Source organism: Variovorax sp. dw_954, from assembly GCF_018449755.1.
In the GTDB taxonomy this organism is placed as follows: domain Bacteria; phylum Pseudomonadota; class Gammaproteobacteria; order Burkholderiales; family Burkholderiaceae_C; genus Variovorax.
Genome location: NZ_JAAVVD010000019.1, coordinates 1 through 110,918 on the forward strand (window position 1 = coordinate 1; position 110,918 = coordinate 110,918).

Consider the following 110,918-nt stretch of genomic DNA (forward strand, 5'->3'; position numbering starts at 1 on the left):
CGCGGGTGTCGAGCCGGCGTACATGGGCATCGGCCCGGTCCCGGCCACGCGCAAGGTGCTGGAGCGCACCGGCCTGAAGGTCTCGGACCTCGACGTGATCGAGTCGAATGAAGCCTTCGCGGCGCAGGCCTGCGCGGTGATCCAGGAACTGGGCTTCGATCCGGCCAAGGTCAACCCGAACGGCTCGGGCATTTCGCTGGGCCACCCGGTCGGCGCGACCGGCGCGATCATCACGGTGAAGGCGATCGCCGAGCTGCATCGCACGGGCGGGCGCTATGCGCTGGTGACGATGTGCATCGGCGGCGGCCAGGGCATCGCCGCGATCTTCGAGCGGGTCTGATCGTGAGCTTGGCCTCTGCGCAAGTCGACGAGCGCGAGGTCGAGTTCAGCGCCATCCGCGCGCAAGGCGCGGGCGGGCAGAACGTCAACAAGGTGTCGAGCGCGGTGCACCTGCGCTTCGACATCCCGGCTTCGTCGCTGCCGGAAGGCGTGAAGGAGCGGCTGCTCGCGCTGCGCGACAGCCGCATCACGCAGGAGGGGGTGCTGGTGCTCAAGGCGCAGACGCACCGCAGCCAGGACATGAACCGGGCCGATGCGCTGGCAAGACTGCAGGAACTGGTCGACAGCGTGGCCGTGGCGCCGCGTGTGCGCAGGGCCACCAAGCCGACCTATGGCTCGAAGCAGAGGCGTCTGGAGGGCAAGAGCCAGCGCTCGGCGATCAAGCAGTTGCGCGGGCCGTTGAAGGACTGATGCCGGCCTCGGCCCGCCGGGCCAGGCTGCGCACCGATGTCGGCAATGACCGGACCATCTCTGCCAGGTAGGTCGTCAGTTCGGACTCGTCGTTGCGGCGGCGGTTCATGATCACCGGCGTCGTCACCCCTTCGTCGCCCAGCGGCAGGTAGAGCACGCCCTCGCGGTGCAGGTTCTGCACCGATTGCGGTACCAGCGCGTAGCCAAGGCCCGCGACGACGAGGCCGATGGCGGTCTGCACCTCGTTCGACTCCAGCGCGATCACCGGCTTCAGCCCGCGAGACTGGAACATTTCCAGCACCTGGTCGGCATAGCTGGGCCGTGGCTTCGAGGGGTACAGCAGCAGCGGCTCGGTCGCCAGCTTGGCAAGGGTGATCTTCTTGTGCTTGACCAGGCGATGGTTGACGGACAGCGCCACCATCACGGTCTCCTCGCGCACCAGTTCGCCCACCACGTCGTCGTCGTCGAAGTTCAGCCGGCCGAAGCCCATGTCGATGCGACCGGCCTTGAGCGCCTCGACCTGCTGCACCGTCGTCATCTCGTAGAGGTTCAACTCGACCATCGGCTGCGCTTCGCGGAACTGGCGGATCACGTCCGGCAGCTTGCCGTAGAGCGTCGAGGGCGCGAAGCCGATCGCGTACCAGGTGCGCCGGCCGCCGGCGATGCGCACCGTCGCAGTCTGGATCTCGGACATGCGGTCGAGCATCTGTTGCGCCTGGATCTGGAAGAAGCGCCCGGCCGGCGTGAGGCGCAGCGGGCGCGACGTGCGGTCCAGCAACTCGGCGCCGAGTTCCTCCTCCAGCGTCCGGATCTGGCGGCTCAGGGGCGGCTGCGCGATATGCAATTGCTCGGCCGCGCGGCTGAAGCTCAGCTCGCGCGCGACCGCGCAGAAATAGCGCAGGTGGCGCAATTCGATGTGCATGGGAGGCTCCTGTTGCGGATTCGTGTGGGTCAGTGAAAACCCGATGCCTGTATACCTTAAAGGTATTTTGCCGGACTCAATCGATATTGGACCGCAGGGCGCGTGAGGAGGACCATTCAGTCCATGAACACGAGCCCCACCATCCACTCCATCGAGGCCATCCTGGTCGACCTGCCGACCATCCGCGCCCACAAGCTGGCGATGACGACAATGATGCGCCAGACGCTGGTGATCGTTCGCATCGCCTGCAGCGACGACGTCGCCGGCATCGGCGAGACCACCACCATCGGCGGCCTGGCCTACGGCGACCAAAGCCCCGAGAGCATCAAGAGCGCGATCGACAACTACATCGCGCCGCTGCTCATCGGCACCGACGCCACCCGCGTCAACGTGGCGATGCGGCGTGTGTCGGCCTCGGTGCAGGGCAATTCGTTTGCCAAGTCGGCGGTCGAGATCGCGTTGCTCGACGCGCAGGGCCAGCGCCTCGGCCTGCCGGTGCATGCGCTGCTGGGCGGTGCGATGCGCGATTCGCTGCCGGTGCTGTGGACGCTCGCCAGCGGCGACGCGACACGCGATGTCGACGAAGCCCTCGCCCTGATCGAAGCCCGCCGCCACAACGTCTTCAAGCTGAAGATCGGCAGCCATCCGCTGGCCGAAGACATAGCCCATGTGCAGGCGATCCGCCGCGGCCTTGGCGACGACGTGATGCTCACCGTCGACGTGAACCAGGCCTGGGACGAACCCACGGCGGTGCGCGGCATCGCCGCCCTCGAAGCCATCGGCGTCGCCCTCATCGAGCAACCCGTGGCCCGCCGCAACCGGCAGGCGCTGAAGCGGCTCGCGGCCCGCTTCGACGTGGCCATCATGGCGGACGAAGCGGTGCACGACGCCATCGATGCCTTCGACCTGGCCGCGGATGCCGCGGCCGATGTCTACGCGCTGAAGATCTCGCAAGCCGGCGGCCTGTGGCCCACGCTGCGCGCCGCTGCCGTCGCCGATGCGGGCGGCATGGGCATCTACGGCGGCACGCTGCTCGAAGGCAGCGTCGGCAGCATCGCCGCGGCCCATGTGTTCGCCGCCTGCCCGACGCTGGCCTGGGGCACCGAGCTGTTCGGCCCCTTGCTGCTGAAGGACGACATCGTGGTGCAGCGCCCCGAATACCGCGACTTCGAGCTGCAGCTTCCGCAAGTGCCCGGCCTGGGCGTGCAACTCGACCTCGACAAGCTCGCCTTCTACCGCCGCGACCGCGCGTCGCAGCCTGTCGCAGCCACCGCCTGAGAGGACCAAGACCATGCTTTTCCACGTCGAAATGACCGTCAATCTCCCGCACGACCTGGCGCCGGCGCAAGCCGACCAGCTCAAGGCGCGCGAGAAGGAGATTGCGCAAGGCCTGCAACGCGACGGCGTCTGGCGCCACCTCTGGCGCATCGCCGGGCGCTACGCCAACGTCAGCATCTTCGACGTCGCCGACAACGCGGCGCTGCACGACACGCTGATGACGCTGCCCCTGTTCCCGTACATGGACATCGTCGTGCGGCCGCTGTGCCGGCACGGCTCGTCCATCCGCGAAGACGACCGCTGATCCATTCCACTTTTCCCCTCCACCCCACGATCCCAAGGAAGACAACGCCATGAACGAACTCACCCAGACCCAACTGCTCGAACGCGTCACGTTCGCCAACCGCCCCGACGGCGACCCGCGCGTGCAGAAGATCACCGCGCGCATCGTCGGCGACCTGTTCCGTGCCATCGACGACCTCGACATCCAGCCCGACGAGTTCTGGGCCGGTGTCGACTGGCTCTCGCGCCTCGCCTCGAGCGGCCAGGCCGGCCTCATCACCGCGGGCCTGGGCTTCGACCGCCTGCTCGACATTCGCCTGGACGAAGCCGACGAACGCGCCGGCCGCAATGCCGGCACGCCGCGCGCCATCGAAGGACCGCTCTACATCGCCGGCGCCCCCCTCTCGAAGTACGAGACGCGCGTCGACGAAGAAGGCGACGAGCAACGCGGCGAGACCATGGTGATGGAGGGCCGCGTGCTCGACGTCAACGGCAAGCCGGTGGCCGGCGCCATCGTCGACGTGTGGCATGCCAATGAACTGGGCCGCTACTCGCACTTCGATCCGGACCAGGCCGAGTACGCGCTGCGCCGCAAGATCGAGACCGATGCCCAGGGCCGCTACCGTTTCCGCAGCTTCCTGCCGCCGGGCTACGCGATTCCGCCGAACAGCCCGACCTCCGAACTGTTCAGCGCCATCGGCCGCCACGGCAACCGTCCGGCGCACATCCACTTCCTGGTGGTCGCACCCGGCCTGCGCACGCTGACGACACAGGTCAACGTGCCGGGCGACAGCTTCATCGACGACGACTTCGCCTTTGCCACGCGCGACGGGCTGATCCTGAAGCTCGAGCGGAACACCTCGCCCAAGGGCTACGAATCGCTCGGCGTGACGACCCAGTTCACCCGCGTGCCTTTCGACTTCGTCATGCAACCTGCCGTGGACGAAAGCGAAGCCGATCCACAAGCACGGATCGCGCGCGCCCTGGCCTGACCTGAGCCACTGCTCCTGCGCCGGCATGCCCGGCCAGGAGCCTCTCTCCCCAACCCCCGATCGTCGATGGTGAAGCAGCGTGCTTCGGCTTTGCGACGACCTCCTTTCTGCAAATCGCCAAATCGCAAACCTTTTCGGAGACACGACATGATCCCCATCTACCCCGTCAAGTCCACGCCAGACCTCTCGAAGCTCGACGCCTTGCTCGAGGACGATCCGGTCGCGCACAAGTACCGCCTGGACCGCTCGGTCTTCACCGACGAGCAGTTGTTCGACCTGGAGATGAAGCACATCTTCGAAGGCAACTGGGTCTACCTCGCGCATGAAAGCCAGATCGCCAACGTCAACGACTACCTGACCGTGTACGTCGGCCGCCAGCCGGTCGTCATCACACGCAGCAAGGACGGCAAGCTGAATGCGCTGGCCAACACCTGCACCCATCGCGGCGCCATCCTGTGCAGGCATAAAAAGGGCAACAAGTCCAGCTTCACCTGCCCGTTCCATGGCTGGACCTTCAACAACGCCGGCAAGCTGCTCAAGGTCAAGGACAACAACGCCGAAGCCGGCTACCCGTCCAGCTTCAATTGCGAAGGCAGCCACGACCTGGCGAAGCTCGGCGCCTTCGAGAACTACCGCGGCTTCCTGTTCGGCAGCGTCAACCCCGATGTGGTGCCGCTGAAAGAGCACCTGGGCGAGGCCGCCAAGATCATCGACATGATCGTCGACCAGTCACCCGAAGGCCTGGAAGTGCTGCGCGGCGCGTCGACCTATACCTTCGACGGCAACTGGAAGCTCGGCGCGGAGAACGGCGCGGACGGCTACCACGTCTCGTCGGTGCACTGGAACTACGCGGCCACCACCAGCCGGCGCAGCGTCGACGGCAAGGTCGACACCGTCAAGGCCATGAATGCCGGCAAGTGGGCGCAGCAGGGCGGCGGCTCCTACACCTTCAAGCATGGCCACCTGCTTCTGTGGACCAACTGGTCGAACCCGGAAGACCGGCCGCTGTACTCGAAGCGCGACGAGTGGATCGGCAAGTTCGGCGAGGCCCGCACCGACTGGATGCTTGGCAAGTCCCGCAACCTGTGCCTGTACCCCAACGTCTACCTGATGGACCAGTTCAGCTCGCAGATCCGCATCGTGCGGCCGATCTCGGTCGACAAGACCGAAGTGACGATCTACTGCATCGCGCCGAAGGGCGAGGCGCAGGAAGCCCGCACGCGCCGGCTGCGCCAGTACGAAGACTTCTTCAACGCCACCGGCATGGCCACGCCGGACGACCTGGAGGAGTTCCGCTCCTGCCAGCACGGCTACGGCGCACGGGCCGTCAAGTGGAACGACATGAGCCGCGGTGCCACGCACTGGATCAAGGGCCCGGACGCCACGGCCGAGCTGATCGGCTTGAAGCCGGACCTGAGCTGCGTGAAGACCGAGGACGAGGGCCTCTACATCGGTCAGCACGAGTACTGGCTCGACACCATGAAGAAGGCCGTGGTTGCCGAATCGGAAGGGGCGCTGTGATGCTCGACTACCAAGCCATCCAGTCCTTCGTCTACTCGGAAGCCCGCGCCCTGGACGAGCACCGCTGGGCCGACTGGCTCGCCTGCTACGCGGACGACGCCGAGTTCTTCATGCCCTCGTGGGATGACGACGACAAGCTCACGACCGACCCGCAGAACGAGGTCTCGCTCATCTACTACCCCGACAAGCAGGGGCTGGAAGACCGCGTGTTCCGCATCCAGACCGAGCGCTCAAGCGCCACCATGCCCGACACGCGCACCGGCCACGCGATCAACAACCTGGAGGTGCTGTCGCAGGACGACCAGCAATGCGTCGTGTCCTTCAACTGGACCACGCACAGCTTCCGCTACGACATCGTCGACGTGTACTTCGGCAGCTCGCAATACACGCTCGACACGAGTGGCGACAAGCCGCTGATCAAGCGCAAGTACGTCGTCCTGAAGAACGATTACATCCACCACCTGCTCGACATCTATCACATCTGATCCACGAGACAAGGAGACAAAGCATGACCTACAACATCGCCCTGCAGTTCGAGGACGGCGTCTCGCGCATCATCCCGTGCGAGCCCAACGAACTGGTTGCAGACGCGGCCTACCGCGCCAAGATCAACATCCCGCTCGACTGCCGCGACGGCGCCTGCGGCACCTGCAAATGCCACTGCGAGAGCGGCAGCTTCACGATGGGCGACTACATCGAGGATGCGCTCGCCGACGACGAAGCCGCGAACGGCTACGTGCTGACCTGCCAGATGAAGCCCACCTCCGATTGCGTGGTGCGGGTGCCGGCTTCGTCGGCCGCGTGCAAGACGGAGGTCGGCGCGCACGGCGGCAAGCTCACGAAGATCGAGCGCGACTCGGCAACCACCGTGTCGTTCGCGCTGCAATCGGAACGGCCGCTGGCATTCCTGCCGGGGCAGTACGTCAATCTCATGGTGCCCGGCAGCAAGGAAACGCGCTCGTACTCCTTCAGCTCCGCGCCGAACACTTCCGAGCTGGCCTTCCTGATCCGCGACGTGCCCGACGGCCTCATGAGCACCTACATGCGCAAGCAGGCGCAGCCCGAGGACTTCCTGATGTTCACCGGCCCCTACGGCAGCTTCTACCTGCGGCCGGCAGTGCGACCCATCCTGATGCTCGCGGGCGGCACCGGCCTGGCGCCCTTCCTGTCGATGCTCCAGTGGCTCAAGGACAACCCGACGGACCATCCGATCCGCCTGGCCTACGGCGTCAACACCAACGACGACCTGGTCGAACTCGAGACCCTGTCGGCGCTGAAGTCCAGCCTGCCGGATTTCGAATTCTTCACCTGCGTCGTCGACGCGGAGAGCGGACATCCGAAGCAGGGCTACGTCACCAACCACCTCTCGGGCGACGACCTGCACGACGGCAATGTCGATGTGTACGTCTGCGGCCCGCCGCCGATGGTCGAGGGCGTGCGCAAGTGGATGTCGGGCGTCGGCGTCACGCCGAAGAGCTTCCACTTCGAGAAGTTCTCGTCGGCCAACGAAGCGGTGGCGGCATGAGCGCTGCTCATCAAATGACCGGCACACGCTTCACGAACAAGGTCGTCATCGTGACGGGTGCCGCCCAGGGCATCGGCCGTGGCGTTGCGCTGAAGGTCGCCGCAGAAGGCGGCACCGTGCTGGCCGTCGATCGTGCCGAGATCGTCAACGAGGTCGTCGCGGAGATCGGGGAGGCCGGCGGCATCGCCTCCGGCTTCCAGGCCGACCTCGAGACCTTCGCAGGTGCCCAAGCCATGGTCGCGGAGTGCCTCGCGAAGTTCAAGCGCGTGGACGTGCTGATCAACAACGTCGGCGGCACGATCTGGGCCAAGCCCTACGAGCACTACGAGGAGGCGCAGATCGAGGCCGAGATCCGGCGTTCGCTCTTCCCGACGCTGTGGTCCTGCCGCGCCGCGCTGCCTTTCATGGTGAAGAAGAAGCGCGGCGTCATCGTCAACGTGTCGTCCATCGCCACGCGCGGCGTGCACCGCGTGCCGTACTCGGCAGCCAAGGGCGGCGTCAATGCGCTGACCGCCTCGCTGGCGATGGAGCACACGCACAACGGCATCCGGATCAATGCCACGGCGCCCGGCGGCACCGATGCACCGCCGCGCCGCGTGCCGCGCAATCAGGCGAAGGCGAAGCCCAGCCGGCAGGAAGCAACCTGGTACCAGGGCGTGGTCGACCAGACGGTCGATTCCAGCCTCATGCACCGCTACGGAACCATCGACGAGCAGGTCGCCCCGATCCTGTTCTTCGCTTCGGACGAGTCCTCCTACATCACCGGAACCGTGCTGCCCGTCGGCGGCGGCGACCTCGGCTGACCAGCCCCTCGACATCCACAGCAAATCCAACGAGAGACAACCATGCGCCACATCGACCTCCACAAGCTGTCAGACGAAGCCCGATTCAACGGCTTCCACGGAAAGGTGCTCTTCTGGTGCGCCCTGATCATCATCTTCGACGGCTACGACCTGGCCGTCGCCGGCATCGCACTGCCGTCGATCATGAAAGAGATGGGCGTGAGCCCGACGAACGCGGGCTTCATGGTCAGCTCCGCGCTGTTCGGCATGATGTTCGGCGCCATCTTCCTGGGCACCATCGCGGACAGGATCGGCAGGCGTCGGGCGATCGCGATCTGCATCGGCCTGTTCAGCGTCTTCACGGCCGCGGCCGGCTTCACCCACGATCCGGTGACGTTCAGCGTGATGCGCTTCCTGGCCGGCCTCGGCATCGGGGGCGTCATGCCCAATGTCGTCGCCCAGATGACCGAATACTCGCCCCGCAAGATCCGCAGCACCATGGTCACGCTGATGTTCAGCGGCTATGCGGTAGGGGGCATGCTGGCCGCGTTGCTGGGCAAGGGATTGATCGAAGCCTACGGTTGGGCTTCGGTGTTCCTGGCTGCCGGCGTGCCGGTGCTGTTGATCCCGCTCATCCTGCGCTCGATGCCGGAATCCATGCCCTTCCTGATCAAGGCGAAGCGCGTCGACGAATTGAAGGCGATCGCCAGCCGCCTCGATCCGGGCTACCGTCCCGACGCGGCGGACAGTTTTGAATTGCCGCGCGAGGACAAGGCCGTGAGCGCGCCGATCGGTCGACTGTTCCAGGAAGGCCGCGGATTCAGCACCGTGATGTTCTGGATCGCCTTCTTCATGTGCCTGTTCATGGTCTACGCGCTCAGCTCGTGGCTGACCAAGCTGATGGCCGGTGCGGGCTACAGCCTGGGCTCGGCGCTGACCTTCGTGCTGGTGCTGAACTTCGGCGCCATGATCGGCGCGGTGGGCGGCGGCTGGCTCGCGGACCGCTTCCACATCAAGTACGTGCTGGTCGGCATGTATGCACTGGCGGCGGTGTCGATCACCTTGCTGGGCTATCGCGTGCCGACGGAAGTGCTGTTCCTGCTGGTCGGCCTGGCGGGCGCCTCGACCATCGGCACGCAGATCGTGACCTACGCCTACGTCGGGCAGTTCTATCCGATGGCGGTGCGCGCCACGGGCATCGGCTGGGCCTCGGGCGTGGGGCGCAGCGGCGCCATCCTGGCGCCCATCGTGATCGGCAGCCTGGTCGGCCTGGCCTTGCCGCTCCAGCAGAACTTCATGGCGATCGCGATCCCCGCGGTGATCGCGGCCATCGCGGTGGCCTTGATCAACCATGGTCGCGCGACGGGTGCCCAACACGCGAGCACAGTCGACGCAAGCCGCCAGGGGCCGACGGCTGGCGTGAAGCTTGCTGTGCCTGCGAAGTAGTGCGAGCCGCGCTGTGTCGCCTTGCCAAGAGCCATGGATCGGCTTTTTTTTGCGCCGTGGCAGGAGCTTTTTCGTCATGATCCAGCGACTGCGCAACATCGTCGCTGCCCTTCATCGACTGGTGGAGGCTTCGGGCGCACTGATCGATGATGCGACGCCCTCCGTGGGTCGCACCGCTCACATCCAACTGGAGAATTCAAGATGATTCATGCTCTCGTTCGCCGCAGCGCAGTCTTCGGCGCTGTCCTGCTCGCCGCAACGGCGGGCGCGCAGACGCCCTCGCCACTGCACACGCAGGTCGCGCCCATCGTGAGCGGCATGTACCCGTCACTGGAGACGCTCTACAGGGACCTGCATGCGAATCCGGAGATCGCGTTCCAGGAAGTGCGGACGGCCGCGAAGATGGCCGACGAAATGCGCAAGCTCGGCTTCGAAGTGACCGAGAAGGTCGGCGGCACCGGTGTGGTCGCAATCTACAAGAACGGGGCCGGGCCCACGGTGCTGGTCCGCACCGAGCTCGACGCCCTGCCGATGGAAGAGAAGACCGGCTTGCCCTACGCGAGCAAGGCCAGGACGCAGTCCAACGGCCGCGAGTCCTTTGTCGCGCACAGTTGCGGCCACGACATCCACATGGCCAGTTGGGTCGGCACCGCGCGCACGCTGCTGGCCATGAAGGACAGATGGAAGGGCACCCTGATGTTCGTCGCGCAGCCCGCCGAGGAAACCGTGTCGGGCGCCAAGGCGATGATCGCCGACGGGCTGTTCAAGCGCTTTCCAAAGCCCGACTACGCCTTCGCGCTGCACACCTCGCCATCGCCGTACGGCTTCGTGGGCTACAAGGTCGGCGCCATCAGTTCGAACTCCGATTCGCTCGAGATCACCTTCAAGGGCCGTGGCGGCCATGGATCCGCGCCCGACAAGACCATCGACCCGATCGCCATCGCGGCGCGCTTCGTCACCGACGTGCAGACCGTCGTCAGCCGCGAGAAAGACCCGGCGGAATTCGGCGTCGTCACGATCGGTGCGATCCAGGGCGGTACCGTGGGCAACATCATTCCCGACACGGTGGTGCTGAGCGGCACCGTGCGCTCCTACAGCCCGCAAGTGCGCGAGAAGTTGCTCGCCGGCATCCGTCGCACGGCCAATGCGGCGGCGATGATGGGAGGCGCGCCGGAGCCGGTGGTCGAACTCGTGCCCGGCGGCGCGGCGGTCGTCAATGACGAGGCCGTGGTCGGACGCACCGTTGCCGCGCTCAAGGCCGCGTTCGGCGACCCCAAGGTGGTGGCGGTGCCGCCGATCACCGCCAGCGAGGACTTCTCGGAGTTCGTGAACGCCGGCGTGCCGTCGATGTTCTTCTTCGTCGGCGTGCTCGCCCCCGAGGACGTGGCCGCTTCGATGAAGCCCGGCGGCAAACCCATCGCATTCAACCACTCGCCCTTCTTCGCGCCGGTGCCGGAGCCTTCGATCAAGACCAGTGTCGAGGCGATGAGCGTGGCCGTGCTGACGACGATGGCGCCGAAGTAGTCTTCGGGCTTGCGCGCCAGAGGCGCAGGCCGTAGTGTGAACGCACAAGCATTCAAAGGAGAAATCCATGGCCTATGTCGACGGATACGTCCTGCCCCTGCCCAAGGCCAATGTCGAGGCCTATCGCGCGATGGCCTTCAAGGTGGGCGCCGTCTGGCGCGAGCACGGTGCGCTCGAATACCGCGAGGCGCTGGCGGACGATGTGCAGCCGGGGGAGCACACCTCGTTTCCGCAGGCCGTGCAGTTGAAGGACGACGAGGTCGTGGTGTTGTCGTGGATCGTCTTCGAGTCTCGAGCGAAACGCGACGAAGTCAATGCCAGGGTCATGGTGGACCCGCGGCTGAAGGAGTGGATGGATGCATCGAAGCTGCCCTTCGACGGCAAGCGCATGTTCTGGGGCGGCTTCGAGATCATGATGACCTTGTAGCCAGCCTCCAGCCTACTTGGCCGCCTGCACCACGGCCGACCCCGGCGCCGTGACCTCGATGGTCAGCTTGACGAGCGCACCGTCGCGCCAGACGGCCAGCGGCGCCTTGTAGCCGGGCGCCATCAGGCCCACGATGGATTGCAGTTCGAGCGGCGTCTGCACGCGCTGGCCGGAGATCTCGACAACCACATCGCGGGCGTGCAGGCCGGTCTGCCCGACGCCGGGTTCCACCACCAGGGCGCCGTAGGCATTGCGCATGCCCAGGGTGCGCGCCATCGCCGGCGTCAGCGCTTCGAATTGCACACCCAGGTGCCCGCTCACCACCGGGTTGGCGGACGTTCCGGCCTGGACGTTGGCGCAGCCCTTTTCCTGTTGCACCTGCTGGATCGCATCGACATGCCAGCCGTAGACCTTCTGCGGAAAGCCGACGGTCACGCGGTAGCCCTGCTGCATGACGCCCAGGAAGCGGCCGAGCATGTAGCAGTCGTTGCCGCGGTAGTCGGCAGGCGTCGCGTTCATGCGCGCAGGTGTCTGGGCCGAGAGCGCGGCAGCGCTGTCTTCGTCGACGATGGGGTTGACCTGGCCCGCGCAGGCCGACAGCAGCACCGCGAGCGGGAGAAGCGCGCGCCACGGCGCACATCGCAATGAACCGTTCCTCGTCATGGTGTCCAGCCTACGCCGGTTCGCTTGCAAGTGCTGCCAGTGCGTCGGCGTCGGTGCGGTAGACGAACAGCAGCGGTCCCGGCGCCAGCAGGCCTGCGCGTTCCAGCACCTGTTGCGCGGGTAGCTTGAGACCGCTCAGGTGCAGGCGCACGCCGCCGTTCTCGAGCGTGCGGCGGATCGAGCCGAACACCTCCGCGCCGGTGATGTCGATGCGGTTGATGGGCTGTGCGAACAGGCAGACATCGGTCAGCCCCGGCCGCGCCGCCATGGCTTCCGAGACGGCGCGCTCCAGCGTGCTGGCGGAGGCGAAATCCAGTTCGGCATCCATGCGCAGCGCATAGAGGTCGGGGGCCAGCGCCGGCAGCTGCCAGAGGTGGCGATCGCGCAGGCTGCCGTCGCCGTGCAGGCCGACTTCGATGATGCGCGGATGCAGATGGCGGTACATGTAGTTGGCCAGGCTGGCCAGCAGGCCGCCCAGCACGCCCCAGTAGATCGATGGCGCCGTCGCCATGGTGAGCACGAAGGTGGCCAGCGCGATGCCAGCCTCGACGCGCGAGACCTTCCACAGCGCGGTGAAGGTGTGCGGCTTGAGCAGCCCGATGATGGCCGTCATCACCACCGCCGCCAGCACCGACTGCGGCACGTGGTACATCAGCGGCATCAGCCACACCAGCGCGATGGCGACGAAGACCACGCTGAACAAGGTGGCCCAGCCGGTCTGCGCGCCGGCGTAGAGCGTGATGGCCGAGCGCGAGAACGAAGAGCTGGTCGGGAATGCGCCGGTCAGGCCCGACGCCACCTTGGCCAGGCCCTGGCCGATCAGGTCCTGGTTCTCGTTCCAGAGCGTGCCGGCGCGGGCGTTGTCGATCTTGGCGCTCGACGCCGTTTCCAGGAAGCTCACCAGCGTGATCATGAGCGCGGGCAACAGCAGCGCGGACAGGCTGTGCAGCGACGAGAAGTCGGGCAGGTAGAGCGAGGGCAGGCCCGACGGCAACGCGCCCACCACGGCGCCGCCCAGCAGCGCGTAGCTCACCGCATAGCTGAGGGCCGCGGCGCCGCCCACCAGCGCCATCGTCGTCGGGAACCTGGGTGCCCAGCGCTTGCCCATCCACATCACGGCCATGCTGCCGAGGCCGAATGCCATGGCGGTCCAGTCCGGCGGCGTGCCGCCTTGCAGGGCCTGCAAGACGGTGCGGCCGGTGAAGCCGAGCAGCGAAGGCAATTGCGACAGCGCGATCAGGATGGCTGCGCCCTGCGTGAAGCCGCTGAGCACCGGCGAGTTGACCAGCCGCAGGATCCAGCCGAAGCCGCCCGCGCCGATCACGATCTGGATGGCGCCCGAGATCAGCGTGAGCCACACCGCCATCGCCACCCATTCGGCGCTCCCGGCCACGGCGAGCGGCGCCAGCGAGGCGCCCACCAGCAGGCTGGTGAGGGCGGTCGGACCGACCGAGAGCCGTTGCGAGGAACTGAACAGCACCGCCACCAACGCCGGCCACAGCGCCGCGTAGACGCCGGTGACGAGCGGCATGCCGGCCAGCGCGGCGTACGCCACCCCCTGGGGCAACACCATGAGCGCGACCGTGATGCCGGCCAGGGCTTCGCTCTGCAGCAGCTTGCCGCTCGGGCGGGGCCAGCCCAGGCATGGCATGAAGCGGGCGAGGCGCTGGCGCAGGGGGACGTTGGCGATCGGATTCATGGGGAGCCGGCGACCGAGGGACTGCTGCACGAGGCCGGGGAATTCATACGGACTCGGCGGTCACAAGGTGATTCGCCGCATGGTGGAGGGCAATCCGCGTAGCCCAAGGTCGCCGGAGACGAATGCATCCGCCTCCGCCAGCGTTGCGGTGGCGACGTGGATTGCGTCTGGCGTCTTGAGCGACGGCAAGTCGGCCCGCAACTGCGCGGCGAGGAGCAGGACCTCGCGGCTGACAGGCCTTGCGTCGACCAGTGTGTCGAACAGTCGCTCGTAGGTTGCGATCAATTCGGTGTCGTTCTGGCGAATCGGGCGCACGAGCACTTCAGTCAACGCGAGTTCACTTGTGATCAGATGCGCCCCCGCCGCTTCGACCGACTTGAACAGTGCGGCGATCGATTTCTTGAAGAGCGGATTCCCCTCTGTCAGGTAAATGATCGGATTAGTATCGAGGTAGAAGGTTGCACCGCGCTCGAGGGCGAGCTTCTCGCTCACCTCACTCGTCCCATGCAGCACGCTCCGCGGTGACCTGCGCATCGATGTCCACGCGAGTGCGGCCGGGGCCTCGCCGTTCATTGAGGAAGGCCACGATGCCGGCTTTGGCCTTCGCGGCCTTGCGGGCAGAGGCGGGCCTCAACAAAATGCCGTCGCCCCATTGCGATGCTTCCAGGTAGTCGCCCGTCTCCAACGCCGCCGCCTTGCGCAACGTCACCGGGATGGTGACCTGGAATTTATCCTTGACACGAACAAGTTCAGACATGATGACGGCGGTTTGAAAGTTGGAAATTCTAACTCGCCGCCACGTACCTCACACCAGCGACTTCGCATTCTTCAGTACATAGTCGCAAGCCTTCGTCTTGAGCTTGCCCGAGACGCTCTTCAAGTCGAAGGACTGGCCATCGGTGCCTTGCAGCAGGCCCTTGGCCCCGCTGGCATAGCCCTCCTGCTGCGGCTGCTGGCCAGTGACTGCGCCCAGGAGCTTGTCCTTGACGGCACTGGCGTCGCCACCGGCCAGGTAGTTGTTCTTCACGCAGTACTGCAGCACGCCGGCGGCATTGCCCATCGTGCTGGAACCCATCTCGGGCATCGAGAGATTGCCGGCCTGGGACTTGAGGCTGCCCAGCAGGTCGGCGGCCGAGGCGGTGCCGGCGACGCTGAGGGCAAGGCAGCCGGCGATGAGGGCGATGTGCGATTTCATGGAGAGACTCCTTGGGTTGGGCGGCCTTACGACTTCTTCTTGTGTTGAAAAGCGGTAGGCGACTGGCCGGTCGCGGCCTTGAACATGGCACAGAAGGCGCTGTCGGTGGCATAGCCGCTGGCGGTCGCGACCTGGCTCACCGGCATGCCGCGCGCCAGCAGCGGCAGTGCGTGCGCCATCACGGCCTGCTGGCGCCATTGCTGCCAGCTCATGCCGAGCTGGTCGCGGAACATGCGCGCCACGGTGCGCTCGCTGGCGCCGATGGCATGCGCGCGCTCGGCCAGCGTGGCGCGGCTCGCGGGAGCGCGCAGCATCGTCTCGCACAACTGGCGCAGGCGCTTGTTGGCGGGCAGCGGCACGTCGATGCGGATCTGCGTGGCGCGCTCCAGTTCGTCGACCAGCAGCGGCGCGATCCAGCGCTCGCGTTGCGCCGCGTGCGGGTCGGCCGGCGGCAGGCCATCGGGCGTGGTGTCGAGCGCGAGCATGAGCGCGCGCAACAGGCCGCTGATTTCCAGCACCTCGCAGCGCTCCCAGCTCGGGGCAATCCATCCGTGCAGGTAGACCGTGCGCAATTCGGCGTCCTCGATCAGCGTGATGCTGTGCGGCATGTTGGCCGGCACCCAGAGCGCGCGCGACGGCGGCACGATGTAGCTGCCGTCCTCGGTGCTGAGGCGGATCACGCCACGCGTCGAGAAGGTCAGTTGCGGCCAGGGGTGCTGATGCAGTTCGACCAGCGTGTCGGCCTTCAGGAAATGTTCCTTGGCGCGCAAAGGGCGCACCGCATCGGGCGCGTAGAGGTGCGGCGTCAGCGGGCCGACGCTGGTGGTCGGCGCATTCGCGCCGCCGCGCGCCAATTCACGGAGGCGGTCGGGGGTTTCAGTGCTTGGCATGATTGCGACAATTGTTGTCCCTCTATCGCCATTCTGACGCTGCTTGCCCGGCTAGCATCAGAGTCCGCTTTCGAATTTGTAGCCAGACATGACCGCCGCCTCCCACTCCGCCGCCGCCACGCCGACGACCTTGCGCTCCGACGCGAAATTGATCGGCCTGGTCGGCCTGGCTCACGCCATCAGTCACTTCAGCCAACTGACGCTGGCGCCGCTTTTCCCTTGGATCAAGGATGCCTTCAACGTCAGCTACACGGAACTGGGCGCGGTGCTGACCGTGTTCTTCGTGGTCTCGTGCGTCGTGCAGGCGGCTTCCGGTTTCGTGGTCGACAAGCTCGGGCCGCGGCCGGTGCTGTTCGTCGGACTGGGCCTGCTCGGCCTGGCTGCCATCGGCTATTCGGTCGCGCCAAACTACTGGATGCTGCTGTTATGCGCTGTCTTCGCGGGCATGGGGAATGGGGTGTTCCATCCGGTCGACTACACGCTCTTCAACCGCAAGGTGGCGCCGTCGCGCCTGGGCCATGCCTACAGCGTGCACGGCATCACCGGCAGCCTGGGCTGGGCGCTGGCGCCGGCTTTCGTGGTGCCGTTGGCCATAGCCTTTTCCTGGCGCGTGGCGCTGGCTTCCGCGGGCGTGCTCGCATTGGCCGTGCTGGTGGTGCTGTGGCTCTACCGCGAGGTGCTGGCGCTCGACGTCAAGGAGGTGCACAAGGCGACGGGGCAGGGCGCCGGTGCGCACGTGGGCGGTGAGTTCGGCTTCCTGCGCATCCCCGCCGTGTGGATGTGCTTCGGCTTCTTCCTGTTCTATGCCATGGTGATCAGCGTGGTGCAGACCTTTGCGCCGGTCGCGGCGGGGCATTTGCATGCGGTGCCGGTGGCGTTGGTGGCCGTGTGCCTCACTGTCTACATGGTGGCGAGCGCGGGCGGCATGGTGGTGGGCGGTTTCCTCGCCTCCGACCCTTCGCGTTGCGAACGCATCGTGGGCGCGGGCTTCGGCATCGCGGCGGCGCTCGCGCTGGTGCTGGCCTTTGCCAGCTTTCCGGCGGCGATGGTGCCGGTGCTGTTCGGGGCGATGGGTTTTGCCTCCGGCATTGCCGGGCCGTCGCGCGACCTGCTGGTCAAGAAGTCGACGCCGCCGAACGCCACCGGCCGGGTCTACGGCGTGGTGTATGCCGGCCTTGACATCGGGCAGGCGGTGGCGCCGCTGGTCTTTGGTCCGCTCATGGACCGCGGCCAGTATCTCAGCGTGATCCTCGGCCTGGCGCTGACGCAGGGTGTGCTGATTGCCAGCGCGTTCAATGTGCGTCGCGTGCGGCGCACGCTGCTGGTTCCTGCCTCTGCCTGAGCGCGCCCGATGCGCGCTCAGATGGCGCGCAGGTCGACGCGTTGCCGTAGCGCTTGCGCGCTTTCCTTGCGTTCGCTGTAGCGGTCGACGAGGTAGGGCGCCATGTCGCGCGTGAGCAGTGTGAACTTCACGAGTTCTTCCATTACGTCGACAACGCGGTCATAGAAGGCGGACGGACGCATGCGGCCGGCATCGTCGAATTCCTGGTAGGCCTTGGCCACGGACGACTGGTTCGGAATGGTCAGCATGCGCATCCAGCGGCCGAGCACGCGCATCTGGTTGACGGCGTTGAAGGACTGGGAACCACCGCTCACCTGCATCACCGCGAGTGTCTTGCCTTGGGTGGGGCGCACGGCGCCGAGCGCGAGTGGAATCCAGTCGATCTGCGCCTTGAGGATGCCGCTCATGGCGCCATGGCGCTCGGGCGAGGTCCAGACCATGCCTTCTGCCCAGGATGCAAGCCGCCTCAACTCATCGACCTTGGGATGGATGGCCGGCGCGTCGTCGGGCAGGGGGAGGCCGCGCGGGTCGTACACCTTGACCTCCGCGCCAAGCGCAGCCAGCAGCCGCGCCGCTTCGTGGGTCAGCAGGCGGCTGAACGAGCGCTCGCGCGCCGAGCCGTAGAGCATCAGGATGCGCGGCGCGTGCGTGGCGCGCGTGGCCGGCCAGAGCCGCGTCGCGTCGGTGGTTTGGAAGAGCGATGCGTCGAGTGCGGGCAGCGTCGGGTCGTCACTCCACACGACGGCCATCCTTGTCGACCACGCGCTCGCCGTCTTCCTTGTCGAATGCGCCGAGCTGCGCCGCGGGCAGGATGTCGAGCACCGTTTCCGACGGCCGGCAGATGCGCGTGCCGAGCGGCGTGACGACGATGGGGCGCTGCAGCAGCACCGGATGCTTCCGGATGAAGTCGAGCAGCTGCGCGTCAGTCCACTTGGTATCGCCCAGGCCGAGTTCATCGTAGGGCGTGCCCTTTTGCCGCAGCAGGCCGCGCACACCGGTGCCGATGGCGGCGGCCAGGTCGCGCAGGCGCTCGTTCGACGGTGGTGTCTTCAGGTACTGGATCACCTCGGGCTCGACGCCACTGTTGCGGATCATCGCCAGCACGTTGCGCGAGGTGCCGCAGTTGGGGTTGTGGAAGATCGTGATGGAAGGGGCTTGGGATTGCATCATTCCAATTATCCAAATATTATTGAAATATGGAAGCTCCGGATGTCGTCAAGTCGCTGGCCGCGCTCGCGCAGCCGGTTCGGCTGCAGGTTTTTCGCGCGCTTGTGGTCGCCGGGCCCTCGGGCTTGACGCCGGGCGCGCTGGTCGAGGCGATCGCCGTGCCGGGCACGAGCTTGTCGTTTCACCTGAAGGAACTTCTGCATTCGGGCATGGTCACGCAAGAACGCAATGGGCGCAACCTGATCTATCGCGCCGCCTATGGCCGGATGAATGAACTGATCGGTTACCTCACGGACAACTGCTGCGACGGCGAGGCCTGCGAGGTCGCTCCGGCCGGTGCCTGCGCCGGCGCATGCTGAAGCAGGCGCCGGTCATCGGCTTCTTCGAGCGCAACCTGACGTGGTGGGTGGCGTTGTGCATCGTCGCGGGCGTCGGCCTCGGGCAATGGCTGCCGGGCCTGTCGCACGCCGTGGGCGCCATGGAGGTGGCACGCGTCAATCTGCCGGTTGGCCTTCTGATCTGGATCATGATCATTCCGATGCTGCTGAAGATCGACTTCGGCGCGCTCGGGAAGGTGGGCACGCACTGGCGTGGCATCGGCGTGACGCTGTTCATCAACTGGGCGGTCAAGCCGTTCTCGATGGCGCTGCTGGGCTGGGTCTTCATTCGCCATGTGTTCGCGCCGCTGTTGCCGCCAGGGCAACTCGACAGCTACATCGCGGGCCTGATCCTCCTGGCGGCCGCGCCTTGCACCGCGATGGTGTTCGTCTGGAGCCAACTCTGCCGGGGCGACCCGTACTTCACCTTGTCGCAGGTCGCGCTCAACGACGCGATCATGGTCATCGCCTTCGCGCCCATCGTCGCGCTGCTGCTGGGCCTGTCTTCGATCACGGTGCCCTGGGACACGCTGCTGACCTCGGTCGGCCTCTACATCGTGGTTCCGGTGGCCATCGCGCAAGGGTGGCGGCGTGGCCTGTTGCGCCGGGGGGAAACGCACCTGCGAGCGGTGGCGGCGCGGCTTGGCCCATGGTCCATCGCGGCCTTGCTGCTCACGCTGGTGTTGCTGTTCGCCTTCCAGGGCAAGGCGATCCTGCGCCAGCCACTGGTGATCGCGCTGCTCGCGGTACCGATCCTGCTGCAGGTCGTCTTCAATTCGGGCCTGGCGTACTGGCTGAACCGCAGGTTGGGTGTCGCCCACTGCGTGGCAGGTCCGTCAGCGCTGATCGGCGCGAGCAACTTCTTCGAACTGGCCGTGGCCACCGCGATCAGCCTGTTCGGCTTCGAGTCGGGGGCGGCCCTGGCCACAGTGGTCGGTGTGTTGATCGAGGTGCCGGTGATGCTGGCGGTGGTTGCGGTGGTGAACCGTTCGCAGGCCTGGTACGAGCGCGGCACGTCCGTCCGCGCCGCGTAGCCCCGTTCAGGCCGTCGTCAGCGCCTCGACCACGCGCAGGCTCTCCAGCGTCTTGATGCACGCATCCGCCGCCTCCGTGCCCTTGATGGCGAAGTGGCGGTGGAAGTACTTGCGGTGTTCCACATGCTCGTGGAAGTGGTGCGGCGTGAGCACCGCGGAGAGCATCGGGACGTTGGTCTCCAGCTGCAGCGACATCAGCGTGCTGACGACGGTGTTGGCGACGAACTCGTGGCGGTAGATGCCGCCGTCGACCACCAGTGCGCAGCCGACGATGGCGGCGTAGCGGCCCGACAGCGCGAGCCGCTTGGCATGCAGCGGGATCTCGAACGCGCCGGGCACGTCGACGACGTCGATGCGGTCGCGGGCGAAGCCCTGGCGCTCCATCTCGTCGAGGAAGGCATCGCGTGCCTGGTGCACGATGTCCGAATGCCATTGCGCCTGCACGAAGGCGACGCGCAGTCCGCGCGATGCGTCGGACGCCGGGACGGCGGAAAGGGGAAGGTCGTTGATCTGACTCATGGTGCCTCTTTTGCAAAGCAGGTTGTATGAATCAGGGCGCACGAAACCACATGCAAGGCGGCGCGACAAACGCGCGCAGCCCGGCCTGCGGTTCGCGCTCTCTTTCATCCGGACTGTGACCGTCGGCTTCGGAATCGCACCGAAATCTGCTGACCCTGAACCTCGTGGAGGCCAGGCGCTCGCGGGCTTGTGCGACTTTCGCCGCCATCACCGCCGGTGGGGAGTTACACCCCGCCCTGAGAACGCTTCGCCCCGGCTTGCGTCGGGGCGAAGCGGATTCTATGCAGCAGCGCCAAGTTGCGCTGTCACCCAGGAGCAAAGACCCTGCGAGAACCGGATCCGGGATTTTCCAAAGGGCGCGAGCAACGCGCTACTGACCGCCAACTGACGGGCATTTCAGGTTCTGCCGGAGTTCGTACTGCTTGCAGAGGGTGCGCCGCGCGGGCGATCCGGATACCTTGTGACTCCTGCCTTGTCCGCACGACTTCAAAGGCAGGCTCTGTGCAAGTTCACACTTGAGGAGACCGAAATGTTCAACAGTACCGTCTTGGAAGTTGCCATCGGGTTGGTGTTCTGTTTTGCGTCCGTCAGCCTGATCGTCAGTCAGATCCGCGAGGCCGCGGCCTCGGTCCTGAAGCTTCGGGCCAATGGCTTGCTTCAGGGGGTCAAGGACTTGCTCAACGATCCGGGTTTTACGGGTCTGGCCCGCGCGATCTACGACCATTCGTTGGTCAATCCCTTGAACACCCCATCGGCCGGCGGCGGGTCGGCCCCCAGCGTCAAACCCTCCTATATCAAGCCCATTCACTTCGCCAGGGCGCTCCTGGACAGCGCCCAGGCCGCCGCGACGGCCGCTGGAATGGACGGTGCCAACCTTCAGATTGCGATAGGGCAAATCAGCGATCCACAGACGAGGCAGTTGTTGACGGGGATCTACCAGCGGGCGAACGGAGGCCGGGCGGAGATCGAGGCCGAGCTGGCGTCATGGTTCGACTCGGGCATGCAGCGCTTGTCGGGCGCGTACAAGAGGCGCACGCAATTCTGGACCCTCATCATCGGGTTGCTGGTGGCGGGCGCACTGAACATCGACAGCGTCAACCTTGCGGGTGCGATCTGGGCGCGTCCTGCCTATTCGGCGCTGATCACGGCCGGAAATGACATCGGGCAAACGAAGCCCGAGGCGGCCTTCAACACGATGGAAACGCTGCCGCTGGGGTGGCAACTCCGCGCGCCCGACTCGGACCCTCTTTCGCCTTGGCCCTGGCCTTTGCCTGCGGGCTGGTCATGGTCTTGGCTTTCGCATGTTCCGGGATGGTTCTTGACCGCCTTGTCCGCCCTTTTCGGCGCACCCTTCTGGTTCGACACCCTCCAGAAACTCGTGCAACTGAGAGGGACGGGCAAGAAGCCCGGGGAGGATGACAAGAAGAGTTGACGGGAGCCACCTGCGTGCCCCCCACGGCCTCGGCTCAGCGAGGCGCAAGGAACTGCGCGAGACGCTGCAACTCCTCGTCAAGCGCGGCGCCGAATGCCGCCTCCCGCGGCTTGCGCTCGACATAGCCGAAGCTCGGCTGCAAGCGGCCCTCGCTGGCTGACACGTTGGCCCAGCCGATCACCCGGTCGCGCCAGAGCAGCGGCAAGGCGTAGTAGCCGTATTGGCGTTTCGGCGCCGGCGTGTAGGCCTCGAACTTGTACCTCCAGCCCCAAAGCAGTTCGAAGCGGCGGCGGTCCCAGACGACGGGATCGAAGGGTGCGAGCAGGCGCACGGCTTCGTCCGGCGCATGGCGTCGCGAGGCCGGATTCTCATCGGCGGGCCAGTACCAGGTGGTGCCGTCGATACGGCAGGAGGCCAGTTTCTCGCGCGCATGCTGCAGGGCCGTCTGCGTCTGGGGCGAGAGGTGCGGCGCGCCGTAGCCGAGCAGGCGCACGAGGTAGGTGAGGCTCGCGGCGGGCAGTGGCGCGTATTTGCGGATGACGAGCTCGACCAGTGCGGCGGCGCGTTGCGCGCGGCCCGTGTCGCTGTCATCGGTGGGTGCATGCGTCACCGCCTCGTAGACGCGCGTGCCGCTGTCGCGCCGGGCCACGCGCAGCATGCCGCGGTAGTGCATGCCGTCGAGCAGGTGCGTGGTCGCGTTGCTCTGTCCGCCCCAGTAGTTCTTGATGCGGCCATGCGCGAAATGCAGTTCGACCTCGCGCGGATGCACCGCGCCGCGCTCGCGCACGAAGGCGAGCACCTCCTCGGCCTTGCGCCGGGTCGCTTCGTCCCAGGCTTGCCTCGATTCGCGCGGATGCATCAGCGCCAGGTGTTCGCGCGGCAGGAAGCCGTAGTTGACCAGGCAGTCCTCCTCCACCGCCAGCCGGGTGTACTTGCGCTCGAGGTCGCCGGCCCGATAGTCCTTGACGCGATGGCGCAGCGTCAGGTCCTGCGCACGCGCGGGCGCCCGGATCGGATCCGCCTGCACGAAGCCCAGGCGCTGGATCGCGCGCGGCAAGGTGGTGGGCTTGAACAGCGTTCGCGCGATGGCATAGCGCCGGAGATCGTCGAGAGTCGGCGTGGCCATGGGAAGGGGGCGGGAATGCGGGCGGCCGACTGCGTTCGACGCTCCGCCTTCGAAGGGCATCAAACGCAGCTGCGATGGCGCTCGATGCAGGTGTCCAGCGTTTCCTCCCCGCTGCGCTGCCACCAGTCCAGCGACGAGAAGATCTCGACTTCGCAGAAGCCTTCGAATCCAGCCGCTTCGACCCAGCCGCGCACCTTCCTGAGTTCGACCACGCCGTCGCCCATCATGGCCCGGTCGGTCAACAGGTCGCGCGTGGGCGTGCGCCAGTCGCAGAGGTGGTAGGCCAGCAGGCGCGGCTTGCCGGCGCGCGCGGTCTGCTGCTCCAGCTTCGGGTCCCACCAGACGTGATAGATGTCGAGTGCGACGCCGAGCATGCCGCTTTGCTGCGGATCGAGTTCGTCGCAGATGTCGAGCGCGTGTTCGAGCGTGTTGATGCAGGCGCGGTCGGCGGCCTGCATCGGGTGCAGCGGCTCGATGGCCAAGGGCATGCCGACCTCGCGCGCATATTCGAGCGAGGCCGCGATACCGTCGTGCACCTCGCTGCGCGCGCGGGCGATGTCCTTGTAGGCAACCTTGCCTTCGAGCGCGCCGGGCAGGGCGCCGACGACCAGCACCACGCAGGGCGCGTCAAGGGTCCTGGCTTCGTCGATGGCGCGGCGGTTGTCGTCGAGCGCGGCCTTCAGCCCCGCCGCGTCGGCCGCCGGAAAGAAGCCGCCGCGGCAGTAGCCGGACAGGCCGATGCCGTGCGCCTTCAATTGCTTGGCGATCTTGTCGAGCCCGACCGCCGTGACCTGGTCGCGCCAGGGAGCGATGGCGCGGATGCCGCGCTCCGCGCACTGATCGATGATGCGGTCGAGCGGTACCTCGACGCCCCGTTGCTTGCGCACGGTCGCGGTGTTGATGGAAAGCCAGTCGTGGTCGTTGGAGAAGTCGCGCATCGCATCACTCTAAGGCAACACGCGACGGACTCGCGGTCGCCGTTCTACGTTTCGAGGCCATGCATCGCCAGCAAGGTCTTCATGCGATGCACGGCCAGGCCGGGTTGCTCCAGCAGGTTGGCGGCGTCGGCCAGGCGGAACAGTTCGGCCAGGTGCAGCAGCGATCGCGTGCTCTGCTGCCCGCCCACCATGGTGAAGTGCGACTGGTGGCCATTGAGCCAGGCCATGAAGACCACGCCAGTCTTGTAGAAGCGCGTGGGCGCCGCAAAGATGTGGCGCGACAGCGGCACCGTCGGGCCGAGGATCGCGTGGAACCTGTCCAGATGGCCTTGCGCGAGCTCGCCCAGCGCGGCGCTGGCGGCGGGCGCGATCGCATCGAAGATCCCGAGCAGCGCGTCGCTTTGGCGGTGCGTCGGTTCGCTGCCCTGGCCGTCGCCGGCGATCAGCTCGGCGTAGTTGAAGTCGTCGCCGGTGTACATGCGCACGCCCGCGGGCAGGCGGCGGCGCATGGCGATCTCCTTGTCCTTGTCGAGCAGCGAGATCTTGATGCCGTCGACTTTGTCGGGGTGCGCGGCGATGATGCCGAGCGCGGTGTCCATCGCGGCATCGATATCGTGCGAGCCCCAGTAGCCGGCCAGCGCCGGGTCGAACATGTCACCGAGCCAGTGCAGCAGCACGGGTTGCCGGGCTTGCGACAGGATGCGGTCGTACACGCGTTCGTAGTCGGCCGGGCTGGTGGCGACGCGGGCCAGCGCGCGGCTGGCCATGACGATGAGCTTGCCGCCCAGCGCCTCGATCGCGGCCATCTGCTCCTCGTAGCCGCGGATCACGTCGTCGATGCTTTTCACGTCGTCGAGATTCAGGTGGTCGGTGCCGCAACCCGATGCGACGCGCGCGCCGGGCACATCCTTCGCGGCATCGAGCGAGCGGCGGATCAACGCCAGCGAGGTCGGCCAGTCCAGCCCCATGCCGCGCTGCGCGGTGTCCATCGCCTCGGCCACGCCCAGGCCGAGCGCCCACAGGTGACGGCGGTAGTCGAGCGTCGCGTCCCAGTCGACCGCGGCCTGCAGCCAGGGATCGACCGCCGCGAGCGGGTCTGCCACGACGTGCGCGGCCGAGTACGCGATCCGGTTGAACGCGATGCCCGCGCGTGGCTTGACCGGCACTGTGCCGCGCAGCGCGTAGGGAGCGAGCGCGCCGCTTGCGACGGGGAGGGTGAGCGTCAGGGTCATGTCTCTTCTCGGTGCTTCTCAGTGCTTCTCGATGCCAGGCGAAGCATGTTCGCGGCGGCCCGCGGCGGGGGTGGTCATCTAGACGTGCAGCGGGGACACGTCGACCCAGCGCCGCTCCTTCCAGCTTGCCAGCGCGGCCTCGACCAGTTGCACGCCCTTCGCGCCTTCGGGCAGCGTCCACCGGTACGGCGCGTCCTCCACGACATGGCGGATGAAGTGCTCCCACTGGATCTTGAAGCCGTTGTCGTACACCTGCGAGTCTGGAATCTCCTGCCACTGGCCGAAGAAGTCCATGCTCTGCTTCTCGTCCGGGTTCCACACCGGGCGCGGCGTGGCCACGCGCGACTGCGCACGGCAGGCCGAGAGCCCCGCGACGGCCGAGCCGTCGGTGCCGTCGACATGGAAGGTCACGAGGTCGTCGCGCCGCACGCGCGTGGCCCAGCTCATGTTGAGCTGCGCGATGACGGGTTCGCCGTTGTGGCCGATCAACTGGCAGGTCGCGTAGGCCGCATCGTCGGCGGTCGCTTCATAGGCTTGCCCGGCTTCGTCCCAGCGCTTCGGGATGTGCGTGGCGCCCAGGCAGGACACCGACTTCACTTCACCGAACAGGTTGTCCAGCACGTAGCGCCAATGGCACATCATGTCGAGGATCATGCCGCCGCCGTCTTCCTTGCGGTAGTTCCAGCTCGGCCGCTGGATCGGCTGCAGGTCGCCCTCGAACACCCAGTAGCCGAACTCCAGGCGCACGCTGAGCATGCGGCCGAAGAAGCCCGCGCGGCGCAGCATGTCGAGCTTGCGCAGGCCTGGCAGGAAGAGCTTGTCCTGCACGGCACCGTGCTTCAGGCCCGAGCCTTGGGCAAGGCGCGCGATCTCCACCGCCTCGTTGAGGTTGGTCGCGATCGGCTTCTCGCAATACACGTGTTTGCCGGCGCGAATGGCTTTGGCCAGCAGGGCGGGCCGCATCTGGGTGGTGCCAGCATCGAAGAACACCGTGTCCTCGGCGTTCGCCAGCGCATCGTCGAGGTCGGTGCCCCAGCGCGTCACGCCGTGCGCCTTTGCCAGGGCCTCGACCTTGGCGGCGTTGCGGCCGATCAGGATGGGGTCGGGCATCACCTTGTCGCCATTCGAGAGCAGGACGCCGCCCTGCGCGCGGATGGCGCAGATCGAGCGGATCAGGTGCTGGTTGGTGCCCATGCGTCCTGTCACGCCGTGCATGATGATTCCGAGTCGTTGGGTTGCCATGGGGTTCGATGTCTCCGGGGTTGGAACTAGACAAGCAGTGGCGCGTCGGCCAGGGGGCGCAGGCTGTCGAAGTCGGGAATGGCGCTGGAGGCGAAGCCCGTGCGGGCGAGCGAGCCGATCGCGATGCGGCCGTCCTGGATGGCGAGCCGCGCGCGCCCCGATGACGCTTCGTACAAGCCCATGTGCGCGACGGCGAAAGCAATCTGCTCCTGCTCCGGCGCATCGCCGAAACCGTCGACGTAGTGATGGCCATTGCGCTCGCAATGGCTCAGGCCGAGCAGCGCGGCCAGCGCCAGGTCCTGCTGCACCGCCAGGCCGGCCTGGCAGGTCAGGTCTTCGGCGGACATGAAGTAGCGGGGACCTTCGGGCGCGTGTGCGTTCCACTTGTCGCAGCGGGCGCGGTTGATGATCGCCTTGTAGAGGCCCTTGCAGCCTTTGCTCGATACGCCGCGCCATCCCGCCTTGCGGCCGGCCGGAAAGGCGTCGAGCGAGCCGTCGGCTTCGTCGAGCAACAGGGGCGCGGGGCTGTCGAGCGATGCGAGATCGGCCTCCAGGCTGGCGTCGCGGGCGAGCGGTTGCTCGATGTAGAGCAGCGTGTCGGGCCGCGCCGCGAACCGGGGCATGGCACGCAAGCCTTCGCACAGCGCGGCGAGTGCGTCGGTGCCGGGATATTGCTCGTTGCCGTCGAGCGTGAAGCAATGGCCCGGCTGCACGGCGTCCAGCGTGGCCAGCACCGCATCGAGGCGTGCCAGGTCGGTGGCCACGTCGCCACCGAGCTTGATCTTGAAATGGCGATGACCGTAGCGGCGCACGATGGCAGGCAGGCCCACGGGCAGCGCGGCCGGGTCGCCCGCGAGGCCATCGTCGTCCAGCGCATCGAGCATGCCGATGGTGTGGCGGGCGTGCAGGGTCGTCGAGGGCACGAGGGTCCCGAGCCAGTTGCTCCAGTCCCAGTCGGCCATGTCGGCGGCAATGGCCGTGTCGGTGAAGCCGACCAGGTTGCGCTGGATGGCGCCGTACACGGAGCTTCGCGTGGCGCGGCACAGCGCATCGAGTACCGCGCGGTCGAGCACGGCCTGGCCGTAGGCGGTGGAAAGCTCGGTCGAATCGCGAAAGGCGCCTTCGGCCATCAGCTCGGCGTAGTGGCGTTCGAACAGGCCGAAGGCGGGCTGCGCGGCGCTGTGGGTGTAGGCGTCGGCCGCGGCGGCCACGGCCAGTTGCAGGTCGCGCACGTTGCCGGCATGGCTCGGGCCGCTGCGCTTGTCGAACCAGCGCGGCACCATCATCTCGGCAGCCCACCCGGTCGTGGTGCCCTGCGGGCCGCAGTCCACGACCGCACGCACGAAGAGTTGCGGGCAGCGCGTGAGCGTGGCGGCGCCGAACTTGAAGGGCAGGCGCAGGTGCATCGGGCGCACGCCGCAGTCCACTGCGAGCACGCGCACCTTGGGTGCGGTAGCGATGGATGTGTCAGCCATGCGTGTTCTTCAGGATGCGGCAGGGGCCTGGGGGGCGGGCGCCGTTCAATCGAGGTGGCCCTGCGCGAAGAAATGCGCTCGCAGCGTCCTGGCATGGGCCGCGAACTTTGCGCTGCCCATCACGTCGAGCGCGCGCGGGCGCGGCAGGTCGATGTCGTACACCGCGGCGAACCGGCCGGGCCGCTCGGTCATCACGAAGACGCGGTCCGACAGGAAGATCGCCTCCGGGATGCTGTGCGTGATGAGCAGCACGGTCTTGCCCGCGGCCATCCAGATGCGTTGCAGCTCGACGTTCATCTTCTCGCGCGTCATCGCGTCGAGTGCGCCGAAGGGCTCGTCCATCAGCAACACCGGCGGGTCGTGCAGCAAGGCGCGCAGGATCGCGACGCGCTGCTGCATGCCGCCCGAAAGCTGCCAGGGGTACTTGTTCTCGAAGCCTTGCAGGCCGGCCATGGTCATCAGCTTGTCGGCCCGATCGCGCGCGGCAGCCTTGGGCAGGCCGCGGATCTCCGCCTGCAGCAGGATGTTGTCGATCACCGTGCGCCAGGGCAGCAGCAAGGCGCTCTGGAACACGATGCCGACATCGGTCTGCGGCCCGCGCACCACCTTGCCCGAGAGCTCCAACTCGCCGCCACTGATCGGCAGCAGGCCGGCCACCATCTTCATGAGCGTGCTCTTGCCGCAGCCCGAAGGTCCGATGACCGAGACGAATTCGCCGGCGCGGATCTGGAAGTCGAGCGGCTTCAGCGTCTCCACATCGCCTTCGCGCGTGCGGTAGGTCTTGCTGACGCCGCGCCCCTCGATCAGCACGGGCGCGAGCACCTGCGCCGCGCGCTCGGCGGGGTCGAGCGGGATGACGACGGCGGTCATGCCGCGCGACTCATCGCGGCAGGAAATCGTTCGTCACCCAGTCCTCCGCCTTGCCGCGCGACGCGGCCTCCAGCCCACCGTATTGCACCAGCAGGTCGAGTGACTCGTTGATGTCCTTCATCGATGCACGCAGCGGGCGCTGCGACTTCGTCTCGGCCGAGTGGTAGAGCGGCGTGGTCAGCTTGATGCCGACGATGAGCGTGTCGCGCTGGCCCGCCTTGCTGTTGGCGGCGAGCATGGCGTCGATCGCGGCTTCGGGCGCCTTCTCCGTCTCTTCGAAGGCCTTGGTCGTGGCGCGCATGAAGCGCTTCACCAGGTCGGGCTTGCTGGTCAGCGTGTCCTTGTGCGCCACGATGCCGGAGCTGACCAGCGTCACGCCGTAGTCCGCGAAGCGGATCACGGTCACCGGCTTCTTGGTCGCGTCCTGCACCTTGATGTTCTGGTCCATCACATAGCCCAGCAGCAGGTCGGCCTGGCCGTTGATGACGGCGTTGAGCTTGGTCTGCGCGTCGCCCGAGACCACCTTGTACTGCCCCTCCTGCAAGCCCGTCTTCTTCAGGAAAAGCGGCCAGATCTGGCTCATCGAATCGCCGGGCGTCATGGCCACCGTCTTGCCGACGATGTCCTGCGGCGTCTTGATGTTCTTCTCGCTGAACCCCATGGCCGCCATCGGGCTCACCTGCAAGGCGACGCCGACGGCCTTCACCGGCGCGCCCTTGGTCGCGGCCTTGATCATGGTCGGCACGTCGACATAGCCGAAGGTGGCCGAGTTCGCCGCCACCGCCTGGATCGACACGGCCGAGCCGCGGCCCTCCTGGATGTCGAGGTCGATGCCTTCCGCTTCATAGAGCCCCTTGGCCTTGCCGATGAAGAAGGGCGCATGCTCGCTGTACACATACCAGTTGAGCAGCAGGGTCACCTTGTCGCGCGGCTGCGCCATCGCACCTGGTGCCAGCCCCGCTGCCAGTGCGGCGGCGGCCACCATTCGAATCCAGTTGCGACGTTCCATGCTGTGTCTCCTGTAGGTTGAGGTTGCGAAAAGGGATACCGAATGGGGGCGGTCAGGCCGTGGCCTGCTGCACGTCATGCCGCTGCGACGCGTGCCAGGGCATCAGCCAGCGCTCGATCAGCTCGACGATGAGGAACAGCACCACGCCCATCATCGACAGGACCACCAGCGCGGCGAACATGAGCGGCAGGTCGAAGGTGCCGGTCGCGCGCTGCAACACGAAGCCGATGCCCGAGTTGGAGCCGACGAACTCGCCCACCACCGCGCCGACCACGGCCAGCGTGACCGACACCTTGAGCCCGCTGAAGATGGCCGGCAGCGCATGCGGCAGGCGGAACTTGAGGAAGATCTTGAGCCCGTTGGCGCCCATCGAACGCGCCAGGTCGATCACATCGGGCTCGACCGACTTGAAGCCCTGCACCGTCGACACCACCACCGGGAAGAATCCCAGCAGGAAGGCCGCAATCACCTTCGGCACGATGCCGAAGCCGAACCACACCACGAACAGCGGCGCGATCGCCACCTTCGGCACCGACTGCGAGAACACCAGCAGCGGATAGACGAAGCTCTCGACCAGCCGCGAGTAGGCGATCCACATCGCGATCGGCACGCCGATGATGGCGGAGAGCGCAAAGCCGCCGAGCGTTGCATAGAGCGTCGGCATCATCTCGCGCAGCAGCATCGGCCATTCGGCGAACAACTGCTTGACCACCGCGAGCGGTGGCGGGATCAGGTAGGGCGGGATCTTGAATACCCGGATCGCGATGTCCCACAGCACCAGCAGGATCAGGATCAGCCAGAACGGCCGCGTCGCCGGATGCATCCAGTGCCTCATGTCATGACACCCGGAACTTCAAGGAATGGTCGTAGGGCAGGGCGGGGTGGTCGAAGCTGTTCCCATCGCTCACGAAGTGCAATGCGCAGGCGCGGCGCCACTTGTTGCTGTTGTTCGAACCCGAGCAGTGGAAGGTGTTGCCGTGATGAAAGCTCACGCCGCCCTTGCGCACCGGCGCCGGCACCATGGGCTGGCGCGCCAGGATGTCCGTTGGAATCTGCAGGTTGAACGGCTCCCCCTCCGGCGCGAAGTGCGCATAGACCGGCCCCAGGTTCGTCCCGTCGCCGAAGTAGAGGCAGCCGTTTTCCAGCGTCGCATCGTCGAGCGCGATCCATGCTGTCACCACGCCTTCCGGGTCGGCAGGGCCGAAGTAGAAGTTGTCCTGGTGCGCCGGCTTGGGGCCGCCGCCTTCCGGCGGCTTGAAGAAGATCTGGCTGAAGTACACCGACACGCCCGGCCCGATGAAGGCTTCCACCAGGTCGAGCAGCCGGCGATCGCGCGCCAGCGCCTGCACCGCAGGTCGATGCGCATGCGGGTTGTCCAGCTTGCGCAGCACCGTCCGCGCGGTCACGCCGCCGTCGATGTACCAGCTGCGCTGCTCCGCCGGCAGCGTCTGCAGGAAGGACTCGCCCCATTGCTCGATGTCGCGCACGACGCTGTCCATCTCGTCGGACGGGAACACGCCGTTCACCGTCAGGTGGCCGTGATGCCGGTAATACGCTGCGTCGTACGAATCCATTCGGTCTCCGCTCTTGTCGTTAACTCCCTGGTGAACTGCCGCCCGCCGTTGCTATTTGCGCAACAGGTACCCCATCACCACATCCGTCATGTGCGAAAGCCGCTCCGACAGCGCCGCGGGCGTGCGCAGGTCGCGCCCGAAGATCGTCGACAGCGTCGGGTTGTTCGACAGGTAGAAGTAGCAAAGCGCCGCGATCGAGATGTAGAGCTGCACCGGGTCCACACCTTCCCGGAACAAGCCTTCGCGCTGGCCGCGCTCCACCACGTCGCGCAGCAACTGCACCAGCGGCGAGTTCATTTCCTGGATATGCGATGAGCGCTGCAGGTGACTCGCGCGATGCAGGTTCTCGCTGTTGAGCAAGGCCAGGAACTCCGGGTGCTCGAGGTAGTAGTCCCAGGTGAATTCCACGAGCCGGCGCACGGCCGTGGCGGGCTCCAGGTTCTCCAGCCGCAGCGTGCGCTCGGCCGCGCGGATGCGCGCATAGGTGTCCTCGAGCACCGAGAGAAAAAGCAGTTCCTTGCTCTCGAAGTAGTAGTACACCAGCCGCTTGTTGACCCTCGCCAGCGCGGCGATGCGTTCCATGCGCGCACCGCCCAGGCCGGCCGTCGAGAACTCCTGCGTGGCAGCCTTCAGGATCTCCTGCTGCGTCCGGTCCGCGTTGCGGCTGCGCAGTTCGGCAGGGGCTGCGTCAGTCGTCGACAACAGGGTTGCGGGACTCAACATGGCGGCCATAATTCACCGCATCGTGAATAGCTGCCACATCGTTTTCCCGAGGGGCCACGGTGAATTGCACGCTCCCGATAATCGGCCACCACTTCAAGAGGCCCGCGTGACACAAGCCAACCCCACTCTCCCGCAAGACGCCGTTGCCGGTGCAGCCGTTCCATCGTCCGTCATGGCTGGCCACCTGCTCGTGTCGTGCCTCGTCGCGCAAGGCGTCACACACGCCTTCGGTGTGCCCGGCGAAAGCTTCCTTGCCGTGCTCGACGGCTTTCATGCGCACGGCGATTCGATCCGCTTCATCGTCAACCGGCAGGAGGGCGGCGCCGCTTTCATGGCCGACGCGCATGCGCGCATCACCGGGCGGCCGGGCATCTGCTTCGTCACGCGCGGGCCGGGCGCAACCAATGCATCGATCGGCGTGCACAACGCGTTCCAGGACTCCACGCCGATGGTGCTGTTCATCGGCGATGTGGGCAGCGACTTCCGCGATCGTGAAGCCTTCCAGGAGGTCGACTACGGCAGCTTCTTCGGGCCCAGCACCAAGGGCTTTGCCAAGCGCGTCGAACGCATCGACGACGCCAGCCGCATCCCCGAGTACGTTGCGCGTGCCTTCTCCACCGCGATGAACGGGCGGCCCGGCCCCGTCGTGCTGGTGCTGCCGGAGGACATGCTGCGCTCGATGACGACGGCGCAACCCCTGCCGCGCGTGAAGGCGGTGCAGCCGTGGAGCGACCCGGGCGCGTTGCGCACGCTGCGCGAGTTGCTGCTGGAATCGAAGCGCCCCTTCGTCATCGCCGGCGGCAGTGGCTGGACACCGCAGGCGGCCCAGGCCCTGCAGCGCTTTGCCGAGAACTGGCAACTGCCTGTGGGCAATGCCTTCCGCTTCCAGGACACGTTCGACAACCACCATGCGCTCTACGCCGGCGACGTCGGCATTGCCATCAACCCCAGGCTCGCGCAGCGCGTGAAGGACAGCGACCTGGTCATCGCCATCGGCCCGCGCCTGGGCGAGATGACGACCAGCGGCTACACCCTGCTCGAAGCGCCCAGGCCGAAGCAGAAGCTGGTGCACATCCACGCCAGCGCCGAGGAACTCAACCGCGTCTACCAGGCCGACCTCGCCATCAACGCCGGCATGAGCGCCGCGGCCCGCAGCCTTGAGGTGCTCACGGCGCCGCCGGAACTGCCCTGGCAAACCTGGACCGATGCGGCCCATGCCGACTATCTCGCCAACCTGCAGCCGCAGCCGCTGCCCGGACTCCCGCCCGCGGCCCCGCGCGGCGCGGTCGACATGGCGGCCGTCGTCGCACTGCTGCAGCAGCACCTGCCGCATGACGCCGCGATCACCAATGGCGCGGGCAACTTCGCGAGCTGGGTGCACCGCTTCTTCCGCTATCACGGGCTCGTGAAGGGCCACAAGACGCAGCTCGCGCCGACCAGCGGCGCCATGGGCTACGGCGTTCCCGCGGGCATTGCCGCAAACCTCGTGAGCGGGCGAATCGCCTTCACCATCGCCGGCGACGGAGACTTCCTCATGAACGGGCAGGAGCTTGCGACGGCATCGCAGCACGGCGGCAAGAGCATCATCGTCCTGCTCAACAATGGCATGTTTGGAACCATCCGCATGCACCAGGAGCGCGAGTACCCCACCAACGTGAGCGGCACGGCGCTGCGCAACCCGGACTTCTGCGCGCTCGCACGCGCCTATGGCTACGCGGCCGAGCGGGTGACCGCCACCGACCAGTTCGAGGCGGCGCTGCTGCGTGCATTGAAGGCCGACACCGGCACGCTGATCGAGATACCGCTCGACCCCGAGATCATCACCACGCGCGGCACCTTGAGCGGCATCACGAAGGCGGCGTTGGGGAAGTGAAGCACCGCTGAAGAGCGGTCACCCCCAAACGAAAAAAAGCCGGCGCAAGGCCGGCTCTTCGGGCAGGCGCACGAAGCGCCTACGGCTTACTTGACGTGCTTGCCGATCAGCGAAGCGAGCTCGAACATCGACACTTGCGGCTTGCCGAAGATTTCCTTCAGCTTGGCGTCGGCGTTGATGTTGCGCTTGTTGGCCTTGTCCTGAAGGTTGTTCTTCTTGATGTAGTCCCACAGCTTGCTGACCACGGCAGTGCGCGGCAGCGGGGTGGAACCGACCACAGCGGCGAGTGCCGGACTGGGGGTCAAGGCCTTCATGAACGCAGCGTTGGGGGTGCGCTTCTTGGCGGGAGCCGCCTTCTTTGCCGGTGCGGCCTTCTTGGCCGGAGCTGCTGCCTTCTTCGCGGGTGCAGCAGCCTTCTTCGCCGGGGCCGCCTTCTTTGCAGGAGCAGCCTTCTTTGCCGGAGCAGCCGCTTTCTTTGCCGGTGCGGCCTTCTTTGCGGGAGCCTTTTTGGCCGGAGCCTTCTTTGCAGTTGCCATGATTGATTTCCTTGTTTTGGATGAGATATTCACCAATGAAAAACAGAGCATCCACTGGTAGTGCGGATGCTAAATGAGAAAAAACGCGTTTCCAAGGGAAATGAGGGTTTTTTCATTGGGAGATGTTGTTTTTTCAGAGGAGAGAAGACCCCTCGCTTCACCCTCGGCGCGCGGGCCATGTCGCGAGTACCACGCCGAGTAGTGCAAGTGCGAACGCCAGCACCTGCAATTGCGACAGTGTTTCCCCTAACACCAGCACGCCGACCAGTGCCGCGCTGACCGGCAACATCACCGCGAACACGCCCGCCTTCGCTGCCGGAACGTGGCGCAGCCCGGTCATCCAGAGCCACACCGTCCAGATGCTCGCGGCCAGTGCATAGGCCACGAGCAGCAGCCACGTGCCTGCATGCACGGCGCCAAAGTCGAAGCGCAATGCAAGCCAGATGCCGAACGGTGTCGAGAGCACGAAGCCCCAGAGATTGATCAGCGACGAGATGCGCCGCGGTCCGAGTCGCCCCGTCAGCGACTTGCCGATGACCGCATAGGCTGCTTCGCAGAGCACCGCGCAGAACACCAGCAGGTTGCCCAGCCACGGCATCGCGACCTTCGGTGCGTCCGGCGCGGCAGCGTGCGCCGGCGTGAGCGCGAGCAGGCCGATGCCCACGGCCGCACAGCCGATCGCCGTCACGATGCGCGCGGTAATGCGCTCGCGCAGGAACATCCAGCTCGCCACCGCGACCACTGCAGGCAGCGACGCCATGATCACGCCCGCCGACACCGCGCTGGTCATGCTCACGCCAAACAGCATGCAGAGCGAAAACATGAAGTTGCCGAGAAAGGATTCGAGGAACACCAGGCCGCGCGTGCGCCGCGTCATCGGCGGTTCGTCGGCTGGGCGGCGCAACCAGTGCGGCATCGCGAGCCCCGCGATGCCAAAGCGCAGCCACGCCAGCAGCAACACGGGAAAAGTCGCGACCAATGGCTTGGAAAGGGCAACGTAGCAGCCGACGAGCGACATGCTGAGCGCGAGACAGCCGTACGCGAGCAAGCGCTGGCCGTTGGTGCGTGGGGTGTTCAATAGACTGCGAGCCGTTCAGACAAAAGAGATTCGATGATGCCGCAGCCAGCCCTCGCAGCCCGCCACGTGTTCGTCTACGGCACCCTGCGTGCGGGCGGCAGCAACGACATCGCGCGCTATCACCCGCGGCCCCAGCGCGTGGGCGATGGTGTGATCGCCGGCACGCTGTATGACCTGGGCGCCTATCCCGGCGCCGTGCTGGGTGGTGAGGGAAGCATCCGTGGCGAGGTCTATCGCATCACGCCGGAGGTCGAGGCCGCGCTGGACCTGCTGGAGGGCGTGGCGGCGGACGGCTCCGGCGAATACCTGAAGCGCGAACTCGATGTGATGGTCGGGCCGCAGGGAGTGATGTGCCTGGTCTACGAAATCCATCCCGGCCGCATCGAAGGCCGGACCGCGATCGACAGTGGCGACTGGCTTGCGCGGGGTTGAGCGTCGAAATGTGGCGCGATGCGCGCGTCTTTTTCACGGCAAAGGACGTCATTGCGCATCATGAAAAAGCGCGGTGCTGCGCCGCAATATTTTTTCTCAATATGAGAGAACTCGTTTCACATTGAAGGAAGCGTTCGTAACTTATTGATTTTGTTGAGTGAAATTTATGTCTTCTATAAGACATAAGACTGGTGATTCCAGCTACATTTAATCCCCGAGGCGCCACCGCCGACCCATCAACAACTCTGGAGTGACCATGCCCCAATCCATCACCGAACAACTGAGCCGAGAACAACAAATCGCCGCCCTCGAAAAAGACTGGGCCACCAACCCCCGCTGGAAGGGTGTCAAGCGCGGCTACAGCGCAGCCGACGTCGTGCGCCTGCGCGGCTCGCTGCCGATCGAGCACACGCTGGCCAAGCGCGGCGCCGAGAAGCTCTGGGAAAAGATCAACGGCGGCGCCAAGAAGGGCTACGTCAACGCATTCGGCGCCATCAGCGCCGGCCAAGCGATGCAACAAGCCAAGGCCGGCCTCGAAGCCGTGTACCTGTCGGGCTGGCAAGTCGCTGCCGACGGCAACACGTCTGAGACGATGTACCCCGACCAGTCGCTCTACGCGTACGACTCGGTGCCGACCATGGTCCGTCGCATCAACAACACCTTCAAGCGCGCAGACGAAATCCAGTGGGGCCGCGGCATCAATCCGGGCGACAAGGAATTCATCGACTACTTCCTGCCAGTCGTTGCGGACGCGGAAGCGGGCTTCGGCGGCGTGCTCAACGCCTTCGAACTCATGAAGAACATGATCGCTTCGGGCGCTGCCGGCGTTCACTTCGAAGACCAACTGGCTGCCGTGAAGAAGTGCGGCCACATGGGCGGCAAGGTGCTCGTGCCGACGCAGGAAGCTTGCGAGAAGCTGATCTCGGCCCGCTTCGCAGCCGACGTCATGGGCGTCTCGACCATCGTGCTGGCCCGCACCGATGCGGAAGCCGCCAACCTGATCACGTCGGACCACGACGCGAACGACAAGCCCTTCCTCACCGGCGAGCGCACGCAAGAAGGCTTCTACCGCGTCAAGAACGGCCTGGAGCAAGCGATCAGCCGTGGTGTCGCCTACGCGCCCTACGCCGACCTGGTGTGGTGCGAAACCGGTGTGCCGGACATCGGCTTCGCCCGCGAATTCGCGCAAGCCGTGCACGCCGCCTGCCCGGGCAAGCTGCTGTCGTACAACTGCTCGCCGTCGTTCAACTGGAAAAAGAACCTGAACGACACGCAGATCGCGTCGTTCCAGGAAGACCTGTCGGCACTGGGCTACAAGTACCAGTTCATCACGCTGGCCGGCATCCACATCAACTGGTTCAACACCTTCCAGTTCGCCCACGCATACGCCCGCGGCGAAGGCATGAAGCACTACGTCAACATGGTGCAAGAGCCGGAATTCGCAGCGCGGGACAAGGGCTACACCTTCGTGTCGCACCAGCAGGAAGTCGGCGCTGGCTACTTCGACGACGTGACCACCGTGATCCAGGGCGGTTCGTCGAGCGTCAAGGCGCTGTCGGGCTCGACCGAAGAAGAACAGTTCCACTGATCCGGGTTCGCTGTCACGTTATTCAAGCCCGGCCTGCGCCGGGCTTTTTTTCGTCTGCGGCGTCCATTGCCGGGGGACTCACTGCGCATCGAGGAAGCCTGGAAGAGCGGTCACTGCAAGCTGAGACATTTCCCCCTGCGCTATTCGCTCATGCGCATCTCGCGCACGCCGCGTCCCAGCTTCTGCCGAAGCAGGCTGCGCAACGTGACGCCATCCGCATAGCCGACCAGCCCGGCAATCTGCTCCAGGCTCTTGTCGCTGGTCTTCAGCAGGTGCACCGCGCGCTCGACGCGCAGGTCCTGGAAGTACGAGAGCGGGCTCTTGCCCAGCACCTGTTGCATGCGCCGCGCCAACGTCCGCTTGCTGGTGCCGGCTGCATCGGCCGCGTCGTCCAGCGAGAAACCATCGGCCAGCCGGCCGCGCGCCCAACGTTCGAAGCGCTCCACCAACGGGTCCGAGTGCGCGAGGTGGTCCTGGATCACATAGGCCGATTGAGAAGGCCGCGAGTCGACGATCAGGTAGCGGGCCACCAGCGACGCCAACTCCGGACTGGCTTGCCGCACCAGCCAGAGCGCCATGTCGACGTGGCTCAGCGCGGCACCCGCGGTCACCATGTCGCCGGAGGCCACCACCATGCGCGAGTCGTCGAGTTGCACGGCCGGGTAGCGCTGCCTGAACATCGACGCGAGCCACCAGGTGGTCGTGGCCTTGTGGTGATCGAGCAACCCCGACTCGGCCACCACGAACGTGCCGACGCAGGCCGCCGCAACCTTGCTGCCAGCGCCCACTCCCTCTTTCAATGCGGTGCAAGCATCACGCACATCCGGGCGTTGCAGCGCGGGTGCCAGCACGTCGGGCATCTTGCAGCCCAGCGCGGGCACGATGAACCAGTCGGCTGCGCCTCCATTGGCGAGCCGGGTCACCGGAACCGTGAAGCCTTGCGCGGTGCGCACCCGAGCGCGCATGCCCACCACCGTCAGCTCGAAGCGCGCGACATCGAGTTGCAGCATGCCGGCAAGCTCGTTCGCCGTCGTGAACACGTCGAGCACCGTGGCGAGGCCGGTATCGAATACGCCGTCGAGGACCAAGACTTGGAGCTTCATGGCAATAACGATATCAAAGATGTCAAAAATGCCAATAGCCGCAACCCGCGTGGCTGCCTAGAGTCCACCTTGGGTCGCGCAATACCGCGCGCCGCATCACGCACACGCCGGAGTACCCCCATGATCAAGCTCGCACTGTTCGCCCGCCTCGAAGCCAAGCCCGGCAAGGAGGCCGATGTCGAGAAGTTCCTCGAGACCGGCCTCGCGCTGGCGCATCAGGAAAAGACAACGCCGATCTGGTTCGCACTGCGCCTCGGGCCGACGACATTCGGCGTGTTCGACGCGTTCGCGGACGAGGCCGGCCGGCAGGCTCACCTGAGCGGCCCCATCGCGCAGGCGCTCATGGCAAAGGCCGATGAACTGTTCAGCGAGCCACCGTCGATCCAGCCGATCGAGGTGCTCGGTCTGAAGAACCTTGCCTGATGTCGCGCCACTGAGAGATCGCGATGATCGAGACGAACCTGCGTTGCCGAACGTACAGGCGGTGTCGCGACGGCCGCTTCAGGCAATGCCGCTCAAGTTTGCTTTTTGAGGCGCGCGGCTAGAATGGCGGGCTCTACTCTCAACAAGGGCGAGAAAGGCAATCTGGTTATGACACCGCGAACTACGGCAACCGTTTTCAACGGCTCTTTCCTTCAAGGAAGCGGCCGGTAGCCCGCGCACGCTGGTCTCGACCGGCACCCAGAACCAGCAAAGCGCGGCTCCCACCGCGCTTTTTGCTTTTATCTCCAGAGGTTTTCTTCATGATCCAGATCACGCTCCCCGACAACTCGCAGCGCGAGTTCCCCGGCCCCGTCTCCGTGGCCGAAGTGGCCCAGTCCATCGGCCCCGGCCTAGCCAAGATGACGCTGGCCGGCAAGGTCGACGGCAAGCTGGTCGACGCCAGCGACATCATCGACCACAGCGCCAAGCTCCAGATCATCACGCCGCGCGATGACGAAGGCCTGGAAATCATCCGCCACTCGACGGCCCACCTGGTCGGCCATGCGGTGAAGCAGCTCTACCCGACGGCCAAGATGGTGATCGGCCCGGTGATCGAGGAGGGTTTCTACTACGACATTTCCTACGAGCGCCCCTTTACGCCCGAAGACATGGCCGCCATCGAGGCGCGCATGCGCGAGTTGATCGCGCAGGACTACGACGTCGTCAAGAAGATGACGCCGCGCGCCGATGTCATCGAGGTCTTCAAGTCCCGCGGCGAGGAATACAAGCTGCGTCTGGTCGAGGACATGCCCGACGAGCAGGCCATGGGCCTCTACTACCACCAGGAATACGTCGACATGTGCCGCGGCCCGCACGTGCCGAACACGCGCTTCCTGAAGGTCTTCAAGCTCACGAAGCTGGCCGGCGCCTACTGGCGCGGCGACGCGAAGAACGAGCAGTTGCAGCGCATCTACGGCACGGCCTGGGCCGACAAGAAGCAGCTCGACCAATACATCCAACGCATCGAGGAGGCCGAGAAGCGCGACCACCGCAAGCTCGGCCGCGAGCTCGACCTGTACCACATCGACGAAGTGGCGCCGGGCGTGGTGTTCTGGCACCCGAAGGGCTGGGCGCTGTGGCAGCAGGTCGAGCAGTACATGCGCGCGGTGTACCGCGACACGGGCTACCAGGAAGTGAAGGGCCCGCAGATCCTCGACAAGAGCCTGTGGGAGAAGACGGGCCACTGGCAGAACTACCGCGAGAACATGTTCGTCACGGAGTCGGAAAAGCGCGAATACGCACTCAAGCCGATGAACTGCCCCGGCCACGTGATCATCTTCAAGAGCGACCTGCGCAGCTACCGCGACCTGCCGCTGCGCTACGGCGAGTTCGGCCAGTGCCACCGCAACGAGCCGTCGGGCGGCCTGCACGGCATCATGCGCGTGCGCGGCTTCACGCAGGACGACGGCCACATCTTCTGCACGGAAGACCAGATCCTCCAGGAGTGCATCGACTACACGGTGCAATTGCAGAAGGTCTATGCCGACTTCGGCTTCACGGACATCCTCTACAAGGTCGCCACGCGGCCGGAGAACCGCGTCGGCTCGGATGTGCTGTGGGACAAGGCGGAGCATGCCGTGATGGAGTCGCTGCGCCGCTCCGGCGTCGATTTCGTCATCGCCCCGGGCGACGGCGCCTTCTACGGCCCGAAGATCGAATACACGCTGAAGGACGCGATCGGCCGCCAGTGGCAGTGCGGCACGATGCAGGTCGACTTCAACACGGCCGAACGCCTGGGCGGCGAATACGTCACGGAAACGAGCGGCCGCGCCTTCCCGGTGATGCTGCACCGCGCCATCGTCGGCAGCCTGGAGCGTTTCATCGGCATGTTGGTCGAGCACCATGCCGGCGCCATGCCGGCGTGGCTGGCGCCGGTGCACGTCGCGGTGCTGAATATCAGCGAGGGGCAGGCCGATTACGCCTTCGAAGTAGCCAAAACGCTGCGGAATCAAGGGCTTAGGGTGACGCTTGACCTGCACAACGAGAAGATTACGTATAAAATACGGAAGCATTCGTTGCAAAAGCTCCCTTATATCCTCGTCGTGGGCGACAAGGAAAAGGAAGCAGGTGCCGTCGCAGTGCGCGCTCGAGGCAACAAAGACCTCGGAGTCATGTCGATGCAGGCGTTCTCAGAACTGCTCGCCGAAGACATTCAACACAAACGCTGATTTTGAGATAAACGGTCGCTTGTGCGCGTGGTTGCTACGGTTTTCGCTACAGATTCTGTAGCAAATTGATTGAAGGATTCAGACCATCGCTACTGCATTTCGCGACCGCCGCCACCGCGAGGAACGCCAACACCGCCTTAACCGGGAAATCATGGCCCCGGAAGTCCGCCTTGTCGGCCCGGAAAACGAGCCAATGGGTGTGATGAGCCTCTCCGAGGCATTGCGCCTCGCCGGTGAGGCCGATGTGGATCTGGTGGAGGTCGTCGCGGCGGCCAACCCGCCGGTCTGCCGACTGATCGAGTACGGAAAGTTCAAGTACCACGAGCAGAAGAAGGCAGCCGAAGCGAAGTCGAAGCAGAAGGTCATCGAGGTCAAGGAAATCAAGTTCCGGCCCGGTACCGACGATGGTGACTACAACATCAAGATGCGCAACATCCGGCGCTTTCTTGAGGACGGCGACAAATGCAAGATCACGCTGCGCTTCCGCGGCCGCGAGATCACGCACCAGGAGCTGGGTCTGGCACTCTTGCAGCGCATTCGCGACGAGTTGGGTGACACGATCATGGTCGAGCAGTTTCCGAAGCTCGAAGGCCGGCAGATGATCATGATGATCGCGCCGGGCCGCAAGAAGGCCGGTGGGGCTGCACCGAAGGCCACGACCGAGCCGGCAGCCGCCGCTTGATCGTCAAAGTTCGGTCGGGCTGAACTTGCCGAAGTGTTTCGGCATCGCTCAGTTCGAACGGCAGATAAGTTTTGCAGGGATTTCGCGCCGGCCGCAAGGCGGGCGTGGGATGAAGAAGTGTCTCGGGGCCAACAAGCATGCGGAGCATCCGCATCGCCTCACGAGCACAATTTAAGGAGCATTCAATGCCCAAAATGAAGACCAAGAGCAGCGCGAAAAAACGTTTCCGCGTTCGTCCCGGTGGCACCGTCAAGCGCGGTCAAGCCTTCAAGCGTCACATCCTGACCAAGAAGACCACCAAGAACAAGCGCCATCTGCGCGGTGCAGTGACGGTTCATGAAACCAACATGGTTTCGATGGCCGCCATGTTGCCCGGCATGGGCATTTAATCAAGACGAACAAGGAGTACTCACATGCCTCGCGTCAAACGTGGTGTAACGGCTCGCGCCCGCCACAAGAAGGTTCTCAAGCTCGCCAAGGGTTTCCGCGGCCGCCGCGGTAATGTCTATCGCATCGCCAAGCAGGCGGTGATGAAGGCAGGCCAATACGCCTACCGTGACCGCCGCACCAAGAAGCGCGTCTTCCGTCAACTGTGGATCGCGCGTATCAACGCCGCCTCGCGTGAACTGGGCCTGACCTACAGCCAGTTCGCCAACGGCATCCGCAAGGCTGGTATCGAGATCGACCGCAAGGTCCTGGCCGATATCGCCGTGCACGACAAGGCCGCTTTTGCCGGCATCGTGGAGCAGGTCAAGGCCAAGCTGGCTGCTTGATCCTGTATCGCAGATCGCCGTCTTCCCGAAGATGGCGGCTTGTGTCCACGGCCTGAACGGCATTGAGGGCTGGCGCTAGAAATGGCACCAGTCCTTTTTTATTTCCTTCTCCCGAATTTCTATGAACGAGCTGGACACCCTGGTCGACACCGCCCGCGCTGACTTCGCACAAGCGAACGCGCCGGCCGATCTGGAAAACGCCAAGGCACGCTTTCTCGGCAAGGCCGGTCGCATCACCGAATTGATGAAGGGCATGGCCCAGCTGTCGGTTGACGAGAAGAAGTCGCGCGGCGCCGCCATCAACGTGGCCAAGCAGGCGATCGAAGCGGCGTTGAATGCGCGCCGCCAGGCGCTGGCCGATGCGGAGCTCGACGTGCAACTGCGTGCCGAAGCGCTGGACGTGACCTTGCCCGGCCGCCATCGCGTGGGTGGCGGACTGCACCCGGTGAGCCGCACGATGGAGCGTATCGAGGCCATCTTCTCGAGCATGGGCTTCGACGTCGCCGACGGCCCCGAGATCGAGTCCGACTGGCACAGCTTTACCTCGCTCAACAACCCGCCGAATCATCCGGCGCGTTCGATGCAGGACACCTTCTACGTCGACATCGACGGCGAAGACGGCATCCCCTACAACCTGCGCCCGCACACCAGCCCGATGCAGGTCCGCTATGCACACCAGCAGATCAAGAAGCACGCGGCCGTGTTCGAGGCCGCGGAGACCGATCCAAACGTGAAGCCGCCCGAGATTCGCGTGATTGCGCCGGGCCGCACCTACCGCGTCGACAGCGACGCAACGCACTCGCCGATGTTCCACCAGTGCGAAGGCCTGTGGCTGGGAGAGAACGTGAGCTTCAAGGACCTGAAGGTCGTATTCACCGACTTCTGCCGCACCTTCTTCGAGACCGACGACCTCGTGCTGCGCTTCCGCCCCAGCTTTTTTCCGTTCACCGAGCCGAGCGCCGAGATCGACATCCAGTTCCAGAGCGGCCCGCTGGCCGGGCGCTGGCTCGAAGTCGCCGGTTCCGGCCAAGTGCATCCGAACGTCGTGCGCAACATGGGGCTGGACCCCGAGCGCTACATCGGCTTCGCCTTTGGCATGGGCCCGGACCGGCTCACGATGCTGCGCTACGGCGTGAACGACCTGCGCTTGTTCTTCGACGGCGATCTGCGTTTTCTCAGCCAATTCCAGTAACCAGACAAAGATCGAGACGACATGCAATTCCCCGAGTCCTGGTTGCGCGAGTTCTGCAACCCGCCGCTCACGAGTGAACAACTGGCCGAGACGCTCACGATGGGCGGCTTCGAGGTCGAAGAACGCAAGCCCGCCGCGCCGCCTTTCACGAAGATCGTGGTCGGTGAAATCAAGGAAGCCGTCCAGCATCCGAACGCCGACAAGCTCCGCGTGTGCCAAGTCGATGTGGGGCAGGGCAGCCTGCTCAACATCGTGTGCGGTGCGCCCAATGCACGCGTCGGCATCAAGGTGCCGTGTGCGTTGGTCGGCGCCGAACTGCCGCCCGGCGAGGACGGCGAGCCCTTCCTGATCAAGGTCGGCAAGCTGCGCGGTGTCGAGAGCTTCGGCATGCTGTGCTCGGCGCGCGAACTGCAACTCAGCGAGGACCATGGAGGACTGCTGGAGCTTGCGGCCGATTCGCCCGTTGGCGGCGACATCCGCGAGGTGCTGAACCTCGACGACGCGCTGCTCACGCTCAAGCTCACGCCGAACCTCGCGCACGGCCTCAGCGTGTATGGCGTGGCGCGCGAACTGGCGGCGTTGACGGGCGCACCCTTGCAGACGCCCGCCGTGTCGCAGGTCGCGACTGCCTTTACCGATGTGCTGCCGGTCAAGGTTGAAGCGCCCGAACTCTGTGGCCGCTTCTCGGGTCGCATCGTGCGCGGCGTCAATACCAAGGCCGCGACGCCGGCCTGGATGGTCGAGCGCCTGGCGCGATGTGGCCAGCGCAGCGTGACCGCGCTGGTCGACATCTCGAACTACGTCATGTTCGAACTGGGCCAGCCCTCGCACATCTTCGACCTCGACAAGATCCACGGCGGCCTCACGGTGCGCTGGGGCAAGGCGGGCGAACAGCTCAAGCTGCTCAACGGCAACACGATCACCGTCGACGAGAAAGTCGGCGTGATCGCGGACGAGCGCGAGGTCGAATCGCTGGCCGGCATCATGGGCGGCGACGCTACCTCGGTGACGGACGACACGCAAAATATCTATGTCGAGGCCGCGTTCTGGTGGCCTGAAGCCATTCAGGGCCGATCGCGCCGCTTCAACTTCAACACCGATGCAGGCCACCGCTTCGAACGCGGCGTGGACCCCAGCCGCACGGTGCAAGTGATCGAGCGCATCACGCAACTGATCATCGACATCTGCGGCGGCCAGGCCGGCGCGATCGACGATCAGACCCTGCGCCTGCCGGAAGCCAGGCCCGTGACCTTGCGCGTTGCGCGCGCGGCGCGCGTGATCGGCATGCCGCTGTCGCAAGCCGATTGCGTCGCGGCGCTGAAGCGCCTCGGCCTGCCGATGGAAGAGGGTGAAGGCACGATCCGCGTGACCCCGCCGCCGCATCGTTTCGACCTCTTGATCGAGGAAGACCTGATCGAGGAAGTTGCGCGCCTCGTCGGCTACAACAACCTGCCGACCACACCGCCGCTCGCGCCGATCACCGCGCGCGTGCGCCCCGAGGTGCAACGCGGTCGCTTCGACGTGCGCCGCCGCGTCGCAGCGCTGGGCTACCAGGAAACGATCAACTTCAGCTTCGTCGAGGCGCACTGGGAGCAGGACCTGGCCGGCAACGCGAACCCGATCAAGCTGCTGAACCCGATTGCCAGCCAGATGAGCGTGATGCGCTCCTCGCTGCTGGGCTCGCTGCTGCAGGTGCTCAAGTTCAACATCGACCGCAAGGCGCCACGCGTGCGCGTGTTCGAACTGGGTCGCGTGTTCAGGCGCGACGACAGCGTCGCCACGACCGACAGCACCGTCAAGGGCATCCACCAGCCGATGCGGGTGGCCGGCCTGGCCTGGGGCGATGCGGAAGGCTCGCGCTGGCAAGGCAAGGCCCAGGGCGCCGACTTCTTCGACATCAAGGGGGATGTCGAGGCGCTGCTCGCGCCGCTGCTGCCGACCTTCGAGCCGACCGAGCATCCCGCGCTGCATCCGGGCCGCGCAGCGCGCGTGCGCGTCGACGGTTGCGACATCGGCGTGGTGGGGGAGTTGCACCCGCGCTGGCGCCAGAAGTGGGAGTTGCCGCAGGCGCCCATGCTGTTCGAGCTGGATCTCGATGCGGTGACTGCGCGACCGTTGCCCGTTGCGCAGCCGGTGCCGCGGCACCAGGCCGTTGAGCGCGATATCGCGGTGGTGGTGGCGGAAGCCGTCACGCACGATGCGCTGATGCAGGCCATCGCATCCGCGTCTGGCGACGAGGGTCTTCTGCAGGGCGCCAATCTGTTCGACATCTACAGGCCACAGGTCGCGCGCGACGGCGCCGCGCCTGCTGCGGGCGGCCTGGCGCAAGGCGAGAAGAGCATGGCCGTGCGCCTGAGCTTCCAGAGCGATGCGGGCACGTTGACCGACGAGCAGATCGAACCGGCGGTTCGCGCCATCATCGATCAACTCGGCGCCAGGCTGGGCGCACGCCTGCGAGGATGATGGACATGGAATTCACGCTCGAGGCCCTCGAAACACCCGCGCTCACCAAGGCGCAGCTGGCCGACCTGCTGTTCGAACAGATTGGCCTGAACAAGCGCGAGTCGAAGGACATGGTCGAGGCTTTCTTCAGCCTGATCGCCGCGAGCCTGATCGAGGGGACCGATGTGAAGATCTCGGGCTTCGGCAACTTCCAGATCCGCACCAAGGCGCCGCGCCCGGGGCGCAATCCGCGCACCGGCGAAGCGATTCCGATTGGCGCGCGCCGCGTTGCCACGTTCCATGCGAGCGCCAAGCTCAAGGAACAGATTCACGGAAATATCACGGAAGAAGGCCCCCAGGAGGTCGAGTGGAGCGTCGGGACCGAATAGTTCTTGGCGCTGTTGAGGCCGGTGGAGTAATCTCTCAGGTTTCGCGCGCACGGCATTGATTTCAATGGAGAAAACCCTCCCCCCGATTCCCGTCAAACGCTACTTCACGATCGGTGAAGTGGGTGAGCTTTGCGGCGTCAAGCCGCATGTGCTGCGCTACTGGGAACAGGAATTCACCCAACTGCGCCCGATGAAGCGGCGCGGCAACCGCCGCTATTACCAGCACCACGAGGTGCTGATGATCCGCCGCATCCGCGACCTGCTGTATGACCAAGGCTTCACCATTAGCGGTGCGCGCAACAAGCTGCAGGAACTGGTGCAACACGAGCGTGACCGGCGCAGGTTGGGCGAGACGCCGCTCGCGGGCGTTGAAGCCATCGAGATTGATCGCGAAGAGTTCGACGCCGCCTTGCAAGACGAGCAGCAAGACGCCGCTGCATCCTCGCAACAGCCCGGGCAGACGCTGATCAACCAGCTTCGCCGCGAACTCTTCGAAATCCGCGAGCTTCTGGGTGCGGTTCACTGAAATCCGCAGGTTATAATTGAGGGCTTCGGTGTGTGGCGCAGCCTGGTAGCGCACTTGCATGGGGTGCAAGGGGTCGAAGGTTCGAATCCTTTCACACCGACCATATGAACGTCCAAGGGCGTCCGGTTTCATCCACCGGACGCCCTTTTTCGTTGGGTGGCATTTGTAGGTGGGCCCGCCGACGGCCAAGGCTGGATCGGGGTAAGCCGGGGCGCGAACCGTGCTGCGCGTCCCCGACAATCCGCGCCATGCCTGAATCATCCAATTCCCGCCCCGTCCTGATCGCAGGCGGTGGCATCGGGGGCATCGCCCTCGCGCTCACCCTTCATCAGATCGGCGTGCCGTGTGTCGTGCTCGAGGCCGTCGCCGCGCTGCAGCCGCTCGGCGTCGGCATCAACCTGCAACCCAATGCCGTGCGCGAGCTGTACGACCTCGGCATCGAGGACACGCTGCTCGACACGATCGGCATCCAGGCGCGCGAATGGGCGCTCGTCGGGCGCAATGGCAACGATGTCTACGCGGAGCCGCGCGGCCTGCGCGCGGGCTACCGCTGGCCCCAGTACTCCGTGCATCGTGGGCAGTTGCAGATGCTGCTGTACAAGGTGGCGCTCGAGCGGCTGGGCCCCGACGCGATACGGCTTGGCCACCGCGTCACCGGTTACCGCAACCATGCCGACGGCGTGACCGCCCTGGTCGAGACACGCGACGGGCAGAGCCTGGAGGTGGAGGGCCGGTTGCTCATTGCCGCGGATGGCCTGCACTCCGCGGTGCGTGCGCAGATGCATCCGGCGCAGCCGCCGATCCAGTGGGGCGGCGCCATCATGTGGCGCGGCACCGCGCCGGGTGTGCCGATCCGCACCGGCGCGTCCTTCGTGGGCGTCGGTTCGCTCAAGCACCGCGTGGTGCTCTATCCGATCTCGCCGCCCGATCCGGTCACCGGGCTCGCCACCATCAACTGGATCGCCGAGATCACCGTCGACAACGCCGGTGGCTGGACGCAGGGCGACTGGAACCGCCGCGCCGCGCTCGAGGACTTCATCCACCACTTCGATGGCTGGAACTACGGCTGGCTCGACGTGCCCGCGATGCTGCGCGGCGCCAATGAGTTCTTCGAGTACCCGATGATCGACCGGGACCCGGTGCCGACCTGGGTCGACGGCCGGGTGGCGCTGCTCGGCGACGCGGCGCACGTGATGTATCCGGTGGGTTCCAACGGTGCGAGCCAGGCCATCGTCGATGCGCGCGTGCTGGGCGCGGCGATGATCGACAAGGGAGTGACTCCCGCGGCATTGCAGGCCTACGACGACAAGCTGTGTGCAGACATCTCCGCGCTGGTGCTGCGCAATCGGGGCGCCGGGCCGTTCGGCATCCTCGGCCTGGTCGACGAACGCTGCGGTGGCGTGTTCGACAACATCGACGACGTGATTCCGGCCGCCGAGCGGGAGGCATTCATGTCGCGCTACAAGGCCGCGGCGGGCTTTGCGATCGATGCGCTCAACAGTGCGCCGCCGACGATCGCACCCGGCGCCCGGGCCACTGGCTCGGTGCCGCAGGCATCTGCGTGACCGTCTCGCGGAAGGGGACCTTTTAAGATCGTGGTGCGCGCTGCCCCAGCGGCCGCCGCCAGCAAGGCAGCGGCCTTTCGAGCCGGCGCAGCCGCCAGCAATAAACCAAGCCGGAGACCTCACGCATGAACAACCGCGCCACATTCACCCGCATGGAAGACAGTACCGCTGCCGAATGGCAGGTCATCGGCGGCGACTTCGTCCAGTTCACCAAGACGCTGCCTGATCGCGTGATCACCCATCTGCGCCTGCTGGAGAACGACTACGGCGGCTTCCCGGTCGATCGCTACACGCACTGCCTGCAAACGGCCACCCTGGCCGCACGCGACGGACGCGACGAGGAGTACGTGGTGTGCGCCCTGCTGCACGACATCGGTGACACGCTCGGCACCTTCAACCACCCGGACATCGCCGCAGCCATCCTGAAGCCCTTCGTCTCGGAAGAGAACCTCTGGATGGTGCAGAACCACGCCATCTTCCAGGGCTACAACTTCTTCCACCACCTCGGGATGGACCGCAACATGCGTGAGCGGTTCAAGGACAACCCGCACTACACGCGCACCGCGGAGTTCGTCGATCTCTACGACAACCCCGCGTTCGACACCAACGCGAAGTTCATGCCATTGCAGGAATTCGAGCCGATGCTGCGCCGCGTGATGGCGCGACCGCGCCAGTCGCTCTACCTGGCCGCGCTCCAGAAGTAAGGGCCCGCCGCAGCGCGGGCAGGGCGCGGGCACCGGTGTTGCAGTGCCACCATACGCCCGCGCGCGGCCGGCCGATCAGCCTCCGCCGGACGCCTCCTTCATCTTCTCGATCGCGTCGCCGATCGTGAAGGTGTTGGGCTTCTGGATCGGCGGGAAGTCCTTGAAGGTCGCAGCAAACTGGTCGGCGATGCCCCAGGCGCCGTACAGGATGTACGCGTGGTACAGGAACCATTCGTAGTACGAGTTCGAGGTGGAGTCCGCGCGTTCGAACGGGTCGGTTCGCAGGTTGAAGAGCTTGGGCAGGCGCAGCGTGACGAAGGGTTCGGCCCAGATGCCCATGGTGCCGCGCAGCCGCTGCTCCATGAAGACCACTTTCCAGTTGTCGTAGCGCACGCCGAGGATGTCGCCGTCGTCGCTGATGTAGACGAAGAGCTTGCGCGGGCTTTCCTTTTCCTCGCCGGTGATGTGCTTCAGCAGGCTGAAGCCGTCGATGTGGTTCTTGTAGGTTCGGCCGATCGCCTCCACGCCCTTCTTGCACTTCTCGACGATGTCGGGCTCGCCCGCCATTTCCAGGAAGGTCGGCAGCCAGTCGTGGTGCTGCACGATGCCGTTCGAGACGGTGCCGGCCGGGACCTTGCCGGGCCAGCGCACCACCATCGGGATGCGGAATGCGCCTTCCCAGTTGGTGTTCTTCTCGCTGCGGAACGGGGTCATCGCGCCGTCGGGCCAGCTGTTCATGTGCGGGCCGTTGTCGGTCGAGTACATGACGAAGGTGTCTTCGCTGATGCCCAGTTCGTCGAGATAGTCGAGCAGTTCGCCGACGTTCTTGTCGTGGTCGATCATCGTGTCGTGGTAGGGCGACTGCCAGCGCCCGGCCTGGCCGATGCTCTCGGGCTTGGTGTGGGTGAACATGTGCATGTGGGTGAAGTTGACCCACACGAAGAATGGCTTGCCGGCATCGTTCTGCTTGCCGATGAACTTCTTGGCTTCCGCCGCGAAATCGTCGTCGCAGGTCTCCATGCGCTTCACGGTCAGCGGGCCGGTGTCCTCGATCTTCTGCTTGCCGACGCGGCCCCAGCGCGGCTCCTCGGTGGCATCGTCCACGTCGGTGGCATAGGAATGGATCACGCCGCGCGGGCCGTTGTTCTTCCGGAAGTTGGGGAAGTCCTTTTCCGGGTAGTAGTCCGGCATCTCCGGCTCTTCCTCTGCATTCAGGTGGTAGAGGTTGCCGTAGAACTCGTCGAAGCCGTGGTTGGTGGGCAGGTGCTCGTTGCGGTCGCCGAGGTGGTTCTTGCCGAACTGGCCGGTGGCGTAGCCCTGGTTCTTCAGCAGCGCCGCGATGGTGACGATCCTGGTGTTCATGCCGACCGGCGCGGCTGGCACGCCGACCTTCGACAGGCCGGTGCGCAGCACGCTCTGGCCGGTGATGAACGAGGAGCGCCCGGCCGTGCACGACTGCTCGCCGTAGGAATCGGTGAACTTCATGCCTTCCCTGGCCAGGCGATCGATGTTGGGCGTCTGGTAGCCCATCAGGCCGTGGGTGTAGCAGCTGAGGTTGGCGATGCCGATGTCGTCGCCCCAGATCACGAGGATGTTGGGTTGCTTCGATTTGGCCGCACTTTTTGCCTTTGCCATGCGTTCTCCTTTCGGGTAGGGATGAAGCGCTCGCCGCCGCATGAGCCTGCAGGCGCCAGGTCGGACATCATCCGACAGGGCCGGCGGCGCAGGCAATGTGCGTGCGGGCAATAGCCAATGCCCTTTGGTGCGAGGCCGGAAGTCAGATGGCGGTGAAGCCGCCGTCCACCGCTTGCGCTGTTCCGGTCACGAAGGACGCGGCGTCGGAGCACAGCCACAGCACCGCCGCGGCGACTTCCTCCGGTTCGCCGATGCGCCCGATCGGGTGCATGGCTGCGATGCGCGCCGGCAAGTCCGGATCCAGGTCGGCCCACCGTGCGGCCATCGGGGTGCGGATCACCCCCGGGCACACGGCGTTGATGCGGATGTTCTGCCTGGCGAATTCGGCCGCCGTGGACCGGGTGAGCCCCACCACCGCATGCTTGGAAGCGGCATAGGTGGCCAGCCGCGGCGCGCCCTTCAGGCCGGCGACCGAGGCGGTGTTGACGATGGCGCCGCCGCCCTGCGCCTCCATCTGCCTGAGCTCATGCTTGAGGCAAAGCCAGACGCCCTTGACGTTGACGCCCATGATGCGGTCGAACACCGCTTCGTCGCATTCCGTGATGCGCGAGGTTTCGATCTCGATGCCGGCATTGTTGAAGGCGCAGTCGAGCCGTCCGTAGGCCGCCACCGTGGCCGCGACCATCGCCGCCACCTCGGCTTCACGGCTGACGTCGACCTGCAGGAACATCGCCTCGCCGCCCTCGGCGCGCGCCAGCGATGCCGTCTCCTCGCTCGCGGCAGCGCCGATGTCGGTCAGCATGAGACGCGCGCCCGCCCTGGCGAAGGCCAGTGCGGTGGCGCGGCCGATGCCGCCGCCCGCGCCGGTGATGAGAACGGCCTTGCCGCGGAAGTCATGGGTTGTTGTCATGGTTGTTCGCGCCCATCGGATTGTTCGGCGCATTGTGGGCCCATCGGGCGCGGTTCCTGCGTGGCTTTGCCGGGCGGTTGCGGCCGGGGCTGGCAGGGGTTTTCACTTGGGGACGGCGGGCGTTCGCGTTGTTCGCCGGATGAGGCACCGCTTACACTTTGTCCACATTCGATCGACCTTTCGGCCGATCTTCACCGCAGCGCAAACTCTCCATGAGCAACGTCCGGGATTGGCTCGACAAGCATCGGCTGGCATCCATCGCCGAGACACTGGAACGCGAGCAGATCGACTGGGATGCGTTGCTGGTGCTTTCAGCGGCGGACCTGAAGGACCTGGGCCTGCCGATCGGACTGCGCGCCAAGCTGGCCGCGGCCCTGCGCACGATCCGGAGCGACGCGTCCGCCTCCGAGGCGCTGGCGGACGCGCCGCCCGAAGCCGCCGACGAAGGCGCGGCCGACGAGGGCGAGCGGCGCCAGTTGACCGCCATGTTCTGCGACATGGTCGGCTTCACCGAACTCGCCGGCCGGGTCGACCCGGAGGTGCTGCGGCGCATCGTCCACGCCTACGAGGAAGCCTGCGCGGTGTGCATCGCCCGCTACGAGGGGTACGTGTTCCAGTTGTTGGGCGATGGCATCCTGGCCTTCTTCGGGTATCCGCTGGCGCATGAGGGCGAGGCGGAACGCGCCATCCATGCCGGGCTGGAGATCATCGAGACGCTGTCGCGGCTGGAGATCCCCGACGCCGGGCGGCTTGCGGTTCGCATCGGCATCGCGACCGGTGTGGTCGTGGTGTCCGAGGCGGGGAAGAGTGCGGTCGGCGAGGCGGTGAACCTGGCGGCACGGCTGCAGGCTGCGGCCCAGCCCGGCAGCATCCTGGTGAGCCAGCGGGTGCACCGCCTGGCCGGGGGCGTGTTCGCCTACGAGGACCTGGGCGAGCGTGCGATGAAGGGTATTGCCCAGCCGGTCCGGGTCTACGGCGTGGTTGGCGTGAACGAAGCGGCAAGCCGTTTTCAGGCCGCCACCCAGGAGAGCGGGCTGACGCCGCTGATCGGCCGGGAGCAGGAGATCGGATTGCTGCTGGAGCGCTGGGCGCTCGCGCGAGCGGGGCAGGGCCAGGTGGTGGTGCTGTCGGGCGAACCGGGCATCGGCAAGAGCCGCATCCTGGACACCTTCCGGGCGCGGGCCGAAAGCGAGGGTGCCAAGGCGCTGCAGTTCCAGTGCTCGCCCTACTACGTCAACAGCGCCTTCTGGCCCAGCACCCACAACTTCGAGCGCGGGCTGAAGTTCGCGCGCAACGAGTCGCCCGCGTCCAGGCTCGACAAGCTGGAGGGCCTGGTCGTCGGCGCCTATGGGCGGCCGCTGGCCGACGTCGGCTTCATCGCCTCGATGATGTCGATCCCCTGCGACGACCGCTACGGGCCCCGCCCCATGACCTCCCAGAAGCGCAAGCAGGAGACGCTGCGCACGCTGGTGGACCTGACCGAGGCGGCGGCGCGCAAGCATCCGAGCGTGTTGCTGTTCGAGGACGTGCACTGGGCCGACCCGACCTCGCTGGAGGTGGTCGACCTGCTGATCGCCCGCCTGCCATCGATCCCCTTGCTGGTCGTGCTGACCCATCGCCCCGAGTTCAAGTCGCGCTGGCCGGAGCAGGCCCACGTGCAGGCGCTGAACCTGTCCCGCCTCACGCAGGCGCAAGGCGCGGCGATGGTGTCCGGGCTGGCGGGCGGCAAGGCGCTGCCGCCGCGGTTGCTGGAGCAGATCCTGGCCAGGACCGACGGCGTGCCGCTGTTCGTGGAGGAACTGACCAAGGCCGTCCTTGAATCCGGCGAACTGACGGAGGAGGCGGATCACTACGAGTACCGGGGCGCCGGCAACGGCATGGCCATCCCGGCCACGCTGCGGGATTCGCTGATGGCGCGGCTGGACCGCTTCAATCCGGTGAAGGTCATCGCGCAGATCGGCGCGGCCATCGGGCGCGTGTTCAGCTACGAGCTGATCGCGGCGGTGGCGCCGATGAACCGGGAGCAACTCGACGCGTCGCTCGCGCGGCTGACCGAGTCGGGCCTGGCCTGGTGCCAGGGTGCGCCGCCGGATGCGACTTACACCTTCAAGCATGCGCTGGTCCAGGACGTGGCCTACGACTCGCTGCTCAAGAGCCGCAGGCAGGAGCTGCACGCCAGCATTGCCCGCGCGATCCAGGAGCGCTTTGCCAACAGCAAGGTCACCGAGCCCGAAGTGCTGGCCCATCACCTCACCGCCGCAGGCCTGGCCACGGCCGCGATTCCGCTCTGGCAGAGCGCGGGCGAGCTGGCGCTGAAGCGGATGGCGCTGATCGAGGCCATCTCGCATCTCAACCAGGGCCTGAAGCTGGTGTCCATGCTGCCGGGCTCGGTGGAGAACGTTCGGTGCGAACTCTCGCTGCGGCGCGCCCTTGGCGTTTCCTGGATGGCCGCCAAGGGCTGGGCCGCGCCCGAGGCCCGGGACAGCCTCCTGCCGGCGCTGAAGTTGGTGGACTCCGCCGCATCCGGGCGGGATGTGCTGGCGGTGTATTGGGGCTTGTTCGCGAACACGCTGAGCCAGGGGCGCGTCGCGGAATCCGTGGATTGGGCCGAGCAGCTTCTTGCCATGGGTCGCGAGACGGGCGACAGCGACATGCTGATCACGGCGCACCTGATGATGAGCGTGTCGACCTTCTGGCTCGGCGAACTGCTGACGAGCCGCGCGCACATCGAGGAACTGACGCGGATCTACGACCCGGTCAGGCACCGCCACATCGCCAACGAGATCAACCACGATCCGCTGACCGGCGCCGGCGTCTACCGGGCGCAGGTGAGCTGGATGCTGGGCTACCCGGACCGCGCCGTCGAGGAGTGCGATGCGAAGGATGCGCACGCACGCACGCGCGGCCATGTCTTCGACCGCGGCTTCGCCTTGTCTGCCGGCGCGGACGTGTTCGAGTACCGGGGCGAGCCCGAGGCGCAGCAGGCCCGCATCGAGGAGTCCGAACGCCTGGGACGGGAGAACAGCCTCACGGTGCTCTGGCAGTTGATGGCGCCGCTGCGGCGCGGCGCCTCGCTGGTTCGTGCGGGGAAGGCGGCCGAGGGCGTGCGCCTGTTGCAGGCCGGGCTGGCCATGCGCGAAGCCGGCGGCGGCTACGGTGGCAGCAACCCGTACCTCAAGTCGCTGCTGGCCGAAGGCATGGCGATGGAGGGCGATGTCACCGGGGCGTTGCGCATCGTCGAGAGCCAGATCGAGCAGGTCGAGCGGGCCGGTTGGGGCGAGCGCTGCCACTATGCCGAGATTCGCCGCCTGGAGGGGTGGCTGCACGAGCAGCGCGGCGACACGGAAGCCGCCGAGGCGAGCTATCGCCTGTCGCTGGACTGGGCCCGGACCCAGCAGGCGCGGTCATGGGAACTGCGCACCGCGACCAGCCTGGCAGAGATGCTGCACAAGCAGGGCCGGACCAGCGAGGCGCGGGAGCTGCTGGCGCCGGTCTACCAATGGTTCACTGAGGGCTTTGGCACGCGCGACCTCGTGCATGCGCGCGAGGTGCTGAAGGCGCTCGGCATCGACGCCAAAGAAGGCGTGAAGATTTCGTAGCGAGGGCGCCGAGTTCGGGTTGAGGAGCGAACTGCACTCCCGTGCAGTGAGCACCGCAGGCCCGAGATCGGTGGCCGCAGTAGAAAGATTCATACCTTCTGCGAGCCGATCCACCGAAGGGCACTGATGCTGGGCAGGAAGGTGTAGGCGCCGCCGCGCGTGCGCACCAGGCGCGGCACGCCGCGCAGACGGATCGTGCCCTTGGCCGTCGGCACGTCGAACCAGCCTGCATCCCCTTCGTTGGCGCCCAGCATCGGATCGTTGGAGCCGGTGATGCGGGGGTCTTGCAGCCCGAGGTTGATCCAGTCGTACTGGATGGCCTCGAACTGTGCGGACAGGTCGGCGCAGATGAAGCTGCCAAGCAGGCCGCGCTCGACGCCGTCGTTGGCATCGGGATTCGCGGGGTCGTAGGGCGGGCCGTAGGGGATGCCGCGACGTATCAGGCGACGCGTGTGGTTGGCCACGCGCTGCACGATCCGGGCGTTGCGCGGATTGACCCGGCGGGTGTGCGAGCCGATCGGGCACTTCAGGCCGGCGGCGTCGTCGATGTAGTCGTAGTCGGTGTCGGAAACCCGCTGGTCCGGGGAGGGGGTGCGCGGCGACAGCGCCAGCGGTGTGCCGTTGCGCCAGCGGCCCAGCATCTTGGCGGCGACCACCTCGCGCATGGCCGCCAGCCGCGCGGACGGGGAGCCGTCGCCGTCGTACCCGGGCGGCAGCAGCTCGCCGGCCAGCGGACTGTCCAGCAACTGCGCGGCCGCGTCGTCGAGGTACTTCTCGAAGGCGGCCACGTCCTGCTCCAGCACGCGGAAGGCGTTGAAGGCGCCGTTGCGGCCCAGTACGGGCGGATCGGGCAAGGTCCAGGTCAGTTGCTCGAGCGCGGTGGGGTAGCCCAGCAGCACGGTGCCGAGCGGCGCAGTGGGCTGGGCGTCGTACTTGCCGGGCGGGCTGATGTTGGCGAAGCGCGGCTGCGAGATGTTGTCGCGGTAGCCGAAGTGCACCTCGTCGCCGTTGAAGAAGGCGCCATCGTTGCGGCCGCAGACCTTGAAGGCGCGGCCTGCAAGGCCGGCCACCAGGGACTTCTCGAAGTCGTCGAGCAGCGCGGCCGTGTCGGCATGCAGGCTCACGATGAAGTGAACCGCGTCGGCAGACTGGAACCACGGTTGCCAGCAGGCCGGGGCGGAGTTGTCCCAGTCGCCGACCTTGGTGGCGCGCGCGGCCATGCCTTCGCGGTAGGCCTCGGGGAAGGTCGACGTCGTGGCATCGGGCAGGCCCAATGCCTGCAAGCCGGTGAAGGTGATGCCGAGGTTGAAGCACACGTCCGGCGGCTGCTTGCCCCAGTGCGCGGCGTCGGTGATCTCGGGCGCGAGCGCGCGGTCCGGCCCGACGATGGCGGCGATCCAGGCGCGGGCCTCGCGCGCGTCGATGACTTGTGCCGTCAGGTGCCGCACCCGCTTCTTGCGGTAGCCGCGCAGGATGTTGCCCTGAACGTCGGACAGGTCGACGCCGGGGTCGCGTGCCTCGCCCGCATCGCGGGTTGGGGCGTTGCTCGCCAGCACCGCGCTCACCAGCCCACTCCCAGCTTCTGCCGCACCTGCGCGACCGAATAGCCCGGGTAGGCGCGGTAGCTGCCGAGTTGCACGTTGGGGTTCTTGTCGAGCTGCAGCACGAGGTAGCGCGACAGGTCCTGCAGGTTGTCGAGCTTGGGAGCGACGACTTCGACGAGGCGCCCCGGATCGTCGGGCAACTGGAAGGCGTCGCGCTCGTGCACCCATTGGATGAAGGCATCGACGTGCTGCCAGCAGGGCAGCGGCGGCGGGTCCTCGATCAGCGAGACGACCCCGTCGAAGGCATTGCCCAGCGTCATGATGAAGTCCCGGATGTAGGCATGGAAGTCGCCGTCGTAGAAGGAGAACATGAGCAGGTTGTTGTCGACGATGGAGAAGCGCGCCATGTGCACGGTGCCCACGTTGTCCAGGCCGCTGTAGATCTCGTCGAGGCAGGAGCCCACCACCATGGCGGCCTGCGCGCGGCCGATGGCGGTCTTGTTCTTGAGCGGCATCACGAGGTTCATGGTGCGCATCACGTTGTCGGTCGCCTGCCGGCTGTCGCGCGGGCCGCCGGGCGCGACGGCGGTGGGCTGCAGCCAGGACCAGATGCGGATGAGGATGCGTTCGAGCAGTTGCTTGAAGAAGTCGATCATTCTGAAACCTCCGCGCTGGGCGTGACGGCGGCGCGAACGGCGCTCAGGGCACGGGCCGCATGCAAGGGGCAGCCGATGCCGCCGCGCTCCTTGCAGCCGAGCTGGTAGATCTCGCCGCGGGCATGCAGGATCGGGTCGTCCGAGGCTTCGATGCCGGGCGGCAGGCGCATGGGATTGAAGCTGAGGCGGTCCACGTCCACGCCACGGTCCTGCGCGAATTGCTCGATGAACAGCGTGCCCATGCTGACGGTCTGGCGCGTGACCGGCCATGTCATGGAGGGGTCGTCCAGGGCATCACCCGGGTCGCCGATCGCCATCTTGAGCGTGAAGCGGGCGGGGGCCTTCGCGAGCCGCGCGCGCATCTCGGGGGTCAGGAAGTCGGTGGCCTTGCTCGCCTGCTGATCGGCCGGGACCGGGAAGACACCGTCGATCGGCTGCCATGAAAAGCGCACCGGTCGCCGCACGCCGTCGGGGCCGACGGCCATGAAGGTGTGGACCGCGTGGTAGGCCGTGCGGGCCCAACTCACCGGCACCTGCAGCAGGCCGCCCTCGATGGTGAAGGCGCGGGCGAAGTCGTGCGAGCCGGCGTACTGCGCCAGGCCCGGACCGCCGCTAATCGTGACGCCGGGCGGCATCGGCGGCAAGGGATTGCGCAGCATCAGCGGGTCCAGGATGGTCCGGCGGAACCACGATTCCTCCTGCACCGGCTTGGGCACGAAGGCCTTGGAGACGCCGAGGAATTCCTCCCGCGTGCGGGCGCCGAACACGTTCATCGTCATCGACAGCAGGTCGTGGTCGATGCTGTCGCTGACATGGAACTTGACCGCGAGGCCGCGCGTGTCGGGCCGCTCGTCGTGGCGCTCGGGGTCGGAGGAGCCGTTGGAAAAGCGGGCGGTGACCGGAACGGACTGGCCCTGGAAGTGCCCGGCGCTGCAGAAGTCCCGGGCGACCTCGGAGGCCACGAAGTGCCCCATGACGCCCAGGCCATGGGTGTGCGCCCAACGGGTGTCCGGGAGATGCCCGGGTGCGTCCTCCTTGAACGCGTCCAACATTTGCGCCGCCGTGATGTCCTGCTGCATGCGTAGCCCTCCGGAGAGAGCCGCAGGCTATCAGGAATGGCTAACTTTTGGTTGCAGTCTTCTTCGGACGGTTCACAACTGTGGCGGCGCTCGGCCTGCGAAGCTTCACCAGAACTTCTCGGGCGTACCTGCCAGCACCTTGGTGCAACTTGCCACGGCCTTGGCGCGCTCGTCGCGCAGTCGTTGCCAGTGGTCGGCCTGCCATTCCGTCCAGGCGATCGGCTCCGATTGCCAGGCGCAGCCGGAGGGCGGACGCATGAAGCCCGGACGGCCGAGTTCCGCGCCGAAGCGCAGCCGGAACATCTCGTCCGTGCCGGAGAGGTTCTCGTAGACCAGGTGCCATTGGCCGGGGTACAGGGGCGTGTCGGCCTCTTGCGGCATCCGGCTTGCCTCGGCGATTTCTTCCGGCGTGGAACCGTCCTGCAGCGCGGTGGCGCGCGCGGCCGCCACGCGGCGGCGGTAGATGTCGCTGGCGACATCGCCCAGGGCGTCCCTCAGGTCGCTCGTGGCCGGGTTGGCGAGGACGGGATCGCCCTTGAGATCCTGCAGGGTCTCGCCCGCGAGGTCGTCCTTGGAGAAAGCGCTTCCTGTGACGACGACCGATCGCGTGACCAATGAAAGCGCCACGTTCAAGGCGACCTGGCCCGCGACGTTGTTCATCGTGTGGTCACGGCGGACCACGCGAAGGTTTTCGTAGCCGGGCTTGAGGTAGCCCTTCTCGACGCGCAGGCGGACTTGTTGCGCCCCATTGGCTTCGCCCGGCGTGGGGGTCGCGGCAATGGGCGCGCCCGTGGCGGCAGGGTCGAGCGATGCGAGCCGGCTGGGCGATTCGGTTTCGGCATGGGCCGACAAGGCTGTGATGGCGAGCGCGATGGCGCAAATGCGCGAAACGGCGCGCGGCTTCTTCATGAGCATGGGGAGCTTCTCCTGGGGTTGGCAGGCCGGCGCGTGGGTTGCGGCATCGGTCCTGGACGGGTTCTGGGGATCGTAGAAGTCACTACCCACGGCGACCATCGGACGCTTCCGGGCTGGCGGATGAAACGGCTGGTGGCGATGGCGATGCTTCCCATGCGACGCTGGACGCCGCGTATTCGATCGGCATTGCCTGATGAGGCTTGCCAAAGCCTTTGTCATTTCCAGGTTCCGTGCTTACAGTGCGGGACCATGGACACGACACCTCACAGCCTCGAGACCCTCTTCGCGCAACTCGGCCTGCCCAGCGCCAGCACGGCGGACATCGAGCGATTTGTCGCCGAGCATCGGCCGCTTGCCGCGGAGCTTCGATTGGCCGACGCGCCATTCTGGTCACCGAGCCAGGCGCAGTTCCTGCGCGAAGAGATCAACGAAGACGCCGAGTGGGCCGAAGTGGTCGACCAGTTGAACGCGATGCTTCGTGCCTAGCTCCACGGCTGCCGCACGGCCGCGTGGCCCGGTGCGGCGCTTCCTGCGCATTGCTGCCATCCTGCTGGTGGTCGCCGCGTTGCTCGTCGCCGGGGCGCTCGTCGCCTTGCGGCAAGCCTTCCCGCCGGCCCGGCTTGCGGCCATGCTCGCGGAGCACGTCAGCGCAGCCACCGGGCGCGCCCTGCGCATCGAAGGCGACCTGAAGTTCCGGCTGTGGCCGACGCTGGCCGTCGAGGCGCGCGACATCTCGCTGGCCAATGCGGAATGGGCCTCGTCGCCGCAGATGGCCCATGCCGGACTTGTCGCCTTCGAGCTGTCGCTGCAGGACTTGCTGCATCGCGAGTTGCGCATCCTGAGCGTGGAGGTGAAGGGGCTGGACCTCGAACTCGAATCCGACGGGAAAGGCCGCTTCAACTGGCAACTACCGCACGCGCCGGCAGCAGCGTCGCCGAAGGGTGGCTCGTCCTTGCTGGCGCTCGACCATGTCACCGTCACCGATGCGCGGCTGCGCTACCCCGGCGGCAAGGGCGGTGCCAAGCGCCAGCTCGACATCGATTCCTTCCGCCTGGCCGCGCAGGGTGATGGAAACGCGCTGGATGCAGCGATCACCAGCGGCAAGCAGGCCTGGAAGATCGAAGGCCGCACCGGGCTGCTCGACAACCTGCTCGACGGCGCGGACGATTGGCCGATCGTGTTGAAGTTCAGCACTGGGGGCGCATCGCTTTCCGCCAAAGGCAAGCTGGGCCACGGCGCCAGTGCGGACACGTTCAACGGCAAGCTGGCGTTGCGCGTCACCTCGGGCGCGGCGCTGCCGCATTTCGCGGCGGCCCTCGCGGCCCTGCCGATGCCCGTTGAGGCGAGCGCAACCGCGACCCTCGCACCCAGGCAATGGCAGGCCGAGGCGATGACCTTGTCCATCGCCGGGCAGCAATTCACAGGGAGCGTGAACGCGCAGGCCGAGCCCTTGCGCGTGCAGGCGACGATTGCGGCAGCGACCATCGATCTTGCGCGGCTGCGTGCGGGCGCCGCGCCGACCCGTGCGCCTTCGACACCCGCGCAGCGACGCGAGCCATTGTTCGGCGATGCGCCCTTGCCCTTCGACGACCTGCCGTCGATCGATGCGGAGATCGCCCTCAGGATCGAGAGGTTGGAAGTGCCCGGCATGCCGCCCCTCTCCGCGCTCGACGCGCGGCTGGTCAACAGCGCTGGCCTGCTCGACGTGAGCCGGCTGGATTTCACTTTCGCGGACGGGCCAGTCCGCACGCGCCTCAAGGTCTCGCAACGTGACGGCGCGGCGCCCCAGGTGGAGGCGCAGGTCGATGCTCGGTCGGTCTCCATCGACGCGCTCGGAGCCGCGGCCTCCAGCGGCGGCAAGCATTTCAAGGGAGGTCGGGCGAACCTCGATCTCAAGGTCTCGATGGCCGGCCAGACCCCGGCGAAGCTCGCAGCCTCCGCCACCGGCGACGCGCTGCTCAGGGTCAGCGGCGTTGCGCTGGCTGGCACCTCAGGCGGCTCGCTCGACCAGAACATCGTCGCGCGCGTCCTCGAAGCGCTGCTACCCAAATCGGTGCCGCACCGGGACCTGGTGCTCCAGTGCGTGGTGGCGCGGCTTCCGCTGCGCAACGGCGTGGCGAAGATCGATCGTTCGATGGCCATGGAGACTTCGCAGGTCGCGGTCTCGGCCAGCGGCCAGGTCAACCTGGCGCGGCAGACCATCGGGCTGGCATTCCAGCCCCAGGCCAAGAAGGGGCTGGACCTGAAGGCGGCCAACATGGTCGAACTGCTGCTGCTCACCGGTCCGCTGCAGGCGCCGGAACTCAGCATCAACCCGCTTGGCGCGGCCAAGCAGGCGGCCGACCTGGGCATTGCCGCGGCGACGGGCGGCTGGTCCTTGCTGGCGCCGGCGCTGCGTACGTGGCGCGGCGCGTCGGTCTGTGACGCTGCGGCGTCGGGCGGCGGCGCGGCTTCCGGCAAGGCTTCCGGCAATAAGCAGCAACGCCCGTTCCGTCCGGTGCGCAACCTGCTCGGACGCTGAGCAGGCACGCAGGTTCGTCCGATCCGACGATGCCGCCGTGCGGCCCCAGCCGGCACACTCGTGCCTTCTGCCCGATGAGAGACAAGACGACATGGCATGGAAACTCAGCCCTGCGGAGACAGCGTTCAGGGACGAGGTGCGCGATTTCCTCACGCGTGAACTGACGCCCGAGCTGCGCGTGGCCGGCCGGCGTTGCTCCGGCATCTTCAACGACTACGAAGACGGCATCCGCTGGCACCGCATCCTTGCGCGCCGTGGCTGGAGCGCGCCGAAGTGGCCCGTCGAGCATGGCGGCACCGACTGGTCGCCGATGCAGCACTACATCTTCGCCAGCGAGCTGGCCGCGGCCGACGCGCCGCGCGTGGCGCCGATGGGCACCGGCATGGTCGCGCCGGTGATCATCGCCTTCGGCACCGAGGCGCAGAAGCGCGCCTGGCTGCCCGGGATCCGCTCGGGCGACGACTACTGGTGCCAGGGCTATTCGGAGCCGCAGTCGGGCTCCGACCTCGCGTCGCTGCAATGCAAGGCGGTGCGCGACGGTGAGCACTACGTGATCAACGGCACCAAGATCTGGACCACGCATGCGCAGTACGCCAACAAGATGTTCTGCCTGGTGCGCACCACCTCCGGCGGCAAGGCGCAGCAGGGCATCAGCTTCCTCTGCTTCGACTTCCAGACGCCGGGCATCACGGTGCGGCCGATCATCAGCATCTCGGGCGACCACGAGTTGAACCAGGTGTTCTTCGATGACGTGCGCGTGCCCGCCGACAGCCTGCTCGGCGAGGAGAACCAGGGCTGGACGGTCGCCAAGTACCTCTTGCAGCACGAGCGCGGCGGCGCCTGGACGCCGATGCTGCGCGAGCGCCTGCGCCGGTTGCGCGCCGCCGCCGTTGCGGCCTTTGCGCGGCAGGCGCAGGCCGCGTCCGACATGGCGCTGCGCCTGGCCGAGATCGAGTGCGCCACCGACGCGGTCGAAGCGACGGAACTGCTGCAACTGCGGGCGCAGGCGCGGGGCGAGCCGCCGGGGATCCGGCCCTCGATGGGCAAGGTGCTCGGCTCCGAATTGCGCCAGCGCATCACCGAACTGGCGGTCGAGATCGCCGGCCCGCAGGCCGCCATCGACGTGCCGATGGCCGACTGCGAAGCGGGTGAACTGCCGCTGCCCGAAGAGGCCGTGTTCGCCATGTCGGCCTACCTCAACGACCGCGCCGCTTCCATCTACGCGGGCACCAACGAAGTCCAGCGCAACATCATTGCCGCCCACCTCCTGGCCCACTGATCGCATGACCACGACCACCGACCAAGAAGACACGCTCGCGATGCTGCGCGACAGCCTCGTGCGCTATCTCGACGACCGCCACGGCCTGCCGCATCGGCTGCAAGCACTGGCGCAGGCGCATACGGCGCCGCCTCCGTTCTGGCAAGGACTCGCGCATGAGCTTGGCCTGCTCGGCGTGGCGCTGCCGGAGGCGCACGGCGGACTCGGCGGCGGAATGTCTGCGCACGCCGCCATGATGGAAACGCTCGGAGGTGCATTGGCCGCCGAGCCCTATCTCTCGACCATCGTCATCGGCGCCGGCCTGCTGCAACGCAACGCGGGCGCCCGGGCCGATGCACTGCTGGCGCGCGCCGTTGCGGGCCAGGCCGTCATTGCCTTTGGCCACACCGAAGTGCAAGGCTGGCATGACCCTGCCGACGTGCGGACCACGCTGGTGCGCGAGGGCGATGGCTTCCGGCTCGATGGCCGCAAGTCGGTCGTGCATGCGGCGCCGTGGGCCAGCCACTTCATCGTCAGTGCGCGCAGCAGCGGCGGCGCGGGCGAGGCGGGTGGGCTTTCGCTGCTCCTGGTGCCGCGCGAGACCCCCGGCATCCGCATGCGCCCCTATGCCACGCGCGACGGCGACCGCGCCGCCGAGATCGCCTTCGACGGCGTTGCACTGCCGATGGACGCGCTCCTCGGCAGCGAAGGCGGCGCATTGCCGCACATCGAGCAGGCGCTCGACGAGGCCACGCTCGCCGTCTGCGCCGAGGCCACCGGCGTCATGCGCCGATTGATGCACGACACGCTCGACTACGTGCGCCAGCGCAAGCAGTTCGGCGTGCCCATCGCGAGCTTCCAGGTGCTGCAGCACCGGTTGGCCGACATGCACATGGCGCTGGAGCAGGCGGCGGCGCTCACGAGCAGCGTGGCGGAGGCCCTGGGCGACGCCGAACTCGACGCGAGCCAGCGTGCGCGTGCCGTGTCCTCGGCCAAGGTCGCGACAGCCAAGGCCTGCAAGGCGGTGGGGCAGGGCGCGGTGCAACTGCACGGCGGCATGGGCATGACGGAGGAGCTGGCCGTCGGCCACTACGTGCGCCGGGCCACGCTCATCGAAGGATTGTTCGGCCCCGCGTCATGGCACCTGCGGCGTGTCGCGAAGCTGCATTCAAACTGACAACCAAGGGAGACTGACATGGCAGGTCCACTGCAAGGCCTTCGGGTCATCGAGATGGCGGGCCTCGGCCCCGCGCCGTTCTGCGCGATGCTGCTGTCCGACATGGGCGCGGAGGTGATCCGGGTCGAACGGCCGGGCACGCCCGCGAGTCCGCACGACATCCTGGCGCGCGGCCGTAGCACGCTGCAGCTCGACCTGCGCGCGGCCGGCGCGACGCAGACGATGCTCGATGCCATCGCGAGCGCGGATGTCTTGATCGAAGGCTTCAGGCCCGGCGTCATGGAGCGCCTGGGCCTCGGCCCCGACGCCTGCCATGCGCGCAACCCGCGCCTGGTCTATGGCCGCATGACCGGCTGGGGCCAGCACGGGCCGCTGGCGCATGCGGCCGGCCACGACATCAATTACATCGCGATCAGCGGCGCGCTGCATGCGATCGGCCGCCCCGGCGAGGCGCCCGTGCCGCCGCTCAACTACGTCGGCGACTTTGGCGGCGGCGCGATGCTGCTGGCCTTCGGCGTGATGGGCGCGCTCTACGAGATGCAGCGCTCCGGCAAGGGCCAGGTGGTGGATGCCGCGATGACCGACGGCGCGGCGCTGCTGTCGGCCATGATGTATGGCTTCAAGTCCGAGGGCCGCTGGAACAACAACCGCGGCGAGAACTTCCTCGACGGTGGCGCGCACTTCTACGACACCTACGCCTGCGCCGACGGCAAGCACGTGTCCATCGGGTCCATCGAGCCCCAGTTCTACGCGCTGCTGCGAGACCGCTGCGGCCTCGCGGACGACCCGGCCTTCGACGCCCAGATGGACAGCGCACGCTGGCCGCTTCTCAAGCTGCGGCTCGCCGACGTGTTCCGCACCCGCACGCGCGACGAATGGTGCGCGCTGCTCGAAGGCACGGATGCCTGCTTCGCGCCGGTGCTCGACTGGGACGAGGCGCCCGCGCATCCGCACAACGTGGCACGCGGCACCTTCGTGAACGTCGGCGGCGTGGTGCAGCCAGCGCCTGCGCCGCGCTTCAGCCGCACCGCGCCCGACCAGCCCGATGGCCTGCCTCGCGAGGACGCCACTGCCGTGCTGCGCCGCTGGGGCGCGGCTGCGTAGCCACCCGATCGAATCAGCCCACCGAATCAGCCGCTCGAACCAAGCCACCGAAGGAGTCGACCCGCATGTACATGAGCCTCACCTTGCCCCTGCACAAGGGCCGCCGCGAGAAGCCGCGCGACACCGCCGTGGTCTGCGGTGATCGCCGCCTCGACTTTGGCGAGTTCACCGATCGCGTGGCGCGCCTGGGCGCCGCCTTGCAGAAGCTCGGCATGGGCAGCGGCGACCGCGTCGGCATGATGAGCCTCAACTCGCACCGCTTCGTCGAATACTTCTTCGGCACCTGGTGGGGCGGCGGCGTCATCAACCCGGTCAACATCCGCTGGAACCCGAAGGAGGTCGCCTATTCGCTGGACGACTGCGACACGCGCATCCTGCTGGTCGACGACCTGTTCGCGCCGATGGCGGCCGAACTGCGCAAGCTCTCGACCTCGTTGCACACGGTGATCCATTGCGGCGACGGCCCGGCGCCCGAGGGCATGCTGGGCTACGAGGCGCTGCTGGCCGCTGCCACGCCCATCGACGATGCGCCGCACGATGCCGAGGAACTCGCCGCCGTCATGTACACCGGCGGCACCACCGGCCGGCCCAAGGGCGTGATGCTCACGCACGGCAACATCTACACCAACGGCCTGAGTTCCATCGCCGCGGTGCCGCGCGATGCCCGCGGCGCCGCCACCGTGATCGGCGTGCCGATGTTCCATGTGGCCGGATGCGGCCTGTCGGTGCAGAGCATGCTGCGCCTGGTGCCGCAGCATGTGCTGCCGATGTTCGACGAGGTCGCGATCCTGCAGGCCATCCAGACCGCGCGCGCCACCGAGCTGTTCCTGGTGCCGACGATGATCAAGCGCGTGATCGAGCATCCGCGCTTTGCCGAGTTCGACTTGTCGAGCCTGAAGATGATGTTCTACGGCGCGGCGCCGATCGACGTCGCGCTCCTCGAACAGGCCATGCGCGCCCTGCCGCAGAGCTCCTTCGCCCAGGCCTACGGCATGACCGAGCTGTCGCCCACCGTGGCCATCCTGATGCCGCACAGCCACCTGCCCGGGCCGGACCGCAACCGCCTCCTGCGCTCGGCCGGCACGCCCGTGCCCGCGGCGGAGATCCGCATCGTCGACGACAACGACAACGAAGTGCCGCTGGGCCAGGTCGGCGAAATCTGCGCGCGCGGGCCGACCGTGATGAAGGGCTACTGGAACAAGCCGCAGGAGACCGAGGCCGCGCTGCGCGGCGGCTGGATGCACACCGGCGACGGCGGGTACATGGACGAACACGGCTTCCTGTTCGTAGTCGACCGCATGAAGGACATGATCGTGAGCGGCGGCGAGAACGTCTATTCGGCCGAGGTCGAGAACGCGATCGCGCAGATGCCGCAGGTGCTGATGTCCGCGGTGATCGGCGTGCCGGACGACAAGTGGGGCGAGCGCGTGCATGCGGTGATCGTCAGGCGCGAGGGCGCGGAGATCGACGCCGATGCCATCATTGCGCACTGCCGCGACCAGATCGCCAGCTACAAGTGCCCGCGCAGCGTGGAGTTCCGCGATGCGTTGCCGTTGTCTGCGGCGGGCAAGCTGCAGAAGTTCCAGTTGCGCGAACCGTTCTGGGCCGGACGCGAAAAACGCGTCGGCTGAAGAGCAATTACAGGAGACACCAAATGCCCATCGATTTCCGCCGCTCCTGGAGCGATGAAGACCTGGAGCTCTACCGCGACAACGTGGTGCGCTTCATCGAGACCGAAATGGTCCCGCACGACGAGGAGGCGCGCAAGAACGGCCATGTGGGCCATGCCATCTGGCGCAAGGCCGGCGAAATCGGCCTGATTTGCGCCGACATCCCCGAGGAATATGGCGGCGGTGGCGGTGACTTCCGCCATGAGGCCGTGTTCTACGAGGAAGCCGCGCGCCGGGGACTCAGCGGCATGGCCACGTCGGTCCATGCCATCGTCGCGCACTACTTCCTCAACCACGGCACCGAGGCGCAGAAGCGCGAGTACCTGCCGCGCATGGCGCGCGGCGAACTGGTCGGCGCCATCGCCATGACCGAGCCGGGCGCGGGCTCCGACCTGCAGGGCGTGCGCACGCGCGCCGAGCGGGACGGCGACGACTACGTCATCAACGGCTCCAAGACCTTCATCACCAACGGCTTCCTGGCCGGCGTGGTGCTGGTGGTCGTCAAGACCGATCCCAAGCAGGGCGCCAAGGGCACCTCGATCCTCATCGTCGAGACCGAAGGCTGCAAGGGCTTTCGCGTCGGCCGCGTGCTCGACAAGATCGGCATGAAGGCGCAGGACACCTCGGAACTGTTCTTCGACAACGTGCGCGTGCCGGCGGCCAACCTGCTGGGCGGGCAGGAAGGGCAGGGCTTCTTCCAGCTGATGTCCGACCTGCCGTACGAGCGCACCATCATCGGCGTGAGCGCGCTGGCCACGATGGAAGGCGCCTACGAGGCCACCCTCGACTACGTGCGGGACCGCAAGGCCTTCGACAAGCCGATCGCCGACTTCCAGAACACCAAGTTCAAGCTGGCGGAGATCGCAACGCAGATCAAGGTGGGCCGAGCCTTCATCGACCGTTGCGTGGAAGACCTCGTGGCCGGCAAGCTCGATACCGCCACCGCGTCGATGGCCAAGCTCTGGGGCTCGGAGACGCAGGGCCGCGTGGTCGACGAGTGCTTGCAACTGTTCGGCGGCTACGGCTTCATGAGCGAGTACATGGTGGCGCGCATGTATGCCGATGCGCGGGTGCAGCGCATCTATGGCGGCACGAACGAGATCATGAAAGAGGTGATCTCGCGGGCGCTGTAAGCACCTGGAGTGGCGCGGTGCAGAACGAGGAAGAGTCCCGCGTCCTCTTCAAGACTACGAGCGAGCGCTATGCCGCCGTCGAAGCCGCGATCAGGGCATTGCACGGCTACGAACTGCCAGCCATTCACGCGATCCCGTTCGAGCACGTTTACGTGCCTTACGGGGAATGGATCGCGGCCAATTCGACGGGCGAGTAGCGCGCACCTGACCCGGGAGTCGGATCACACGACCCGGACGTTGATGTCGTACAGCCCATCGATGTGCCCCGTCATCACATCGCCCTTCACCACCGGCCCGACGTTCTCCGGCGTCCCCGAATAGATGATGTCCCCCGGGAACAACTCGCTCGACTCCGACAGCTTCGCGATCTGCTCCGCCACGTTCCAGATCATCTTCGACAGGTCGCTCGACTGCTTCACCTGGCCGTTGACCTTGAGCCAGATCGCGCCCTTGTCGAAGTGCCCGGTGCGGCTCACCGGATGCAGGTGGCTCACCACCGCCGAGTGGTCGAAGGACTTGCCGATCTCCCAGGGCTTCTTCTCGTTGGCCATGGCGTTCTGCAGGTCGCGCCGCGTCATGTCGAGGCCGACCGCATAGGCATACACGCAGTCGAGCGCCTTCTCGGGCGGAATGTTGCGACCGCCCTTGTTCAGCGCGGCGACGAGTTCCACTTCGTAGTGGTAGTTCTTCGTGAGCGGCGGGTAGGGATGGTCGATGGTCGCGCCCATCGGAACCAGTTGCACCGCGTCCGTCGGCTTCTGGAAGAAGAAGGGCGGCTCGCGGTTCGGATCGGATCCGCGCTCGATGGCATGGGCCGCATAGTTTCGACCGATGCAATACACCCGCCGGACAGGGAAGACCTGCTCGCTGCCGACGACCGGAATGGTGGCGCCGGCCACCGCGAACATCGGCTTGCCACCAGCACCGGCGCCTGGGCTCGTGGCGCAGCCGGATAGCGCGCCCAAAGCCGCGGCGGTGGTCAGTTGCATCATGGATCTGCGATTGCGGGCCGTCATCGGTGTTTCCTTTTGGATCGACAGGGGTGCGAGAGGTGCGACGCGTGTGGCGCAGCGTTTCGGCGCGCAGTATCGGCCGTGGGATGACTTCGCGGCTCGGGGACAAACCCGGCGTGACTGGCGCATTCCCTGTCGTGGAACGCGCAGGCCCTTGATAGCATCCACCTCCCCCCAATCCACCGCACGGAGGTATCCCATGGCAGACGCACATCACCCCACCTCCGCGCTCATCCGGTGGATTCGCGAGCGTTGACCACATAGCCACGGCGTCTTCACGCCTGGCCCCGCGCTCCCCTACCGCCTGAGTCGCCCTCCAAGTCGTCGCGGCATTGCCCGCGACGTTTTCGGCATCGAACACTCAAGGCACTCATGTCTTATTTTTCCGGCCATTCGGCCAAGGTAGAACTTCGTCCCTTCGAACCACGAGAGGCCAGCGCATCGCAGTGGCAGGCGCTGCATGCATTCCGTCGCCTGCGCAGCCAGGAGGACTTCCCCGGCGAGCCCGTGATGTCCGATGCGGATTTCGAATCCGAGCTTCGTGTCATCCGCCCGCTCGTGGAGACACGACGCGTGCTCGCCGTGCACGACGACGCGATCGCGGGAATCATGGTGCTGAACTATCGTCGCGCCGGTTCCCCCGGCAGCGAGGACCATGCCGGCTACGTGGACGTTGCCGGCGGGGTCTCGCAGGCGCTGCGCCGGCGCGGCGTGGGCCGGGCGCTGCTGGCGGGCTTGGTCGATTTCATGGAAGTCCATGGCAAGCACACGGCCACCGCCAAGGCCCACCTGCCTGATTCGCATGTGTGGATGGCAGGCATCGGCGCCACCTGCAAGTTGCGCATGTTCGAGAACCGCTCGCCCTTCGATCGGCTGGACTGGGAGATGCTGGCGCGCTGGGCCCGGCCGGCCGGGCTTGCCGCTGCGGGCCTGCATTGGGAAGTGCACGGCGGACGCGTGCCGATGCAAACCCTGGCCCCGCTGATGGACCCCTTCACCGAGCTGATCAACGACCAGCCGCTCGGCAGGCTGGACATCCCCCGCATACGCTACGAGATGAAGGACTACGAAAGCTGGTACGCGGACCTCGACCGCCGCGGCGGTGACCACTTCCTCGTGCTGCTGCGCGATGGGGAGCAGAGGGTCGCCGCCATGTGCGACGCGACCTGGGACGCGCGCTTCCCGGACCGCCTGTACCAGCAGCTCACCGCGGTAGCGCGGCCATGGCGCGGCCACGGACTGGCCAAGGCCGTCAAGGCACGCATGCTGGAACTCGTGCGCGCGAGCGACCCGGGCGTGAGGACGGTGCTCACGCACAACGCCGTGGTCAACGCGGCCATGCTGTCGATCAACAACCGCCTCGGATTCGCCGTGCACAAGGAGGACGGCACCTACCAGATCGACTTGGCAATGCTGCGGGCGCACCTGGCGCGGCGATTGGCGTGACGCCGATGCGGTATCGATCCTGCGAGGCGTAGCGCGACCTTCTGCCGCGCAGGGCCTCGGTTTCTCAATGTGCTGCCGTCGCGTCACATCGGAGACCCCGATTCCGGATTTCGCGGCGCTACGCTCGTGGGTCGCGCGTCCGTCGCGCCGCCCATCTCACACATTCACACATTCACACATTCACACATCCCAGCGAGACACGACCTTCATGAAGACCCGCATCACTGAACTCTTCGGCATCGAGCATCCCATCATCCAGGGCGGCATGCACTACGTCGGCTTTGCCGAACTCGCGGCGGCCGTGTCCAACGCCGGCGGCCTCGGCATCATCACCGGCCTGACGCAGCGCACGCCGGAGTTGCTCGCGCAGGAAATCGCGCGCTGCCGCGAGATGACGGACAAGCCCTTCGGCGTGAATCTCACCTTCCTTCCCACCGTGACGTCGCCCGATTACCCCGGCTACATCCGCGCCATCATCGACGGCGGCATCAAGGCCGTCGAGACGGCTGGCAACAATCCACAGAAGTGGCTGCCTGCGCTGCACGAGGCGGGCATCAAGGTGATCCACAAGTGCACATCGGTGCGCCACTCGCTGAAGGCCGAGTCGATCGGCTGCGATGCCGTCAGCGTCGACGGCTTCGAATGCGGCGGCCATCCGGGCGAGGACGACGTGCCCAACTTCATCCTGTTGCCGCGCGCGGCCGAGGCATTGAAGATCCCGTTCGTCGCCTCGGGTGGCATGGCGGATGGCCGCTCGCTGGTCGCCGCGCTCGCGCTGGGCGCCGAGGGCATGAACATGGGCACGCGCTTCATCGCGACGCAGGAGGCGCCCGTGCACGAGAACGTCAAGCAGGCCATCGTGGCCGCAAGTGAACTCGACACCCGACTCGTGATGCGCTCGCTGCGCAACACCGAGCGCGTGCTCCGCAACGACGCGGTCGATCGCCTGATCGAGAAGGAAAAGACGCTGGGTGCCGCGCTGAAGTTCGAGGACATCATCGACGAGGTCGCCGGTGTCTATCCGAAGATCATGAAGGAAGGCGCGATGGATGCCGGCGCATGGTCGTGCGGCATGGTGGCCGGCCTGATCAGCGATGTGCCGACCGTCAAGCAGTTGATCGACCGCATCATGCGCGAAGCCGAGGAGATCATCGGCGGGCGCCTGGCGCGCTTCGCCGCGGGCTGAGCGCGCCCCTCGTTACCGGATCACGCCCACCTTCCGCGCAATCGCCACCGCCTGTGTTCGGCTCTTCGCGTCCAGCTTCATGTTGATGTTGCGCAGGTGCGTGCGCACGGTGCTGTCGGAGACGAAGAGCTTCTCCGCCATCGCGCCGTTCGAATAGCCCTCGGCCAGCAGTTGCAGCACGTGGATTTCCTTGCGGGTGAGCGGCTCGGCAAGTTCGGCGCCCGGCGCGGGCGCTTCGATGTCGCGCGGCGCCATCGGGCCCATGGCCTGGAGCAGGCGCTGGAGGTAGTCCGCGAGGATCGGATCGCCGTGCGCGGCCTGCGCCCGCGTTGCAGCGGCATGGCTCTGGATCAGCGCGCCGACGGCCGGACCTTCGTCCAGGATCAGGCGCATGAAGCCCTCCTGGCTCGCGGCCTGCAGCGCGGCGCCCATCTCGTCGACAGCCGCCGTCGCATCGCCTGCGCGATGCAAGGCCAGCGCCCGCAGAACACGCAGCTTGAGCGCGCGGCGATGGCGGCCGGATTCATTCGCCGAACGGATCTCCTCATCCAACGTGGACAGCGCGGCACGCGCATCGCCGAACGCGATCTGCCAGCGCGCCTGCGCCAGCGCAAGGTAGTCGAGGTCGTGCGCCGGCAGGCGCTGGCGGCGTTCGCGTGCCCACAACGCGGGGTCGTCCGCGCGCGCGAGTTCGTCGCGCGCGGCCGGCCCGTTGCCCTGCAGCAGCAGGATGCGCGAACGCTCCAGCTTGGCCCCCGCCACCACGCGCGGCAACTGGCGCTCATGGCCGAGGTATTCGAGTTCGGTCAGCGCGAGGAAGGCCGCGTCGATGTCGCCCGCATGGAACGCGATGCGCGATCGCATGACATGGCTCAGGATCATATGGTCGGGCAGGCCCACGTCGCGCGCCAGCGGCAGGTAGGTGTTGAGCAGGTGATCGGCCTGCGTCAACTGGTTGGCCTCGTAGACCACGCCCGCATACAGCACGCCGGCCCAGGCATTGCCGTGGCTGTGGTTGTAGGTGACCGCATGCGTGGAATCGACCGCCATCCGGAAGCGCGCCGTGGCCTGCCGCAGCCGTCCGCCCTGCAGGTCGAGCAGGCCTTCCAGGGACTCGGAATACATGCGGTTGAAATGGCTGTGGCCCTGCCGGCTGCGCGCCGCGTCGAGCATGCGCTGTGACTCGTGCTGGTCGCCCATCACCGCCAGCACGTTGGCCATGGCGTTGAGCAGTGCGCTGTCGGCGAAGGGGATGCCGGTCGGCAGGCGGGCCAGGGCATCGCGGCCGGCTGCGTAGGCCTCGTCGTAGCGGTCCTGCATCGCCAGCAGCAGCGGATAGAGCGTGTGCGCGCCGGCGCGCACCTCGGCGATGGTGCTGTCGGTGCAGCCCGATTGCTCGAGCTTGCGCATCGCGTCCCACGGGCCGCGGGTGAAGCATGCGGCCCACAGCGCGATCAGTTGCAGCATCGGCTGCGCGCGCAACTGGCGCGCGGGAATGGCCGCGAACCAGCGCGACAGCATGCGCATGCGGCCCTGCTCCAGGAACTGCCCGGCCCAGGTCGCGAGCAGCGTCAGCGCATGCGGATGGTCGCCGCCTTCGATCGCATGGTCGATGGCCGGCACCGGACGGCCCTGCGATTCGTACCAGGCCGATGCGGCCAGGTGCAACCGTGCCATCTCGTCGGGCATCTCCGCCGCCAGCCGGGCACGCAGGAAGTCGCCGAACAGGCTGTGATAGCGCCAGGCGCGGCCCTCGCCCGTGACCGGCGTGATGAACAGGTTGGACGCGGCCAGGCGCTCCAGGAGGGCGGCGCTGTCGGCGCGCGGATTGAGCGCCTGGCAGACCGACGCGTCGAGCTGCCGCAGGATGCTGGTGCGCAGCAGGAAGTCGCGGATCTCCGGCGGCTGGTGCGCCAGCACGTCTTCCGCGAGGTAGTCGGCCACGGCGCGGTCCGAGCCCGAGAAGCGCTCGACGAAGCCGGTCTCCACCCCATGCCGCTCCAGCGCCATCGAAGCCAGCCAGATCGCCGCGACCCAGCCCTCGGTCTTGCGGTGCAGTTGCGAGAGCATGTCGGGCGGCAGTGCGTCGAGCGCGCGCTGGCCGAAGAAGGCGTTGGTTTCCTCGAGCGTGAAGCGCAGCCGGTCGGTGTCGATCTCCAGCAATTGGCCGCGTGCGCGCAGACGCCCGAGCCCCAGGTCGGGCAGGCCGCGCGAGCCGATGACCACGTGTCCGCGACGCGGCAGCTGCTCGATGAGTTCACGCACAAGCCCCAGCACCGCGGGTTCCTGCACCACCTCGAAGTCATCGAGGAAGAGGGCGAAGGGCGCATCGATCGAAGCCAGCGCGGCCACCGCATCGAAGGGGCCGCTGTCGTCATCGGCTTCATCGGCGCCCAGGCGCTGCACGGCCTCGGCCAGGCATGCGAGAAAGCGCGAGACGTCGTTGTCGGCGCGGTCCAGTGTGAGCCAGGCGCACGCCAGGCCTTGTGCTTCCATGCGCGCCCGCATCTGCGCCATCGCCGTGGTCTTGCCGAAGCCGGCCGGCGCGCGCACCAGCACCAGCTTGACCGCGGACGCGGCGACCTCGTCGCTGATCGCGCGGCGCGCCACTTGTGTGACGGCGAACGCCGGCGGGTTCAGCTTTGTTTCGAGGATCCGGGGGGAAGTGGGGTGGGGAGACAGCATGCGCGGGGTCGAATTTACCCGCAAGCGCCTACTGCTCGACCCACTGCGCGCGCCAGGGGGGAGCGTCGAAGGGATCGGCGAAGTACTGCGTCTCGTGCGACACCTTTCCGTCACGGAATTCCATGAGGCTCACGGTGTAAGCCCTTTTGCCCCCGTAGGTGATCACGTACTCGGTCACCCACAAATTGCCCTGTCCGACGATCCTGCGGACTTCGAATCCCGATGGTCTTCCAGGGTGATGGCTGCGAAGCGCTTGCAGGTTGTGTCGGCCACGGATGACCTCGCCGGATTGCGGGTACTCGCACACGGCATCGTCGTGATAGATCTCGTGCTCGGCAACCTGGTCGCCCGCAGCGGATGCAGCCCAATGTCGATCAATGGCTGCTTGAATGTCGTGCTCTTCCATCGTCGGCCTCCGTCTGGGTCCGTTCGCGCGCGTCAGCGACGCATGGTACGCATCTTGGCGCGTGAATCCGGCCGGCGCCGGAGCGGGAACTGCCGATTGTCGCGAGCGGCCCGACGCTTCGCGCACCGGCTTCGCCTGACCGGATTCGTCGATTCGGACGATGCCGGTTCCCCCTCGTCTCACTAGACTGGGAGACCATGCCGGCGCACCCGGCCACGCAGAGACAACCAAGGACAACTGATGCAACTCGACTCCACCATTGCAGCCATCGTCACCGGCGGCGCCTCCGGCCTGGGCGCCGCCACCGCGCGGCGCCTCGCCAAGCGCGGCGTGAAGGTTGCGCTGTTCGACTTCAACGAAGTCCAGGGCGAGGCCGTGGCCGCCGAGATCGGCGGCGTGTTCTGCAAGGTCGACGTGACTTCCGAGGAGCAGGTCGACGCCGCCTTCGTCAAGGCGCGCGCGGCCCATGGCCAGGAGCGCGTGCTGGTCAACTGCGCCGGCACCGGCAACGCGGTGAAGACGGCGAGCCGTGACAAGACCTCGGGCGAGATCAAGCACTTTCCGCTGGCCAACTTCGACCGCATCATCCAGATCAACCTGGTCGGCACGTTTCGCTGCATCGCCAAGTCGGCCGCCGGCATGCTCACGCTCGACATGCTGGAAGACGGCGAACGCGGCGCCATCGTCAACACCGCCTCGGTGGCGGCGCAGGACGGGCAGATGGGGCAGGCGGCCTACACTGCTTCGAAAGCAGGGATCGTGGGCATGACGCTGCCGATCGCGCGCGACCTGATGGGCGAAGGCATCCGGGTCAACACGATCCTGCCGGGCATCTTCGACACGCCGCTGCTGCAAGGCGCGCCGGACAACGTGAAGGCGGCGCTGGCCGCGTCGGTGCCGTTTCCGAAGCGGCTGGGCCGGCCGGAGGAATACGCGACCCTGGCCGAGTTCATGATCACCACCGGCTACATGAATGGCGAGAGCGTCCGGCTGGACGGCGCGATCCGTATGGCACCCCGCTAGAAAGCGGACAGCCGAACGCAGAGGACGCGAAGGTTACGCAAAGGACGTAAAAGGAAATCCAAGAAAAAGTTTGGGAAGTCCTTTTGCGACTTCTGCGAAACCTTTGCGACTTCTGCGTTCTGAATTTTGTCTTTTGACCCCTTGAATCAACCTGGAGAAACAACATGCCTGAAGCCTATATCGTCGAAGCCGTCCGCACCGCAGGCGGGCGCCGCAACGGCCGCCTGTCCGGCTGGCACCCGGTCGACCTGGCCGCACAGGTGATCGACGCGCTGGTCGCGCGCACGGGAGCCGACCCCGCGCTCGTGGAAGACGTCATCATGGGTTGCGTGATGCAGGGCGGCGAGCAGGCGGTGAACGTCGCGCGCAACGCCGTGCTGGCCTCGCGCCTGCCCGAGTCGGTGCCGGGCACCTCGGTCGATCGCCAATGCGGCTCGTCGCAGCAAGCGCTGCAATTCGCGGCGCAGGCCGTGATGTCGGGAACCCAGGACGTGGTGATCGCCGCCGGCGTGGAAAGCATGACGCGCGTGCCGATGGGCATGACGGTCGCGTTGGCGGCGAAGGCCGGGCTGGGCCACTACATGAGTCCCGCCATGAAGGCGCGTTATGGCGATGTCGAGTTCAGCCAGTTCACCGGCGCCGAGATGATCGCCAGGAACTACGGCCTGGAGAAGGAAGCGCTTGACCGCTATGCGCTGCAGAGCCATCAACGCGCCATTGCGGCGACCCGCGCGGGCGCCTTCGAGCGGGAGATCCTGCCTGTGTCCGTTCGCATGGCCGATGGCACCGAGCCCGGCGAGATGCACACGGCGGACGAAGGCATCCGCTATGAGGCGACGCTGGAGAGCATTGCCAGCGTCAAGCTTATCGCCGAAGGTGGCCGCTGCACGGCCGCGACGGCCAGCCAGATCTGCGATGGCGCCAGCGGCGTGATGGTGGTCAACGAACGCGGCCTCAAGGCGCTGGGCGTGAAGCCGCTGGCACGCATCCACCACCTGAGCGTGATGGGGCATGACCCGGTGATCATGCTGGAGGCGCCGATTCCCGCCACGCAGCGCGCGTTGCAGAAGGCCGGCCTGAAGATCGATGACATCGACCTGTTCGAGGTCAACGAAGCCTTTGCGCCGGTGCCGCTCGCATGGCTGCAGGTCACGGGCGCCGACCCGGAGCGGCTCAACGTGAACGGCGGCGCGATTGCGCTGGGGCACCCGCTCGGCGCGTCCGGCACCAAGCTCATGACGACGCTGGTGCATGCGCTCGGCCAGCGCGGCAAGCGCTACGGCTTGCAGACCATGTGCGAGGGAGGCGGCATGGCCAACGTCACCATCATCGAACGCCTCTGAAATCTGTCGAGAATCGACGCGATGCGGCGTTGCAAATGCTCGCCATACTGCCTGTATGGCTGTGCTTTGCGCCTTGCCTCGCGCCGATTTCGACAGATTTGACTTGCGCGTGGTTTGAAGAGGGAGATGCTTGTGCGCGATGAGTCGAAGCGGGTCGTGGATGGGCTGCAAGCGCTCGCGGCCACGCTGGTGCCTGGCGGCGCGGCGGTGCGTGACGTGCGCCGCTTGTCCGGCGGGGCAAGCCAACAGACCTGGGCTTTTGAAGTCGATGCGGGCGCGCAGACTTGGCCTCTCATCTTGCGCCGCGCAGCCGACGCCACGGGCGAACGCGCCATGGGGTCGGCGGGCCTCGCGGCCGAGGCGCAACTCATCGAGGTCGCACGTGCTGGCGGCGTGCCGGTTCCCGGCGTGCGCCACGTCCTGCGCGCATCCGACGGGTTGGGCGATGGCTTCGTCATGGATCGCATCGAAGGCGAGACGCTGGGCCGCCGCATCGTGCGCGAGGCCCGCCTCACCGACGCGCGCCACGTGCTGGCTTACCAATGCGGCGCCGCGCTGGCGCGCATCCATCGACTGCCGACGAACGGCCTTCCGCCGTTGCGACGCGCCGACGCATGCGCCGAACTGGACTTTCAGATCGAGATCCACCGAGGCCATGGCACGCCGCGCCCGGTGTTCGAGATCGCCTTCCAGTGGCTGCGCGCGCATGCACCGGCGGACATGGACATGCCGGCGCTCGTGCACGGCGACTTCCGCAACGGCAACCTCATCGTCGGCGGAGAGGGCCTGCGCGCCGTGCTGGATTGGGAACTCGCGCATCTCGGCGACCCGATGGAAGACCTGGGCTGGATGTGCGTGCGCTCCTGGCGCTTCGGCAACGGCCAGCTTCCGGTGGGCGGATTCGGCACGCGCGAGCAACTGTTGGAAGGCTATGCCAGCGAGGGCGGCGTCATCGACGTCGAGCGCGTGCGCTGGTGGGAAGTCATGGGCTCGCTGAAGTGGGGCGTCATCTGCGGGACGATGCTGCAGGCCTGGCGCAGCGGACGCGAGCGCGAGGTCGAGAAGGCCGTGATCGGCCGGCGCGCATCGGAGGCCGAGTCGGACCTGCTGGCCCTGCTGGCGCCGGAAGGAGAAGCGTGATGCAAGACCCGCCCTCCGCCGCCGAATTGATCGAGGCCGTCGCCGCCTTCCTGCGCGAGCAGGTAGTGACGTCCACAGGTGGCGCCGCCGTGCCCTTCCATGCGCGCGTGGCCGCCAACGCACTCGACATCGTGCAGCGCGAACTGAGTCTGGCGCCCGAGGCCAACGCACGCGAGAGGGTCCGCCTGCGCGCCTTGCTCGGCGCGGACATGCCCGCGGATTTGGCCGAGGCCAACCGCCTGCTCTGCGCGCGAATTGCATCGGGCGCCATGACCCTGGCCACGCCCGGCCTCGCCGAGCACCTGCGCCAGACCGCACGCGACAAGCTGGCCATCGACCAGCCCGGCTACGACAACAACGACAAACGCTGAGAAGAGACAAAAGATGGACTTCGACCTGCCCCCCGACCTCGTCGCGTACTTGGCCGAGCTCGACGACTTCATCGACCGCGAGATCGCACCGCTGCAGGCGCAGGACGACAACGAGCGCTTCTTCGACCATCGCCGCGAATGGGCCCGCACCGACTTTGACAACGGCGGCCTGCCGCGCCCCGAATGGGAGGCGCTGCTGGCCGAGGCACGCCGGCGCGCCGACCGGGCCGGCCACCTGCGCTTCGGCCTGCCGGCGGAATTCGGCGGGCGCAATGGCAGCAATCTGTGGATGGCCGTCATCCGCGAGCACTTTGCCGCGCGCGGGCTGGGCCTGCACAACGACCTGCAGAACGAGCATTCCATCGTCGCCAACAACCCCTTCGTGCTGGCCATCCGCGACCTCTGCTCGCCAGCGCATCGCGACGAACTGATCCCGGGCATGCTGGAGGAGCGCGTGCGCCTGACCTTCGGCCTGACCGAGCCGCAGCATGGATCGGATGCCACGCACATGGAGACGCGCGCCGTGCCCGAGGTGCGCAACGGCCAGCCCGGCTTTCGCATCGACGGCGAGAAGATGTGGACCACCGGCATGCACACCGCCACGCACTGCGTGCTGTTCGCGCGCACCAGCGGTCGCGACGGCGAGGCCCGCGGCATCAGCGCATTCCTGGTGCCGGCGCATGCCGAAGGCGTGAAGATCGAGGAGTACCTCTGGACCTTCAACATGCCGACCGATCATCCGCGCGTGAGCTTCACCAAGGTGTGGGTTCCGGATTCAGCGGTGCTCGGCAAGCTCGACGGCGGCCTGGCGCTGGCCCAGCATTTCGTGCACGAGAACCGCATCCGGCAGGCCGCATCGAGCCTTGGCGCGGCCGACTACTGCGTGCGCGAAAGCGTCAAGTACGCGCGCGAGCGCAAGCCCTTCGGCGAGGAACTGGCGCGCAACCAGGGCATCCAGTTCCCGCTGGTCGAACTGGCCACGCAGATCGAGATGCTGCGCCTCCTGATCCGCAAGACCGCCTGGCAGATGGACCAGATGCCCAAGCCCGAGGTGGAGAAACGGCTGTCCGACAAGGTCTCGATGTGCAACTACCAGGCCAACCGCCTGTGTTGCGAGGCGGCGGACCGGGCGATGCAGGTGCACGGCGGGCTCGGCTATTCCCGCCACAAGCCGTTCGAGCACATCTACCGGCACCACCGCCGCTACCGGATCACCGAAGGGTCGGAGGAGATCCAGATGCGCAAGGTAGCCGGGCACCTCTTCGGCTACATGGGGGCCGGCAAGTATTGAACCCGGCCCCGATGCACCTCCGGGGAAGCAATCCTATGACTTGAAGAACGCCAGCAAGTCCGGATTGATGATCTCCGGATGCGTCGCGCACATCCCGTGCGGCAGGCCGGGGTAGATCTTCAGCGTGGCGTTCTTCAGCAGCTTGGCCGACAACAGCGCGGCATCCTCGTACGGCACGATCTGGTCGTCGTCGCCGTGCATGACCAGCATCGGCACGTCGATCTTCTTCAGGTCCTCGGTGAAGTCGGTCTCCGAGAAGGCCTTCACGCATTCGTAGTGGGCCAGGATCGATCCCATCATTCCCTGGAACCACCAATGGTCGCGGATGCCTTGGGAGATCTTCGCGCCGGGCCGGTTGTAGCCATAGAAGGGCAGCGTGAAGTCGCGATAGATCTCGGCGCGGTTGGCCGCGACGCCGGCACGGATGCCATCGAACACCTCGATCGGCAGGCCACCGGGGTTGGAGGCGGTCTTGAGCATGAGCGGCGGCACCGCGCCGATCAGCACGCCCTTGGCCACGCGCTTGGTGCCATGCCGGCCGAGGTAGCGCGCCACCTCGCCACCGCCCGTCGAATGGCCGACGTGGATCGCGTCCTTGAGGTTCAGTGCCTCCGTCAGTGCGGCCAGGTCGTCTGCATAGGTGTCCATCTCGTTGCCGCCCGATGTCTGGCTGGACCGCCCGTGGCCGCGCCGGTCGTGCGCGATCACGCGATAGCCTTGCTGGAGGAAATACAGCATCTGCCCGTCCCAGTCGTCTGCCGACAACGGCCAGCCATGCGAGAAGACGATGGGCTGCCCGGTGCCCCAATCCTTGTAGTAGATCTGGGTCCCGTCCTCGGTCGTGATCGTGCTCATCTGTGCGTCCTTGGGAAATGGTTGGGTTTTGGAAACTGGCATGTGCCGTTGCGGCACGCCGAGCTTGAAGCAAAACGCGTTCCCGTGCAGGTGTCACGGTTCCGGCGCAGTCGACCGCCGCCAATGCAATGTCTCCGCAGTCGCCATCGTGTCCGTCGCCGCCCGGCCTGCCGCGTAGCATGGCCGCTCTCAGTCGGCGCCAACCACCCCATCATGGACAAGCAAAAATTTCCCACCGGCCTGATGCACGCCATCGGCTTTACCGAACTCCTTCACAGCAATGCCGAAGTCGGCATGGCCCGCGTGCGCTTCAACGCCCGACCCGAGTTCGCCCACACCAACGGCACCGTGGTTCAGGGCGGCATCATCACCGCCTGGCTCGACTGCTCGATGGCCTTTGCGGTGATGTCGCGCGAACCCGATGCCGGGCTCGCAAGCCTGGAACTCAAGGTGACCTTCCTCGAACGCGTCGACGTGTCGACCTTCGAGGTCGAGGCGCGCGTCCTGCGCTGGGGCCGCAGCGTGGTGTTCCTGGAGGCCGACCTGTTCGCGCAGGACGGACGGCTGTGCGCGCGGGCGTCTTCGACGGGGAAACTGGTGCGGGCCAAGGGTTGAGGCGTGTCGAGAACGTCGTCATTGCCCTGATAGGATTCCGTCGCGCCGACGAGCGCACCCCGCTTTCAAGGGCACGGGTCCATCACACAGGGAGAGTACTCAATGGTTTCGACAGTTCTGGTCAGTCCGCCAGATTTCGCGGATGCAGATATCGTCCTGGACGAGAGTGACACACGAGATGTCCTGGCCTTCTTCTGGCCGTCACGCGCTGATTCAATCGCCAGGCTCGCCGCCAACACTGAAGCCCGGCGCTTCGCTCAACGTATCCTGGTCGCGGCAATCGACGCCTCCTATGCCATGGGGTACATGGAGTCGCTGCTGCAAACCGTAGCCATGCCAAGCAAGGGCTTGGCCGAGACAGGTCGAAAACTCGCGCAGAGGTTCGCCAAGCACTGGTTCAAGCACGCAACAAGGAAAGACCTGGAGCAGGTCAGGATCTACGAGTCCGTGTGTGTCGAAGTGGCCCGGCAATACCGTACCCAGTTCGAGTTGCTCGGCGATGGCCTGGTCAGCGGACGCAAGCTTCCCCCGTTCTACCTTGCGCGAGGAACGGTTGGCGTCATGGTGCGGGCTTGAGCCGTCGAATTGCCGTCCGATGGAGCATCGCCGTGGCGTTGCTCGCTGGCGGCGCAGCGTTGGGTCTGTTCGCTCATTCCGTTTTGAAGCGAGACGCCATGCAGTTGCAGATCTGCCTGGAGGTGGAGCGCCCAATCCTCGCGTGGCCCTGCAGGCAGGCGCTCTACCGCCTTCACCCGACGGTCGCCGAGGTCCGCAAAATGAACCATTCGGCCGGTGCCCAATTCGTGGCGTTCATGGAGGACAAGGCCGAGGCGCAACGCCTCTTGAGCCACTACCTGAAGGCCGGACTGGACATCGATGCGCAAGACCATCGCGACGCGAATCCTGCTGGTGAAAGCCGAAGCAATCCGCATTGGACCGCCTTGCACCTTGCCGCCATCGCGCTGGATGAAGACGCCGTTCGCCTGCTGCTCGACAACAAGGCGAATCCAGCCGCGAAGGATGACGCTGGCCGGACGCCGCTGGATCTCGCAAGGGCGGCAGAAGCGAAGCAGCAGACCGACAAGCGAAAGACAGCGGTCCTCGAACTGCTGGAGTCGGCCGAGTCCAGGCGCTGATATGGGGCCGCCGCTACCCCGGCCCCTCCGATTGCCGCGCCAGTTGCGCCCGCACATAGTCCACATGCTGCCGCAGCGTGTAGACCTTGTCCGAGAAGTCCAGCGGAAACTTGGACTGGACGATTTCCTTCTCGATATGGTCCAGCTGCGCCCGCGCATTGCGTCGTTCCTGGTCATCGAGCTGGCGTGACGCCAGGTCCGCCTCCAGGAACTTCAGCTCGCCATAGCGCCGGTAGATCTTGCTCTGCCGCCGCCACGAGACCATCGCAGGCAGCACGCGCGCCAGGGGCACCAGGATCGCGGCCAGCGGAACGAGCAACAACAGCAGCCGCTGCACATAGTTCGCCGCCCAGAAGGGCAGGTAGCTCTGCAGGAACGGGCGGCCGTTCTTGAAGTAGCGCTCCGCCTCGATCGACAGCGGAAAGTCGGTGCCCTCGGGGCTCGGGAAATCGTTGGGCCGATTGATCAGGGTGGGCAGCTTGTGCACCTGCTGCGCGGCCTCCAGCAACAGGTAGCTGAGGGCCGGATGCAACTCGTCGCGCACGACCAGGTTGGCAGTCGTCGCCAGCAGGTCGACGTCGTGCGGCGGCAGGTTGCGCCCGGGGTCGACCGAGCCGCGCTTGAGCACGACCGGGCGAAAGTAAGGGAAGCGACGCGCCAGCCCCTGCACATGCTCCAGCGAAGCCAGATGCATCGAACTGTCGGCCAGCAGCTTTTGCACGGCGGGCGCCTGCGGGGCGGAGATGATGATGGCAGCGTCGATCTGGTGGCGTGCGAGCATGTCGACCACGGCCAGGCCGCCGTCCTGGATGAAGGTCGTGCCGTCGGCCGTGGGCTGCGTTCCACCGGCGACCACGCCGTAGACCGACAGCAATTGCAGCGCCACCTTGTTGTTGCCGCTGCCGGGTACGCCGATGGCCGTGCGCTTGCCGGCCAGCGCGCCCAGGCCCTTGGACAGGTCCAGCGAGTGCGTGAATATCCAGACCGGCTCGTAGGCCACGGTGGCCAGTGATCGCAACGGCGTGGCGCTGGGCAACGCGTCGTAGTCGAGCGCCAGCAGCCCGGTGCCGCCCTGCACGAAACCGACCTGCACCTGACCGTCGTTGAGGCGCTGCAGGTTCTCGACACCTCCGCTGGACGTGCGCAATTCGAGTGCGATCCCGTTGGCCCGCAGGATCTCCTTGTAGTGCTCGCCGAAGTGGTGATAGGCGCCGTCGGACACACCTGTGCTCATGACGAGCGAGCGCGGCGGCGCGGGGCTCACGAAGCGCACCACCGCCCAGATCAGGGCTGTCAGCACCGCAACCAGCACACCCCAGAACAGCAGGCGGTGGCGAATCGACATGGCTCGCATTCGAGACTCCTTCGGCGCGTAGTCTCCGCGAAGGCGAATGCAGTGTCGAGGCCTGCGAGCGGCCGGGCGTCGCTGCGGCCTGCCGTCGGCGGCTATCGCAGCTTGCCGTCCAGGTACGGCTGCGGATTCACCGCCACGCCCTGCTTGCGGATCTCGAAGTGCAGCTTCACGCGGTCCGTGCCGCTCTTGCCCATCTCGGCGATCTGCTGGCCCTGCCGCACCACCTGGTTCTCCTTCACCAGGGCCTTGTCGATGTGCGCGTAGGCGGAGATGTAGGTCTCGTTGTGCTTGATGATGATCATCGTGCCGTAGCCGCGAAGTGCGTTGCTGACGATCACGATGCGGCCATCGGCCGTGGCCAGGACCGGGTCGCCGAGTGCGCCGGCAATGTCGATGCCCTTGTTCTGCTTGCCGTTGAACTTGGCGATCGTCTCGCCCGCAGCGGGGCGGACGAAGGCCGGCTTGGCCGCTGGCGCTGCGGGGGCTGGAGGCGGGGGCGCGGCGGGGCCGCTCGTCCCGGGCGCGGGAGGGCTGCCCTTGGCGGGCGGCGGCGGGGTGGAGGAACAAGCGGCGAGGGCGGTGATTGTGAGGACGAGGAGCCCGCGTCGAAGCGATGGGAAAAGCGATGAGAAGGTCAGGAGGGCTGGAAAAGACATGGCTTGTTTGTATGTTGTTCGTCGCGCGACGTTCCCTGGAAAGTGGCATTCGCGCTGCTGCGAGCAGCGAAATATAGTGGTTCGCGTCCACCCGCCCGGCGCGACTACCTCTTCTTACCTGTTCGATCCGTGCCGCAGTTGGGGCTGGCGCTGCAACACTTCGGCCCGCGGCCCGGCATCGGCGATGCGGCCGGCCTCCATCAGCACCACGGTGTCGAAGTGGTCCAGCATGCTGAGCCGGTGGATCGACGCGATGAGGCATGCGTCGGGGAAAGCCGCACCGATCCGCTCCAGCACACGGGCCTCGGTGGCGGCGTCGAGCGCACTGGTGGGTTCGTCGAGCAGCAGCAGCGAACTGCCTTCAGCCGCGAGCACGCCGCGCGCCAGGCACAGGCGCTGCCGCTGCCCGCCGGAGAGGTTGAAGCCGCGCTCGGTCAGCGGCGTGTCGAGCGAGCCCTTCATCGCGACCAGCACCTCGTCGAAGGCGCTGGCATGCAAGGCGGCCTGCAACGCGGCCTCTTCGCAGGGCTCGCCGAAGGTGAGGTTCTCGCGCACGCTGGCCTCGAACACCTCGATCTCCTGCGGGATCAGCGTGGCCAGGCGGCGCAGCGCGGCCCAGTCCTGCACGTGGCCGTCGAGCCGCAGGCTGCCGTGCTGCGGCACGTAGAGTCCGGCCAGCACGCGCAGCAGCGTGCTCTTGCCGCCGCCGCTCGGGCCGACCAGCGCGATGCGCTCGCCGCGGTGCAGGGCCAGCGCCATGTCGCGCAAGCCGCCGCCGCGCGCGGCATCGGCATAGCCCCAGGCCAGGTTGTGGATGGCGATGCGCTGCCATGCGGCGCCACGCTCGATGGGGGTGTCGCTGCGGCCATCCGACGGGTCGCCCGGCGCGGCCCAGAGCGGGTCGGCGCTCAGGTAGTCGGTGTGCATGCGCGCGAAGTTCTGGAAGTTGGCCGCCATCGAGCCCACCACGGCCGCGGCCTGCTGGGCGTACTGGTAGATCATGAACACATTGCCCAGCTGCACCGCCTCGCCCGGTGCGCGCTCGTGCCATACGTAGATCAGCACCAGCGCCCAGGTCAGGCCGAGCCCCAGCAGTTCCACCGCGGCCCACTTGCCTTCGTTGAGCATCGCCGCGCGCTTGAGCGGCACCGACACCGCCGCCATGCGACGACGCAGCAACACGCGCGAAGCTGCCTGCAGCCGTAGGCCGATCACCGTCGACGCATTGCCGATGAAGTCGAGCAGCGCAGCGACATAGCGACGGTCCGCATCGTTCTCGGTGCGGGCCAGCTTCATCAAGGCGCGGTCGAAGCGCAGGATCACCAGCCCGATGAGCACATAGCCCACCAGCGCCAGCATGCCGCTGGCGCGCGACAGCAGCATCAGCGCCACCAGCGGCCCGACAAAGGTCACCGCGCTCGCGAGGTAGACGAACTGGTTCTGCGCGAAGTCGGACAGCGCGCGGCCGGCCTGGTGCACGCGGTGCTGCAACTCGCCGGAGTGGTGCGCGTCGTGCCAGGTCAGCGGCGCGGCGGCGATGCGGGCATAGAGCGTGTCGGCCAGCGTCTCGCGCACGCGCACGGCCACGTCGCGCTCCAGCACCCGGCCCGGCCCGTGCAGGCCCCACGAGACGAGGTAGACAAACACCAGCAGCAGGATCCAGCGCGTGGCCGTGCCGATCTCGCCTTGCTGCAAGGCATTGATGGCCTTGCCCGCCAGCCAGGGCATGGCCAGCCGGATCAGTTGCGATCCGCCGAGCAGCGACAGCGCGCCCACCAGCCGCCCACGGACGCCGGCTGCAAAGCGCCACAGGGCGCCATAGAGGACACGCAGAGGGTGTTGGCCGGGCGCAGGCATGGAGTGCTGCGCCGGTCGCGCGTTATTTCACCGGGATCGCCGTGCCGCGATCGACGGCGACGGCAGTGATGGCGTTCTTCGGCGAACCATCGATCAACAGGTCGGAGTAGGTGAGGTAGACCAACGCATTGCGCTTGGCATCCACCATGCGCACCACGCGCAGCCGCTTGAACATGATGGACAAGCGCTCGCTGTAGACCTCCTCCCGCTTGGGCAGCGCCTCCTTGAAGCTGATCGGCCCGACCTGGCGACAGGCGATCGAGGCCTCCGCCTTGTCCTCGGCCAGGCCCAGCGCGCCTGACACGCCGCCGGTCTTGGCGCGTGAGACATAGCAGGTGACGCCGTTGACCTTCGGGTCGTCATAGGCCTCGACCACGATCTTGTGGTCGGGGCCGATGAGCTTGAAGGCCGTATCGACATCGCCCACGGTCTCGGCGTGCGCGCCCGCGGCCACGCCCAGCAGCGAAGCGAGCGCCAGCGAAATCAGGGAAAGGGTTTTCATGTGTGTGACAGGCTTCGAACTCAAACTCAAACTCAAACGATGTCGACGGTGTGCACCCGGTCGAAGTTGCCCTTGCGGCGATCCTCGAAGAAATGCTGCAGCGCCTCGCGTACGGTGCGAAAGGCGATCTCGTCCCAGGGGATTTCTTCTTCGGTGAACAACCTGGCCTCGATGGTCTCGTGGCCCGGATTGAACTTGTCGCTCAGCAGCCTGGCGCGATAGAACAGGTGCACCTGCCCCACGCGCACCACGCTCATCACGGCGAACAGGCCCTGCATCTCGTACTCCGCGCCGGCTTCCTCGTCCGTTTCGCGGGCCGCGCCCTGGGCGGTGGTTTCGTCGAGTTCCATGAACCCGGCCGGCAAGGTCCACTTGCCCCAGCGCGGCTCGATGTTGCGCTTGCACAGCAGCACCCGGTCGTCCAGCACCGGGATCGTGCCCACCACGTTCAGCGGGTTCTCGTAGTGGACGGTATTGCAGTTGGGGCACACCGCGCGCGGCTTGGTGTCGCCGTCATCCGGCAAGCGATAGACGACGGCGGTGCCGCAGTTCTTGCAGTGTTTGATGGGGATGCGCGGGAACATGGATCGGCTAGTCGATCTTGACGGTGAGGGATGGCAGGCCGCCGACAGACCCGACCAGCGTGTCCCCGCTCACCACCGCGGCCACGCCTTCCGGCGTGCCCGAAAAGATCAGGTCGCCCGGCGCCAGTTCCCACGCGGCCGACAGTTGCTCGATGGTCTCGGCAATGTTCCAGATCAACTTGCTCACATTGCTGCGCTGCCGGTCCGCGCCATTCACCTGCAGCGAGATCTCGGCGTTCTGCACGTCGCCGGCATCGGCCACCGGCACGATCGGGCCGATCGGCGCGCTTTGCTCGAAGGCCTTGCCGATCTCCCAGGGGCGGCCCTGCTTCTTCATCTCGCCTTGCAGGTCGCGCCGCGTCATGTCCAGGCCCACCGCATAGCCGTAGATGTGCTTCATCGCGTCGGCGGCGGGGATGTTCTTGCCGCCCGTGCCGATGGCCACGACCAGTTCGATCTCATGGTGCAGGCTCTTGGTCAAGGTCGGGTAGGCCGCGCTGCCCGTCTGGCCGCCTTCCACCACGACGATCGCATCGGCCGGCTTCATGAAGAAGAACGGCGGCTCGCGGCCGGTGAAGCCCATTTCCTTTGCATGCTCTTCGTAGTTGCGGCCCACGCAATAGATACGGTGCACCGGAAAACGCGCACCGCTGCCGACCACCGGGATCGACACGACAGGCGCAGGGGGGAATACGTACTCGGAAGCCATGGAATTTCGTCCTTCAACGCTGCAGGTTCAACAGGAAGCGGCAGTGTGCCAGAGGGCGCGGCCACTCGCCTCCCGATGGCCTTGGGCGCTATGCTCGGCCGATGATGAAGCTCTACAACTACTTCCGTTCATCGGCGTCGTACCGCGTGCGCATCGCGCTCAACCTCAAGGGCCTGCCCTACGACTACATCCCCGTGCATATCGCGCGCGGCGACCATCTCACCGGCCCCTTCGCCGCCATCTCGGCCGACATGCTGGTGCCGATGCTGGACGACGACGGCGAGCGCTTCTCGCAGTCGATGGCGATCATGGAATACCTCGACGAGACCCAGCCCGAGCCGCCGCTGCTGCCGCGCGACCCGGTCGGTCGTGCGCGCGTGCGGGCGTTGTCGGAGACGATCGCCTGCGAGATCCATCCGCTCAACAACCTGCGCGTGCTCAAGTACCTGGTGCGCGAGCTCAAGCTGGACGACCTGGCCAAGAACGCCTGGTACCGGCATTGGGTCCGCGTCGGCCTGGAGGCCTTCGAGCGCCAACTGGCCCAGTCGCCGGCCGGCAGCAGCTATTGCTACGGCGACACGCCGACCATGGCCGACTGCTGCCTGGTGCCGCAGATCTTCAATGCGCAGCGCTTCGATTGCGACCTGAACGGCCTGCCGCGCACCATGGCCGCCTACCAGACCTGCATGCAGCTCGACGCCTTCCGCCGCGCCCAGCCGTCGAGTTGCCCTGATGCCGAAGCTTGACCTGCTGGCGCCGCAGTGGCCCGCGCCTGCCGGCGTACGGGCCGCCTGCACGACACGGGTCGGCGGCGTATCGCAGGGGCGCTTCGAGAGCCTGAATTTGGGCGACCACGTGGGCGACGATGCCGTTGCGGTGGCGGAGAACCGGCGTCGGCTGCAGGGCGCGATTGGCGTTCGCCCGGTGTTCCTGCAGCAGGTGCATGGCGTGGCGGTGCGCCGGCTCGATGCAGCCGACGCCGACGGGGAGACCGCCGACGGCTGCGTCACTGCCGAGCCCGGGCTGGCTTGCACCGTCATGGTCGCCGACTGCCTGCCCGTGCTGTTCACCGACACCGAAGGCCGCCGGGTGGCCGCCGCGCACGCGGGCTGGCGCGGCCTGGCCGCCGGCGTGCTGGAGGCGACGCTCGCGACTTTCGGAAAAGGGGAGAAGGTCATGGCCTGGCTCGGCCCGTGCATCGGGCCGACGGCTTTCGAGGTCGGCCCCGAGGTCATGGCCGTCTTCGAGGCGCGTGACCCGGCCAGCACCGCATGCTTCAGGCCCGCGGGCGGCGAGGGCAAGTGGCTGGCCGACCTGTCGGGCCTCGCGCGCCGGCGGCTGCTGGCCGCGGGCGCGCTGTCCATTCATGGCAACGACGGCACCGACGCGTGGTGCACCGTCAGCCAGCCGCTACAGTTCTTTTCGCACCGGCGGGACGGCAGCAGCGGACGCTTCGCCGCCTGCATCTGGCGAAGCTGAACTTGCGCGCTCGCTGCCGCCGGGCGCTGGCTTCCCCACGGTAGCGCCCGCCGGTTCGCCTCCCTCCATCGCCGCCGCCGCATGGCGCGCGGCTTCCTGCTCTGCAATCTCACGCGCCCTGATGGCCTTGCGCCGGCCCGGTGCGCCCAGCAGGTAGACGACCAGCGCGACCGGCCCCAGGCCGTACAGCAGAAAAGTAACGATAGCGCCCAGCACCGTGCCATTGGTATTGGTCGCTTCCGCAACGGCCATCATCACGACGACGTAGAGCCAGCCGATGACGATCAGGTGCACGAACATGAGTGTTGGAAATCCAGGTTGGGGCCTACTGGCCCATCTTGTAAGGCGAGAAATGAGGCGCTTCTTCGGGGAGGCGCCCGCGGCGCCAGCGGGGCCGGGCCGCCGGGGGCACGCCCTTCAGGTGGCGCGCTGCAAGCGCATTCGGAGGTGCGAGTCAATGTAGTCAAAATGGAGACAGCAGTCGGCGAAGGCATGTAGGATGACCGCGCTAAGACCCCGCGTTGTTCTGCGGCATCGAACCGGTCGAACCAGGGCCCGCCAACGATTGCAGGATACTCAAAAAACCGTCTGGGCCACCGCGCAGATCAAGGAGACTTCATGACACAAGAGGCCGCCACCGCAGACGCGTTCGCGTCGATGCAGAAGGCGCTGACACAGGGATGGAACAAGGCGCTGGAGTCCTTCCAGGCGACCGGCAGCGGCGGCATGTCGATGCCCGGCATGCCTGCGTTGCCCAAGTTCAATCTCTCGCCGGGCAAGCTGCAGGAATTGCAGCAGCAGTATGTGACGGAGGCCTCGGAGCTCTGGAGCAAGGGCCTCACCAGCCCGCCGAGCGGCGACCGGCGCTTTGCCGGCGAGGCCTGGGGCAGCAACCCGCTTTCCGGCTTCGCCGCCGCGGTGTACCTGCTCAACGCACGCACGCTGATGAGCATGGCCGAAGCCGTCGAAGGCGATGCCAAGACCCGCGCGCGCCTGCGCTTCGCGGTCGAGCAGTGGGCCGCCGCCTCCGCGCCGAGCAACTACATCGCGCTCAATGCCGAAGCCATCAAGCGTGCCATCGACACCAACGGCGAGAGCATTGGCAAGGGTCTGCAGAACCTGCTGGGCGACGTCAAGCGCGGGCATCTCAGCATGACCGACGAGAGCGCCTTCGAGGTCGGCCGCAACGTGGCCACCACCGAGGGCGCGGTGGTGTTCGAGAATGAGATGTTCCAGCTGCTCGAATACAAGCCGCTCAATGCCAAGGTCTACGAGAAGCCCTTCCTGCTGGTCCCGCCGTGCATCAACAAGTTCTACATCCTCGACCTGCAGCCGGAGAACTCGCTGATCCGCTATGCGAACGAGCAGGGCCACCGCGTGTTCGTGGTGAGCTGGCGCAACCCTGACGAGTCGTTGCGCACCGCCACCTGGGACAAGTACATCGAGGACGCCGTGATCAAGGCGATCCATCTCGCCCAGGAGATCGGCGGCAGCGAGAAGATCAACACGCTCGGCTTCTGCGTGGGCGGCACGCTCCTGAGCACCGCGCTGGCCGTGCTGGCCGCGCGCGGCGAGCAGCCCGCCGCCTCGGTCACGCTGCTGACCACGCTGCTCGACTTCACCGACACCGGCATCCTCGACATCTTCATCGACGAGCAGATGGTGCAGTACCGCGAGATGCAGATGGGCAGCGGCGGCCTGCTGGCCGGCGGCGACCTGGCCTCCACCTTCAGCTTCCTGCGGCCCAACGACCTGGTCTGGAACTACGTCGTGGGCAACTACCTGAAGGGCGAGACGCCGCCGCCGTTCGACCTGCTCTACTGGAACAGCGACGCGACCAACCTGCCCGGGCCGTTCTATGCCTGGTACCTGCGCAACACCTATCTTGAAAACAAGCTCAAGGTGCCGGGCGCGCTCACCGTATGCGGCGAGAAGGTCGACCTGGGCGCCATCCAGGCGCCGGTCTACATCTACGGCTCGCGCGAAGACCACATCGTGCCCATCGGCGGCGCCTATGCCTCGACGCAGATCCTCAAGGGCAAGAAGCGCTTCGTCATGGGTGCGTCAGGCCATATCGCCGGCGTGATCAACCCGCCGGCCAAGAAGAAGCGCAGCCACTGGATCCGCGACGACGGCAAGCTGCCCGCCACGCAGCCCGAATGGCTGGAAGGCGCCACCGAGCATCCCGGCAGCTGGTGGACCGACTGGTCGGCCTGGCTCAAGGGCCATGCCGGCAAGCAGATTCCCGCGCCCAAGTCCTACGGCAAAGGCAAGGCCTACCAGGCCACCGAGCCGGCGCCCGGGCGCTACGTCAAGGCCAAGGCGTGAGGCTTTGACGCGCCCAGCGTACAGCCCACCGTTCAACCGTCCAGTCAGTCATCATCATCGGAGTACATAGCATGGAAGACATCGTCATCGTTTCGGCCGCTCGCACCGCTGTCGGCAAGTTCGGCGGCTCGCTCGCGGGCATTGCGGCTACTGAGCTGGGCGCCATCGTCATCAAGGAAGTGCTGGCGCGCGCCAACCTCACGGCGGACCAGGTCGGCGAAGCCATCATGGGCCAGGTGCTCGCGGCAGGCGCCGGCCAGAACCCGGCGCGCCAGGCCTGGCTCAAGAGCGGTGGCGCCAAGGAAACGCCGGCGCTCACGATCAACGCCGTGTGCGGCTCCGGCCTCAAGGCCGTGATGCTGGCGGCGCAGGCCATCGGCGCGGGCGACAGCGAGATCGTCATCGCCGGCGGCCAGGAGAACATGAGCCTGGCGCCGCACGTGCTGCCGAACTCGCGCAACGGCCAGCGCATGGGCGACTGGAAGCTGGTCGACACCATGATCGTCGACGGCCTGTGGGACGTCTACAACCAGTACCACATGGGCATCACCGCCGAGAACGTGGCCAAGAAGTACAACATCGACCGCGCTTCGCAGGACGAACTGGCGCTGGGCAGCCAGACCAAGGCGGCTGCCGCGCAGGACGCCGGCAAGTTCAAGGAAGAAATCGTCGGCGTGAACATTCCGCAGAAGAAGGGCGATCCGGTCGTCTTCGACAAGGACGAGTTCATCAACCGCAAGACCAATGCCGAAGGGCTGGCCGGCTTGCGCCCCGCCTTCGACAAGGCCGGCGGCGTGACGGCCGGCAACGCCTCGGGTCTCAACGACGGTGCTGCCGCCGTGATGGTGATGACGGCCAAGAAGGCTGCCTCGCTCGGCCTGACGCCGCTGGGCCGCATCGCCAGCTATGCCACCGCGGGCCTCGACCCGGCCATCATGGGCATGGGCCCTGTGCCGGCGTCGACCAAGGCGTTGCAGCGCGCCGGCTGGAAGGCCGCCGACCTCGACGTGCTCGAAATCAACGAAGCCTTCGCTGCCCAGGCCTGCGCGGTGAACCGCGAAATGGGATGGGACGTGAGCAAGGTCAACGTGAACGGCGGCGCCATTGCCATCGGCCACCCGATCGGCGCGTCCGGCTGCCGCATCCTGGTCACCCTGCTGCATGAAATGAAGCGCCAGAACGCCAAGAAGGGCATTGCCTCGCTGTGCATCGGCGGCGGCATGGGCGTGGCGCTGACCATCGAGCGCTGATCTCCGGGAAATCCCGCGCCGGCGGAATTGGCGGCGGTGTTTCCGGACGTTTCCGCAGGCCGGCTCAGCCCGGCCTGACTTCGCCAGCGCCACTGGATCCGGACAATCGGGCCTCTATCCAAAAGAGGTTCCTGAATGTCCACGTACGAACGCGCCCTGACCGCAGGGGAGCAACGCGAATTCAACCGATATGCCGCCGCCGGCAACCAGATGATCGGTGGCGAACGCGATGCTCCGCCCACGCGAATCGTCGCGGCCATCCACGCATCCGTCGATAGACACCAGCGCAAGCACGCCGGCCAGTGGGCGCCGCGCCGGGAAGGCGAGGAAAGGCGAGGCAACGCCGAGGCCGCCCGCGCGCTGGCCACCGTGTGGGGTGACCAGCTCGTCCGGGTTTTCGGATGGGAATGGGTCTGTGTGATGTTCGAGGGTGAGGAGCACTACGTCGTGGTGCAGCCCAGCCGCTCGCTTGCCATCTTCGCGACGGAATACATCGAGGCGTGCCTGGACCTGGAGACGATGGATTGCGCGATCAAGGCAGCCTTCGATCAACTGCGCTCCGACGTGATTCCCCCGCAAGCGGCATGGAGCTACACGAGCGCCATGCAACTGGTCAGCCTGGCTGCCAGCGAGCCCGCGCGGGCCGTGCCTGCCCACGCAAAGCGCTGGGCCGCCGACCGTCTTGGAACCATCATCCGCAAATCCGGCGCATTGGCGGATCCGTCCCGCGCGTCGACTCCGGTGGCTTGAAATCGGAAGTTTCCGATGCGTCAAGCAGCCGCAGCCTGCTGAGTAAAAACCCTTGGCTTGGGACAATTTGGGCATCAACCAACAAGGTTCCAAATGCCCACCTCTGAACGCTCTCTCACTCTCCAGGAACACGCGCTGTTCAAGAACTACGCTGCGACCGGATTCGACATGATCTCGGACGTCCCATGCAGCCGGATGGACGTCATCGTCGCCGGGATCGACGCATACATCCAGAAGAGGCAGGGTCCGCTGCTGTTCGCGTCGACGAAGGGTTTCGATGGCGACGACGCCGATGCGGCCCGCGCGCTCGGAACGGTGTGGGGCAACCAGGTGGTGCGCGAGTTCGGCTGGGAATGGATCTGCATGACGCTCGGTGAAGCAGAGCATTTCGTCGTCGCGTCACCCGACCGCGCACTGGTTGTCTTCGCACACGAATATGTCTGGAAGTGCCTGGAGTCGAACGACATCGAATGCAGCGTCGCCTTGTCGTTCGACCTGATGCGGGCCGGCGCGATCAAGGCCCCGCCGGCACTGACCTACACAAGCATGATGTCGAAGGTGAAGCGCGAGGAACCGCGCCAGCGCCAGCGCAATCGCCTGCTGGGATTCATCAAGAAGGCCGGTTCAAGGGCACCGCACAAGCAGTGGAACGAGTCTTGCCGCGACTGCGCGCACGTTTGACGCTGGCTGGCGCGTGAGGATTCAAGCGGTCCCAAGGGCAAGCGCGTGCATCCGCCGCACCCGCAGCAGCAGCGTCACCGCGATCGACATGTTCAGCAGGTTCCACGCGATGCCGTTGATGAACGCCGCGTGATAGCTCCCGGTCAGGTCGAACACCTCGCCTGACATCCAGCCACCCAGGGCCATGCCGAGCAGCGTGCACATGATGACCGTGCCCACGCGCGCGCCGGCCTCGGCCGGTGGAAAGTACTCGCGCACGATGATCGCGTAGGAGGGCACGATGCCGCCCTGGAACAGGCCGAACAGGGCCGACACCACGAACAGCGGCACCAGCCCGTCGAAGGGCAGGAACAGGATCAGCGCGACGCACTGCAGCACCGAGCCGAGCAGCAAGGTGCGCAAGCCGCCGATGCGGTCGCAGATAAACCCTGAAACCAGCCGGCTGACGATGCCGAATGCCAGCATCACCGACAGCATCTGCGCGCCGCGTGCCGCGCCGTAGCCGAGGTCGCTGCAATAGGCCACGATGTGCACCTGCGGCATCGCCATCGCCACGCAGCAGGCGGTGCCGGCGACGCAGAGCAGCCCTTGCGCCATGCCGAGGCTGAGGCCGAAAGGCTGCAGCGAAGGGCCAAGCTGCGCGCGACCGGGCGCCGTGCTTGCCGCGGGCGCCGGGCTCTCCAAGGGCGGCCGCGCCCGCATGAACAGCGCGAGCCCGGCCATGGCGAGCCCGCAGAACACGCCCATGCCGAAGTAGGTGGGGCGCCAGCCGACCGTCTCGATGAAGTGCTGCACGATGGGCGGCCAGATCGCGCCGGCGATGTAGTTGCCGCTGGCGCACACCGCCACGGCGGTGCCGCGCCGCTTCACGAACCAGAGCGACGTGTCGGCCACCAGCGGCGCGAATACCGCGGCGCTGCCCAGCAAGCCGACCAGCAACCCCTGCGCAATGGCAAAGGACACGATGCCATCGGCCATGCTGCAGGCGATGTAGCCCAGCCCGAGTGCCACCGCACCCAGCATCAAAGGCCACATCACGCCGAAGCGGTCGGCCAGTTTTCCCATCAGCACGCCGCCCACGCCGAAGCCGATCATCAGCAGCGTGTAGGGCAGCGATGCGTCCGCGCGCGCGACGCCGAAGTCGGCCTGCACGGCCGGCAGCACCACCGACACCACATACATGCCGCTGCTGCCCACGGTCATGAGCAGCATGGTGACGATCAGGCGCATGACCGCATAGCGTGAATCGGGCAGGTGTGGGCTGGCTTGCATGAGGACCTTATAGCTCGACCAGCACCGGCTGGTGGTCGGAGGCACGCGTCAGGATATCGACCTCCATGCGCCGCAGGTGCGCCGAAAGGTCGTCGGTCACGAAGACGAAGTCGAAGGTCGCCGGGGTCGGGCCATAGCGCCGGTCGAACAGGCGGAAGGTCGGCGCGTGGGGTGCGGCGCCGTGCACCAGCGACCAGGCGTCCTGCAGGCGTCCATGGGGATGGGGTTGGTGAAGGGCCTGGTACTCGGGTTCGGTGACCGGGTGCCCGGGCTGCGTGACCACGAGGTTGAAGTCGCCGCAGAGGATCGCGCGAGGCGTGTGCGCCTTGGCCTGGAACGGCGAAATCTCAAGCTCGGACTTCGGCGGCGCGGCGGCCTGGGCGCAGGCTTGCGCGTTCAGCTCGCGCACCGCGTCCACCTGCGCCATGCGCTGCGCCTGGCTGTAGTACTCGAGGTGCGTGGTCATCACGCGCACCGGACCCAGCACGGGGTCGCGCACGGTGACGACCGTGCACATCCGCGGCATGCTGCTCACGCTGGGGTCGGCCGGCCAAGGCAGGGGGTGGTGCTGGACGTTCTCCACCGGCAGGCGGGTGGCGACCAGGTTGCCGAAGCGCTGCCGCTTTCCGGCGGCATCGAACTCGTCGACCGCCGCGCCAAAGAAGAGCTGGAAGCAGGGCAAAAGCGCAGCCAGCTCGGCGGGCTGGTCTCCGGGCGCGCCCGGCATGCCGTCGAAGCCTTGCGCGATCTCCTGCAGGCACAGCACGTCGAAGTCGGCCATCGCGCGGGCGCCTTCGACGATGCGCCGCGGGCTCACGACGCCGTCGAGGCCGCGGCACCATTGGGTGTTCCAGGTGATGAGTTTCATGGCGGGGTCCGTGTCCGCTTCGAGCGCTGGACAAAGGGCCTTTCCAGCGAGGGGGGAGGCATGGAGCGTGGCGCAAAGGTCCTGGCAATGATGACCGACCTTCCCACAGCGCCCGGCAAGTATAGGAAGCGGTTGTGACATGTGGTTGCACACTGGTGTCGGTGTTTTCCTGAGCCGGTTAAGTCCTAAGTTCGTTAAAGTCCGAGGGCCTTAAATAGACATCACCAAGGAAGATTCATGAGCAAAAAAGTCGCATATGTCACTGGAGGAATGGGTGGCATCGGCACCGCTATTTGTCAGCGGCTCCACAAGGACGGGTTCACGGTCATCGCCGGCTGCGGTCCGACGCGAGACCACGCGAAATGGCTGGGTGAACAGAAGGCCGAGGGCTACGAGTTCTACGCCTCCGTGGGCAACGTCGGCGACTGGCAATCCACTGTCGACGCCTTCGCCAAGGCCAAGGGCGAGCACGGCAGCATCGACGTGCTGGTCAACAACGCCGGCATCACGCGCGATCGCATGTTCGTGAAGATGTCGCCCGAGGACTGGAGCGCCGTCATCGAGACCAACCTCAACAGCATGTTCAACGTCACCAAGCAGGTGGTCGGCGACATGGTCGAAAAGGGCTGGGGCCGCATCATCAACATCAGCTCGGTCAACGGCGCCAAGGGCCAGGCCGGGCAGACCAACTACTCGGCGGCCAAGGCCGGCATGCACGGCTTCTCGATGGCGCTGGCGCAGGAACTGGCTGGCAAGGGCGTGACGGTCAACACCGTGAGCCCGGGCTACATCGGCACCGACATGGTCAACGCCATCCGCCAGGAAGTGCTCGACAAGATCATCTCGACGATCCCGGTCAAGCGCCTGGGCAAGCCGAGCGAAATCGCCTCGATCATCGCGTGGCTGGCCACCGACGAAGGCGGCTACTCGACCGGCGCCGACTTCTCGATCAACGGCGGCCTGCACATGCACTGAGCGGCGTCAGCCAATAGTCAGTGAAACCCGCCTCGGCGGGTTTTTTTATTGCACGCGGGGTGCAACACGGCGCTACAGTGGAACGGTTGCACGCCGGCCCCATCGGCAGGCGCGACTTTCCCAGCAGGAGACAACGCGATGGCAGGCCCTTCCACGCCTACGAAAACAAAGCAGCCGCTCTACAAGTCGCTCTACCTGCAGGTCATCACGGCGGTGATCCTCGGGGTGCTGCTGGGCTACTTCTTCCCCGAGACCGGCGAGAAGATGAAGCCGCTGGGCGACGGCTTCATCAAGCTCATCAAGATGATCATCGCGCCGATCATCTTTTGCACGGTGGTGGTCGGCATCGCCGGCATGGAAGACATGAAGAAGGTCGGCAAGACCGGCGGGCTGGCGCTGCTGTACTTCGAGATCGTGAGTTCCATCGCGCTGGTGGTCGGGCTGTGCCTGGTCAACCTGCTGAAGCCCGGCGCGGGCATGAACATCGATGCCTCGACCATCGACACCAAGTCCATCGCCGCCTATACCGGCCCGGGCAAGATGGAGGGCACGGTCGACTTCCTGCTGCACGTCATTCCCAACACGATCGTGGATGCCTTCGCCAAGGGCGAGATCCTGCAGGTGCTCCTGATCGCGGTGCTGTTCGGCTTTGCGCTGCACCGCTTCGGTGGCCGCGGCACGTTGATATTCGACATCATCGAGAAGGGCTCGCATGTGCTCTTCACCATCGTCAACTACATCATGAAGGTGGCGCCGATCGGCGCGTTCGGCGCGATGGCGTTCACCATCGGCAAGTATGGCGTGGGCTCGCTGTTCTCGCTGGGCAAGCTGATGGGCGTGTTCTACCTGACCTGCCTGCTGTTCATCTTCGTGGTGCTGGGCGCCATCGCGCGCTTCCACGGCTTCAGCATCTGGAAGTTCATCAAGTACATCAAGGAGGAGCTGCTGATCGTGCTGGGTACCTCGTCGTCGGAGTCGGTGCTGCCGCGCATGATGGAGAAGATGGAAAACCTCGGCGCGAAGAAGACTTGCGTCGGGCTGGTGATCCCCACCGGTTATTCGTTCAACCTGGACGGCACCTCGATCTACCTCACCATGGCGGCGGTGTTCATCGCGCAGGCCACCAACACCGACATGACCTTCACGCAGGAGATCACGTTGCTGGCTGTGCTTCTGCTCACCTCCAAGGGCGCGGCGGGCGTCACGGGCAGCGGCTTCATCGTGCTCGCGGCCACCTTGTCGGCGGTCGGGCATGTGCCGGTGGCGGGGCTGGCGCTGATCCTCGGCATCGACCGCTTCATGTCGGAAGCGCGCGCGCTGACCAACCTGATCGGCAACGGCGTGGCCACGCTGGTCGTGGCCAAGTGGACCGATGAACTGGACATGGACCGGCTGCACGCCGCCCTCAACAACGAGAGCTGGGTCGAGGCCAACGAGCCCGAGATCCTGCTGGACGCCAAGAACGAAAAGATGGCGGCCTGAAGGGGAGGACAAGTCCTTCGGACGCTCCGGAGAATTATTCGGCGTTGACCTGCATCGATCTTGCAGAATGGGTCGATGCCCCACAGCGTTTCCCTGATCAATACCATCGCGGCCGGCCTCGGCCTGGCATTGGTCCTCGGTTTCATCGCGGTGCGCGTGCGCCTGCCGGCGCTGGTGGGCTACCTGCTGGCCGGCGTCATCATCGGCCCGTTCACGCCGGGCTTCGTGGCCGATGCGGGCATTGCCGCGCAACTGGCCGAGATCGGCGTCATGCTGCTGATGTTCGGCGTCGGCCTGCACTTCTCGCTCGACGACTTGCTGACGGTGCGCAAGATCGCCGTGCCCGGGGCACTGGTGCAGATTGCAGTGGCCACGCTGCTGGGCGCGGGCCTGGCCACCTGGTGGGGCTGGTCGGCCGGTGCGGCGCTGGTCTTCGGCCTGGCGCTGTCGGTGGCCAGTACCGTGGTCTTGCTGCGTGCGCTGGAGACGCTTGGCATCCTCGACACCTACACGGGCCGCATCGCGGTCGGCTGGCTGGTGGTGGAGGACCTGGCGATGGTGCTCGTGCTGGTGCTGCTGCCGCCGCTGGCGGGTGCGCTGGGTGGCGGCGGGGCGGTGGCGAGCACCGAGCCGGTGTGGCAGACGCTGGGCCTGACGCTGCTGCAGGTGGGCGGCTTCGTCGCGCTGATGCTGGTGGTCGGGCGGCGGCTGTTTCCCTGGGTGCTGTGGCAGGTCACGCGCACAGGGTCGCGCGAGCTGTTCACGCTGTGCGTGGTGGCGGCGGCGGTCAGCATCGCGTTTGCATCGGCGGCGCTGTTCGGCGTGTCGTTCGCGCTCGGCGCCTTCTTTGCCGGCATGGTGATGCGCGAGTCGGAGTTTGCCCATCGGGCGGCGCAGGAGTCGCTGCCCTTGCGCGATGCGTTCGCGGTGCTGTTCTTCGTGTCGGTCGGCATGCTGTTCGATCCGATGGTGCTGGTCGAGCGTCCGCTCCAGGTGCTGGCGGTGGTGGGCGTGATCGTGGTGGGCAAGTCGATGGCGGCCTGCCTGCTGGTGCTGTTGCTGCGGTACCCGCTGCACACGGCGTTGACGGTGAGCGCGAGCCTGGCCCAGATCGGCGAGTTCTCGTTCATCCTGGCCAGCTTGGGCATGTCGCTGGGCCTGCTGCCGGCCGAGGGGCAGAGCCTGATCCTCGCGGGGGCGCTGATTTCCATTGCGACCAATCCGTTGTGGTTCGGTGCCATCGCGCCCATGCAGAGGTGGCTGCGTGCGCGTTCATCGCTGGCGCGCGAACTCGATGCGCGCTCGGACCCGCTCGCCGAACTGCCGATGACGACGGATGCACGCTATCTTTCAAGGCAGGTCGTGCTAGTGGGCTATGGGCGCGTCGGTCGTCGCATCGCGGCGGCATTGACGGCGCATGACCTGCCCTTTGTCGTGGCCGAGCAGAACCGGGAACTGGTCGAGAAACTGCGCGAAGGCGGCATGGCCGCGGTGTGGGGCGACGCGGCCGACCCGGCCGTGCTGATCCAGGCGCATGTGGCGCGCGCCCGGGTGCTGGTCATCGCGACGCCGGACACGCTCCATGTGCGCCAGATGATCGAGGCGGCGCGAACGCTCAACCCCGGCATCCAGACCGTGGTGCGCAGCCACAACGAGGAAGAGGCGGCACTGCTGTCCCGCGAGGACAGCGCCATCGTCTTCCTCGGCGAGCATGAACTGGCGCAGGCCATGTCGCGCGAGGTCGTCCGGCGCGCAGCTCCGGCTTGAGAAGGCTCAAAGGTCCTCGATCACCAGCGTCCGATAGCGCTGGGCCATCGAGTACGGTACCGTCCGCACGATCTCCATCATCCGCTCCGCGGCCTTGGCGTCCGGCGTCTTGACCAGCAGGCCGGTGTGCCCGTCGAGCGCCAGCTTGGTGTAGGCGCGCACCGTGGCGCCGTCCGTGCCGGCGGAGGGAAGGGGGTTGTCGCCGTCGTGCACGGTCGGCGCGATCTGCGAAAGGATCTCCTCCGGAGGCACCAGGTACACGTCGTCGCCGCTCACGTCGTTGTCGATCAGGCGCTTTCCGACCCGCCGGGCGGTCTCCCCATCCGGGAACATGAGCATCGAATACCCGGTGGGATAGAACGCGCCGCCCACGGACGACAGCATGTGCGAGTTGACGACGAGATGTTTCATGGGGCTTCCTTGAGGCGAAGAACGACCACCCCAGCGTAGGCTTTCAGCCACGAAATGGTTGTAGGAAAAGAAACAAAAAGCACTCACTTTTCCCGTGGATGCGGCCAATCGTGTGTAATAGCGATGCTGATCTACTTACTCTTTGTCACATTTCGAAGTAACCGTGAAATTGTGGTTAGGCGTGTTGCGGCGGTCCTGAATAGGATGGGACCGCGCCCTTAATCCACGGTACTGTCATTTTTCCATCCTCTGATGTCCCAACTCCGAAACATTGCGTTGACTGTGCATGAACTAGAAGAAGGCGAGTTCTATTGGGTGTTGATGGAAGGCGCCGACAGCGGGGAAAACGCTGCAGCGGACTCGCTGTCCTATTTGCCGCTGGAGGCGTCCGCCGATCCGCATGCAAGCTATTCCAACGCATTGGTGGCTGGCGTGGCGGCGATCCGCCGCATGTTTGGCAGCGATGGTCCAAGGGGATGAGCCCATCCCCGAATGGTGAGATGACTTCGCCGCAAGGTCCGGAGGTTTAGCAATGCAAAGAATCTGGTTGCCGGTGGCGATTGCGTTGAGTCTTCTGGGGGTGGCCTGGGTGTTCCGGCCCAACTCGGCGAGCGAATGGGCCGCCTGGGTGCAGGCCTTCGGTGTGCTGCTGGCCGTGGGCTGGAGCGTGCGGCTGCAAGGGCTGGCCGCGAGCCAGGGCGAACGGCAGGCGGCGCAGGTCGCGGCCGCCTTCGCGTCGAACATGCACTGGGCATTCCGCGAGCTCAGCGACGCCTGCGCCAAGCGCAGTTGGGCCGACTACAAGGTGCATCGACGCATCCTCGAGGAGATCCTGGCGCAGGGCCGTGAAGTGACCCTGCAACTGCTGGACGGCCGCTCGCTGGCGATGGTGACGAGCCTGCGCTCGATCGGCGTGGAGGCGCTCGAAGTCACCGAATCGCACGATGCAGATGGCCATTGGCCGCCGCTGCAGAGCTACTTCGAAAAACGTGTGCCGGGCATCGCGGCATGGCTTTCGGCGACGGGCAATCCGTCGGAAAGCAATGGGCCGACCGACTACGCGGGCTTGCGTACGTCGCTCGGAAACCTCTAGCGGAAACCGTTGGGTATCCGCGCCAGACGGCGTGGGCCGGGACGTGGCGCAGGGCCCCGGCCTGGATGAGGTCAGGCGGCTGCCGTTTCCCTATGACTTTCGGCTTGTCAGACGGGCCCCCGAGGAGAGTCGAAATCCCGCGCCGCCGACGGGCAGTTTGGTTGCAATTGATTCACCTGCATGGCCAAATGTGATCTATTGTTTCCATTGAACCGGACATGCTGATATCCATCCTCGTCCCCACTTTTCGGCGACCGCATCACCTTGCCGAGGCATTGGAAAGCCTGGCGCAGCAGGACCGGTCGCTGATTGGCGAGATCATCGTGGGCGACGACAGTCCGGTGGAATTCCGCGCCGGGAACCGCGCCACGATTGCCGCGAGCGGGCTCGAACCGCTGGTGCGCCATGTCATCAACGACCCGCCGCTGGGCAACTATCCGAACCAGTGCGCGCTCGGGAGCGCGGCGCGCTTCGACCACATCCTCATCCTGCATGACGACGACCACCTCTGCCCTGGTGCGCTGGCCACGCTGGCCCAGGCCTGCGCGAAAGAGACGGACGAGCGCGTGAAGATCTGGTTCGGCCGCAACGAAATCATGGACGAGAAGGGTCGGGTCGATCCGGTGCGAACCGCAACCAACCACAGGGACTACGGCAAGGAGGGGCCGGGCGCGGTGAAAACCGTGCGCGAATGGAGCCTCCAGCACGCGATCCCGCCGAACAGTTTCCTGATGCCCCGGACCACCTATCTCGCGCACATGTTCGGCGCCCGTGACGGCAACATCGGCGACTGGGGCCTGTCCATCAGGCTCGCGAATTCCGGCGCCCACGGGCGTTTCATTGCCCAGGACCTGGCGCGCTACCGTGTCCATGCCGAGTCGCTGACCAACTCGGGGCGGGGCGTGGATGCGCATCTCATGTACGAACTCGCGCAGCAGTTGAAGGTCTCCTCGCCGGAGCAGATCGAGGGCAGGAAGCGGCTGCTGCGCCAGTTCGCGGTCGTGGCGACCACCCGCTACCTCCGCGATGGCGAGCGTGCGGCGGCCTGGAAGTGCTTCCTGTCGCCTGATTGGCAATGGAAGCGGCGCCTTTCACCGCGTGGCGTCGTGACGCTCGGCATGTTGATGACGCCAGCCTTCGCCTGGCAATGGGCGATGGGCTATCGCGGTCCAGGCATTGCGCAGGTTCCAGTGGGGCCGGGTCGTCCTGCGATGGCGGTGGCGCAACCTTCATTCGGAGTCGCTGGTTTCGCCGGTCATGATGAGGTCGACGATCGGTCACCCAGGACCTGATACGACTTCGCAAGCAAAGGCAGTGCGCTGTGCCGGGCTGCCTGGAATCGACTACGCACCCCTTCGATGCAGGGGCCAGATGGCCTTGAGTGCCTCGCCATCGCTGCGATAGGCCTGGCAGGTGTCGGCGAGGCCGGGCTTGGGCAGCGGACCGGCGCCGGCGTGCAGCCTGCGCAGGTTGCCCCGCTCGCGCCCGAGCGCAAAGTAGCTCTGGATGGCCGTCGTCGCGGCGGGGCCGATCAGTTCGGTGAGATGGGTGCAGCCCCGATGGGCGCCGACCAGGCTGCGCACCCGCTTCGTGAAGCCGGGACCGATCTTCAGGCCGACGAGCACGTCGTAGATCGCGTTGCCTTCGGCGCAGTAAGGCGTGGGCGCGGCCTGTGTCTGCACTTGCAGGGCGCGGATCACCATGTCGCTGTCGACCGTCATGACGATGCGCATGCGATGCAGGTCTTCGCCCGGGCCAAGGGGCTTGAAGAAGAGATCCGAGCCATTGGGTGAGATGTCGCGCATCGTGCTCTCCACGTCCATCAGGCCGTCGTCGCGAAGGTAGGCGTTGCAGACGATCTCGCGCGTGTGGAGCAGGCGGCGGGCGGGCCCGCAAGGGGAATGGGGTTGCATGCTTCGTGTTCCTTGGGTTGCCCGTCGATGGTCGGTGCGGCGGGTGGCATGGGCACTACCCCGGGCGGGTGGTCTGCGGCGGGTCCGGCGTCACGGTGCCACCCGATCGGGGTGGCTGGAGCCAAGGGGTGCGCTGGTCTACTGGGCCGATTCCAGAGACAAAGCGGACGGCACCCATGCAAGAACCCAGCACCACCACGAGATCGTTTCATCCTTGCCCGACGCCGGCCGGCGTGGTCGAGCGACCCACCGGCGCGCTGGCCATCGATGCGGCACGGGCCCGCCAGGGGCTGCCGTGCGTGGCCCACATTCCAGAGACCAGCCTGTTCCGCAACCTGGAGGTTTCGGCGCAGCGCTATCCAGACAAGACGGCCATCCATTTCCAGGGCAGCGCCGTCACCTACGCCCAACTGCTGGGCGAGGTCGAGGCCATGGCGGGCTATCTGCAGAACGCCTGCGGTGTGGTGCCCGGCGAGCGCGTGATCGTGTTCAGCCAGAACTGCCCGCAGTTCATCGCGGCGTACTTCGCGGTCCTGCGTGCCGATGCGGTCTTCGTGCCGGTCAATGCGATGCTGCTGCGCGACGAGCTCGAACATATCGTTCGCGACAGCGGCACGGTGGCGGCTTTCGTGGCCAGCGAGTTGCTCGACCGCATCGAGCCCTTGCTTGGCAGCACCTCGCTGCGAAAGCTCATCGTGCATGCCTACGGCGATGCGCTGGGCGAGGAGGATGCCAGCCTGCCGACGCCGCAATGGCTGCGCACGCGCATGGCCGATGTCCGCCTGCCGCAGGACGCGGTCGCCTGGAACGATGCGCTGGCGCAGGCCTGCGTGCCGGCGCCGCATCGCGCCGGGCCTGACGACCTCTGCATGCTGCCCTACACCTCGGGCACCACCGGCAAGCCGAAGGCCTGCGTGCACACGCATCGCACGGTCATGACGTCGTGCGTGGGCTCCTCGCTCTGGCGCGGCACGAATCCGTCGTCGGTGTACCTTGCGGTGGCGCCGCTGTTCCACCTGCTGGGGCTGCAGAACAACGTCAATTCGGCGATCTTCTGGGGCGGCACGATCGTGCTGATGCCGCGCTGGGACCGCGAGGCCGCGGCGGTGCTGATCGAGCGCCATCGCGTGACCTTCTGGGCGGCGCTGCCGGCGATGCTCGTCGACTTCTTCGCGCAGCCCGGCATCGAACAGCGCAACCTCTGCAGCCTGTCGGTGGTCACCGGCGGTGGCGCGGCAACGCCGCAGCATGTCAACGACACGTTGAAGCAGCGCTACGGGCTCGACTACATCGAGGGCTACGGCCTCACCGAGAGCGCCAACTTCCTGTGCGCGAATCCGCTCTATCAGCCGAAGAAGGGATGCCTCGGCATTGCCACCTTCGGGGTGGACCTGCGCATCGTCGACCCGGAGACGCTGCAGCCCGTGCCGCAGGGCGAGGCTGGCGAGATCGTCGTGCATGCCGCGCAGATCATGCTCGGCTACTGGAACCATGCGGAGGCCAACGCGCAGGGCTTTGTCGTGATCGATGGCAAGCGCTACTTCCGCACCGGCGACCTGGCCAGCATGGACGCCGAGGGCTACGTCTTCATGCGCGATCGGCTCAAGCGGATGATCAACGCGTCGGGCTTCAAGGTCTGGCCAGCGGAGGTGGAGGCGGCGCTGCATGCGCACCCGGCCGTGCTGGAGGCCTGCGTGATCGCCTCGCCCGACCCCAAGCGCGGCGAGACGGTCAAGGCCGTGGTGACGCTGCGTGCCGGCAGCACCGAGGACAGCGCGAGCCTGCTGGCCTGGTGCCGGGAACACATGGCGGCCTACAAGGCGCCGCGCATCGTGCAAGTGGTCGATGCGCTGCCGAAGAATGCCACCGGAAAGATCGCCTGGCGCGAACTGCAGGAGCAGGAGGCGCGCGCCGTCTCCGCCCTGCGTGACGAAACCGTGCCCGCCCTCTGAAGGATCGACCATGACCATGTCCATGACGCTCGCGCTGCAGCGCTCGATGCAGGCCACGCCCGACCGCATCGCCACCGTGTTCCACGGCCGGCGCCAGACTTTCAGCGAATACGGTGAACGGGTGGCGCGCCTGGCCGGCGCCCTTCAATCCATCGGCATGAAGGGTGGCGACCGTGTCGGCATGCTGGGCGTCAACTCCGACCGCTGGCTCGAATGCCTGATGGGCGTGTGGTGGGGCGGCGGCGTGCTCAACCCAATCAACACGCGCTGGAGCGTGCCGGAGATCGTCTATTCGCTCGACGACAGCGACACGACGATCCTGATCGTCGACGATCACTTCCTGAACCGCGTCGAGGGCATACGCGCGACGGCCAAATGCGTGCCCATCTTCATCTATGCCGGCGACTGGCCGACGCCCGAAGGCATGCTCTCTTTCGAAGCCCTGATAGCCGACGCCAGGCCTGTAGCGGATGCGAACCGCGCCGGTGCCGACCTGGCCTGCATCCTCTACACCGGCGGCACCACGGGCTTCCCCAAGGGCGTGATGCACAGCCACTGGACGCTGTGGTCCATCGGCATCCAGCGCCTGGCGCAGACGCCGATGCCGGGCGAAAGCGTGGCGCTGCACGTGGCGCCCTTGTTCCACATGGGCGGCATCGGCCGCGCGCTGGTGCAGTTCATCGCGGGTGAGACGCATGTGCTGGCCCCGGCCTTCGACGCGCGCGAGGTCATGGCGACCATCGAGCGCGAACGCGTGACCGACCTGTTGCTGGTGCCGACGATGCTGCAGGCGCTCATCACGCACCCGGAGTTCGACTGCTTCGACCTGAGCAGCCTGAAGCGCATGGTCTATGGCGCATCGCCCATTGCCGAATCGGTGCTGGAGCGCGCGCTGGCCTTGCTGCCGGGCGTGGAGTTCACGCATTCGTACGGCATGACCGAATGCGGTGGCGTGACCTCCAACCCGCCGGAGAACCACGGGCCGGAAGGCCGGGCCTCGGGGCTCTCGCGTTCGGCCGGACGCGCCGGCTACGGCATTGCGGTGAAGCTGATCGACGACCGTGGCAACGAAGTGCCGCGCGGCGAGGTGGGTGAACTCATCATGCGCGGGCCCAACGTGATGCTCGGCTACTGGAACAAGCCGGAGGAGACGGCTCGCGCGCTGCGCGATGGCTGGCTCTACACCGGCGACGGCGCACGCATGGACGAGGGCGGCCATGTGTTCATCGTGGACCGCTTGAAGGACATGATCGTGAGCGGTGGCGAGAACGTGTACTCGGCGGAAGTCGAGAACGTGATCGCGCGGCATCCTTCGGTGCAGGCCTGCGCCGTGATCGCGGTGCCGCATGCGCAGTGGGGCGAGGCGGTGCATGCGGTGGTGGTGCGCAAGCCGGGCATGGAACTCGACGACACCGACCTTCACGTGCATTGCAAGTCCTTCATCGCGGGCTACAAGTGCCCCAAGAGCATCGAGTTTCGCGAGGCGCTGCCCTTGTCCGCGGCGGGCAAGGTCCTCAAGCGCGAACTGCGCGAGTCGCACTGGGCGGGGCGGGCGCGGCAGGTGAGCTGATGGCGGCGCTGTAGCCGTGCCTTGAGTCTTTACATTGCTGCATGCGCGCCGCACCTGCGCGACACATGGGGGCCCGACACTGAACTCGTCATCCAAACAAGGAGTTCAGAATGACCATCCGTTCCAAGACCATCGCCGTGATCGCCGCCACCCTGGCATTTTCGAGCGTCGGCAGCGCATTTGCGCAAGACCGCAACCACGGCCCGGACCGCGATGGACGCGACGGCCGGTACGAGCAACGCGACCCGCGCCAAGACGGCCGCCATGACAACAACGGCCAGTGGAGCAACGACCGCAACGATTACCGCGATGGCCGTCACGCCGACCGCCGCGCTTATCCGCAGCCGCATGCCGAATGGAAGCGCGGCGGCCGCGTGCCGAACGAATACCGCGGCGGCAACTACGTCGTGAATGACTACCGTGCCTACCACCTGAACTCGCCGCCGCGCGGCTACCAGTGGGTCGGTGTCGGCGGGGACTACGTGCTGGCTGCGATCGCCACCGGACTCATCGCGCAGATCATCGTCGGACAGTGACGTCAGGGCGGCTGGCATCGCCAGCCTGCAGAAGGCAGAACGCCGGCGGATGCCGGCGTTTTAATTGATGGGTGCGCAGGGCGCTCAGCCCTTGAATTCCGGCTTGCGCTTCTCGATGAAGGCCGAGACGGCTTCGTGATGATCGGCCGTCTGGTGCGACATCACCTGGAACGCCGCGGACATTTCCAGCAGCGTGTCGAGCCGGCTGTGCAATGCCTCGCGCAGCAGGCGCTTGGCCAGGCGCACGGCGTGCGGTGGGTTGGTAGCGATCTGCTCGGCCAGCGCGCGCGCCGTCGGCATCAACTGATCGCGAGACACCACGCGTGAGACCAGGTTCCATTCGGCGGCCTGCTTCGCATCGATCATCTGCCCGGTCAGCGTCAGCTCGGTCGCGCGCGAGAGGCCGATGATGCGCGGCAGCAGCCATGCACCGCCGTCGCCGGGGATGATGCCGAGCTTGACGAAGCTTTCCGCGAACTTCGCTTCTTCTGCTGCGACACGGATGTCGCACATGCAGGCGAGGTCAAGGCCGGCGCCGATGGCGTGGCCGTTGACCGCGGCGATCACCGGCACTTCGAGATTGAAGAGGGCCAGCGGCAGCTTCTGGATGCCGAGGCGGTATTCGCGGCGCAGCTCCATCGGCGCCATCTCGCTGTAGCGGCCCATGTCCTTGACGTTGCCGCCGGACGAGAAGGCCGTGCCTGCGCCCGTCAAGATCACGGCGCGCACTGAATGATCGGCGTGGATGCGATCGATGGCCGCGAGGAACTCGGGCACCGCGCTGTTGCCGGTGAGGGCGTTGCGGGCCTCGGGGTCGTTCATCGTCAGGGTGACGATGTGGCCGTCTTGCTCGTAGTTCAGGAATTTCTTGTCGCTCATTTAAAGGATCTCCTCCATTGCGAATTGCAGTACCGACGAGGCAGTGTGCCCCAGCAGCGCCTCGCCGACGATGCGGTTCCAGTAAGCCTCGCTGCCATCGGCCATGCGCCATTCGTGCAGGCGGCGGCTGTAGAGCTGGAGGTCGTATTCCTCGGTGACGCCGATGGCGCCGTGCAGGGCATGGGCCGTCGATGCGACCAAAGGCACCGATGTGCTGGTGCGTGACTTGGCGGTGGCTGTTGCGAGCAGGGCGGGGATGGTCGAGCCGGCCTTGAAGGCCAGTTCTGCCGCGACGCCGGCGCAGGCCACGTGTTCGGCCATCACGCTGAGCTGATGCTGGATCGCCTGGAACTTGCCGATGGCCTTGCCGAACTGAACGCGGTCGTTGCAGTAGCCGAGCGTCATCGAGAACATGCGCTCCATCGCGCCCGCCATGGCGGCGGCGTGCAGGGCGGCGCTGAACACCGCGACCTCGTTGCCGTTGCCGAGGATGGGTGTGCCTGCCGCCTCTTGGGTCCAGCGAAGCGACGCGACAAGGCTTCCGCGCACGCCGGTCGCAATGCGCTCGGCCTTCCTGCAGTCGAGCAGCACGAGCTGCCCGTCGATGTTGGCGAGCGCGAAGTCCGCGATGCTGCCGAACGCGACATTGGCCGCGCTGATCGATCCGTCCGCATTGCGAATCGCATGGCCCACGAGCGTGACCAGGCCTTCGGGCGCTGCCACGTCGCGCAGCAAGGCACGCGCTGCGATGCTCTGCGCCGCAGGGACGGGCACGGCGTGCCGGCCGAAGGCCACGAAGATCGGGAAGATCGCTTCGAGGTCGAGCCCTGCGCCGCCCGCGTCTTCGCT

Annotated in this window: 109 protein-coding genes, 1 tRNA gene, 2 pseudogenes and 1 riboswitch (1 of these 113 running past the window's edge); of the genes and pseudogenes, 66 read left to right on the forward strand and 46 right to left on the reverse strand. The window is 66.6% G+C overall.

Annotated features, from left to right (window positions below; translation table 11 throughout):
* Together HB681_RS25400 and arfB are read left to right on the forward strand one after the other, a co-directional pair.
* Window positions 1–340: pseudogene (locus tag HB681_RS25400) on the forward strand (acetyl-CoA C-acyltransferase); the annotation flags it as partial.
* A gap of 2 nt (window positions 341–342) precedes the next feature.
* Complete coding sequence (gene arfB, locus HB681_RS25405; RefSeq protein ID WP_213957651.1) at window positions 343–750, forward strand: alternative ribosome rescue aminoacyl-tRNA hydrolase ArfB; 408 nt, start codon at window positions 343–345, stop codon at window positions 748–750.
* Here arfB and HB681_RS25410 read toward each other — a convergent pair.
* Complete coding sequence (locus tag HB681_RS25410; RefSeq protein WP_218628305.1) at window positions 719–1,672, reverse strand: LysR family transcriptional regulator; 954 nt, start codon at window positions 1,670–1,672, stop codon at window positions 719–721. The two genes, arfB and HB681_RS25410, sit on opposite strands and share 32 nt — an antisense overlap.
* Before the next feature lie 123 nt (window positions 1,673–1,795).
* Between HB681_RS25410 and HB681_RS25415 the strand changes: the two genes are divergently transcribed.
* From HB681_RS25415 to HB681_RS25460, 11 genes are all read left to right on the forward strand, one after another.
* Entirely contained in the window at window positions 1,796–2,950 is a 1,155-nt protein-coding gene (locus tag HB681_RS25415) for a muconate/chloromuconate family cycloisomerase (protein WP_213957652.1), read from the forward strand.
* 13 nt (window positions 2,951–2,963) lie between these two features.
* A complete protein-coding gene (catC, locus tag HB681_RS25420; RefSeq protein ID WP_213957653.1) occupies window positions 2,964–3,254 on the forward strand; it encodes a muconolactone Delta-isomerase in 291 nt (96 codons plus the stop codon).
* A 49-nt stretch (window positions 3,255–3,303) separates the two neighbouring features.
* Window positions 3,304–4,224: a dioxygenase gene (locus HB681_RS25425; RefSeq protein ID WP_213957654.1), complete on the forward strand. Its 921-nt coding sequence runs from the start codon at window positions 3,304–3,306 to the stop codon at window positions 4,222–4,224.
* A 147-nt stretch (window positions 4,225–4,371) separates the two neighbouring features.
* Complete coding sequence (gene benA / locus HB681_RS25430; RefSeq protein ID WP_213957655.1) at window positions 4,372–5,745, forward strand: benzoate 1,2-dioxygenase large subunit; 1,374 nt, start codon at window positions 4,372–4,374, stop codon at window positions 5,743–5,745.
* Complete coding sequence (benB, locus tag HB681_RS25435) at window positions 5,745–6,230, forward strand: benzoate 1,2-dioxygenase small subunit (protein ID WP_213957656.1); 486 nt, start codon at window positions 5,745–5,747, stop codon at window positions 6,228–6,230. Before benA ends, benB begins: the two co-directional genes overlap by 1 nt.
* Before the next feature lie 23 nt (window positions 6,231–6,253).
* Entirely contained in the window at window positions 6,254–7,270 is a 1,017-nt protein-coding gene (benC, locus tag HB681_RS25440; RefSeq protein ID WP_213957657.1) for a benzoate 1,2-dioxygenase electron transfer component BenC, read from the forward strand.
* A gap of 14 nt (window positions 7,271–7,284) precedes the next feature.
* Window positions 7,285–8,073 carry a benzoate diol dehydrogenase BenD gene (gene benD, locus HB681_RS25445; protein WP_213957658.1) on the forward strand — a complete coding sequence of 263 codons (789 nt, stop codon included), beginning with the start codon at window positions 7,285–7,287 and terminating at the stop codon, window positions 8,071–8,073.
* Between the two features lie 42 nt (window positions 8,074–8,115).
* Window positions 8,116–9,498: an MFS transporter gene (locus HB681_RS25450; protein WP_213957660.1), complete on the forward strand. Its 1,383-nt coding sequence runs from the start codon at window positions 8,116–8,118 to the stop codon at window positions 9,496–9,498.
* 76 nt (window positions 9,499–9,574) lie between these two features.
* Entirely contained in the window at window positions 9,575–9,703 is a 129-nt protein-coding gene (locus HB681_RS38350; protein WP_256354067.1) for a hypothetical protein, read from the forward strand.
* Window positions 9,700–11,022, forward strand: a complete 1,323-nt coding sequence (locus HB681_RS25455; protein WP_213957661.1) for an amidohydrolase — start codon at window positions 9,700–9,702, stop codon at window positions 11,020–11,022. Before HB681_RS38350 ends, HB681_RS25455 begins: the two co-directional genes overlap by 4 nt.
* A 67-nt stretch (window positions 11,023–11,089) precedes the next feature.
* A complete protein-coding gene (locus HB681_RS25460) occupies window positions 11,090–11,449 on the forward strand; it encodes a DUF1428 domain-containing protein (RefSeq protein WP_213957662.1) in 360 nt (119 codons plus the stop codon).
* A 12-nt stretch (window positions 11,450–11,461) separates the two neighbouring features.
* Here the strand turns inward: HB681_RS25460 and HB681_RS25465 are convergent, their stop codons facing one another.
* Genes HB681_RS25465 through HB681_RS25490 form a run of 6 tightly spaced genes read right to left on the reverse strand, consistent with a single transcriptional unit; the run spans window position 11,462 to window position 15,896 of the window.
* Window positions 11,462–12,112 (reverse strand): PDZ domain-containing protein, encoded by a 651-nt coding sequence (locus tag HB681_RS25465; protein WP_213957663.1) that lies wholly within the window; start codon window positions 12,110–12,112, stop codon window positions 11,462–11,464.
* Window positions 12,113–12,122: 10 nt separating this feature from the next.
* On the reverse strand, window positions 12,123–13,811 hold the full coding sequence (locus tag HB681_RS25470) for a SulP family inorganic anion transporter (protein WP_213957664.1): 1,689 nt from the start codon (window positions 13,809–13,811) through the stop codon (window positions 12,123–12,125).
* Window positions 13,812–13,871: 60 nt separating this feature from the next.
* Window positions 13,872–14,303, reverse strand: a complete 432-nt coding sequence (locus HB681_RS25475; protein WP_213957665.1) for a PIN domain-containing protein — start codon at window positions 14,301–14,303, stop codon at window positions 13,872–13,874.
* 1 nt (window position 14,304) lies between these two features.
* The gene (locus tag HB681_RS25480; protein WP_213957666.1) at window positions 14,305–14,568 is read right to left on the reverse strand and encodes an AbrB/MazE/SpoVT family DNA-binding domain-containing protein; all 264 of its coding nucleotides are present in this window, start codon (window positions 14,566–14,568) and stop codon (window positions 14,305–14,307) included.
* A 48-nt stretch (window positions 14,569–14,616) separates the two neighbouring features.
* A complete protein-coding gene (locus HB681_RS25485; RefSeq protein ID WP_213957667.1) occupies window positions 14,617–15,006 on the reverse strand; it encodes a DUF2501 domain-containing protein in 390 nt (129 codons plus the stop codon).
* A 26-nt stretch (window positions 15,007–15,032) separates the two neighbouring features.
* Window positions 15,033–15,896: a helix-turn-helix transcriptional regulator gene (locus tag HB681_RS25490; RefSeq protein WP_213957668.1), complete on the reverse strand. Its 864-nt coding sequence runs from the start codon at window positions 15,894–15,896 to the stop codon at window positions 15,033–15,035.
* Window positions 15,897–15,984: 88 nt separating this feature from the next.
* On the opposite strand from HB681_RS25490, the gene HB681_RS25495 reads away from it, so the two are divergent.
* Window positions 15,985–17,238 carry an MFS transporter gene (locus HB681_RS25495; RefSeq protein WP_213957669.1) on the forward strand — a complete coding sequence of 418 codons (1,254 nt, stop codon included), beginning with the start codon at window positions 15,985–15,987 and terminating at the stop codon, window positions 17,236–17,238.
* Window positions 17,239–17,255: 17 nt separating this feature from the next.
* Here HB681_RS25495 and arsH read toward each other — a convergent pair whose 3' ends face one another.
* Both arsH and arsC read right to left on the reverse strand, forming a co-directional pair.
* On the reverse strand, window positions 17,256–17,987 hold the full coding sequence (gene arsH / locus HB681_RS25500) for an arsenical resistance protein ArsH (protein ID WP_213957671.1): 732 nt from the start codon (window positions 17,985–17,987) through the stop codon (window positions 17,256–17,258).
* Window positions 17,968–18,405: an arsenate reductase (glutaredoxin) gene (arsC, locus tag HB681_RS25505; protein ID WP_213957672.1), complete on the reverse strand. Its 438-nt coding sequence runs from the start codon at window positions 18,403–18,405 to the stop codon at window positions 17,968–17,970. The genes arsH and arsC overlap by 20 nt, the downstream gene beginning before the upstream one ends.
* 29 nt (window positions 18,406–18,434) lie before the next feature.
* Between arsC and HB681_RS25510 the strand changes: the two genes are divergently transcribed.
* Both HB681_RS25510 and arsB read left to right on the forward strand, forming a co-directional pair.
* Complete coding sequence (locus HB681_RS25510; protein WP_213957673.1) at window positions 18,435–18,764, forward strand: metalloregulator ArsR/SmtB family transcription factor; 330 nt, start codon at window positions 18,435–18,437, stop codon at window positions 18,762–18,764.
* Window positions 18,758–19,816 carry an ACR3 family arsenite efflux transporter gene (gene arsB, locus HB681_RS25515; RefSeq protein ID WP_213957674.1) on the forward strand — a complete coding sequence of 353 codons (1,059 nt, stop codon included), beginning with the start codon at window positions 18,758–18,760 and terminating at the stop codon, window positions 19,814–19,816. Before HB681_RS25510 ends, arsB begins: the two co-directional genes overlap by 7 nt.
* Before the next feature lie 6 nt (window positions 19,817–19,822).
* Here the strand turns inward: arsB and HB681_RS25520 are convergent, their stop codons facing one another.
* Window positions 19,823–20,335, reverse strand: coding sequence for a 6,7-dimethyl-8-ribityllumazine synthase (locus HB681_RS25520; RefSeq protein ID WP_213957675.1), 513 nt, complete (start codon window positions 20,333–20,335; stop codon window positions 19,823–19,825).
* A 92-nt stretch (window positions 20,336–20,427) separates the two neighbouring features.
* Window positions 20,428–20,583, reverse strand: a riboswitch (FMN riboswitch).
* Between the two features lie 281 nt (window positions 20,584–20,864).
* Here HB681_RS25520 and HB681_RS25525 point away from each other — a divergent pair.
* The gene (locus HB681_RS25525; protein WP_213957676.1) at window positions 20,865–21,767 is read left to right on the forward strand and encodes a hypothetical protein; all 903 of its coding nucleotides are present in this window, start codon (window positions 20,865–20,867) and stop codon (window positions 21,765–21,767) included.
* A 34-nt stretch (window positions 21,768–21,801) separates the two neighbouring features.
* On the opposite strand, the gene HB681_RS25530 is transcribed toward HB681_RS25525, so the two are convergent.
* The 10 genes from HB681_RS25530 to HB681_RS25575 form a co-directional block, all read right to left on the reverse strand.
* Window positions 21,802–22,893 (reverse strand): crosslink repair DNA glycosylase YcaQ family protein, encoded by a 1,092-nt coding sequence (locus HB681_RS25530; protein WP_213957677.1) that lies wholly within the window; start codon window positions 22,891–22,893, stop codon window positions 21,802–21,804.
* A gap of 59 nt (window positions 22,894–22,952) precedes the next feature.
* Window positions 22,953–23,831 (reverse strand): sugar phosphate isomerase/epimerase family protein, encoded by an 879-nt coding sequence (locus HB681_RS25535; RefSeq protein WP_213957678.1) that lies wholly within the window; start codon window positions 23,829–23,831, stop codon window positions 22,953–22,955.
* A gap of 44 nt (window positions 23,832–23,875) precedes the next feature.
* A complete protein-coding gene (locus tag HB681_RS25540) occupies window positions 23,876–25,063 on the reverse strand; it encodes a dihydrodipicolinate synthase family protein (RefSeq protein WP_213957679.1) in 1,188 nt (395 codons plus the stop codon).
* Between the two features lie 78 nt (window positions 25,064–25,141).
* The gene (locus tag HB681_RS25545; protein ID WP_213957680.1) at window positions 25,142–26,305 is read right to left on the reverse strand and encodes a Gfo/Idh/MocA family oxidoreductase; all 1,164 of its coding nucleotides are present in this window, start codon (window positions 26,303–26,305) and stop codon (window positions 25,142–25,144) included.
* A gap of 26 nt (window positions 26,306–26,331) precedes the next feature.
* A complete protein-coding gene (locus HB681_RS25550) occupies window positions 26,332–27,780 on the reverse strand; it encodes an enolase C-terminal domain-like protein (protein ID WP_213957681.1) in 1,449 nt (482 codons plus the stop codon).
* A 45-nt stretch (window positions 27,781–27,825) separates the two neighbouring features.
* Window positions 27,826–28,650: an ABC transporter ATP-binding protein gene (locus tag HB681_RS25555; RefSeq protein ID WP_213957682.1), complete on the reverse strand. Its 825-nt coding sequence runs from the start codon at window positions 28,648–28,650 to the stop codon at window positions 27,826–27,828.
* 10 nt (window positions 28,651–28,660) lie between these two features.
* Window positions 28,661–29,659: an ABC transporter substrate-binding protein gene (locus HB681_RS25560; RefSeq protein WP_213957683.1), complete on the reverse strand. Its 999-nt coding sequence runs from the start codon at window positions 29,657–29,659 to the stop codon at window positions 28,661–28,663.
* 52 nt (window positions 29,660–29,711) lie between these two features.
* On the reverse strand, window positions 29,712–30,494 hold the full coding sequence (locus HB681_RS25565; RefSeq protein WP_213957684.1) for an ABC transporter permease: 783 nt from the start codon (window positions 30,492–30,494) through the stop codon (window positions 29,712–29,714).
* A gap of 1 nt (window position 30,495) precedes the next feature.
* Window positions 30,496–31,233, reverse strand: a complete 738-nt coding sequence (locus HB681_RS25570; RefSeq protein WP_213957685.1) for a phytanoyl-CoA dioxygenase family protein — start codon at window positions 31,231–31,233, stop codon at window positions 30,496–30,498.
* A gap of 51 nt (window positions 31,234–31,284) precedes the next feature.
* On the reverse strand, window positions 31,285–31,956 hold the full coding sequence (locus HB681_RS25575) for a TetR/AcrR family transcriptional regulator (protein WP_213957686.1): 672 nt from the start codon (window positions 31,954–31,956) through the stop codon (window positions 31,285–31,287).
* 172 nt (window positions 31,957–32,128) lie between these two features.
* On the opposite strand from HB681_RS25575, the gene HB681_RS25580 reads away from it, so the two are divergent.
* Window positions 32,129–33,829, forward strand: a complete 1,701-nt coding sequence (locus HB681_RS25580) for a thiamine pyrophosphate-binding protein (protein WP_213957787.1) — start codon at window positions 32,129–32,131, stop codon at window positions 33,827–33,829.
* A gap of 86 nt (window positions 33,830–33,915) precedes the next feature.
* Here the strand turns inward: HB681_RS25580 and HB681_RS25585 are convergent, their stop codons facing one another.
* Both HB681_RS25585 and HB681_RS25590 read right to left on the reverse strand, forming a co-directional pair.
* On the reverse strand, window positions 33,916–34,365 hold the full coding sequence (locus HB681_RS25585; RefSeq protein ID WP_213957788.1) for an SWIB/MDM2 domain-containing protein: 450 nt from the start codon (window positions 34,363–34,365) through the stop codon (window positions 33,916–33,918).
* Between the two features lie 157 nt (window positions 34,366–34,522).
* Window positions 34,523–35,443 (reverse strand): DMT family transporter, encoded by a 921-nt coding sequence (locus HB681_RS25590; protein WP_345944745.1) that lies wholly within the window; start codon window positions 35,441–35,443, stop codon window positions 34,523–34,525.
* A 33-nt stretch (window positions 35,444–35,476) separates the two neighbouring features.
* Here HB681_RS25590 and HB681_RS25595 point away from each other — a divergent pair, with 33 nt between their 5' ends.
* Together HB681_RS25595 and aceA are read left to right on the forward strand one after the other, a co-directional pair.
* Window positions 35,477–35,875, forward strand: a complete 399-nt coding sequence (locus HB681_RS25595) for a gamma-glutamylcyclotransferase family protein (protein WP_345944746.1) — start codon at window positions 35,477–35,479, stop codon at window positions 35,873–35,875.
* A 256-nt stretch (window positions 35,876–36,131) separates the two neighbouring features.
* Window positions 36,132–37,463: an isocitrate lyase gene (aceA, locus tag HB681_RS25600; RefSeq protein ID WP_213957687.1), complete on the forward strand. Its 1,332-nt coding sequence runs from the start codon at window positions 36,132–36,134 to the stop codon at window positions 37,461–37,463.
* A 140-nt stretch (window positions 37,464–37,603) separates the two neighbouring features.
* Here the strand turns inward: aceA and HB681_RS25605 are convergent, their stop codons facing one another.
* Window positions 37,604–38,566 carry a helix-turn-helix domain-containing protein gene (locus HB681_RS25605; RefSeq protein WP_213957688.1) on the reverse strand — a complete coding sequence of 321 codons (963 nt, stop codon included), beginning with the start codon at window positions 38,564–38,566 and terminating at the stop codon, window positions 37,604–37,606.
* A 120-nt stretch (window positions 38,567–38,686) separates the two neighbouring features.
* Here HB681_RS25605 and HB681_RS25610 point away from each other — a divergent pair, with 120 nt between their 5' ends.
* The 12 genes from HB681_RS25610 (at window position 38,687) to HB681_RS25665 (ending at window position 49,490) form a co-directional block, all read left to right on the forward strand.
* Window positions 38,687–38,989, forward strand: coding sequence for an antibiotic biosynthesis monooxygenase (locus HB681_RS25610; protein ID WP_213957689.1), 303 nt, complete (start codon window positions 38,687–38,689; stop codon window positions 38,987–38,989).
* 320 nt (window positions 38,990–39,309) lie between these two features.
* Entirely contained in the window at window positions 39,310–41,217 is a 1,908-nt protein-coding gene (gene thrS, locus HB681_RS25615) for a threonine--tRNA ligase (RefSeq protein ID WP_213957690.1), read from the forward strand.
* Window positions 41,218–41,293: 76 nt separating this feature from the next.
* Entirely contained in the window at window positions 41,294–41,899 is a 606-nt protein-coding gene (gene infC, locus HB681_RS25620; RefSeq protein ID WP_213957791.1) for a translation initiation factor IF-3, read from the forward strand.
* Window positions 41,900–42,084: 185 nt separating this feature from the next.
* Window positions 42,085–42,288, forward strand: a complete 204-nt coding sequence (gene rpmI / locus HB681_RS25625) for a 50S ribosomal protein L35 (RefSeq protein WP_132733279.1) — start codon at window positions 42,085–42,087, stop codon at window positions 42,286–42,288.
* Between the two features lie 24 nt (window positions 42,289–42,312).
* Window positions 42,313–42,672: a 50S ribosomal protein L20 gene (rplT, locus tag HB681_RS25630; protein ID WP_213957691.1), complete on the forward strand. Its 360-nt coding sequence runs from the start codon at window positions 42,313–42,315 to the stop codon at window positions 42,670–42,672.
* A 121-nt stretch (window positions 42,673–42,793) separates the two neighbouring features.
* The gene (gene pheS, locus HB681_RS25635; RefSeq protein ID WP_213957692.1) at window positions 42,794–43,864 is read left to right on the forward strand and encodes a phenylalanine--tRNA ligase subunit alpha; all 1,071 of its coding nucleotides are present in this window, start codon (window positions 42,794–42,796) and stop codon (window positions 43,862–43,864) included.
* A 21-nt stretch (window positions 43,865–43,885) separates the two neighbouring features.
* A complete protein-coding gene (gene pheT / locus HB681_RS25640) occupies window positions 43,886–46,327 on the forward strand; it encodes a phenylalanine--tRNA ligase subunit beta (RefSeq protein WP_213957693.1) in 2,442 nt (813 codons plus the stop codon).
* A complete protein-coding gene (locus HB681_RS25645; RefSeq protein WP_213957694.1) occupies window positions 46,324–46,695 on the forward strand; it encodes an integration host factor subunit alpha in 372 nt (123 codons plus the stop codon). Before pheT ends, HB681_RS25645 begins: the two co-directional genes overlap by 4 nt.
* A 64-nt stretch (window positions 46,696–46,759) precedes the next feature.
* Entirely contained in the window at window positions 46,760–47,221 is a 462-nt protein-coding gene (locus HB681_RS25650) for a MerR family transcriptional regulator (RefSeq protein ID WP_213957695.1), read from the forward strand.
* Window positions 47,222–47,247: 26 nt separating this feature from the next.
* A tRNA-Pro gene (locus HB681_RS25655) sits at window positions 47,248–47,324 on the forward strand.
* Between the two features lie 145 nt (window positions 47,325–47,469).
* Entirely contained in the window at window positions 47,470–48,786 is a 1,317-nt protein-coding gene (locus tag HB681_RS25660; RefSeq protein WP_213957696.1) for a flavin-dependent oxidoreductase, read from the forward strand.
* Window positions 48,787–48,911: 125 nt separating this feature from the next.
* Window positions 48,912–49,490: an HD domain-containing protein gene (locus HB681_RS25665; RefSeq protein WP_213957697.1), complete on the forward strand. Its 579-nt coding sequence runs from the start codon at window positions 48,912–48,914 to the stop codon at window positions 49,488–49,490.
* A 75-nt stretch (window positions 49,491–49,565) separates the two neighbouring features.
* Here the strand turns inward: HB681_RS25665 and HB681_RS25670 are convergent, their stop codons facing one another.
* Complete coding sequence (locus tag HB681_RS25670; protein WP_213957698.1) at window positions 49,566–51,125, reverse strand: arylsulfatase; 1,560 nt, start codon at window positions 51,123–51,125, stop codon at window positions 49,566–49,568.
* A 142-nt stretch (window positions 51,126–51,267) separates the two neighbouring features.
* Window positions 51,268–52,035, reverse strand: coding sequence for an SDR family oxidoreductase (locus tag HB681_RS25675; protein WP_213957699.1), 768 nt, complete (start codon window positions 52,033–52,035; stop codon window positions 51,268–51,270).
* Window positions 52,036–52,247: 212 nt separating this feature from the next.
* On the opposite strand from HB681_RS25675, the gene HB681_RS25680 reads away from it, so the two are divergent.
* A complete protein-coding gene (locus HB681_RS25680; protein ID WP_213957700.1) occupies window positions 52,248–55,634 on the forward strand; it encodes an AAA family ATPase in 3,387 nt (1,128 codons plus the stop codon).
* An 89-nt stretch (window positions 55,635–55,723) separates the two neighbouring features.
* On the opposite strand, the gene HB681_RS25685 is transcribed toward HB681_RS25680, so the two are convergent.
* The 4 genes from HB681_RS25685 to HB681_RS25700 all read right to left on the reverse strand — a co-directional run bounded on the left by HB681_RS25685 (window position 55,724) and on the right by HB681_RS25700 (window position 59,828).
* The gene (locus HB681_RS25685; RefSeq protein WP_213957701.1) at window positions 55,724–57,199 is read right to left on the reverse strand and encodes a hypothetical protein; all 1,476 of its coding nucleotides are present in this window, start codon (window positions 57,197–57,199) and stop codon (window positions 55,724–55,726) included.
* Window positions 57,196–57,834: a hypothetical protein gene (locus HB681_RS25690; protein ID WP_213957702.1), complete on the reverse strand. Its 639-nt coding sequence runs from the start codon at window positions 57,832–57,834 to the stop codon at window positions 57,196–57,198. The genes HB681_RS25685 and HB681_RS25690 overlap by 4 nt, the downstream gene beginning before the upstream one ends.
* The gene (locus tag HB681_RS25695; protein WP_213957703.1) at window positions 57,831–58,913 is read right to left on the reverse strand and encodes a catalase; all 1,083 of its coding nucleotides are present in this window, start codon (window positions 58,911–58,913) and stop codon (window positions 57,831–57,833) included. Before HB681_RS25695 ends, HB681_RS25690 begins: the two co-directional genes overlap by 4 nt.
* Before the next feature lie 105 nt (window positions 58,914–59,018).
* Complete coding sequence (locus tag HB681_RS25700; protein ID WP_213957704.1) at window positions 59,019–59,828, reverse strand: hypothetical protein; 810 nt, start codon at window positions 59,826–59,828, stop codon at window positions 59,019–59,021.
* 249 nt (window positions 59,829–60,077) lie between these two features.
* Here HB681_RS25700 and HB681_RS25705 point away from each other — a divergent pair, with 249 nt between their 5' ends.
* The 8 genes and pseudogenes from HB681_RS25705 to cutA form a co-directional block, all read left to right on the forward strand.
* Window positions 60,078–60,314 (forward strand): DUF2789 domain-containing protein, encoded by a 237-nt coding sequence (locus HB681_RS25705; RefSeq protein WP_213957705.1) that lies wholly within the window; start codon window positions 60,078–60,080, stop codon window positions 60,312–60,314.
* Entirely contained in the window at window positions 60,307–62,349 is a 2,043-nt protein-coding gene (locus tag HB681_RS25710; protein WP_213957706.1) for an AsmA family protein, read from the forward strand. Before HB681_RS25705 ends, HB681_RS25710 begins: the two co-directional genes overlap by 8 nt.
* A gap of 91 nt (window positions 62,350–62,440) precedes the next feature.
* Entirely contained in the window at window positions 62,441–63,628 is a 1,188-nt protein-coding gene (locus tag HB681_RS25715) for an acyl-CoA dehydrogenase family protein (protein WP_213957707.1), read from the forward strand.
* A gap of 4 nt (window positions 63,629–63,632) precedes the next feature.
* Window positions 63,633–64,784, forward strand: a complete 1,152-nt coding sequence (locus HB681_RS25720) for an acyl-CoA dehydrogenase family protein (RefSeq protein ID WP_213957708.1) — start codon at window positions 63,633–63,635, stop codon at window positions 64,782–64,784.
* Between the two features lie 18 nt (window positions 64,785–64,802).
* Entirely contained in the window at window positions 64,803–65,888 is a 1,086-nt protein-coding gene (locus HB681_RS25725) for a CaiB/BaiF CoA-transferase family protein (protein ID WP_213957709.1), read from the forward strand.
* A gap of 65 nt (window positions 65,889–65,953) precedes the next feature.
* Window positions 65,954–67,519, forward strand: a complete 1,566-nt coding sequence (locus HB681_RS25730; protein WP_213957710.1) for a long-chain-fatty-acid--CoA ligase — start codon at window positions 65,954–65,956, stop codon at window positions 67,517–67,519.
* Window positions 67,520–67,542: 23 nt separating this feature from the next.
* Window positions 67,543–68,691: an acyl-CoA dehydrogenase family protein gene (locus tag HB681_RS38355; protein WP_213957711.1), complete on the forward strand. Its 1,149-nt coding sequence runs from the start codon at window positions 67,543–67,545 to the stop codon at window positions 68,689–68,691.
* Window positions 68,692–68,705: 14 nt separating this feature from the next.
* Window positions 68,706–68,888: pseudogene (cutA, locus tag HB681_RS38360) on the forward strand (divalent cation tolerance protein CutA); the annotation flags it as partial.
* A gap of 24 nt (window positions 68,889–68,912) precedes the next feature.
* Here the strand turns inward: cutA and HB681_RS25745 are convergent.
* Window positions 68,913–69,707, reverse strand: a complete 795-nt coding sequence (locus tag HB681_RS25745) for a fumarylacetoacetate hydrolase family protein (RefSeq protein ID WP_213957713.1) — start codon at window positions 69,705–69,707, stop codon at window positions 68,913–68,915.
* A gap of 369 nt (window positions 69,708–70,076) precedes the next feature.
* On the opposite strand from HB681_RS25745, the gene HB681_RS25750 reads away from it, so the two are divergent.
* Together HB681_RS25750 and HB681_RS25755 are read left to right on the forward strand one after the other, a co-directional pair.
* Entirely contained in the window at window positions 70,077–71,150 is a 1,074-nt protein-coding gene (locus tag HB681_RS25750) for a GNAT family N-acetyltransferase (RefSeq protein WP_213957714.1), read from the forward strand.
* 208 nt (window positions 71,151–71,358) lie between these two features.
* Complete coding sequence (locus HB681_RS25755; RefSeq protein ID WP_213957715.1) at window positions 71,359–72,336, forward strand: nitronate monooxygenase family protein; 978 nt, start codon at window positions 71,359–71,361, stop codon at window positions 72,334–72,336.
* A 12-nt stretch (window positions 72,337–72,348) separates the two neighbouring features.
* Here HB681_RS25755 and HB681_RS25760 read toward each other — a convergent pair whose 3' ends face one another.
* Both HB681_RS25760 and HB681_RS25765 read right to left on the reverse strand, forming a co-directional pair.
* On the reverse strand, window positions 72,349–75,021 hold the full coding sequence (locus tag HB681_RS25760) for a LuxR C-terminal-related transcriptional regulator (protein WP_213957716.1): 2,673 nt from the start codon (window positions 75,019–75,021) through the stop codon (window positions 72,349–72,351).
* Between the two features lie 28 nt (window positions 75,022–75,049).
* Window positions 75,050–75,427: a nuclear transport factor 2 family protein gene (locus HB681_RS25765; RefSeq protein ID WP_213957717.1), complete on the reverse strand. Its 378-nt coding sequence runs from the start codon at window positions 75,425–75,427 to the stop codon at window positions 75,050–75,052.
* A gap of 240 nt (window positions 75,428–75,667) precedes the next feature.
* On the opposite strand from HB681_RS25765, the gene HB681_RS25770 reads away from it, so the two are divergent.
* From HB681_RS25770 to HB681_RS25790, 5 genes are all read left to right on the forward strand, one after another.
* A complete protein-coding gene (locus tag HB681_RS25770) occupies window positions 75,668–76,450 on the forward strand; it encodes an SDR family NAD(P)-dependent oxidoreductase (protein WP_213957718.1) in 783 nt (260 codons plus the stop codon).
* 164 nt (window positions 76,451–76,614) lie between these two features.
* Window positions 76,615–77,793, forward strand: a complete 1,179-nt coding sequence (locus HB681_RS25775) for an acetyl-CoA C-acetyltransferase (RefSeq protein ID WP_213957719.1) — start codon at window positions 76,615–76,617, stop codon at window positions 77,791–77,793.
* A 126-nt stretch (window positions 77,794–77,919) separates the two neighbouring features.
* Window positions 77,920–78,933, forward strand: coding sequence for a phosphotransferase family protein (locus tag HB681_RS25780; RefSeq protein WP_213957720.1), 1,014 nt, complete (start codon window positions 77,920–77,922; stop codon window positions 78,931–78,933).
* Window positions 78,933–79,304 (forward strand): DUF6285 domain-containing protein, encoded by a 372-nt coding sequence (locus HB681_RS25785; protein ID WP_213957721.1) that lies wholly within the window; start codon window positions 78,933–78,935, stop codon window positions 79,302–79,304. The genes HB681_RS25780 and HB681_RS25785 overlap by 1 nt, the downstream gene beginning before the upstream one ends.
* A 13-nt stretch (window positions 79,305–79,317) precedes the next feature.
* Complete coding sequence (locus tag HB681_RS25790; RefSeq protein WP_213957722.1) at window positions 79,318–80,595, forward strand: acyl-CoA dehydrogenase family protein; 1,278 nt, start codon at window positions 79,318–79,320, stop codon at window positions 80,593–80,595.
* Window positions 80,596–80,628: 33 nt separating this feature from the next.
* Here HB681_RS25790 and HB681_RS25795 read toward each other — a convergent pair whose 3' ends face one another.
* Window positions 80,629–81,450: an alpha/beta hydrolase gene (locus HB681_RS25795; RefSeq protein ID WP_213957723.1), complete on the reverse strand. Its 822-nt coding sequence runs from the start codon at window positions 81,448–81,450 to the stop codon at window positions 80,629–80,631.
* A gap of 213 nt (window positions 81,451–81,663) precedes the next feature.
* Here HB681_RS25795 and HB681_RS25800 point away from each other — a divergent pair, with 213 nt between their 5' ends.
* From HB681_RS25800 to HB681_RS25810, 3 genes are all read left to right on the forward strand, one after another.
* Window positions 81,664–82,065 carry a PaaI family thioesterase gene (locus tag HB681_RS25800; protein WP_213957724.1) on the forward strand — a complete coding sequence of 134 codons (402 nt, stop codon included), beginning with the start codon at window positions 81,664–81,666 and terminating at the stop codon, window positions 82,063–82,065.
* 102 nt (window positions 82,066–82,167) lie between these two features.
* Window positions 82,168–82,641: a hypothetical protein gene (locus HB681_RS25805; protein WP_213957725.1), complete on the forward strand. Its 474-nt coding sequence runs from the start codon at window positions 82,168–82,170 to the stop codon at window positions 82,639–82,641.
* Between the two features lie 98 nt (window positions 82,642–82,739).
* A complete protein-coding gene (locus HB681_RS25810) occupies window positions 82,740–83,201 on the forward strand; it encodes an ankyrin repeat domain-containing protein (protein ID WP_213957726.1) in 462 nt (153 codons plus the stop codon).
* Window positions 83,202–83,214: 13 nt separating this feature from the next.
* Here HB681_RS25810 and HB681_RS25815 read toward each other — a convergent pair whose 3' ends face one another.
* The 6 genes from HB681_RS25815 to HB681_RS25840 all read right to left on the reverse strand — a co-directional run bounded on the left by HB681_RS25815 (window position 83,215) and on the right by HB681_RS25840 (window position 88,863).
* Window positions 83,215–84,555 carry a TAXI family TRAP transporter solute-binding subunit gene (locus tag HB681_RS25815; RefSeq protein ID WP_213957727.1) on the reverse strand — a complete coding sequence of 447 codons (1,341 nt, stop codon included), beginning with the start codon at window positions 84,553–84,555 and terminating at the stop codon, window positions 83,215–83,217.
* A 92-nt stretch (window positions 84,556–84,647) separates the two neighbouring features.
* On the reverse strand, window positions 84,648–85,211 hold the full coding sequence (locus HB681_RS25820) for a peptidoglycan DD-metalloendopeptidase family protein (RefSeq protein ID WP_213957728.1): 564 nt from the start codon (window positions 85,209–85,211) through the stop codon (window positions 84,648–84,650).
* Between the two features lie 114 nt (window positions 85,212–85,325).
* Window positions 85,326–87,068 carry an ABC transporter ATP-binding protein gene (locus HB681_RS25825; RefSeq protein ID WP_213957729.1) on the reverse strand — a complete coding sequence of 581 codons (1,743 nt, stop codon included), beginning with the start codon at window positions 87,066–87,068 and terminating at the stop codon, window positions 85,326–85,328.
* 22 nt (window positions 87,069–87,090) lie between these two features.
* Window positions 87,091–87,570 carry a CreA family protein gene (locus HB681_RS25830; RefSeq protein WP_213957730.1) on the reverse strand — a complete coding sequence of 160 codons (480 nt, stop codon included), beginning with the start codon at window positions 87,568–87,570 and terminating at the stop codon, window positions 87,091–87,093.
* 32 nt (window positions 87,571–87,602) lie between these two features.
* The gene (locus HB681_RS25835) at window positions 87,603–88,154 is read right to left on the reverse strand and encodes an NUDIX hydrolase (RefSeq protein ID WP_213957731.1); all 552 of its coding nucleotides are present in this window, start codon (window positions 88,152–88,154) and stop codon (window positions 87,603–87,605) included.
* Window positions 88,155–88,161: 7 nt separating this feature from the next.
* Window positions 88,162–88,863, reverse strand: a complete 702-nt coding sequence (locus HB681_RS25840; protein WP_213957732.1) for a fumarylacetoacetate hydrolase family protein — start codon at window positions 88,861–88,863, stop codon at window positions 88,162–88,164.
* Between the two features lie 104 nt (window positions 88,864–88,967).
* On the opposite strand from HB681_RS25840, the gene maiA reads away from it, so the two are divergent.
* Window positions 88,968–89,609: a maleylacetoacetate isomerase gene (gene maiA, locus HB681_RS25845; RefSeq protein WP_213957792.1), complete on the forward strand. Its 642-nt coding sequence runs from the start codon at window positions 88,968–88,970 to the stop codon at window positions 89,607–89,609.
* A complete protein-coding gene (gene pgeF / locus HB681_RS25850) occupies window positions 89,596–90,342 on the forward strand; it encodes a peptidoglycan editing factor PgeF (RefSeq protein WP_213957733.1) in 747 nt (248 codons plus the stop codon). Before maiA ends, pgeF begins: the two co-directional genes overlap by 14 nt.
* Here pgeF and HB681_RS25855 read toward each other — a convergent pair.
* A complete protein-coding gene (locus tag HB681_RS25855) occupies window positions 90,274–90,642 on the reverse strand; it encodes a hypothetical protein (RefSeq protein WP_213957734.1) in 369 nt (122 codons plus the stop codon). The two genes, pgeF and HB681_RS25855, sit on opposite strands and share 69 nt — an antisense overlap.
* 318 nt (window positions 90,643–90,960) lie before the next feature.
* Between HB681_RS25855 and phaC the strand changes: the two genes are divergently transcribed.
* The 4 genes from phaC to HB681_RS25875 all read left to right on the forward strand — a co-directional run bounded on the left by phaC (window position 90,961) and on the right by HB681_RS25875 (window position 95,351).
* A complete protein-coding gene (gene phaC / locus HB681_RS25860; protein ID WP_213957735.1) occupies window positions 90,961–92,670 on the forward strand; it encodes a class I poly(R)-hydroxyalkanoic acid synthase in 1,710 nt (569 codons plus the stop codon).
* Window positions 92,671–92,741: 71 nt separating this feature from the next.
* Window positions 92,742–93,920 carry an acetyl-CoA C-acetyltransferase gene (locus HB681_RS25865; protein ID WP_213957736.1) on the forward strand — a complete coding sequence of 393 codons (1,179 nt, stop codon included), beginning with the start codon at window positions 92,742–92,744 and terminating at the stop codon, window positions 93,918–93,920.
* Between the two features lie 135 nt (window positions 93,921–94,055).
* On the forward strand, window positions 94,056–94,670 hold the full coding sequence (locus HB681_RS25870) for a hypothetical protein (protein ID WP_213957737.1): 615 nt from the start codon (window positions 94,056–94,058) through the stop codon (window positions 94,668–94,670).
* A gap of 93 nt (window positions 94,671–94,763) precedes the next feature.
* A complete protein-coding gene (locus HB681_RS25875) occupies window positions 94,764–95,351 on the forward strand; it encodes a DUF3806 domain-containing protein (protein ID WP_213957738.1) in 588 nt (195 codons plus the stop codon).
* 21 nt (window positions 95,352–95,372) lie between these two features.
* On the opposite strand, the gene HB681_RS25880 is transcribed toward HB681_RS25875, so the two are convergent.
* Window positions 95,373–96,623 carry an MFS transporter gene (locus tag HB681_RS25880; RefSeq protein WP_213957739.1) on the reverse strand — a complete coding sequence of 417 codons (1,251 nt, stop codon included), beginning with the start codon at window positions 96,621–96,623 and terminating at the stop codon, window positions 95,373–95,375.
* Between the two features lie 7 nt (window positions 96,624–96,630).
* Window positions 96,631–97,491 carry an endonuclease/exonuclease/phosphatase family protein gene (locus HB681_RS25885; protein ID WP_213957740.1) on the reverse strand — a complete coding sequence of 287 codons (861 nt, stop codon included), beginning with the start codon at window positions 97,489–97,491 and terminating at the stop codon, window positions 96,631–96,633.
* Window positions 97,492–97,728: 237 nt separating this feature from the next.
* Here HB681_RS25885 and phbB point away from each other — a divergent pair, with 237 nt between their 5' ends.
* The 3 genes from phbB (at window position 97,729) to ybaL (ending at window position 101,715) form a co-directional block, all read left to right on the forward strand.
* The gene (gene phbB / locus HB681_RS25890) at window positions 97,729–98,466 is read left to right on the forward strand and encodes an acetoacetyl-CoA reductase (protein WP_213957741.1); all 738 of its coding nucleotides are present in this window, start codon (window positions 97,729–97,731) and stop codon (window positions 98,464–98,466) included.
* A 138-nt stretch (window positions 98,467–98,604) separates the two neighbouring features.
* Window positions 98,605–99,948, forward strand: a complete 1,344-nt coding sequence (locus HB681_RS25895) for a dicarboxylate/amino acid:cation symporter (RefSeq protein ID WP_213957742.1) — start codon at window positions 98,605–98,607, stop codon at window positions 99,946–99,948.
* A gap of 75 nt (window positions 99,949–100,023) precedes the next feature.
* Entirely contained in the window at window positions 100,024–101,715 is a 1,692-nt protein-coding gene (gene ybaL, locus HB681_RS25900) for a YbaL family putative K(+) efflux transporter (RefSeq protein WP_213957743.1), read from the forward strand.
* A 6-nt stretch (window positions 101,716–101,721) separates the two neighbouring features.
* Here the strand turns inward: ybaL and HB681_RS25905 are convergent, their stop codons facing one another.
* A complete protein-coding gene (locus HB681_RS25905) occupies window positions 101,722–102,126 on the reverse strand; it encodes a hypothetical protein (protein ID WP_213957744.1) in 405 nt (134 codons plus the stop codon).
* A gap of 252 nt (window positions 102,127–102,378) precedes the next feature.
* Between HB681_RS25905 and HB681_RS25910 the strand changes: the two genes are divergently transcribed.
* From HB681_RS25910 to HB681_RS25920, 3 genes are all read left to right on the forward strand, one after another.
* Complete coding sequence (locus HB681_RS25910; protein WP_213957745.1) at window positions 102,379–102,606, forward strand: hypothetical protein; 228 nt, start codon at window positions 102,379–102,381, stop codon at window positions 102,604–102,606.
* A gap of 52 nt (window positions 102,607–102,658) precedes the next feature.
* Window positions 102,659–103,219, forward strand: a complete 561-nt coding sequence (locus tag HB681_RS25915) for a hypothetical protein (RefSeq protein WP_213957746.1) — start codon at window positions 102,659–102,661, stop codon at window positions 103,217–103,219.
* 218 nt (window positions 103,220–103,437) lie between these two features.
* Window positions 103,438–104,511 (forward strand): glycosyltransferase family A protein, encoded by a 1,074-nt coding sequence (locus HB681_RS25920; RefSeq protein WP_213957747.1) that lies wholly within the window; start codon window positions 103,438–103,440, stop codon window positions 104,509–104,511.
* Between the two features lie 51 nt (window positions 104,512–104,562).
* On the opposite strand, the gene HB681_RS25925 is transcribed toward HB681_RS25920, so the two are convergent.
* Window positions 104,563–105,132 (reverse strand): DUF2889 domain-containing protein, encoded by a 570-nt coding sequence (locus HB681_RS25925; protein WP_213957748.1) that lies wholly within the window; start codon window positions 105,130–105,132, stop codon window positions 104,563–104,565.
* A gap of 176 nt (window positions 105,133–105,308) precedes the next feature.
* Between HB681_RS25925 and HB681_RS25930 the strand changes: the two genes are divergently transcribed.
* From HB681_RS25930 to HB681_RS25940, 3 genes are all read left to right on the forward strand, one after another.
* Complete coding sequence (locus tag HB681_RS25930) at window positions 105,309–107,084, forward strand: long-chain-fatty-acid--CoA ligase (protein ID WP_213957749.1); 1,776 nt, start codon at window positions 105,309–105,311, stop codon at window positions 107,082–107,084.
* Between the two features lie 16 nt (window positions 107,085–107,100).
* Window positions 107,101–108,654 (forward strand): long-chain-fatty-acid--CoA ligase, encoded by a 1,554-nt coding sequence (locus tag HB681_RS25935; protein WP_213957793.1) that lies wholly within the window; start codon window positions 107,101–107,103, stop codon window positions 108,652–108,654.
* Window positions 108,655–108,764: 110 nt separating this feature from the next.
* Window positions 108,765–109,190: an RcnB family protein gene (locus HB681_RS25940; RefSeq protein ID WP_213957750.1), complete on the forward strand. Its 426-nt coding sequence runs from the start codon at window positions 108,765–108,767 to the stop codon at window positions 109,188–109,190.
* An 84-nt stretch (window positions 109,191–109,274) separates the two neighbouring features.
* On the opposite strand, the gene HB681_RS25945 is transcribed toward HB681_RS25940, so the two are convergent.
* On the reverse strand, window positions 109,275–110,069 hold the full coding sequence (locus HB681_RS25945; protein WP_213957751.1) for a crotonase/enoyl-CoA hydratase family protein: 795 nt from the start codon (window positions 110,067–110,069) through the stop codon (window positions 109,275–109,277).
* Window positions 110,070–110,918, reverse strand: partial view of an acyl-CoA dehydrogenase gene (locus HB681_RS25950; RefSeq protein ID WP_213957752.1) — the 3' portion only. 135 nt of this gene lie beyond the right edge of the window; only the last 849 of its 984 coding nucleotides appear in the window; its start codon lies beyond the right edge, outside the window — the gene reads right to left on this strand; its stop codon occupies window positions 110,070–110,072.

Bases quoted from the DNA above. Each gene is read 5' to 3' on its own strand.
- rpmI (WP_132733279.1), top strand. From the start codon at position 42,085: ATGCCCAAAATGAAGACCAAGAGCAGCGCGAAAAAACGTTTCCGCGTT.
- HB681_RS25895 (WP_213957742.1), top strand. From the start codon at position 98,605: ATGGCAGGCCCTTCCACGCCTACGAAAACAAAGCAGCCGCTCTACAAG.
- benC (WP_213957657.1), top strand. From the start codon at position 6,254: ATGACCTACAACATCGCCCTGCAGTTCGAGGACGGCGTCTCGCGCATC.
- ybaL (WP_213957743.1), top strand. From the start codon at position 100,024: ATGCCCCACAGCGTTTCCCTGATCAATACCATCGCGGCCGGCCTCGGC.
- HB681_RS25780 (WP_213957720.1), top strand. From the start codon at position 77,920: ATGCTTGTGCGCGATGAGTCGAAGCGGGTCGTGGATGGGCTGCAAGCG.
- HB681_RS25465 (WP_213957663.1), bottom strand. From the start codon at position 12,112: ATGACGAGGAACGGTTCATTGCGATGTGCGCCGTGGCGCGCGCTTCTC.
- HB681_RS25865 (WP_213957736.1), top strand. From the start codon at position 92,742: ATGGAAGACATCGTCATCGTTTCGGCCGCTCGCACCGCTGTCGGCAAG.
- phaC (WP_213957735.1), top strand. From the start codon at position 90,961: ATGACACAAGAGGCCGCCACCGCAGACGCGTTCGCGTCGATGCAGAAG.
- HB681_RS25870 (WP_213957737.1), top strand. From the start codon at position 94,056: ATGTCCACGTACGAACGCGCCCTGACCGCAGGGGAGCAACGCGAATTC.
- catC (WP_213957653.1), top strand. From the start codon at position 2,964: ATGCTTTTCCACGTCGAAATGACCGTCAATCTCCCGCACGACCTGGCG.
- HB681_RS25815 (WP_213957727.1), bottom strand. From the start codon at position 84,555: ATGCGAGCCATGTCGATTCGCCACCGCCTGCTGTTCTGGGGTGTGCTG.
- HB681_RS25425 (WP_213957654.1), top strand. From the start codon at position 3,304: ATGAACGAACTCACCCAGACCCAACTGCTCGAACGCGTCACGTTCGCC.
- maiA (WP_213957792.1), top strand. From the start codon at position 88,968: ATGAAGCTCTACAACTACTTCCGTTCATCGGCGTCGTACCGCGTGCGC.
- HB681_RS25915 (WP_213957746.1), top strand. From the start codon at position 102,659: ATGCAAAGAATCTGGTTGCCGGTGGCGATTGCGTTGAGTCTTCTGGGG.
- HB681_RS25790 (WP_213957722.1), top strand. From the start codon at position 79,318: ATGGACTTCGACCTGCCCCCCGACCTCGTCGCGTACTTGGCCGAGCTC.
- HB681_RS25765 (WP_213957717.1), bottom strand. From the start codon at position 75,427: ATGGAAGAGCACGACATTCAAGCAGCCATTGATCGACATTGGGCTGCA.
- HB681_RS25490 (WP_213957668.1), bottom strand. From the start codon at position 15,896: ATGCCAAGCACTGAAACCCCCGACCGCCTCCGTGAATTGGCGCGCGGC.
- HB681_RS25830 (WP_213957730.1), bottom strand. From the start codon at position 87,570: ATGAAAACCCTTTCCCTGATTTCGCTGGCGCTCGCTTCGCTGCTGGGC.
- HB681_RS25570 (WP_213957685.1), bottom strand. From the start codon at position 31,233: ATGGATTCGTACGACGCAGCGTATTACCGGCATCACGGCCACCTGACG.
- HB681_RS25925 (WP_213957748.1), bottom strand. From the start codon at position 105,132: ATGCAACCCCATTCCCCTTGCGGGCCCGCCCGCCGCCTGCTCCACACG.
- HB681_RS25730 (WP_213957710.1), top strand. From the start codon at position 65,954: ATGTACATGAGCCTCACCTTGCCCCTGCACAAGGGCCGCCGCGAGAAG.
- HB681_RS25450 (WP_213957660.1), top strand. From the start codon at position 8,116: ATGCGCCACATCGACCTCCACAAGCTGTCAGACGAAGCCCGATTCAAC.
- aceA (WP_213957687.1), top strand. From the start codon at position 36,132: ATGCCCCAATCCATCACCGAACAACTGAGCCGAGAACAACAAATCGCC.
- benA (WP_213957655.1), top strand. From the start codon at position 4,372: ATGATCCCCATCTACCCCGTCAAGTCCACGCCAGACCTCTCGAAGCTC.
- phbB (WP_213957741.1), top strand. From the start codon at position 97,729: ATGAGCAAAAAAGTCGCATATGTCACTGGAGGAATGGGTGGCATCGGC.
- HB681_RS25470 (WP_213957664.1), bottom strand. From the start codon at position 13,811: ATGAATCCGATCGCCAACGTCCCCCTGCGCCAGCGCCTCGCCCGCTTC.
- benB (WP_213957656.1), top strand. From the start codon at position 5,745: ATGCTCGACTACCAAGCCATCCAGTCCTTCGTCTACTCGGAAGCCCGC.
- HB681_RS25720 (WP_213957708.1), top strand. From the start codon at position 63,633: ATGACCACGACCACCGACCAAGAAGACACGCTCGCGATGCTGCGCGAC.
- HB681_RS25485 (WP_213957667.1), bottom strand. From the start codon at position 15,006: ATGAAATCGCACATCGCCCTCATCGCCGGCTGCCTTGCCCTCAGCGTC.
- HB681_RS25560 (WP_213957683.1), bottom strand. From the start codon at position 29,659: ATGGAACGTCGCAACTGGATTCGAATGGTGGCCGCCGCCGCACTGGCA.
- HB681_RS25840 (WP_213957732.1), bottom strand. From the start codon at position 88,863: ATGGCTTCCGAGTACGTATTCCCCCCTGCGCCTGTCGTGTCGATCCCG.
- HB681_RS25650 (WP_213957695.1), top strand. From the start codon at position 46,760: ATGGAGAAAACCCTCCCCCCGATTCCCGTCAAACGCTACTTCACGATC.
- HB681_RS25920 (WP_213957747.1), top strand. From the start codon at position 103,438: ATGCTGATATCCATCCTCGTCCCCACTTTTCGGCGACCGCATCACCTT.
- HB681_RS25755 (WP_213957715.1), top strand. From the start codon at position 71,359: ATGAAGACCCGCATCACTGAACTCTTCGGCATCGAGCATCCCATCATC.
- HB681_RS25530 (WP_213957677.1), bottom strand. From the start codon at position 22,893: ATGGCCACGCCGACTCTCGACGATCTCCGGCGCTATGCCATCGCGCGA.
- HB681_RS25455 (WP_213957661.1), top strand. From the start codon at position 9,700: ATGATTCATGCTCTCGTTCGCCGCAGCGCAGTCTTCGGCGCTGTCCTG.
- HB681_RS25770 (WP_213957718.1), top strand. From the start codon at position 75,668: ATGCAACTCGACTCCACCATTGCAGCCATCGTCACCGGCGGCGCCTCC.
- HB681_RS25610 (WP_213957689.1), top strand. From the start codon at position 38,687: ATGATCAAGCTCGCACTGTTCGCCCGCCTCGAAGCCAAGCCCGGCAAG.
- thrS (WP_213957690.1), top strand. From the start codon at position 39,310: ATGATCCAGATCACGCTCCCCGACAACTCGCAGCGCGAGTTCCCCGGC.
- HB681_RS25910 (WP_213957745.1), top strand. From the start codon at position 102,379: ATGTCCCAACTCCGAAACATTGCGTTGACTGTGCATGAACTAGAAGAA.
- HB681_RS25565 (WP_213957684.1), bottom strand. From the start codon at position 30,494: ATGAGGCACTGGATGCATCCGGCGACGCGGCCGTTCTGGCTGATCCTG.
- HB681_RS25460 (WP_213957662.1), top strand. From the start codon at position 11,090: ATGGCCTATGTCGACGGATACGTCCTGCCCCTGCCCAAGGCCAATGTC.
- HB681_RS25725 (WP_213957709.1), top strand. From the start codon at position 64,803: ATGGCAGGTCCACTGCAAGGCCTTCGGGTCATCGAGATGGCGGGCCTC.
- HB681_RS25645 (WP_213957694.1), top strand. From the start codon at position 46,324: ATGATGGACATGGAATTCACGCTCGAGGCCCTCGAAACACCCGCGCTC.
- HB681_RS25510 (WP_213957673.1), top strand. From the start codon at position 18,435: ATGGAAGCTCCGGATGTCGTCAAGTCGCTGGCCGCGCTCGCGCAGCCG.
- HB681_RS25605 (WP_213957688.1), bottom strand. From the start codon at position 38,566: ATGAAGCTCCAAGTCTTGGTCCTCGACGGCGTATTCGATACCGGCCTC.
- HB681_RS25705 (WP_213957705.1), top strand. From the start codon at position 60,078: ATGGACACGACACCTCACAGCCTCGAGACCCTCTTCGCGCAACTCGGC.
- pheS (WP_213957692.1), top strand. From the start codon at position 42,794: ATGAACGAGCTGGACACCCTGGTCGACACCGCCCGCGCTGACTTCGCA.
- HB681_RS25690 (WP_213957702.1), bottom strand. From the start codon at position 57,834: ATGATCGACTTCTTCAAGCAACTGCTCGAACGCATCCTCATCCGCATC.
- HB681_RS25555 (WP_213957682.1), bottom strand. From the start codon at position 28,650: ATGACCGCCGTCGTCATCCCGCTCGACCCCGCCGAGCGCGCGGCGCAG.
- HB681_RS25835 (WP_213957731.1), bottom strand. From the start codon at position 88,154: ATGTTCCCGCGCATCCCCATCAAACACTGCAAGAACTGCGGCACCGCC.
- HB681_RS25660 (WP_213957696.1), top strand. From the start codon at position 47,470: ATGCCTGAATCATCCAATTCCCGCCCCGTCCTGATCGCAGGCGGTGGC.
- HB681_RS25415 (WP_213957652.1), top strand. From the start codon at position 1,796: ATGAACACGAGCCCCACCATCCACTCCATCGAGGCCATCCTGGTCGAC.
- arsB (WP_213957674.1), top strand. From the start codon at position 18,758: ATGCTGAAGCAGGCGCCGGTCATCGGCTTCTTCGAGCGCAACCTGACG.
- HB681_RS25750 (WP_213957714.1), top strand. From the start codon at position 70,077: ATGTCTTATTTTTCCGGCCATTCGGCCAAGGTAGAACTTCGTCCCTTC.
- HB681_RS25540 (WP_213957679.1), bottom strand. From the start codon at position 25,063: ATGACCCTGACGCTCACCCTCCCCGTCGCAAGCGGCGCGCTCGCTCCC.
- HB681_RS25715 (WP_213957707.1), top strand. From the start codon at position 62,441: ATGGCATGGAAACTCAGCCCTGCGGAGACAGCGTTCAGGGACGAGGTG.
- HB681_RS25905 (WP_213957744.1), bottom strand. From the start codon at position 102,126: ATGAAACATCTCGTCGTCAACTCGCACATGCTGTCGTCCGTGGGCGGC.
- benD (WP_213957658.1), top strand. From the start codon at position 7,285: ATGACCGGCACACGCTTCACGAACAAGGTCGTCATCGTGACGGGTGCC.
- HB681_RS38350 (WP_256354067.1), top strand. From the start codon at position 9,575: ATGATCCAGCGACTGCGCAACATCGTCGCTGCCCTTCATCGACTGGTG.
- HB681_RS25480 (WP_213957666.1), bottom strand. From the start codon at position 14,568: ATGTCTGAACTTGTTCGTGTCAAGGATAAATTCCAGGTCACCATCCCG.
- HB681_RS25680 (WP_213957700.1), top strand. From the start codon at position 52,248: ATGAGCAACGTCCGGGATTGGCTCGACAAGCATCGGCTGGCATCCATC.
- HB681_RS25820 (WP_213957728.1), bottom strand. From the start codon at position 85,211: ATGTCTTTTCCAGCCCTCCTGACCTTCTCATCGCTTTTCCCATCGCTT.
- HB681_RS25495 (WP_213957669.1), top strand. From the start codon at position 15,985: ATGACCGCCGCCTCCCACTCCGCCGCCGCCACGCCGACGACCTTGCGC.
- HB681_RS25885 (WP_213957740.1), bottom strand. From the start codon at position 97,491: ATGAAACTCATCACCTGGAACACCCAATGGTGCCGCGGCCTCGACGGC.
- HB681_RS25670 (WP_213957698.1), bottom strand. From the start codon at position 51,125: ATGGCAAAGGCAAAAAGTGCGGCCAAATCGAAGCAACCCAACATCCTC.
- HB681_RS25525 (WP_213957676.1), top strand. From the start codon at position 20,865: ATGTTCAACAGTACCGTCTTGGAAGTTGCCATCGGGTTGGTGTTCTGT.
- HB681_RS25675 (WP_213957699.1), bottom strand. From the start codon at position 52,035: ATGACAACAACCCATGACTTCCGCGGCAAGGCCGTTCTCATCACCGGC.
- HB681_RS25535 (WP_213957678.1), bottom strand. From the start codon at position 23,831: ATGCGCGACTTCTCCAACGACCACGACTGGCTTTCCATCAACACCGCG.
- HB681_RS25575 (WP_213957686.1), bottom strand. From the start codon at position 31,956: ATGTTGAGTCCCGCAACCCTGTTGTCGACGACTGACGCAGCCCCTGCC.
- HB681_RS25800 (WP_213957724.1), top strand. From the start codon at position 81,664: ATGGACAAGCAAAAATTTCCCACCGGCCTGATGCACGCCATCGGCTTT.
- HB681_RS25410 (WP_218628305.1), bottom strand. From the start codon at position 1,672: ATGCACATCGAATTGCGCCACCTGCGCTATTTCTGCGCGGTCGCGCGC.
- HB681_RS25550 (WP_213957681.1), bottom strand. From the start codon at position 27,780: ATGGCTGACACATCCATCGCTACCGCACCCAAGGTGCGCGTGCTCGCA.
- HB681_RS25785 (WP_213957721.1), top strand. From the start codon at position 78,933: ATGCAAGACCCGCCCTCCGCCGCCGAATTGATCGAGGCCGTCGCCGCC.
- HB681_RS25805 (WP_213957725.1), top strand. From the start codon at position 82,168: ATGGTTTCGACAGTTCTGGTCAGTCCGCCAGATTTCGCGGATGCAGAT.
- HB681_RS25700 (WP_213957704.1), bottom strand. From the start codon at position 59,828: ATGCTCATGAAGAAGCCGCGCGCCGTTTCGCGCATTTGCGCCATCGCG.
- HB681_RS25810 (WP_213957726.1), top strand. From the start codon at position 82,740: ATGCAGTTGCAGATCTGCCTGGAGGTGGAGCGCCCAATCCTCGCGTGG.
- HB681_RS25940 (WP_213957750.1), top strand. From the start codon at position 108,765: ATGACCATCCGTTCCAAGACCATCGCCGTGATCGCCGCCACCCTGGCA.
- arsC (WP_213957672.1), bottom strand. From the start codon at position 18,405: ATGCAATCCCAAGCCCCTTCCATCACGATCTTCCACAACCCCAACTGC.
- HB681_RS25945 (WP_213957751.1), bottom strand. From the start codon at position 110,069: ATGAGCGACAAGAAATTCCTGAACTACGAGCAAGACGGCCACATCGTC.
- HB681_RS25935 (WP_213957793.1), top strand. From the start codon at position 107,101: ATGTCCATGACGCTCGCGCTGCAGCGCTCGATGCAGGCCACGCCCGAC.
- arsH (WP_213957671.1), bottom strand. From the start codon at position 17,987: ATGGCCGTCGTGTGGAGTGACGACCCGACGCTGCCCGCACTCGACGCA.
- HB681_RS25875 (WP_213957738.1), top strand. From the start codon at position 94,764: ATGCCCACCTCTGAACGCTCTCTCACTCTCCAGGAACACGCGCTGTTC.
- pheT (WP_213957693.1), top strand. From the start codon at position 43,886: ATGCAATTCCCCGAGTCCTGGTTGCGCGAGTTCTGCAACCCGCCGCTC.
- HB681_RS25580 (WP_213957787.1), top strand. From the start codon at position 32,129: ATGGCTGGCCACCTGCTCGTGTCGTGCCTCGTCGCGCAAGGCGTCACA.
- HB681_RS25825 (WP_213957729.1), bottom strand. From the start codon at position 87,068: ATGCCTGCGCCCGGCCAACACCCTCTGCGTGTCCTCTATGGCGCCCTG.
- HB681_RS25745 (WP_213957713.1), bottom strand. From the start codon at position 69,707: ATGACGGCCCGCAATCGCAGATCCATGATGCAACTGACCACCGCCGCG.
- HB681_RS25855 (WP_213957734.1), bottom strand. From the start codon at position 90,642: ATGTTCGTGCACCTGATCGTCATCGGCTGGCTCTACGTCGTCGTGATG.
- HB681_RS25545 (WP_213957680.1), bottom strand. From the start codon at position 26,305: ATGGCAACCCAACGACTCGGAATCATCATGCACGGCGTGACAGGACGC.
- HB681_RS25520 (WP_213957675.1), bottom strand. From the start codon at position 20,335: ATGAGTCAGATCAACGACCTTCCCCTTTCCGCCGTCCCGGCGTCCGAC.
- HB681_RS25760 (WP_213957716.1), bottom strand. From the start codon at position 75,021: ATGCTGTCTCCCCACCCCACTTCCCCCCGGATCCTCGAAACAAAGCTG.
- HB681_RS25795 (WP_213957723.1), bottom strand. From the start codon at position 81,450: ATGAGCACGATCACGACCGAGGACGGGACCCAGATCTACTACAAGGAT.
- HB681_RS38355 (WP_213957711.1), top strand. From the start codon at position 67,543: ATGCCCATCGATTTCCGCCGCTCCTGGAGCGATGAAGACCTGGAGCTC.
- rplT (WP_213957691.1), top strand. From the start codon at position 42,313: ATGCCTCGCGTCAAACGTGGTGTAACGGCTCGCGCCCGCCACAAGAAG.
- HB681_RS25585 (WP_213957788.1), bottom strand. From the start codon at position 34,365: ATGGCAACTGCAAAGAAGGCTCCGGCCAAAAAGGCTCCCGCAAAGAAG.
- HB681_RS25775 (WP_213957719.1), top strand. From the start codon at position 76,615: ATGCCTGAAGCCTATATCGTCGAAGCCGTCCGCACCGCAGGCGGGCGC.
- HB681_RS25665 (WP_213957697.1), top strand. From the start codon at position 48,912: ATGAACAACCGCGCCACATTCACCCGCATGGAAGACAGTACCGCTGCC.
- HB681_RS25880 (WP_213957739.1), bottom strand. From the start codon at position 96,623: ATGCAAGCCAGCCCACACCTGCCCGATTCACGCTATGCGGTCATGCGC.
- HB681_RS25595 (WP_345944746.1), top strand. From the start codon at position 35,477: ATGATGCCGCAGCCAGCCCTCGCAGCCCGCCACGTGTTCGTCTACGGC.
- pgeF (WP_213957733.1), top strand. From the start codon at position 89,596: ATGCCGAAGCTTGACCTGCTGGCGCCGCAGTGGCCCGCGCCTGCCGGC.
- HB681_RS25695 (WP_213957703.1), bottom strand. From the start codon at position 58,913: ATGCAGCAGGACATCACGGCGGCGCAAATGTTGGACGCGTTCAAGGAG.
- HB681_RS25930 (WP_213957749.1), top strand. From the start codon at position 105,309: ATGCAAGAACCCAGCACCACCACGAGATCGTTTCATCCTTGCCCGACG.